Origin of the sequence: Sandaracinobacteroides saxicola (assembly GCF_014117445.1) — a bacterium.
GTDB classification, from domain to species: domain Bacteria; phylum Pseudomonadota; class Alphaproteobacteria; order Sphingomonadales; family Sphingomonadaceae; genus Sandaracinobacteroides_A; species Sandaracinobacteroides_A saxicola.
On the sequence record NZ_CP059851.1, the window covers coordinates 2,449,026 to 2,562,482 of the forward strand.

General features: G+C 68.0%; 105 protein-coding genes, 1 tRNA gene and 2 pseudogenes (2 of these 108 running past the window's edge). 52 read left to right on the forward strand and 56 right to left on the reverse strand.

The window, feature by feature from the left end; all coding sequences use genetic code 11:
• The 3 genes in view from H3309_RS12355 to H3309_RS12365 are tightly spaced (each overlapping or abutting the next) and all read left to right on the forward strand, a layout consistent with a single transcriptional unit that may run on beyond the window.
• Positions 1-145, forward strand: the 3' portion of a protein-coding gene (locus tag H3309_RS12355) for an FAD-binding domain-containing protein (protein WP_182294997.1). The gene continues 1,040 nt to the left of window position 1, outside the view; the window shows 145 of its 1,185 coding nt (coding positions 1,041-1,185); its start codon lies beyond the left edge, outside the window; the stop codon is at positions 143-145.
• The gene (locus H3309_RS12360) at positions 142-987 is read left to right on the forward strand and encodes an N-formylglutamate amidohydrolase (RefSeq protein ID WP_182294998.1); all 846 of its coding nucleotides are present in this window, start codon (positions 142-144) and stop codon (positions 985-987) included. The genes H3309_RS12355 and H3309_RS12360 overlap by 4 nt, the downstream gene beginning before the upstream one ends.
• Positions 984-2,297, forward strand: a complete 1,314-nt coding sequence (locus H3309_RS12365) for a flavin-containing monooxygenase (protein ID WP_182294999.1) — start codon at positions 984-986, stop codon at positions 2,295-2,297. Before H3309_RS12360 ends, H3309_RS12365 begins: the two co-directional genes overlap by 4 nt.
• Before the next feature lie 241 nt (positions 2,298-2,538).
• On the opposite strand, the gene H3309_RS12370 is transcribed toward H3309_RS12365, so the two are convergent.
• From H3309_RS12370 to H3309_RS12380, 3 genes are read right to left on the reverse strand one after another with little or no spacing between them, the layout of a single operon-like run.
• The gene (locus H3309_RS12370) at positions 2,539-6,435 is read right to left on the reverse strand and encodes a beta strand repeat-containing protein (protein WP_182295000.1); all 3,897 of its coding nucleotides are present in this window, start codon (positions 6,433-6,435) and stop codon (positions 2,539-2,541) included.
• A gap of 47 nt (positions 6,436-6,482) precedes the next feature.
• On the reverse strand, positions 6,483-6,944 hold the full coding sequence (locus tag H3309_RS12375) for a hypothetical protein (protein WP_182295001.1): 462 nt from the start codon (positions 6,942-6,944) through the stop codon (positions 6,483-6,485).
• A gap of 9 nt (positions 6,945-6,953) precedes the next feature.
• Positions 6,954-7,547: a hypothetical protein gene (locus H3309_RS12380; protein ID WP_182295002.1), complete on the reverse strand. Its 594-nt coding sequence runs from the start codon at positions 7,545-7,547 to the stop codon at positions 6,954-6,956.
• A 445-nt stretch (positions 7,548-7,992) separates the two neighbouring features.
• Between H3309_RS12380 and H3309_RS12385 the strand changes: the two genes are divergently transcribed.
• Positions 7,993-10,725: a LuxR C-terminal-related transcriptional regulator gene (locus tag H3309_RS12385; RefSeq protein WP_182295003.1), complete on the forward strand. Its 2,733-nt coding sequence runs from the start codon at positions 7,993-7,995 to the stop codon at positions 10,723-10,725.
• Positions 10,726-10,969: 244 nt separating this feature from the next.
• Here the strand turns inward: H3309_RS12385 and H3309_RS12390 are convergent, their stop codons facing one another.
• The 3 genes from H3309_RS12390 to H3309_RS12400 all read right to left on the reverse strand — a co-directional run bounded on the left by H3309_RS12390 (position 10,970) and on the right by H3309_RS12400 (position 16,183).
• A complete protein-coding gene (locus H3309_RS12390) occupies positions 10,970-11,869 on the reverse strand; it encodes an alpha/beta hydrolase (RefSeq protein ID WP_182295004.1) in 900 nt (299 codons plus the stop codon).
• Entirely contained in the window at positions 11,866-13,359 is a 1,494-nt protein-coding gene (locus H3309_RS12395) for a tryptophan halogenase family protein (protein WP_182295005.1), read from the reverse strand. The genes H3309_RS12390 and H3309_RS12395 overlap by 4 nt, the downstream gene beginning before the upstream one ends.
• Before the next feature lie 79 nt (positions 13,360-13,438).
• On the reverse strand, positions 13,439-16,183 hold the full coding sequence (locus H3309_RS12400) for a TonB-dependent receptor (protein ID WP_182295006.1): 2,745 nt from the start codon (positions 16,181-16,183) through the stop codon (positions 13,439-13,441).
• 339 nt (positions 16,184-16,522) lie between these two features.
• On the opposite strand from H3309_RS12400, the gene H3309_RS12405 reads away from it, so the two are divergent.
• Genes H3309_RS12405 through H3309_RS12455 form a run of 11 tightly spaced genes read left to right on the forward strand, consistent with a single transcriptional unit; the run spans position 16,523 to position 24,112 of the window.
• Positions 16,523-17,548, forward strand: coding sequence for a LacI family DNA-binding transcriptional regulator (locus tag H3309_RS12405; RefSeq protein ID WP_182295007.1), 1,026 nt, complete (start codon positions 16,523-16,525; stop codon positions 17,546-17,548).
• 39 nt (positions 17,549-17,587) lie between these two features.
• Positions 17,588-18,886: a replication-associated recombination protein A gene (locus H3309_RS12410; protein ID WP_182295008.1), complete on the forward strand. Its 1,299-nt coding sequence runs from the start codon at positions 17,588-17,590 to the stop codon at positions 18,884-18,886.
• The gene (locus tag H3309_RS12415; protein ID WP_182295009.1) at positions 18,883-19,215 is read left to right on the forward strand and encodes an MmcQ/YjbR family DNA-binding protein; all 333 of its coding nucleotides are present in this window, start codon (positions 18,883-18,885) and stop codon (positions 19,213-19,215) included. The genes H3309_RS12410 and H3309_RS12415 overlap by 4 nt, the downstream gene beginning before the upstream one ends.
• Positions 19,212-19,670: a GNAT family N-acetyltransferase gene (locus H3309_RS12420; protein WP_182295010.1), complete on the forward strand. Its 459-nt coding sequence runs from the start codon at positions 19,212-19,214 to the stop codon at positions 19,668-19,670. The genes H3309_RS12415 and H3309_RS12420 overlap by 4 nt, the downstream gene beginning before the upstream one ends.
• On the forward strand, positions 19,667-20,503 hold the full coding sequence (locus H3309_RS12425; protein ID WP_182295011.1) for a hypothetical protein: 837 nt from the start codon (positions 19,667-19,669) through the stop codon (positions 20,501-20,503). Before H3309_RS12420 ends, H3309_RS12425 begins: the two co-directional genes overlap by 4 nt.
• Before the next feature lie 42 nt (positions 20,504-20,545).
• The gene (crcB, locus tag H3309_RS12430) at positions 20,546-20,911 is read left to right on the forward strand and encodes a fluoride efflux transporter CrcB (protein WP_182295012.1); all 366 of its coding nucleotides are present in this window, start codon (positions 20,546-20,548) and stop codon (positions 20,909-20,911) included.
• A complete protein-coding gene (locus tag H3309_RS12435) occupies positions 20,911-21,987 on the forward strand; it encodes an RluA family pseudouridine synthase (protein WP_182295013.1) in 1,077 nt (358 codons plus the stop codon). Before crcB ends, H3309_RS12435 begins: the two co-directional genes overlap by 1 nt.
• A complete protein-coding gene (locus tag H3309_RS12440) occupies positions 21,987-22,583 on the forward strand; it encodes an FMN-binding negative transcriptional regulator (protein ID WP_182295014.1) in 597 nt (198 codons plus the stop codon). The genes H3309_RS12435 and H3309_RS12440 overlap by 1 nt, the downstream gene beginning before the upstream one ends.
• Entirely contained in the window at positions 22,580-23,236 is a 657-nt protein-coding gene (locus tag H3309_RS12445) for an HAD hydrolase-like protein (RefSeq protein WP_182295015.1), read from the forward strand. Before H3309_RS12440 ends, H3309_RS12445 begins: the two co-directional genes overlap by 4 nt.
• A complete protein-coding gene (locus H3309_RS12450; protein WP_182295016.1) occupies positions 23,229-23,423 on the forward strand; it encodes a hypothetical protein in 195 nt (64 codons plus the stop codon). The genes H3309_RS12445 and H3309_RS12450 overlap by 8 nt, the downstream gene beginning before the upstream one ends.
• Entirely contained in the window at positions 23,420-24,112 is a 693-nt protein-coding gene (locus tag H3309_RS12455) for an ATP12 family chaperone protein (RefSeq protein ID WP_182295017.1), read from the forward strand. The genes H3309_RS12450 and H3309_RS12455 overlap by 4 nt, the downstream gene beginning before the upstream one ends.
• A gap of 6 nt (positions 24,113-24,118) precedes the next feature.
• Here H3309_RS12455 and brnA read toward each other — a convergent pair whose 3' ends face one another.
• Entirely contained in the window at positions 24,119-24,373 is a 255-nt protein-coding gene (brnA, locus tag H3309_RS12460; protein ID WP_207791505.1) for a type II toxin-antitoxin system BrnA family antitoxin, read from the reverse strand.
• Positions 24,351-24,629, reverse strand: a complete 279-nt coding sequence (locus H3309_RS12465; protein WP_182295018.1) for a BrnT family toxin — start codon at positions 24,627-24,629, stop codon at positions 24,351-24,353. The genes brnA and H3309_RS12465 overlap by 23 nt, the downstream gene beginning before the upstream one ends.
• A gap of 119 nt (positions 24,630-24,748) precedes the next feature.
• Between H3309_RS12465 and H3309_RS12470 the strand changes: the two genes are divergently transcribed.
• The 3 genes from H3309_RS12470 to H3309_RS12480 are packed head-to-tail and all read left to right on the forward strand — an operon-like array spanning position 24,749 to position 27,454.
• Complete coding sequence (locus tag H3309_RS12470; protein WP_182295019.1) at positions 24,749-26,275, forward strand: acyl-CoA carboxylase subunit beta; 1,527 nt, start codon at positions 24,749-24,751, stop codon at positions 26,273-26,275.
• Between the two features lie 30 nt (positions 26,276-26,305).
• A complete protein-coding gene (locus H3309_RS12475; RefSeq protein ID WP_182295020.1) occupies positions 26,306-26,716 on the forward strand; it encodes a hypothetical protein in 411 nt (136 codons plus the stop codon).
• Positions 26,717-26,755: 39 nt separating this feature from the next.
• Positions 26,756-27,454 (forward strand): class I SAM-dependent methyltransferase, encoded by a 699-nt coding sequence (locus tag H3309_RS12480; RefSeq protein WP_243453720.1) that lies wholly within the window; start codon positions 26,756-26,758, stop codon positions 27,452-27,454.
• Here H3309_RS12480 and welK read toward each other — a convergent pair.
• Together welK and H3309_RS12490 are read right to left on the reverse strand one after the other, a co-directional pair.
• Positions 27,451-28,440, reverse strand: coding sequence for a beta-1,4-glucuronosyltransferase WelK (gene welK / locus H3309_RS12485; protein WP_182295021.1), 990 nt, complete (start codon positions 28,438-28,440; stop codon positions 27,451-27,453). The two genes, H3309_RS12480 and welK, sit on opposite strands and share 4 nt — an antisense overlap.
• A gap of 2 nt (positions 28,441-28,442) precedes the next feature.
• Positions 28,443-29,453 (reverse strand): NAD-dependent epimerase/dehydratase family protein, encoded by a 1,011-nt coding sequence (locus H3309_RS12490; RefSeq protein ID WP_182295022.1) that lies wholly within the window; start codon positions 29,451-29,453, stop codon positions 28,443-28,445.
• Between the two features lie 106 nt (positions 29,454-29,559).
• Here H3309_RS12490 and H3309_RS12495 point away from each other — a divergent pair, with 106 nt between their 5' ends.
• Genes H3309_RS12495 through H3309_RS12505 form a run of 3 tightly spaced genes read left to right on the forward strand, consistent with a single transcriptional unit; the run spans position 29,560 to position 33,569 of the window.
• Positions 29,560-31,164, forward strand: coding sequence for an O-antigen ligase family protein (locus tag H3309_RS12495; RefSeq protein ID WP_182295023.1), 1,605 nt, complete (start codon positions 29,560-29,562; stop codon positions 31,162-31,164).
• 13 nt (positions 31,165-31,177) lie between these two features.
• Complete coding sequence (locus tag H3309_RS12500; protein WP_182295024.1) at positions 31,178-32,587, forward strand: SLC13 family permease; 1,410 nt, start codon at positions 31,178-31,180, stop codon at positions 32,585-32,587.
• 40 nt (positions 32,588-32,627) lie between these two features.
• A complete protein-coding gene (locus tag H3309_RS12505; RefSeq protein ID WP_182295025.1) occupies positions 32,628-33,569 on the forward strand; it encodes a ribose-phosphate pyrophosphokinase in 942 nt (313 codons plus the stop codon).
• Here the strand turns inward: H3309_RS12505 and H3309_RS12510 are convergent.
• The 6 genes from H3309_RS12510 to H3309_RS12535 are packed head-to-tail and all read right to left on the reverse strand — an operon-like array spanning position 33,566 to position 43,392.
• Positions 33,566-35,062, reverse strand: a complete 1,497-nt coding sequence (locus H3309_RS12510) for a tryptophan halogenase family protein (RefSeq protein ID WP_182295026.1) — start codon at positions 35,060-35,062, stop codon at positions 33,566-33,568. The genes H3309_RS12505 and H3309_RS12510 overlap by 4 nt on opposite strands.
• Positions 35,059-36,339 carry a cation:proton antiporter gene (locus H3309_RS12515; RefSeq protein WP_182295027.1) on the reverse strand — a complete coding sequence of 427 codons (1,281 nt, stop codon included), beginning with the start codon at positions 36,337-36,339 and terminating at the stop codon, positions 35,059-35,061. The genes H3309_RS12510 and H3309_RS12515 overlap by 4 nt, the downstream gene beginning before the upstream one ends.
• A gap of 7 nt (positions 36,340-36,346) precedes the next feature.
• Positions 36,347-38,338 carry a glycoside hydrolase family 97 protein gene (locus H3309_RS12520; protein WP_182295028.1) on the reverse strand — a complete coding sequence of 664 codons (1,992 nt, stop codon included), beginning with the start codon at positions 38,336-38,338 and terminating at the stop codon, positions 36,347-36,349.
• Positions 38,338-39,972: an alpha-amylase family glycosyl hydrolase gene (locus tag H3309_RS12525; protein WP_182295029.1), complete on the reverse strand. Its 1,635-nt coding sequence runs from the start codon at positions 39,970-39,972 to the stop codon at positions 38,338-38,340. The genes H3309_RS12520 and H3309_RS12525 overlap by 1 nt, the downstream gene beginning before the upstream one ends.
• Positions 39,969-41,789 carry an alpha-amylase family glycosyl hydrolase gene (locus tag H3309_RS12530; RefSeq protein WP_182295030.1) on the reverse strand — a complete coding sequence of 607 codons (1,821 nt, stop codon included), beginning with the start codon at positions 41,787-41,789 and terminating at the stop codon, positions 39,969-39,971. Before H3309_RS12530 ends, H3309_RS12525 begins: the two co-directional genes overlap by 4 nt.
• A gap of 10 nt (positions 41,790-41,799) precedes the next feature.
• On the reverse strand, positions 41,800-43,392 hold the full coding sequence (locus H3309_RS12535) for a sodium:solute symporter (RefSeq protein WP_182295031.1): 1,593 nt from the start codon (positions 43,390-43,392) through the stop codon (positions 41,800-41,802).
• Positions 43,393-43,589: 197 nt separating this feature from the next.
• Between H3309_RS12535 and zwf the strand changes: the two genes are divergently transcribed.
• Genes zwf through eda form a run of 4 tightly spaced genes read left to right on the forward strand, consistent with a single transcriptional unit; the run spans position 43,590 to position 48,421 of the window.
• Positions 43,590-45,035 (forward strand): glucose-6-phosphate dehydrogenase, encoded by a 1,446-nt coding sequence (gene zwf / locus H3309_RS12540; RefSeq protein ID WP_182295032.1) that lies wholly within the window; start codon positions 43,590-43,592, stop codon positions 45,033-45,035.
• Positions 45,028-46,839, forward strand: coding sequence for a phosphogluconate dehydratase (edd, locus tag H3309_RS12545; protein WP_182295033.1), 1,812 nt, complete (start codon positions 45,028-45,030; stop codon positions 46,837-46,839). Before zwf ends, edd begins: the two co-directional genes overlap by 8 nt.
• Positions 46,836-47,804: a glucokinase gene (locus tag H3309_RS12550; RefSeq protein ID WP_182295034.1), complete on the forward strand. Its 969-nt coding sequence runs from the start codon at positions 46,836-46,838 to the stop codon at positions 47,802-47,804. The genes edd and H3309_RS12550 overlap by 4 nt, the downstream gene beginning before the upstream one ends.
• Complete coding sequence (gene eda / locus H3309_RS12555; RefSeq protein ID WP_182295035.1) at positions 47,801-48,421, forward strand: bifunctional 4-hydroxy-2-oxoglutarate aldolase/2-dehydro-3-deoxy-phosphogluconate aldolase; 621 nt, start codon at positions 47,801-47,803, stop codon at positions 48,419-48,421. The genes H3309_RS12550 and eda overlap by 4 nt, the downstream gene beginning before the upstream one ends.
• Here the strand turns inward: eda and H3309_RS12560 are convergent.
• Positions 48,402-49,223, reverse strand: a complete 822-nt coding sequence (locus H3309_RS12560) for an SMP-30/gluconolactonase/LRE family protein (protein WP_182295036.1) — start codon at positions 49,221-49,223, stop codon at positions 48,402-48,404. The two genes, eda and H3309_RS12560, sit on opposite strands and share 20 nt — an antisense overlap.
• Positions 49,224-49,300: 77 nt before the next feature.
• Between H3309_RS12560 and H3309_RS12565 the strand changes: the two genes are divergently transcribed.
• Genes H3309_RS12565 through H3309_RS12575 form a run of 3 tightly spaced genes read left to right on the forward strand, consistent with a single transcriptional unit; the run spans position 49,301 to position 55,421 of the window.
• Entirely contained in the window at positions 49,301-52,552 is a 3,252-nt protein-coding gene (locus H3309_RS12565) for a caspase family protein (RefSeq protein ID WP_182295037.1), read from the forward strand.
• Entirely contained in the window at positions 52,549-54,522 is a 1,974-nt protein-coding gene (locus H3309_RS12570) for a caspase family protein (RefSeq protein ID WP_182295038.1), read from the forward strand. Before H3309_RS12565 ends, H3309_RS12570 begins: the two co-directional genes overlap by 4 nt.
• A complete protein-coding gene (locus tag H3309_RS12575) occupies positions 54,507-55,421 on the forward strand; it encodes a S1 family serine peptidase (protein WP_182295039.1) in 915 nt (304 codons plus the stop codon). The genes H3309_RS12570 and H3309_RS12575 overlap by 16 nt, the downstream gene beginning before the upstream one ends.
• A gap of 37 nt (positions 55,422-55,458) precedes the next feature.
• Here the strand turns inward: H3309_RS12575 and H3309_RS12580 are convergent, their stop codons facing one another.
• The 4 genes from H3309_RS12580 to H3309_RS12595 all read right to left on the reverse strand — a co-directional run bounded on the left by H3309_RS12580 (position 55,459) and on the right by H3309_RS12595 (position 60,379).
• Positions 55,459-55,740: a hypothetical protein gene (locus tag H3309_RS12580; protein WP_182295040.1), complete on the reverse strand. Its 282-nt coding sequence runs from the start codon at positions 55,738-55,740 to the stop codon at positions 55,459-55,461.
• A gap of 95 nt (positions 55,741-55,835) precedes the next feature.
• On the reverse strand, positions 55,836-56,954 hold the full coding sequence (locus H3309_RS17805) for a tetratricopeptide repeat protein (protein ID WP_398400307.1): 1,119 nt from the start codon (positions 56,952-56,954) through the stop codon (positions 55,836-55,838).
• 720 nt (positions 56,955-57,674) lie between these two features.
• Complete coding sequence (locus H3309_RS12590) at positions 57,675-58,502, reverse strand: alpha/beta fold hydrolase (RefSeq protein WP_243453721.1); 828 nt, start codon at positions 58,500-58,502, stop codon at positions 57,675-57,677.
• A 185-nt stretch (positions 58,503-58,687) separates the two neighbouring features.
• The gene (locus tag H3309_RS12595; RefSeq protein WP_182295042.1) at positions 58,688-60,379 is read right to left on the reverse strand and encodes an alpha/beta fold hydrolase; all 1,692 of its coding nucleotides are present in this window, start codon (positions 60,377-60,379) and stop codon (positions 58,688-58,690) included.
• 108 nt (positions 60,380-60,487) lie between these two features.
• On the opposite strand from H3309_RS12595, the gene H3309_RS12600 reads away from it, so the two are divergent.
• Complete coding sequence (locus H3309_RS12600; RefSeq protein WP_182295043.1) at positions 60,488-61,135, forward strand: YjbE family putative metal transport protein; 648 nt, start codon at positions 60,488-60,490, stop codon at positions 61,133-61,135.
• A gap of 118 nt (positions 61,136-61,253) precedes the next feature.
• Positions 61,254-63,656 carry a TonB-dependent receptor gene (locus tag H3309_RS12605; protein WP_182295044.1) on the forward strand — a complete coding sequence of 801 codons (2,403 nt, stop codon included), beginning with the start codon at positions 61,254-61,256 and terminating at the stop codon, positions 63,654-63,656.
• Positions 63,657-63,693: 37 nt separating this feature from the next.
• Here the strand turns inward: H3309_RS12605 and H3309_RS12610 are convergent, their stop codons facing one another.
• A complete protein-coding gene (locus tag H3309_RS12610) occupies positions 63,694-64,665 on the reverse strand; it encodes a quinone oxidoreductase family protein (protein ID WP_182295045.1) in 972 nt (323 codons plus the stop codon).
• Positions 64,666-64,779: 114 nt separating this feature from the next.
• Between H3309_RS12610 and H3309_RS12615 the strand changes: the two genes are divergently transcribed.
• From H3309_RS12615 to H3309_RS12625, 3 genes are all read left to right on the forward strand, one after another.
• Positions 64,780-66,399, forward strand: a complete 1,620-nt coding sequence (locus tag H3309_RS12615) for a GMC family oxidoreductase (RefSeq protein WP_182295046.1) — start codon at positions 64,780-64,782, stop codon at positions 66,397-66,399.
• The gene (locus tag H3309_RS12620; protein WP_182295047.1) at positions 66,396-67,517 is read left to right on the forward strand and encodes an epoxide hydrolase family protein; all 1,122 of its coding nucleotides are present in this window, start codon (positions 66,396-66,398) and stop codon (positions 67,515-67,517) included. The genes H3309_RS12615 and H3309_RS12620 overlap by 4 nt, the downstream gene beginning before the upstream one ends.
• A gap of 63 nt (positions 67,518-67,580) precedes the next feature.
• On the forward strand, positions 67,581-68,195 hold the full coding sequence (locus tag H3309_RS12625) for a PEPxxWA-CTERM sorting domain-containing protein (RefSeq protein WP_182295048.1): 615 nt from the start codon (positions 67,581-67,583) through the stop codon (positions 68,193-68,195).
• Positions 68,196-68,198: 3 nt separating this feature from the next.
• Here the strand turns inward: H3309_RS12625 and H3309_RS17570 are convergent, their stop codons facing one another.
• Positions 68,199-68,324, reverse strand: a complete 126-nt coding sequence (locus H3309_RS17570) for a hypothetical protein (protein WP_256400999.1) — start codon at positions 68,322-68,324, stop codon at positions 68,199-68,201.
• 132 nt (positions 68,325-68,456) lie between these two features.
• Here H3309_RS17570 and H3309_RS12630 point away from each other — a divergent pair, with 132 nt between their 5' ends.
• Genes H3309_RS12630 through H3309_RS12640 form a run of 3 tightly spaced genes read left to right on the forward strand, consistent with a single transcriptional unit; the run spans position 68,457 to position 71,893 of the window.
• The gene (locus H3309_RS12630; protein ID WP_182295049.1) at positions 68,457-69,356 is read left to right on the forward strand and encodes a DMT family transporter; all 900 of its coding nucleotides are present in this window, start codon (positions 68,457-68,459) and stop codon (positions 69,354-69,356) included.
• Positions 69,357-69,362: 6 nt separating this feature from the next.
• Positions 69,363-71,504, forward strand: coding sequence for a S9 family peptidase (locus H3309_RS12635; protein ID WP_398398418.1), 2,142 nt, complete (start codon positions 69,363-69,365; stop codon positions 71,502-71,504).
• Positions 71,501-71,893 (forward strand): acyl-CoA thioesterase, encoded by a 393-nt coding sequence (locus tag H3309_RS12640; RefSeq protein ID WP_182295050.1) that lies wholly within the window; start codon positions 71,501-71,503, stop codon positions 71,891-71,893. The genes H3309_RS12635 and H3309_RS12640 overlap by 4 nt, the downstream gene beginning before the upstream one ends.
• On the opposite strand, the gene ruvB is transcribed toward H3309_RS12640, so the two are convergent.
• The 14 genes and pseudogenes from ruvB to H3309_RS12710 all read right to left on the reverse strand — a co-directional run bounded on the left by ruvB (position 71,890) and on the right by H3309_RS12710 (position 80,464).
• Positions 71,890-72,909: a Holliday junction branch migration DNA helicase RuvB gene (gene ruvB / locus H3309_RS12645; RefSeq protein ID WP_182295051.1), complete on the reverse strand. Its 1,020-nt coding sequence runs from the start codon at positions 72,907-72,909 to the stop codon at positions 71,890-71,892. The two genes, H3309_RS12640 and ruvB, sit on opposite strands and share 4 nt — an antisense overlap.
• A 1-nt stretch (position 72,910) precedes the next feature.
• Complete coding sequence (locus H3309_RS12650) at positions 72,911-73,093, reverse strand: type II toxin-antitoxin system HicA family toxin (RefSeq protein WP_243453722.1); 183 nt, start codon at positions 73,091-73,093, stop codon at positions 72,911-72,913.
• A gap of 28 nt (positions 73,094-73,121) precedes the next feature.
• Positions 73,122-73,328, reverse strand: coding sequence for a type II toxin-antitoxin system HicB family antitoxin (locus tag H3309_RS12655; protein WP_182295053.1), 207 nt, complete (start codon positions 73,326-73,328; stop codon positions 73,122-73,124).
• 98 nt (positions 73,329-73,426) lie between these two features.
• On the reverse strand, positions 73,427-74,125 hold the full coding sequence (locus H3309_RS12660; RefSeq protein WP_182295054.1) for a hypothetical protein: 699 nt from the start codon (positions 74,123-74,125) through the stop codon (positions 73,427-73,429).
• The gene (ruvA, locus tag H3309_RS12665; protein WP_182295055.1) at positions 74,122-74,748 is read right to left on the reverse strand and encodes a Holliday junction branch migration protein RuvA; all 627 of its coding nucleotides are present in this window, start codon (positions 74,746-74,748) and stop codon (positions 74,122-74,124) included. Before ruvA ends, H3309_RS12660 begins: the two co-directional genes overlap by 4 nt.
• Positions 74,745-75,167, reverse strand: a complete 423-nt coding sequence (locus H3309_RS12670; protein ID WP_182298737.1) for an endonuclease domain-containing protein — start codon at positions 75,165-75,167, stop codon at positions 74,745-74,747. Before H3309_RS12670 ends, ruvA begins: the two co-directional genes overlap by 4 nt.
• Positions 75,168-75,358: 191 nt before the next feature.
• Positions 75,359-75,820 (reverse strand): annotated as a pseudogene (gene ruvC / locus H3309_RS12675) (crossover junction endodeoxyribonuclease RuvC); the annotation flags it as partial.
• A 24-nt stretch (positions 75,821-75,844) separates the two neighbouring features.
• Positions 75,845-76,585 (reverse strand): YebC/PmpR family DNA-binding transcriptional regulator, encoded by a 741-nt coding sequence (locus H3309_RS12680; protein ID WP_182295057.1) that lies wholly within the window; start codon positions 76,583-76,585, stop codon positions 75,845-75,847.
• Between the two features lie 65 nt (positions 76,586-76,650).
• Positions 76,651-77,892 carry a right-handed parallel beta-helix repeat-containing protein gene (locus H3309_RS12685; RefSeq protein WP_182295058.1) on the reverse strand — a complete coding sequence of 414 codons (1,242 nt, stop codon included), beginning with the start codon at positions 77,890-77,892 and terminating at the stop codon, positions 76,651-76,653.
• Positions 77,893-77,952: 60 nt separating this feature from the next.
• Positions 77,953-78,273 (reverse strand): heavy metal-binding domain-containing protein, encoded by a 321-nt coding sequence (locus H3309_RS12690; RefSeq protein ID WP_182295059.1) that lies wholly within the window; start codon positions 78,271-78,273, stop codon positions 77,953-77,955.
• 23 nt (positions 78,274-78,296) lie between these two features.
• Positions 78,297-79,085, reverse strand: coding sequence for an FAD binding domain-containing protein (locus H3309_RS12695; protein WP_182295060.1), 789 nt, complete (start codon positions 79,083-79,085; stop codon positions 78,297-78,299).
• On the reverse strand, positions 79,072-79,548 hold the full coding sequence (locus H3309_RS12700) for a (2Fe-2S)-binding protein (RefSeq protein ID WP_182295061.1): 477 nt from the start codon (positions 79,546-79,548) through the stop codon (positions 79,072-79,074). The genes H3309_RS12695 and H3309_RS12700 overlap by 14 nt, the downstream gene beginning before the upstream one ends.
• Positions 79,549-79,586: 38 nt before the next feature.
• A complete protein-coding gene (locus tag H3309_RS12705; protein WP_182295062.1) occupies positions 79,587-80,213 on the reverse strand; it encodes a glutathione S-transferase family protein in 627 nt (208 codons plus the stop codon).
• An 11-nt stretch (positions 80,214-80,224) separates the two neighbouring features.
• Positions 80,225-80,464, reverse strand: coding sequence for a DUF2312 domain-containing protein (locus H3309_RS12710; protein WP_182295063.1), 240 nt, complete (start codon positions 80,462-80,464; stop codon positions 80,225-80,227).
• 128 nt (positions 80,465-80,592) lie between these two features.
• On the opposite strand from H3309_RS12710, the gene H3309_RS12715 reads away from it, so the two are divergent.
• Positions 80,593-80,682: transfer RNA gene (locus tag H3309_RS12715), tRNA-Ser, on the forward strand.
• A 128-nt stretch (positions 80,683-80,810) separates the two neighbouring features.
• On the opposite strand, the gene H3309_RS12720 is transcribed toward H3309_RS12715, so the two are convergent.
• Entirely contained in the window at positions 80,811-81,617 is an 807-nt protein-coding gene (locus H3309_RS12720; protein WP_182295064.1) for an inositol monophosphatase family protein, read from the reverse strand.
• Positions 81,618-81,621: 4 nt separating this feature from the next.
• Positions 81,622-82,185: an elongation factor P gene (efp, locus tag H3309_RS12725; RefSeq protein ID WP_182295065.1), complete on the reverse strand. Its 564-nt coding sequence runs from the start codon at positions 82,183-82,185 to the stop codon at positions 81,622-81,624.
• Positions 82,186-82,347: 162 nt separating this feature from the next.
• Here efp and H3309_RS12730 point away from each other — a divergent pair, with 162 nt between their 5' ends.
• The 4 genes from H3309_RS12730 to H3309_RS12745 all read left to right on the forward strand — a co-directional run bounded on the left by H3309_RS12730 (position 82,348) and on the right by H3309_RS12745 (position 84,677).
• Positions 82,348-82,764: a hypothetical protein gene (locus H3309_RS12730; RefSeq protein ID WP_182295066.1), complete on the forward strand. Its 417-nt coding sequence runs from the start codon at positions 82,348-82,350 to the stop codon at positions 82,762-82,764.
• Positions 82,761-82,952, forward strand: coding sequence for a helix-turn-helix transcriptional regulator (locus tag H3309_RS12735; protein ID WP_182295067.1), 192 nt, complete (start codon positions 82,761-82,763; stop codon positions 82,950-82,952). The genes H3309_RS12730 and H3309_RS12735 overlap by 4 nt, the downstream gene beginning before the upstream one ends.
• Before the next feature lie 73 nt (positions 82,953-83,025).
• Positions 83,026-83,379, forward strand: coding sequence for a YciI family protein (locus H3309_RS12740; RefSeq protein ID WP_182295068.1), 354 nt, complete (start codon positions 83,026-83,028; stop codon positions 83,377-83,379).
• A gap of 98 nt (positions 83,380-83,477) precedes the next feature.
• Positions 83,478-84,677 carry an RNA polymerase sigma factor gene (locus H3309_RS12745; RefSeq protein WP_182295069.1) on the forward strand — a complete coding sequence of 400 codons (1,200 nt, stop codon included), beginning with the start codon at positions 83,478-83,480 and terminating at the stop codon, positions 84,675-84,677.
• Here the strand turns inward: H3309_RS12745 and thiS are convergent.
• Positions 84,638-85,620, reverse strand: a pseudogene (thiS, locus tag H3309_RS12750) (sulfur carrier protein ThiS). The gene H3309_RS12745 and the pseudogene thiS overlap by 40 nt on opposite strands.
• Before the next feature lie 84 nt (positions 85,621-85,704).
• On the opposite strand from thiS, the gene H3309_RS12760 reads away from it, so the two are divergent.
• The 3 genes from H3309_RS12760 (at position 85,705) to H3309_RS12770 (ending at position 88,682) form a co-directional block, all read left to right on the forward strand.
• Positions 85,705-86,169 (forward strand): acetyl-CoA carboxylase biotin carboxyl carrier protein, encoded by a 465-nt coding sequence (locus tag H3309_RS12760; protein WP_182295072.1) that lies wholly within the window; start codon positions 85,705-85,707, stop codon positions 86,167-86,169.
• A complete protein-coding gene (accC, locus tag H3309_RS12765; RefSeq protein ID WP_182295073.1) occupies positions 86,169-87,512 on the forward strand; it encodes an acetyl-CoA carboxylase biotin carboxylase subunit in 1,344 nt (447 codons plus the stop codon). The genes H3309_RS12760 and accC overlap by 1 nt, the downstream gene beginning before the upstream one ends.
• Positions 87,513-87,587: 75 nt before the next feature.
• Entirely contained in the window at positions 87,588-88,682 is a 1,095-nt protein-coding gene (locus tag H3309_RS12770; protein ID WP_182295074.1) for a DUF3616 domain-containing protein, read from the forward strand.
• A gap of 2 nt (positions 88,683-88,684) precedes the next feature.
• Here H3309_RS12770 and H3309_RS12775 read toward each other — a convergent pair whose 3' ends face one another.
• Both H3309_RS12775 and mnmA read right to left on the reverse strand, forming a co-directional pair.
• Positions 88,685-89,239 (reverse strand): Uma2 family endonuclease, encoded by a 555-nt coding sequence (locus H3309_RS12775; protein WP_182295075.1) that lies wholly within the window; start codon positions 89,237-89,239, stop codon positions 88,685-88,687.
• 12 nt (positions 89,240-89,251) lie between these two features.
• Positions 89,252-90,382, reverse strand: a complete 1,131-nt coding sequence (gene mnmA, locus H3309_RS12780; protein ID WP_182295076.1) for a tRNA 2-thiouridine(34) synthase MnmA — start codon at positions 90,380-90,382, stop codon at positions 89,252-89,254.
• A gap of 177 nt (positions 90,383-90,559) precedes the next feature.
• Here mnmA and sciP point away from each other — a divergent pair, with 177 nt between their 5' ends.
• Together sciP and H3309_RS12790 are read left to right on the forward strand one after the other, a co-directional pair.
• Entirely contained in the window at positions 90,560-90,874 is a 315-nt protein-coding gene (gene sciP / locus H3309_RS12785) for a CtrA inhibitor SciP (protein ID WP_317983324.1), read from the forward strand.
• A 38-nt stretch (positions 90,875-90,912) separates the two neighbouring features.
• On the forward strand, positions 90,913-91,251 hold the full coding sequence (locus H3309_RS12790) for a winged helix-turn-helix domain-containing protein (protein WP_317983325.1): 339 nt from the start codon (positions 90,913-90,915) through the stop codon (positions 91,249-91,251).
• On the opposite strand, the gene H3309_RS12795 is transcribed toward H3309_RS12790, so the two are convergent.
• The 4 genes from H3309_RS12795 to rpiB form a co-directional block, all read right to left on the reverse strand.
• On the reverse strand, positions 91,236-91,973 hold the full coding sequence (locus H3309_RS12795; protein WP_182295078.1) for an RNA methyltransferase: 738 nt from the start codon (positions 91,971-91,973) through the stop codon (positions 91,236-91,238). The two genes, H3309_RS12790 and H3309_RS12795, sit on opposite strands and share 16 nt — an antisense overlap.
• Complete coding sequence (nrdR, locus tag H3309_RS12800) at positions 91,963-92,430, reverse strand: transcriptional regulator NrdR (RefSeq protein ID WP_182295079.1); 468 nt, start codon at positions 92,428-92,430, stop codon at positions 91,963-91,965. Before nrdR ends, H3309_RS12795 begins: the two co-directional genes overlap by 11 nt.
• Positions 92,431-92,532: 102 nt before the next feature.
• Positions 92,533-93,828, reverse strand: coding sequence for a serine hydroxymethyltransferase (gene glyA, locus H3309_RS12805; RefSeq protein ID WP_182295080.1), 1,296 nt, complete (start codon positions 93,826-93,828; stop codon positions 92,533-92,535).
• 4 nt (positions 93,829-93,832) lie between these two features.
• Positions 93,833-94,261, reverse strand: coding sequence for a ribose 5-phosphate isomerase B (gene rpiB, locus H3309_RS12810; RefSeq protein WP_182298741.1), 429 nt, complete (start codon positions 94,259-94,261; stop codon positions 93,833-93,835).
• Positions 94,262-94,362: 101 nt separating this feature from the next.
• On the opposite strand from rpiB, the gene H3309_RS12815 reads away from it, so the two are divergent.
• Positions 94,363-94,812 (forward strand): DUF3429 domain-containing protein, encoded by a 450-nt coding sequence (locus tag H3309_RS12815; RefSeq protein WP_243453723.1) that lies wholly within the window; start codon positions 94,363-94,365, stop codon positions 94,810-94,812.
• On the forward strand, positions 94,809-95,366 hold the full coding sequence (locus H3309_RS12820) for a Uma2 family endonuclease (protein WP_182295081.1): 558 nt from the start codon (positions 94,809-94,811) through the stop codon (positions 95,364-95,366). The genes H3309_RS12815 and H3309_RS12820 overlap by 4 nt, the downstream gene beginning before the upstream one ends.
• Here the strand turns inward: H3309_RS12820 and hemA are convergent.
• A complete protein-coding gene (gene hemA, locus H3309_RS12825; RefSeq protein WP_182298744.1) occupies positions 95,363-96,577 on the reverse strand; it encodes a 5-aminolevulinate synthase in 1,215 nt (404 codons plus the stop codon). The genes H3309_RS12820 and hemA overlap by 4 nt on opposite strands.
• A gap of 98 nt (positions 96,578-96,675) precedes the next feature.
• Between hemA and queC the strand changes: the two genes are divergently transcribed.
• Positions 96,676-97,386, forward strand: a complete 711-nt coding sequence (gene queC / locus H3309_RS12830) for a 7-cyano-7-deazaguanine synthase QueC (RefSeq protein ID WP_182295082.1) — start codon at positions 96,676-96,678, stop codon at positions 97,384-97,386.
• A gap of 190 nt (positions 97,387-97,576) precedes the next feature.
• Positions 97,577-98,872, forward strand: coding sequence for a PQQ-dependent sugar dehydrogenase (locus tag H3309_RS17370; RefSeq protein ID WP_182295083.1), 1,296 nt, complete (start codon positions 97,577-97,579; stop codon positions 98,870-98,872).
• Between the two features lie 50 nt (positions 98,873-98,922).
• Here H3309_RS17370 and dapD read toward each other — a convergent pair whose 3' ends face one another.
• Positions 98,923-99,756, reverse strand: a complete 834-nt coding sequence (gene dapD, locus H3309_RS12840) for a 2,3,4,5-tetrahydropyridine-2,6-dicarboxylate N-succinyltransferase (RefSeq protein ID WP_182295084.1) — start codon at positions 99,754-99,756, stop codon at positions 98,923-98,925.
• Positions 99,753-100,415 carry a pyrimidine 5'-nucleotidase gene (locus tag H3309_RS12845; RefSeq protein ID WP_182295085.1) on the reverse strand — a complete coding sequence of 221 codons (663 nt, stop codon included), beginning with the start codon at positions 100,413-100,415 and terminating at the stop codon, positions 99,753-99,755. The genes dapD and H3309_RS12845 overlap by 4 nt, the downstream gene beginning before the upstream one ends.
• 41 nt (positions 100,416-100,456) lie before the next feature.
• On the opposite strand from H3309_RS12845, the gene H3309_RS12850 reads away from it, so the two are divergent.
• Positions 100,457-102,649, forward strand: a complete 2,193-nt coding sequence (locus H3309_RS12850; protein WP_182295086.1) for a S8 family serine peptidase — start codon at positions 100,457-100,459, stop codon at positions 102,647-102,649.
• Between the two features lie 76 nt (positions 102,650-102,725).
• The gene (locus H3309_RS12855) at positions 102,726-104,216 is read left to right on the forward strand and encodes a replicative DNA helicase (RefSeq protein WP_182295087.1); all 1,491 of its coding nucleotides are present in this window, start codon (positions 102,726-102,728) and stop codon (positions 104,214-104,216) included.
• 3 nt (positions 104,217-104,219) lie between these two features.
• On the opposite strand, the gene gltB is transcribed toward H3309_RS12855, so the two are convergent.
• The 7 genes from gltB to H3309_RS12890 all read right to left on the reverse strand — a co-directional run.
• Positions 104,220-108,737, reverse strand: coding sequence for a glutamate synthase large subunit (gene gltB / locus H3309_RS12860; protein WP_182295088.1), 4,518 nt, complete (start codon positions 108,735-108,737; stop codon positions 104,220-104,222).
• Complete coding sequence (locus H3309_RS12865; protein ID WP_182295089.1) at positions 108,734-109,366, reverse strand: DUF2059 domain-containing protein; 633 nt, start codon at positions 109,364-109,366, stop codon at positions 108,734-108,736. The genes gltB and H3309_RS12865 overlap by 4 nt, the downstream gene beginning before the upstream one ends.
• A 101-nt stretch (positions 109,367-109,467) precedes the next feature.
• Complete coding sequence (locus H3309_RS12870) at positions 109,468-110,040, reverse strand: DUF2059 domain-containing protein (RefSeq protein WP_182295090.1); 573 nt, start codon at positions 110,038-110,040, stop codon at positions 109,468-109,470.
• Entirely contained in the window at positions 110,037-110,624 is a 588-nt protein-coding gene (locus H3309_RS12875) for a DUF2059 domain-containing protein (RefSeq protein ID WP_182295091.1), read from the reverse strand. Before H3309_RS12875 ends, H3309_RS12870 begins: the two co-directional genes overlap by 4 nt.
• Positions 110,624-112,072, reverse strand: a complete 1,449-nt coding sequence (locus H3309_RS12880; protein ID WP_182295092.1) for an NAD(P)-dependent oxidoreductase — start codon at positions 112,070-112,072, stop codon at positions 110,624-110,626. The genes H3309_RS12875 and H3309_RS12880 overlap by 1 nt, the downstream gene beginning before the upstream one ends.
• A gap of 159 nt (positions 112,073-112,231) precedes the next feature.
• A complete protein-coding gene (locus H3309_RS12885; RefSeq protein ID WP_182295093.1) occupies positions 112,232-113,032 on the reverse strand; it encodes an undecaprenyl-diphosphate phosphatase in 801 nt (266 codons plus the stop codon).
• A gap of 2 nt (positions 113,033-113,034) precedes the next feature.
• Positions 113,035-113,457: the end of a complex I NDUFA9 subunit family protein gene (locus tag H3309_RS12890; protein WP_182295094.1), read on the reverse strand. Its footprint extends 504 nt past the window's final position; the window shows 423 of its 927 coding nt (coding positions 505-927); the start codon falls outside the window, past its right edge — the gene reads right to left on this strand; the stop codon is at positions 113,035-113,037.

Sequence of the window (113,457 nt, forward strand, 5' to 3'; positions counted from 1 at the left end):
CCGTATCGCATCGCTCACCGACCCGCTCGCCCGCCGCGGCATCGCGCTGCGCCGCGTCCTCCGCCCCTGGGATGCCCGCGCCTGGCCGCACGCCACGCGGGGCTTCTTCGCCTTCAAACCCGTCATCCCCTCGCTGCTGGCATGATCCCCTTCCGCGCCTCCGGCCTTCGCGCCGCCTCCCTGCTCCTCACCAGCCCGCATAGCGGCACCTACCTGCCGCCGGCCTTCCGCACCACCAGCCACCTCTCCACCCTGGCGCTGCGCCGCATCGAGGACGCCCATGTCGGCACCCTCCTCGCCCTCGCCGTCGAGCGCGGCGCGCCGCTTATCGAAGCCACGCACGCCCGCGCCTGGCTCGACCTGAACCGCGCCGAGGATGAACTCGACCCCGGCCTGTTCGACACCCCACCCCCTCGCCCGCTCGCCGATACCGAGCGCGTGCGCGCCGGCTACGGCCTCATCCCGAAACTCGCCGGCACCCACACCCCCATTCACCATCGCCCGCTCCAATGGGCCGATGCAGAGGCCCGGATCGAGACCCTCCACCGCCCCTGGCACGCGGAAATCGCCGCCCGCCTCGCCGCGGCCCGATCGCAGCATGGCACGGCGCTTCTCCTCGATTGCCACTCCATGCCGACCCTGCCCGGCCCCCGCCCCGCCCAGGTGGTGCTGGGGGACGCGCACGGCACCACGGCCGACCCCGCATTGACCGCGGCGGTCGCGGACTGGCTGCGCGGCCGCGGCTGGCGGGTCGCGCTTAACGCCCCCTATGCCGGCGGCCACGCCATCCGCCGTCACGGCGCCCCCGCCCAGGGCATCCACGCCCTCCAGCTCGAAATCGACCGCGCGCTGTACATGGACCTTGCCACGCTCCGCCCCAACGCCGGCTTCGTGCGCCTCGCCTCCATGCTGGCGGATTTGGCGGGCTGGTGTCTCGCCCGAGCCCCGGCCATCATGGCCGGCCAGTGGCGACAGGCAGCGGAATGACCAGGGTTCTCATCATCGGCGCGGGGTGCAGCGGCTTCACCACGGCAAAACGGCTGAAGGACGCCGGTGTCGCCTTCGACTGGTTCGAAATGTCGGACCGCATCGGCGGCAACTGGGCCTATGGCAACCCCAACGGCCGCAGCGCCGCCTACCAGTCGCTGCACATCGACACCTCCAAATGGCGCCTGGCGTTCGAGGATTTCCCTGTCCCCGCCAACTGGCCGGACTTCCCGCACCACAGCCTGATCAACGATTATTTCAACGCCTATGTCAATCATTTCGGCCTGCGCCCGCTGATCCATTTCAATCACGAGGTGCAGTCCGTCCGCCAGCATGAAGACGCCACCTGGCACGCCACCGTCAACGGCGACGCGCGCGGCCCCTACAGCCATGTCGCGGTCGCCAACGGCCACCACTGGTGCCCCAACATCCCCGACATCCCCGGCCATTTCGACGGCATCGAGATGCACGCCCGCGATTACCGCACGCCCTTCGAACCGGTGAACATGGTGGGCAAGCGCATTGTCGTCGTCGGGCTCGGCAACACCGCGGTCGACATCGCCTCCGAGCTCGGCCAGCGCACCATCGCCGCCCGGCTGTGGGTCAGAGCGCGGCGCGGCGTCTGGGTCCTGCCGAAATACCGGAACGGCCAGCCGATGGACAAGACCATCCTCCCCGGCTGGTTCCCGCTCGGCCTGAAACGCCGGCTCGGTGCCGCCGCGGTCAAGAAGATGGTCGGCCGCATGGAGGATTTCGGCCTCCCAACGCCCGACCATGAGCCGCTGGAAGCCCACCCCACCGTCAGCAGCGAGTTCCTCGCCCGCCTGGGCAGCGGCGACATCGCCGTGAAACCGATGGTCAGCGAAAAAGTTGGATCCGAGCTGGTCTTCGCCGACGGCAGCCGCGAGACCGTCGATGTCCTCATCCACGCCACCGGCTACCGCCTCAGCTTTCCCTTCCTGGACGCGCGGGACGTCGCGCTGAAGGACAATCACCTGCCCCTGTTCAAGCGCATGGTGCAGGCCGAACCGCGCCTGCACGGCCTGTGGTTCATGGGCCTTGCGCAGCCGCTCCCCACCCTCGTCAACTTCGCCGAACAGCAGTCGAAACTCTTCGTCGCGCACCTGACCGGCGCCTACACCCTGCCCTCTCCCTCCGACATGGCCCGTATCATCGCCGCCGACGAAGCCGCCCACAAAGGCCATTATTACAGCAGCCCCCGCCACACCATCCAGGTCGACTTCGACCGCTATTGCCACGACCTCCGCGCCGAAATGACCCGCGGCGCAAAACGCAAGGTGGCGGCCTGACAACGAAGAACGTCGTCGCCTGCCAATTCACGCTGTCTGATATCGCGCAGCGGCAAGCGCCGTCAGCGTGCAATGTGGATCCCGGGGTGCTGGTCCCGTGCCTCCATCACGGGGCTGAACATGTCGTTGCCAGCCAGCGTCCATATGCCCTCGATCGTGTCGTTCGGTTCAGCATTGTGGAAATATCGAACATTCGTTTTGAGAGACTTATGGCTCCCTATCCCGGGTCATTTCGCGTGGGTCAGAATTGATACCCCAGTCCGACGCTGTATCCAACCTTGCGGGTGAAGCTTTCCCAGGTGGCGCCGGCCTTGAAGATGGTGCGGCCGTCGTCGAACGCCTTGGAGAAGCCGGCGGCGACTGCATTGACATCGCCACGGCCGCCCAGCGCCACCGCGATCATGCCCATGCCTGGCACGATCACTTGCGGCAGGCCGGCGAGGGCGTTGCTGCTGGCAGCGGCGGCATCGATCTTGCGGTCCATCCGCGCGAGGTCGAAGCTGACCCGCGACAGCGCCTGGTCGGTGTAGGCATTCGCCTGCGACAGCGTTTGCGCCGCGCTGGCGTTCAATTGCCCGACATTGACGGCATCGGTCGGCAGCGTGCCTATGCCGACGTTGCGCATCGGCACGGCATCCCCGCCGGGATTGAGCGTGACGCTGCCGCGGCCCGCATCATATTGCACGCTGTTGCCGGCCGTCTGCAGGGCAGCATCCGCGGTCGCCTGTGCCTGCTGCGCGGCAGTTGTGGCGGCGCTGGCAACCCCGGCGGCGCTCGAAACGCCGGAGTCGAGCGCCGCCACTGCCGCACCGACGTTGCCATAGGAAACGCCCTGCACTGCATAGCTGGGCGCCGTTACCGCGCCGGTTGTCGGATCGACCGTGGAACCGCCGCCAAGCGCGTCGGCCACACCCCGCAACGCCTGGTTGGTGGCTGCGAGCTGCCCGCCGTTGACCGCCGCGGTGGAACCCGGCGCCACGCTGCCGGCCGCAACATTGGTCAGCGCCACCGGAGCTGCACCGCTGCCGCCGAGCGTGATCGCCGACTTCGACCCGTCGTCATACTGGACAGCATTGGCGGTCGATGTGCGCAGCTGGCTGACATTGACTGCATCGGTATCCGCCACACCCGCCGTGACCCCGGCAAGCGTGCGCGTTCCACCGCTCCCGGTCAGGTCCACGACCGTGCCGCCGGTCGCGGCGCCAACGGTGATCGTGCCTGCACCCGGCGCTCCGCCCGTTTGCTGCACAAGCCCCACTGTGCCGGCGTTCACCGCCTGTTGCAGGTTGGTAATGGCACTCGTGTTGCCGGCAATCGCCAGGGTGTTAGCCGCCGTCGCTCCGTCGAGCGCGGTCAGCGCATCGCCGACATTGTTGAAGCTGCTGCCCTGAACAGCATAAGTCGGCGCGGAGATGGCACCGGTCAGCGGGTCATGGGTCGCGCCGCCGCCCAGCGCCGCTGCGGTATCGGCCCCGGTTTTGGCCGCGGCTTGCTGGGCTGCGAACAACTGACCGCCGTTGACGGCCTGGGTCGAACCAGCCGCGAGCTCGCCCGCGGCAACATTGTCCAGGGTCACGGGACCGGCGCCGGCGCCGACCAGCGCGAGATTCTGGGTCGGGGTGCCGCCGTTCGGTGTCGTTGGGCTGCCTGGATTGGCATAGCGTACCGGACCGACGCCGCCATTGGCGACATTGTTCGACAGCGCGTTGATCGCGTTGCTGTTGTTGGTCGTCGCACCATCGAGCGCGGTCAGCGCGCCGCCGATAGTGTTGTAGGTATTTCCCTGCACTGCGTAGCTGGGCGGGGTCACGGTGCCGGTCGCCGGATCGACCCCGGCGCCGCCACCGAGCGTGTTCGCCACCGAGGTCAGCGCGGCGCTCACCTGCCCGCCGTTGACCGCCGCTGTCGAACCGGGCGCGACAGCGCCGGGCGCCAGGTTGGTGACCGATACCGGTGCGCCGCCTGGGCCGCCCAGCGTGATCGTGGACTTCGACGGATCGTCATATTGGACCGCATTGCCGGTCGCGGCCTGCAACTGGCTGACATTGACGGCATCGGTGGGTGTGACGCCGGCGCTGACGCCGGCGAGCGTGCGGGTGCCCGATGTGCCGGTGAAGTCCACCATTGTGCCGGCGGTCGTGGCGCCCACGGTCAGGTTGCCGGTGCCCGGCGCGCCACCCACCTGCTGCACCAACCCGATCGTGCCGTTGCCGAGGCCGGTCTGCAAGTTGGTGATGGCTGTCGTGTTGCCGGTCGTCGCCGTGTCAATCGCCGACAGAGCCGAGCCGACATCACCATAGCTGCTGCCTTGCACCGTGTAGCTCGGCGGCGCGATCTGGCCCGTGACCGGGTCATATGTGGCACCACCGCCCAGATGCGTGGTGATGGCGTTGCCCAGCGTGTTGCGGGCATTGGTTTCGGTGGTCGCCGCCGTATCGAGCGCGGCAAGCGCCGCACCGACATTGCTGAAGTTCCCGCCCTGAACGGTGAAGCTGGGGGAAGCAATTTGACCCGTCAGAGGATCATAGGTCGCGCCGCCGCCCAGATGGGTCGAGATTGCATTGCCGAGCGCGTTGCGACCCATGTTTTCTACCGTGAGCTGGGCGACGGTCACGGCGTCGTCGGGCGCGCCGCCGTCGGCCAGGTTGCTGAGGCGCCGCTTCAGCCCGGCATTGCCGAAGCTGATGAAATTTGCCGGGGCGGCCTGGTTGGTGAGGAAGCCGGGGATCGACGGCGCGGTCGTGCCGGTATCGCTGCCAAGGCCGATGGCGGCGCCGCCACTGACCTGCACCAGTGCGTTTGTGCCAAGCGCCAGGCCATCCACTGCACCGGCAACCACGCGCGCCCCATTGCCGATGGCGATGCTTCGGGCAGCACCGTCGGCGATCTGGGCGCCGCCGCCGATGGCCGATGCACCCGCCGCGTTTGCGCCCACGCGCGCATCACCCCCGATGGCGGCCGATCCGGTGGACGCAGTGCCCACCCGCGTGTTGCTGCCAAAAGCGGTGCCGCCGCCCGCATTCGCGTCAACCAGCGTGTTGTTCCCAAAGGCGATGCCGCCCGCTGAGCCTGTGCGGACCGTGGCGTTGAGTCCCATCGCGACGGCGCCGGTCGAAGCGGCAAAAGCGCTTTGGCCGATGGCGGTCGAATTGTCGCCACTCGCGCGCACGCCGGCGGAGAAGGCCTGGCCACCGATGGCGACTGCATTCAAACCGCTCGCCACAGCTTGGTCACCGATGGCGGTTTGGCTGCCGGCGCCGGTCGCCTTGGCCTCGATGCCGATGGCGACCGGACTGGCGCCGCGGCCCGCACTGGTATTGGCATTGGCGTTCTGACCGATGGCAACACCGAACGCCTGGCCGCCGCCGGTATTGATGGCCGTTGAATTCACACCGATGGCAACGCCTGCCCCATCCCGCGCCTGGGCATTGTTGCCCATGGCGATCGCACCCGTCGTGAGCGCCCGGGCATTGGAGCCGATCGCCACCGATTGGCCGCCGACCGCCTGCGCGTCCGCGCCCGACGAATTGACGCGGAAATATCGAAGGTTGTTGTTGATCAGGGTAAAGGCACCCCCGACCGACGAGGTTGTGCCGCCCAGAATCGTATAGGTCGGCGCCGTCAGGATGCCTGTGCTGTCGGTATAGCTCGCGCCGCCGCCCAGCACGGTCGCCAGGTTCTGGCCCAGCAAGCTGACGTTTCGTTGCACCGAGAATAGCTGCGAGCCGTTGACGGCATCGGTCGAGGTTGCGCTCACCTGACCCGCCGCGAGCTGCTGCAGCTGCCGCTGGCCTGCAGCGCCACCGATTGACACGACGCTGAACGCTGTTCCGGCATTGTTGGCGATACCAAGCGCAGCGTTCCCGGCGGTCGACGAGGCAGCGCCGGTGGTGGATCCGCTGCCCAGCGCAACCGATCCCGCCACCGATGCGATCGCATTGGCACCGACGGCAACGGCATTCGCTCCCGTCGAACTGGCGTTGCTGCCGGCGGCGACCTGGCCGTTCGTGTTGGATTGATAGGCACCGTCGGCAGGTGCGGTGATGACCTGGGCGTGCAGGGAGGCGGTGGCCACCCCGGCGAGCAGCACGGCACGGCCGGTGGCTGGCAGCAGGGTTGCGAGGCTATGCTTGATCACTTTTCGTCCTTTCATGGTTACGCCATCACCGCACACATCCGCGGTGGTCACAGATCGGGCGGATAGAGATCCGCATATTCGGCGAAGACGGCATCCCGGGCACGTTGGCGTGCGTCGAGGCGCCGGCGTCGCAGGGTGATCACATCATCGGCAACGAACCGTCGGCCGTTGCCCTGGACGTACGATGCCAGCGTCCCGTCGCGCACCAGCGCGTCCAGCGCCGCCGGGGTGAGACCCAGCAGACTGGCGGTCTGGTGCGCGGTGAACATGCGCCCCAGCCGCGTGAGCCTGACGGCTTCGCCGCTGCCAAGCGCAGCGAGGATGGTGAGCAGCAGGTCCGTGACCGCTGGTGACAGCGGAACCGTGGTCGGCGCGACATCGTCGGCAACCGACAATTGCACGCGCCCGCGCGTCGCCTGCATCAGCAGGGCCTGGTGGAACCGTGCAACCAGCGCGCGTTCGCGCGCCGTGGTCGGCGGTGGGAACAGCCTCGCGCCAGAAGCCGGCATCGGCGATGCTCAGTTGCTGGTGCACAGCAGGTCAACCAGATAGGCGCGTCGGCCCACGATCTGCTGGCCGTAGGACAGGGCTCGGTTCCAACCGGCATGCGCGCAGAATCGGGCGGCGGTGTCGGCAAGGCATATGGGGCCAGGCTGGCCACCCGGGCAGGATTCCACGCGCTCGCGGCCAAGCTGCGGCGTGGCAAAGAATTGTGTGTGGATGCCCCGCAGATTGGCGCCGCCGGGCGGTTGCGCCCAGTCCGCATGGGCGTGCATGCCCCAGCCCGGCTGCGGTATCTGCGACGGCATCGGCTGGGGCCGGGACGGCCAGCTGCCGGAATTGCCGAATGTTTCGCCCCGCGCCTCGACGGATTGGATCGCCAGCATCAGCCCCAGCTCGCGCTGGCTGTCGCGGTGGCTGTCATCCACCAGCACGCAGCGGCCGGTGAACCCCGTTCCCGAACAGACACGCCACACACCCTCGGCGCGAATCGACCGCGCCAGGAACGGCACGCGCACCGCACCTTCCGTTTGGCGGAAGGTGATCGCGGCGCCGCCGAAATCGGGCCGCTCGTAAAAGGTGATGGTTCCCTGTCCCTGGCTGGGGATCACGACCCGGCCTTCAGGGGTCTGTGCGGAAACACCGGCGGCACCCAGGGCCGCGAGGAAAAGCAACGCAACTCGCAACGGTCCACTCCCGGACAAGCGCCGTTCGTGGCGCGACGACAGGTGTCGCCCGGTCGGTGAAGTGATGGCAACCGGGTCGGCGGGTAGTCCGCAACAAAGGCTTGCATCAGCCTACCCGTCAGGGTGGTTTTCGGCGTGCAGTCTGCAACAATGATCGATGTCGTCACTTGCCACAATCGTTGTACCTTTAGACGCAGGTACAGATTTCAAAATACTGATCTGGAGGAACTGCGCCGATTGATGGGGAAACTGTGTCAATGAAATGACAATTGTTTCGCTTGCATTTTCAAACGGCATGAGGGACGTCGCATCAACTAAAGGTCGCCGCGCCTCCGTTGGGACGTCACGGCACATCCGCGGGGGTGGGTGGATGAATGAACGACTGATTCGGGTTGTCCGTCAGGACAGTCACCCCGAAACGGCACCGACGGCCGGACATGCCGATTTTGTCGGCCGCATCGCGCCCCCCCGACAGCATGTGGCCACCGCCGTGCGGCCTGCCCTGCTCGACCGTTTGGATGCCGGACTGGTCCGGCCGGTCAGCCTGATCCTGTCGCCTGCGGGTTTCGGCAAGACGACGCTTCTGTCGCAATGGTTCAGCCGGCTGCGGCAGGATGGGCGTGTGGCTGCAGGCTGGATGTCGCTCGACGCCGACGACAGCGGCGCCGTCGCCTTCATTCTCCACCTCGTCACCGCGATCGCCGACGCCGGCATCGCGCTCGATGCGCCCTCGGTTCCGGCCATGCTTCAGGCAGGGCGCAGCGGTATCGACGCCGAACTCTTTCGCATGCTCGATGCCCTCGCGGAGTCAAAGCGCCGGCTGGTGCTGATCATCGATGACTGTCATCTCGGACGTGCGGAGCTTGTCGACCAGTTGCTCACCCGCGTGGTGCAGCACCCTCGCGCAAATGTTCATCTGGCGTTGGGCAGCCGTGAACGTCCCGGCGCGATCAGCGCGCAGTGGATGGCACGTGGCCTCGTGGCGCTGATGGGCCCGACGGACCTGGCGCTCGACGATGCCGGCCTCGCCGAGATCTTTGGCGACACGCTTGATGCAGGCGCGCGCGAGATTTTGCTTCGCCGGACCGAAGGCTGGCCGGTCGCGGTGCAGCTTGCCCGCTTGTGGCTTTCGCAGGACAGTGCCCATGCGTGCGCCATCGATGCATTTGGCGGGCGAAGCGGTGAAATGGCGCGCTATCTGCTGGAGCAGGTCCTGGCGGGCCTGCCACCTGAGCTGATCGACTTCCTGACCGCCACGTCGATCCTTGACCGCTTCGACGCGCGCCTGGCCGATGCTGTGCGCGACGCTGCTGACAGCCAGCAGCTGATCGAGCGTCTGCGTCCGTTCGAAGCCTTCCTGCTCCCGCTTGATGCCGCCCGCAGCCTCTTCCGCTACCATCACCTGATCGCGGACTATCTGCAGCTGCGTCTGGAGGCCACTGACGTCGCCAAGGGCCGGATACTGCGGCAACGGGCTGCCCGCCAGCTGGCAACCGACGGCCATCTGGTCGACGCGGTGCGCCAGGCACGCAAGGCCGGCGACACTGCGCTTGCGATCGAGCTCATCGCGAATGCGGGCGGCTGGGAACTGGTGATCCCGCACGGCCCGCCGATCCTTGACGCGCTGCTTGCGGAGTTCGACGACCCCGTTATCGCTCAATCGCCCGTGCTGTTGCTGATGCGCGCTTACCAGTTGAACGGGCTTGGCGATGTCGTCATGGCGCGCGTGGTCGCCGAATGCGCCGGCCGCTTTGACCCATCGAGCACGCGACAGGCACGCGACCAGCTGGTGGTGAGCCACATATTGGATGCCTATGCCGACGATATCTACCGCCCTCAATGGCGCGCGGCATTTCCGGCCGCGCTGGATTCGCTTGATCGTGATGACCATTTCGGGCGGGGTGCCCTTCTGAACAACATCGCGGCCAGCGATACCAACATGGGCGCATTGGAAAGCGCCGAAGCGCACGCCCGCCATTCGATCATCGAGATGACGGCGTCGGGACAGCTGATCGGACGTCTGCATGCCGAAGGGACGCTGGCACAGAGCCTGTTCTTCCAGGGCCGCCTGACCGAAGCGGAGGCCCTGTTGCGTGACGTCATGCGCGCTGGCGCCGACCGCAACGGCCCCGGATCGGTGATCAAGGATCTGGTCGCCGTGCTGATTGCCAATATCGCCTATTGGCGCGACGAACAGACCGAAGCGAGGGCATTGCTGGCAGAATCGCTCGACCGGGTCGAAGCCTATGACGGCTGGGTCGACATCTATGATGCGGCCTTCCGCACCTCGGTTGCGCTCGACTTTCTCAACAGCGGCCTGGACGCGGCCATGGCAACCATCGACCGCGCCAGGGCGCTTGCCCGACGGCGCCAGTCAGCGGTGCTCGCCGAACTTGCTCTCGCATGGCGGTTGGAGGTGCTGATCATCGCGGACCAGCATGAGGCCGCAGCGGCTGTTGTAAAGGACGAGGGCATCGTTGAGCGGCAGCGCGTGACCGGGTTGGGCTGGCGCCCCGGCTATCAGCATGGCGTGGCCCTGACGCAATGGTATCTGAAAACCGAGCGACCAAGCGCCGCGCTGCCGCTATTGCGGGATCTTCGCACCCACGCGGCGTTCGAGGGACGGCGGATGCATCTGGCACGCATCGACACAATGCAAGCGGCCGCGCACCACAGACGCGGGGATACGCCGGCAATGCTGACCGCACTGGCGCGGGCGGCACGATTTCTGGAAGCTGAATATGCGCCGCGGGCGCTGCTCGACACGGCCGCGCCCATCGAAGCGATGCTGTCGATCGCCCTGTCGGACACCTCCCGCGGCAGGTTTTCGGCGAACCAGCGTATGGTGCTGGCCAGACTGCTGGAGCATGTCCGCAGCCGACAGGGCGAGCCCAAGGATGGCCTCAGTTCACGCGAGCTGTCTGTACTGCAGCAGCTGTGCGCGGGACATGGCAACAAACGCATCGCCTGGGCACTGGGCATGTCAGAAAATACCGTGAAATTCCACCTGAAGCGCATTTATGCCAAGCTTGGCACGGATACCCGCCACGGCGCCGTCGCGGCCGCAATTGCGCGGGGATTGAGGACGCCTTCCTATTCCTAGAGGACCGCTGCAATCCGATCGCGCAGCGCCACATCCAGCGTTCGGCAATCGATCGGGCCCGATCGTGATTCATCGGTTACAGCCCTTGCGACCAAAGGGATTGAGGCTATCTGCCGCGCTGCTGGAACATGTTCCGATCCGGTGGAATCACCCGCATCGCAAACCCGTGTGACAAAACGGAAACCGGTTTTCGGGGAAAAGATACGCGACAGCAAAAAGACAGACCCGGCGCGCTGGTCGTCCCTTATGCGCGAAGCAGCCAGCGCAGCGGGTCTTGGACGCGGGCGGCCCAGGCGGCTTCGGTGTGGGCGGCGCCGGGATAGGCGCGGCTTTCGAAATCGCGGCCTTTGACCCAGCCGAGCGTGGGCAGCAGCGTGTCGATGACGGCCTGATAGGGGGCGTAGCCGGCGTCCAGCGTCTCTGTGCCATGGTCGAACCAGAGGCGACGGCCGCGTGGGCTGTCCAAATCGTCGGTCAGCAGCTTGGTCCAGGCGGCCTGGACGTCCGCGGCGTAGGGCGGGGGCTGTTCGATGAACAGGGGCCAATGGGTGGAGAGGCAGCCGGCGAAGCCGAAGACCTGCGGATGATCCATGAGCCCGGCGAGCGAGATGAGACCGCCCATGCTGGAGCCCATGAGGCCGGTGCTGGCACGCTCCGGCCGGGTGCGGAAGGCGGCGTCGACCCGCGGTTTCAGGCTTTCCGCGATCCAGCGCAGATAGGCCTGGGACTGGACGGGGCCGTTCAGGCGGCGTTGCAGCCCGGCCATCACGAAACGCGGTAGCGCGCCGACGATACCGGCGGGGAGATAGGTGCGGGTGCGGTCCTTCCCGCTATGGATGCCGACGATGATCAGCGGCGGGATACTGCCCGCGGCGGCCAGCCGCGCGGCGGTGGTATCGACCGCCCAGGGAATGTTGCCCATCGCGGTGGCGGGATCGAAGAGGTTCTGGCCATCGTGCATGTAGAGGACGGGGTATCTGGCATCGCTGCCGGCGTAGCCGGGCGGCAGCGCGATGCTAACGCGCATCGGCGGCATCAGGGGCGATTTGGGATCGGCCCATTCGACGCGGGTTTCGGCGGCGCTGAGACGAGCGGCCAGTGCCAGTGCCAAGGGAGCGGCGAGCAGGCCGCGGCGCGCGATCATGCGGCGCGGCGAAGGGTGGCCAGCAGCGCGTTGTGCGCCGGGTAGGCGGCGACACGCTGGGCGATCAGGCGTTTGAGCGTGGCCAGATAGTCCGCAAGTTCGGCATCGTTGAGCGCGTCGGCCATCGGGTGATGGTCGGTGGGCATGATGCCCTGGCCCAGCAGCACCTGGAGCCAGCCGACTTCGGTGAACAGCTCGTCCGCCTCCCGGCTGATGCCGCCGGTGGCGCGGAAGCGCTCGATCTTCGCGGCCAGGCTATCGGGAATGCGCATCGCGCGGCAGGCGGCCCAGAAGGGGCCGGGGCGTTCGTTGGCATGATAGTGGAGGATGAGGAAATCGCGGATGCGTTCGAACTCGAACGCGCTCTGGCGGTTGAACTCGGTGCGGGCGGCAGGCGCGATGGCCTGGTTGGGGAGGAAGGCGAGGAGGCGGGAGATGCCGGACTGGATCAGGTGGATGCTGGTCGATTCCAGCGGTTCCATGAAGCCGCTGGAAAGGCCGAGGCTGATGACATTGTGGCTCCACTGGTGATTTCGCATTCCAGTGGTGAAACGCAGTGGTTTGGGATCGGCGAGCGCCTTGCCATCGAGGTTGGCGAGCAGGGTGGCGGCGGCTTCGTCGTCGGAGAGATGGTCGCTGCAATAGACATGGCCGTTGCCGGTGCGGTGTTGCAGCGGGATGCGCCATTGCCAGCCGGCGTCGCGCGCGGTGGCGCGGGTGTAGGGCGTGATGGCGGCGACGCCTTCGCACGGCACGGCGAGCGCGCGGTCGCAGGGGAGCCAGTGGCGCCAGTCCTGATAGCCGATGCCGAGCGTTTCGCCGATCAGGAGGGCGCGGAAGCCGGTGCAGTCGATGAACAGGTCGCCGGGGATGCGCATGCCGTTTTGCAGGTGCAACGCCGTTGCATATCCGCTTTCTGAATGCTGTTCGAGGCGGGCGATGCGGCCCTCGTGGCGGGTGACGCCGCGGGCTTCGGCATGCCGGCGGAGCATGGCGGCGTAGAGGCCGGCGTCGAAGTGGAAGGCCGACGAGATCCCCGGCAGCGCCGCATTGGCGGGCGGCGTGTCGAGCGACATGCGGCCGGCATAGGCGGCGGCGGCGTTCAGGCTGTAGTCCCACAGGTCGCCGGCGGTCGCCTTGGCGCGCAGCCAGTAATGATGGAACGGAATGAGGCCGAGGTCGCGGCCGACCGGGCCGAAGGCGTGGATGTAGCGCTCGCCCGGCACGCGCCAGCCGTCGAAGACGATGCCGAGCTTGTAGCTGCCTTGCGTGGCCGCCATGAAGTCCGCTTCGTCGAGTTTCAGCGCCTGGTTGAACAGGCGGATCATCGGGATGGTGGCCTCCCCGACGCCGACGGTGCCGATCTCCTCTGATTCCACCAGTGAAATGCGATAAGCTGGGGGCAACAGGGTGGCGAAGGCGGCGGCGGCCATCCAGCCGGCGGTGCCGCCGCCGGCAATGACGATCTGGCGGATCGGCGCGTCGTTCATATCCTGCTCCTGCCAAAAAATATGCCCCCGCGGACAGTGGCTGTCCACAGGGGCATGACGGTGCGACCCGGAGGTGATGTCAGAATTTGTAGCCGATCCCCACCAGGAAGCGGCGGCCGAACTTGTAATAGTCGATGACCTGGCGCTCATCGCCGCCGAAATTGAAGGTCTTGAAGCGTTCGTTGGTGAGGTTGTAGCCTTGGAGGACAACCGAGGCGCCCTGCAGCCTGCCCTCCTGGAACTCGTAGCCGATCTGGGCATCCACGGTGGACTCGCCTGCGGCAAAGCGCAGCTCGCGCCCGGCGCCGAAGCCGCGCACCTCGGCCAGGAAGGAAGAGCGGGTATTGAGCGTGCCGCGGATCGAGAAGCCGGCCTTTTCGTAATAGAGCGTCGAGTGCGTCACCCATTTCGAATAGCCCGGGATGGGCTGGGTGGTGCCGGGGCCGTTGGGCGTGATGCTGGTTTCGGTGATCGAGCCGTTCGCCGAGAAGCCGAAGCCGTCGAGCGCGTCCGAGAACAGGCCGAAGGGCACGGTCAGCGTAGCTTCGACGCCGTAGAGGTTACCACCGTCGCCGTTCGACCAGATCGAGACGAAGCCCTGGCGCAGCACCGGGTTGGGGCCGGACGGCACCGGGAAGCCGGTGAAATCATAGGGCAGGTTTTCGCGGTAGATGTAGGTGCGCAGCTTCTTGTAGAAGCCCTGCAGCGCGAAGATGCCTTCCTTGCCGAAATAGTTTTCATAGGAGAGGTCGATCGAATCCGCGATCCAGGGGCGCAGCGTCGGGTTGCCGCCTTCGCCGCTCCATGGGGACTGGTTGATGTTGGTGCTGCCGGCGAGCGACGGATTGTAGCCAAAGGAGATCGGCGCCGCCATCTGGTCGGTGCGGGCGCGGGCCATCGAGCGCGACAGGCCGAGGCGGACGACATTGTTGCCCGGCATGCGGAACGACAGGTTCAGGCTGGGCAGCACATAGGTGTATTTGGCGCCGCGGTCGATGGTGGTGCGGACGCCGCCGGCGCCCCCGGTCGAGACAACCTGCCCCTGCGAGCTCTGGTTGGTGTAAACGACCTGCGCGCCGACGTTGCCGGTCAGGCGGGTCTCGCCCAGGTCGGTGTCGATATTGCCCTGCACATAGCCGGTCAGCACATCTTCCGCCACGCGCCAGCCCTTGATGGCGACATCGCCGTTGGGGTTGGCGATCTGGTTGTAGAGGCCGCTTTCAGTGACCAGCTTGTAGGGATCATAGCTGACGACATTGATGTTGCCGAGGAACTTCAGCTGGGTGATGCCGAGGAAATAGGAATCCGGCAGCGCCACGCTGGTCTGTTTCAGGGGATCGGCGGCGTTCGCCTTCAGACCCAGGAAGAACTCCTGCGGCGCGAAGGTCTTGCGGCGCAGCGTATAGTTGACGCCGGCCTCGATGCTCTTGAAGGCGCCGTCCAGCTCATAGCCGGCGGTGGCCTTGAAGGCGGCGAGGTCGTCGCGGGTGTTCGGCTTGTTGAAATAGCCGTCCTGGCCGCCCGGCACGACATTGTCGCCCCAGCCGCGCGGGCTGGTCAGCTTGATGAGGTTGCGGTCGCCATAGTTGATCGACGAATTGAACACCGCACCGCGCTCGTTCTGGACGAAGCCGATGCTGCCGCTCTGCCCGGTGAAGTTGCGCCCCGTTCCGGAATAGGTTTCCAGCACGATGTCGTTGCGCTTGATGTGGCTGTAGCTGACATCGGTGGTGAAATTCCACTTGTCCAGCGTCCATTTGTTCGACCAGCCGACGGCGAACAGGTCGGCTTCGCGGCTGTTGAAATCGTTGCGTTCCACCGCGGTCACATTGTTGAAGGTACCGGCGGTAACGAAGCCGTTGGTGACCGTGGGGTTGGGCGCAAGTGGGTGACCGCCCCAGAACAGCGGGATTTCCACGCCGCGCAGGTTCTGCTTCACGTCGAAATGCGAATAATAGACGTCGAGCACCGTGTTGTAGCTGTCGCTGGGCTCGAACTCCAACGTGCCGACCACGCCGAACCGTTTCAGATTGTCCGACGCGACATAGGATTTGGAGCCGCCGATCACGCGCGCGCCGCCGGGGCCGCCATCGGGATAGCCCCAGCTGTTGAAATATTCGGTCTGCGTCGGCGACTGCTGGTAGGCAAGGCCGATCGACAGGCCGACGGTATTGTCGGCAAACTGGTCCACGTAGGTCGCCGACCCGCGCCAGCCCTTGTTGGTCGAGTTGACGTTCAGCTTGCCATTGTCGTTGACCTCGCCGCGCAGGTTGAGCGCGACCACGCTCTTGCCATAGCTCAAGGGCCGGATGGTCTTCATGTTGACGGTGCCGGCGAGACCGGCGGCGACCAGTTCGGCCTTGGGGGTCTTGAAGACATCAACCCCGTTCAGCACTTCCGACGGATATTGGTCGAACTCGACCCCGCGGTTGTTGCCGATCGAGACCTGTTCGCGGCCGTTGAGCAACGTCGTCGAAAAGTCGGGGCCGAGGCCGCGGATGCTGATGACGGTGGAGCGGCCGTCCTGCCGCTGCGTGGTGAGGCCGGGGAGGCGGCCGAGCGCCTCGGCGATCGAGTTGTCGGGGAGCTTGCCGATGTCTTCCTGGCTGATCGATTCCACCACCTGGTCGGCGATCTGCTTGGTCTTCAGGCTGGCGAGCAGCGAGGCGCGGAAGCCGGTGACGACGATGTCCTCGGGATCGGCGGGGGCAGCGGCGGCCGCGGGCGGCGTCTGCGCCAGGGCCGGCGCGGCGAGCAGCAGGACGGCGGCAAGCGCCGGCAGGCTGGCGGCGGTGACCAGCAGGTGGGTGCGGGTATTCGGCATGTTCTACTCCCCAGTCCATCGGCGTGCGGTGTCCGCTTGGCGCCGTCATTGTGGCGCGGCACCCCCGATTGCGGAGATGATGCGCAAGTGGGCGGATGAGACGCGCGAGCGCGGCGCTTGGGAAGGGCATGGCATACGTATTCAGCCAGGGTTCAGGTTGGAACATCAACAAATACAGATGCTTAGGGGTCTTTGCGCATGAGGCGACGGCAAGGGCGCGGGGACGCTGTGGCATTTGCGCTGCACTTTTTGCAGGACTGCTAGGCGAACGCGTGAAATCGCGGTAATCGGAAGCAGGGACGGGGCCGGACGACCGGCGGCAGGTGGAGTGGGGAAAGCGTGGCCAAGGAGCGGCTGACGTCGTTCGATATCGCCTATCTGGCGGGGGTGTCGCAGCCGACCGTCAGCCGCGCGCTGCGCGGCTCCGCCAGCGTCAGCGAGCAGACGAGGAAGCGCATCCTGGCGATCGCCAAGCAGCATAACTACACAGTGGACCGGCATGCGTCGTCGCTGCGCACGCAGCGCTCCAACACGCTGGCGCTGCTGTTCTTCGAGGATCCGACCGACGACGACACGATGATCAACCCCTTTTTCCTGGCGATGCTGGGGTCGATCACGCGGGCAGCGGCGGACCGGGGGCATGACCTCCTGATCTCCTTCCAGAGCCAGGACAGCGACTGGCACGCCGCCTATCGCGACAGCCGGCGGGCGGATGGCATCATCCTGTTGGGCTATGGCGACTATACCGAATATGCACCGAAGCTGGCGCGGCTGGAGGCGCAGGACACGCCGTTCGTGCTGTGGGGCCTGCCGCCGGGGCATGAGGCGGTGGGGACGGCGATCGGCAGCGACAATGTGCAGGGTGGCCATGTCGCGACGCGGCACCTGCTGGAGCGGGGGCGGCGGCGGATCGCCTTCCTGGGCAGCGTGAGTGCCGGCTGCCCGGAGTTCCAGGCGCGCTTCGATGGCCATGCCGCGGCGCTGGCGGAGCATGACCTGGGGATCGAGCCGGCGCTGATGGCCGATGCGCGCTCCATCGAGGAGGATGGCCGGGTGGCGATGCGCGCCATCCTGTCGCGTGGGGTGGCGTTCGACGCCGTGTTCGCGGTGAGTGACCTGATCGCGCTGGGGGCGATCCATACCCTGCAGGAGGCGGGGTTGCGCGTGCCCGAGGATGTGGCGGTGGTGGGGTTCGACGATATCCCCTCCGCCGCGCTGGGCAGCCCGCCGCTGACCACGGTGGCACAGGACGTGCGCACGGCAGGGACGGCGCTGGTGGAGGCGCTGCTGGCGCGGATCGCGGGGCAGAAGGTGGAAAGCCGGCTGTTGCCGACGCGGCTGGTCGTTCGGAAATCCAGCGGCTGAGGTCTGGATGTTTCCGTTTCGTTCGTCCATAATGCGCCGATGGTCGACCTGTTTGCCGCCGAGCCTTCGGATGTGCCGCGCGCAGTGCCGCTGGCCGAGGCGTTGCGGCCGCGCACCCTTGCCGAGGTCATCGGCCAGGATCATCTGACCGGGCCGGAGGGGGCGATCGGCCGGATGGTGGCGGCGGGGAAACTGGCCAGCCTGATCCTGTGGGGGCCGCCGGGAACGGGCAAGACCACGATCGCGCGGCTGCTGGCGGATGCGGTGGGCTTGCGCTTCGTGCAGATTTCCGCGGTGTTCTCGGGCGTTGCCGAGCTGAAGCGGGTGTTCGCCGAGGCGCGGGCGCTGCCGGGGCAGATCCTGCTGTTCGTGGACGAGATCCACCGCTTCAACCGCAGCCAGCAGGACGGCTTCCTGCCCTATGTCGAGGATGGCACCATCATCCTGGTGGGGGCGACGACGGAGAACCCCAGCTTTGAGCTGAACGCGGCGCTGCTGAGCCGGGCGCAGGTGCTGGTGCTGAACCGGCTGGACGGGGCGGCACTGTCCACCCTGATCGAGCGGGCGGAGGCGGTGACGGGCCGTGTGCTGCCGGTGACGGAGGAGGCGCGGGCGGCGCTGATCAACAGTGCGGATGGGGACGGCCGCTTCCTGCTGAACCAGGTGGAGACGCTGCTGGCCGCGGGGGTGACGGGAACGCTCGACCCGCCGGCGCTGGCGGCGCTGCTGCACCGGCGGATGCCGGTCTATGACAAGGACCGGGAGGGGCATTATAACCTGATCAGCGCGCTGCATAAATCCTTGCGCGGGTCTGACCCGGACGCGGCGCTCTATTGGCTGGCGCGGATGCTGGTGGCGGGCGAGGAGCCGCTTTACGTGCTGCGGCGGTTGGTGCGGTTTGCCAGCGAGGACATCGGGCTGGCGGACCCGAGCGCTCTCACCATATGCCTGGCGGCGAAGGACGCCTATGATTTCCTGGGCTCGCCGGAGGGCGAGTTGGCGATTGCCCATGCCTGTTTGCACTGCGCGACGGCGCCGAAATCGAACGCGGCCTATGTGGCGCAGAAGGCGGCGTGGAAGGCAGCGAAGGAGACGGGGAGTTTGATGCCGCCGGCGAACATCCTGAACGCGCCGACGAAGCTGATGAAGGACATCGGTTACGGCAAGGGCTATGCCTATGACCATGACACCGCCGAGGGGTATAGCGGCGCGGATTACTGGCCCGACGGGATGGGCGCGCGGCAATTTTATGCGCCGACGGATCGCGGGCATGAGAAGCGGATCGGCGAGCGGATGGCGTGGTGGGCGGAATTGCGGGCGAGGGCGAGAGGCGAATGACCTGGGATGATATCGTCGCCATCGCGCTGGCGCTGCCGGGGGCGGTGCTGGATCGGCATTATGGGTTACCGGCGGTGAAGGTGGGGGGGCGGGCGTTTCTGGGGCGGGGGCGGGAGGCGGACTCCTTTGTGCTGCATCTGGACATCGACACCATCGACATGCTGATGGCGACCGAGCCGGAGAGTTATTGGCAGACGCCGCACTATGTCGGCTGGGCGGCGGTGCTGGCGCGGTTCGACAGCGGCGATCCCGAGCGGCTGGCGGCCATGATCGCGGCGGCGCACGCGCGGGCGGTGGCGATGGGGCCGCCGAAGGGAGGGCGCAAATGACGCCCGCCATCCGGCAGCTGGGGCGCGGGGATGCGGGCGCGTTGCGGGCATTGAATGTCATGTTCGGGGCGGCGTTCGAGGTGGCGGAGGACTATGCCCGGTCGGCCCCGGGCGAGGCGTGGCTGGAGCGGTTGCTGGCCAGGGACAGCTTCGTGGCGCTGGTGGCGGAGGCGGAGGGCACGGTGGTGGGCGGGCTGGTCGCCTATGAGCTGTTGAAGGCGGAGGCGGAAACGAGCGAGTTTTACATCTATGACCTGGCGGTGGCGGCGGACTGGCGGCGGCGGGGGGTGGCGCGGGCGTTGCTGCGGGCGATGGGGGAGATCGCGGCGGCGCGAGGGGCGAGCGCGGTGTTCGTGCAGGCCGACCCCGTCGATGTGCCGGCAGTGACGCTGTATGAAGGCTTCGGGCCGCGGGAAGAGGTGTTTCATTTCGACGTGTGGCGCCGCGAGGCGTGACCGCGTTCGAGCGCTTTGTCGCCATCGACTGGACAGGGGCAAAGGGGGTTCGGCATCGGGCGATCGCGGTGGCGGCGTGCGGGATCGAAGGCCCGCCGGTGCTGCTGCGGCCAGGGCATCGCTGGGCACGCACGGAGGTGGCGGCGCTGATCGAGGCGCTGGCCGGCACGCGCACGCTGGTAGGGATCGACGCGAGCTTCAGCCTGCCGTTCGCGGATGCCGGTGGGTTTTTCCCCGGCGACGCGGACAGCCCGGCGGATGCGCGGGCGCTGTGGGCGGACGTGGAGGCGGTGTGCGCAGGCGAGGACGATCTGAGGGCGCTCAGCTATGTGGCGCGGCGGCGGCGGCATTTCTGGCTGGGCAGCGCCGATGGCCCGCGCGGGCCGGCGGCGCGGTTGCGGGCGTGCGAGGTGGCGCACCGGGCGCGGGGGCGGGGGCAGCCGAGCAGCTGTTTCGTGCTGCTGGGCGCGGCGCAATGCGGCAAGGCGAGCCTTTCCGCCATGCGGCTGTTGCGCGGCACGCGGCTGCCGGTATGGCCGTTCGACCCCGTGCCGGCGCGCGGCGCCTGCCTGGTGGAAATCTATTGCCAGCATTTCGCCAGCGATGGGGGCGTGCGGGGCAAAATCCGCGATGCGCAGACGCTGAACCGCGCGCTGGCGACGCTGGGCAGCCCGGCGGCGGAGGTGCCGGATCGGTTCGATGACCATGTCGGCGATGCGCTGGTGAGCGCGGCGGGGATGCGCGCGGCGGCGGCCGATGGCGCGGTGTGGCGACCGGCGGGGCTGAGTGCCGCGGTGGCCATGAGCGAGGGATGGACGTTCGGCATCGTCTGAGCGCGACTGGCGGTGCGGCGACGGGGCTGCTAGGTCGCGGTGATGAACAGCTATCTGCTTGTCGCCCTGGGGGGTGCCATCGGCGCGGTCGGGCGCTTTGCCCTGGGGCAGGCGTTCGCGGGTCGCTGGCCGGGTTGGCCCTGGGGCACGCTCACCGTGAACGTCGCCGGGGGGTTTGCGATGGGCTTGCTGGCGGCGTGGCTGCTGCGCGGCGGCAGCGAGGATGCGCGGCTGCTGCTGGGTGTGGGCGTGCTGGGCGGGTTCACCACGTTCAGCGCCTTCAGCCTGGAGATGTTCGCCATGATCGAACGCGGCGCACTCGGCGCGGCGCTGGGCTATGCGCTGCTGAGCGTGGCGGGCGCGCTGGCAGCGCTGGCGCTGGGCCATGCGCTGGTGAAGGCCATCTGATGCGCGAGTTTGTGGTGAAGGCCGATGACGACGGCATCCGGCTGGACCGCTGGTTCAAGCGCCACCTGCCGGAGGTGAGTTTCAACCAGGTGAGCCGATGGGCCCGCACGGGGCAGTTGCGCATCGATGGCGGCCGCGCCGATCCGGGGGACCGGATATTGGCGGGGCAGACCTTGCGGCTGCCGCCGGCGGAGGCGCCCAGCGTGATGGGCAGCCGGCCCGTCGTCAAGGAACGCAAGCCGCTGAGCGCCGACCAGATCGACTATATGGAATCGATGGTGATCCATCGTTGCGCCGATGCCATCGTGCTGAACAAGCCGCCGGGACTGGCGACGCAGGGGGGTTCGGGGACGACGGTGCATGTCGACGGGCTGCTGGATGCCTTTGCAGACGAAGGTGGCGCGCGGCCGAAGCTGGTGCATCGGCTGGACAAGGATACATCCGGCGTGCTGCTGCTGGCGCGCAGCGCGAGAGCCGCGGCGTTCTTTGCCAAACAGTTCGCCGAGCGCGAGACGCGGAAAATCTATTGGGCGCTGGTGATGGGCGTGCCCGACCTGAAGGATGCGTTCATCGACCTGAAGATCGGCAAGCAGCCGGGCAGCGGCGGCGAGAAGATGCATGTGGACGAGAGCGGCGGACAGAGCGCCAAGAGCCGGTTCCGCCGGATCGACCGCGCCGCCGATCGCTGCGCGCTGCTGGAGATGCAGCCCTTCACCGGGCGGACGCACCAGCTGCGGGTGCATGCGGCGGCGATCGGCCATCCCATTGTGGGCGATGGCAAATATGGCGGCAAGGAAGCCTTCCTGACCGGCGGCATCAGCCGCAAGCTGCACCTGCACGCGCGACGGCTGATCATCGGCCTGCCCGATGGCGACACGCTGGACATCCGCGCCGGGCTGCCGGAACATTTCGCCGAAAGCATGAAGATGCTGGGGTTCGAGCCGGAGGACCTGCCGCTGGAGACGCTGAAGTTCAGCGCGACCAAAGAGGGCAAGAAGCTGCTGGAAGGGCGGGACGCCAAGGCGCGGCGGAAGGAGCGCAAGGGCGAGAGGCGTGGCCGAGGAAGTGCGCGCTGATGCATCCGGCGCGGGCGTTTGCTTGGGAGGATGAAGCGGCGCTTCGCCGTTTTGCCCATGAAACGGCGTTTGCCCGCCTGTTCCTGACCACGCCCGAAGGCCCCCGCGTGGCGCATGCGCCGGTGTTGGTGCAGGGCGATGGTGCGCTGCGGTTTCACCTGGCAAACGCCAATGCACTGGTGAAACATCTGGATGGGGCAAAGCTGCTGGCGCTGTGGGAGGGGCCGAACGGTTATCTGAGTGCCAACTGGTATGCCGATATTCGCGGGGCGGTGCCGAGCTGGAATTATGTGGCGGTGGAGTGCGAGGGAACCGTGCGCCGGCTGGACCTTGCGGCGCTGGTGGCCTTGCTGGACCAGGCGGCCGCCGTGCTGGAGCCGCGCGTGGGGGAGGACTGGACGCGGGCGAAGATGGAGCCGGCGCGGTTCGAGGCGATGACGCGGGCGATCACGGCGTTCGAGCTGGTGCCGGTGCGCTGGCGCGGCACATGCAAGGCCAGCCAGAACAAGCCGGCGGCGGAGGCGGCGCGGCTGATCGCGGCGATGGCGCGGACGGCGCCGGCGATGACGGACGTGATGCAGGGGGCGCGGGCATGACGCGGCTGGCGGTGTTCGATTGCGATGGCACGCTGATCGACAGCCAGGCCAATATCGTGGCGGCGATGGCGGATGCGTTCGTGCGCAACGGGCTGGCGGCGCCCGACCCGCACGCCACGCGGCGGGTGGTGGGGTTGAGCCTGGTGGAGGCGATGCGGGTGATGCTGCCGCAGGGCGAGGCGGCGCTGCACGTCGCGCTGGCGGAAGATTACAAGGCCGCGTTCCAGCGGCTGCGGGCCGACAGCAAGCTGGATGCGGAGCCGCTGTATCCGGGCGTGCGCGAGGGGCTTGAGACGCTGAGGGCCGACGGCTGGCTGCTGGCGGTGGCGACGGGGAAGAGCGACCGCGGGCTGGCACTGGCGCTGGCGCATCATGGGCTGGGCGACTTTTTCGTCAGCCTTCAGACGGCGGACCGGCATCCGTCGAAACCGCATCCGGCGATGCTGTGGCAGGCGATCGCCGACGGCGGCGTGGGGCGTAGCGATGCGGTCATCATCGGCGACACGGTGTTCGATGTCGGCATGGGGGTGAACGGGGGCGTGCGGGCGATCGGGGTGGATTGGGGTTATCATGAGGCGGCGGAGCTGATGGCGGCGGGGGCCGAGGCGGTGGCGCGGGACATGGACCATCTGCTGGTGCTGCTGCATGGCTGATCCCGCGAAAGGCCGGCTGCTGGCGCTGGTGGCGGTGCGGGTGCTGGGGCTGCTGGTGACCGGCGCGGGGGTTTGGATGCTGGGGCGGGAGCTGTGGTTGCCCGGTGGCCTGCTGGTGGCGGCGGGGCTGGTGCAGCTGTGGCTGGTGCCGCGCGCCATGCTGCGGGCGTGGCGGGGGGAGCGGTGAAGCGATTCTACAAAGATGTGACGGTGACGGCGGAGGCCGGCGGGTTCGGGGTCGCTCTCGACAGCCGGCCCGTGCGGACGCCGCTGCGCCGCGCATTGCTGCTGCCGACGCGGGCGCTGGCGGAGGCGATCGCCGCGGAGTGGGAAGCGCAGCAGGGCGATGTGCGGCCCTCATCCATGCCGCTGACGGGACTTGCGAACGCGGCAATCGACCGGGTGGCGCCGGATGTGGCGGGGTTTGCGGAACCGCTGGCGGCCTATGTGGAGGGGGATGCGCTGGCCTATCGCGCGACGGACCCCCCGAGCCTCGTGGCGGCAGAGCGGGCGGCGTGGGATCCGCTGCTGGCCTGGGCGCGCGATGGGTTGGGGCTGGAGATGACGCTCTCCACTGGCGTGACGCCGCTGCGGCAGGGGCGTGCGACGGTGGCGCGGGTGCGCGGGATGCTGGCGGCGCTCGATGCGTTCCGGCTGGTGGCGCTCGATCCGGTGATCCGCATCGGCGGGTCGGCCATCGTGGGGCTGGCGCTGCTGCACGGACGGATCGGGGCGGAAGAGGCGTTCGCCGCGACGCATGTAGAGGAGCTTTGGCAGGCGAGCCAGTGGGGCGATGATGCGCTGGCCGTGGCGGCACGGGCGGACCGGCGCCAGGCCATGCTGGCGGCGGCGCGCTTTCTGGCACTGTGCGGTTAAGCCGCTTTACGAACGGGCGGGTTCGAGCGCATCCAGCTTGTCGGTGATCCACATCTTGATGAGGGCCTGCCGGGTGACGCCGCGACGGCGGGCCTCGCGGTCGAGCTGGGCCACGGCGTGGCTGGGGAAATCGACGTTGACGCGCTTGGGCACCAGGCCGGGGCGGGTGGCCTTGGACCAGTCGATGTAGGCGTCGATATCCTCGCCGTCATCGAACATGCGGTCGAATTCCTCGGCGCTAATGGGTTTGGGTTTTGCCACGCTCATAACTCATCACCTCCGTTGGTCTTGCGCGCCTGACCGAAATCAGGCGGACTGTGTCGTCGCGCATCGTGAAGACCGCCGTCCACATGCGGCCATCGATGACGGCCACCATCAGCTTGCGGTCCTCCGGCACAAAATGTGTTGGCAGGGCGGTTTGGTATCGGTGCTGCCACAACGCCTGCGCATCGATGAAGTCGATTCCATGTTTGGACAGGTTCGAAAGGCTTTTCGCCGGGTCGAACTCGAAATCCATGGTCGATAAATAGCAGGTTTTGGTATAATTTCCATACCGAAATTGCATTCGACTACTTTGAAACGGTGGTTTTCAGCGGCCCCTTGCGGTGCTAGCGCCGGATGACGAAGGGAGAGGCCATGCTGAAGGTGTTGCAGGAACTGGAGCGGCGGCGGGAGGCGGCGCGGATGGGGGGCGGCGTGGAGCGGATCGAGGCGCAGCACCGCAAGGGCCGGCTGACGGCGCGGGAGCGGCTGGACATATTGCTCGACCCCGGCAGTTTCGAGGAGCTCGACATGTATGTCGAGCATAATTGCGTCGATTTCGGCATGCCTGAGACGGTCATTCCCGGCGACGGCGTGGTGACCGGCAGCGGCACGATCAACGGCCGGCTGGTGTTCGTGTTCAGCCAGGATTTCACGGTGTTCGGCGGCTCGCTTTCGGAACGGCATGCGCAGAAGATCTGCAAGGTGATGGACATGGCGATGAAGGTGGGCGCGCCCGTCATCGGCCTGAACGACAGCGGCGGCGCGCGCATCCAGGAGGGGGTGGCGAGCCTGGGCGGCTATGCCGAGGTGTTCCAGCGCAACGTGCTCGCGTCCGGCGTGGTGCCGCAGGTCAGCCTGATCATGGGGCCGTGCGCGGGCGGCGCCGTCTACAGCCCGGCGATGACCGACTTCATCTTCATGGTGAAGGATTCGAGCTATATGTTCGTCACCGGGCCGGACGTGGTGAAGACGGTGACGAACGAGGTGGTGACCCAGGAGGAGCTGGGCGGGGCGGTGACGCACAGCACCAAATCGGGCGTTGCCGACATGGCGATGGAGGATGATGTCGATGCGCTGCTGCGGACGCGGGAGTTCTTCGATTTCCTGCCGCTGAACAATCGCACCGCGCCACCGTTCCGGCCCTCGAGCGACGAGGGCGAGCGGCGGATCGACAGCCTGGACACGCTGGTGCCGGCGCTGGCGACGCGGCCCTACGACATGAAGGAATTGATCCTGAAGGTGGCGGACGAAGGGCATTTCTTCGAGCTGCAACCGGGCCATGCCGGCAACATCATCATCGGCTTCGCCCGGATCGAGGGGCATGTGGTGGGCGTGGTCGCCAACCAGCCGATGGTGCTGGCGGGGTGCCTGGATATCGCGGCGAGCAAGAAGGCGGGGCGGTTCGTGCGCTTTTGCGACGCGTTCGGCATTCCGATCATCACCTTCGTGGATGTGCCGGGATTCCTGCCGGGCGTGGCGCAGGAGCATAATGGCATCATCAAGAATGGCGCGAAGCTGCTGTTCGCCTATGCCGAGGCGACGGTGCCGAAGATTACCGTCATCACGCGCAAGGCCTATGGCGGTGCCTATGACGTGATGGCGTCGAAGCATCTGCGCGGCGACCTCAACTATGCCTGGCCGACGGCGGAGATCGCGGTGATGGGGGCGAAGGGGGCGGTGGAGATCATCTTCCGCGGGAAAACGCCCGAGGAGATCGCCGAGCGGACGCGGGAATATGAGGCGCGCTTTGCCAACCCGTTCGTGGCGGCAAGCAAGGGCTTCATCGACGAGGTGATCATGCCGCATTCGACGCGGCGGCGCATTGCGGTAGGGTTGCGGAAGTTGCGGACGAAGAGTTTGGAAAATCCGTGGAAGAAGCACGACAATATTCCGCTGTGATGCTATGTTCGGTTGTGTTTTTGCGAAGGCATGGCGATGTTCGGCAGCAATGTTCCGGCGAAACTGAAAACGGTGAAGGGCAGTATATATGAGGTCAGCGCCGATGGCCTGGTGCGGACACGATACACCGGCGAAAAGAGCGTTGGCGCCAAGAATGTCTTTTATACCAGTTTCAAGGATTCGGAGACGCTGCTCAAGCTGAAGGACAAAACGGTTGATGGCGGCAAGGTATCTCTTGTCGCCCATGATCCCACGAAAGCTCAGATCAGCTTCGCCACGGGTGAGGGAACGATTGCCAAACCGCTGGTGTTCGACGTGCTGACACAGCCGGTCATTCAAGCCTGCCCGGTGGACGTCATTCTGGAGAAGGACGGCAAATTTGCCGACGATCATCGCTTTCATGTCGGGGATTACATCGTTCATGTCCTCCACGGCGCTTGACGGAGCATATTGATGCTGTTGCTGGCAGCTTGCGGTCGGATGAAGATAATGCCGGCCGGGCTGGCGCTGGTGGCGCTGCTGCTGGCGGGATCTGGGCAGACGGCACCGCCGGCGCCGCAGCGGCCCGGGTTTCCGGCGCCGGACCGGCCGGTGTCGGCGATCGTCAGCGACCAATGGTCCGACGAGGCGAGCCGGGATGACGCCGGGGAGGCGAGCGCGGTGATGCGGCTGCTGGGGGTGAAGCCGGGGATGGCGGTGGCGGATATCGGCGCGGGCCGCGGCTATTATGTAATGCGGCTGTCGAAGGCCGTGGGGCCTTCGGGCAGGGTCTATGCGCAGGATATCGTGCCGGCCTATCTGGCGCGGCTGGGGCAGCGGGTGGCGAAGGCGAAGCTCGACAATGTGACGCTGGTGACGGGGACGGCGGACGATCCGAAGCTGCCGCCGGGGAGCATCGACCTGGCGCTGATGGTGCACATGTATCACGAGATCAGCGCACCCTATGCGCTGCTGTGGCGGCTGCATGACGCGCTGCGCCCCGGTGCGCGGGTGGGGATCGTGGACAGCGACCGGCCGACGGACAGCCATGGCACGCCGCCCAAGCTGCTCGATTGCGAGATGGCGGCGGTCGGCTATCGCTTCGTGGCGCGGCATGCGCTGGATGCGGCCACGCACCTGTCGGTCTATGCGCCGGGCGAACGGCCTGTACCTGAGACGATACGAGTGTGCAAAGCTTAAACCGGATACCAGCCTTGTAGCAGCGCAATCAGCTTCGCCGGGTTGGTGGTGGCCTGGCGGACGGTCATGGCGCGGGCGGCGGCGAGGGCCGCGGGAAGCTCGGCGGTATCGGTGCAGGCCTGAATGAGCCCGCGTTCGGCGAAGGCCTCGACGATTTCGCGCTGGTGGTCGTCATAATGTTCTTTCTGGTCGGGGTCGCGCGGCATGGCGATGACGCGGCAGCCGGCGCGCAGCGCGGTGACCAGGCTGCCGGTGCCGCCGTGGGTGAAGACCAGGTCCGCCTCCTGCAGCAGGGCCTGGATGTCATCGAACCGCATGCCGTCGGTGCATTCCAACCCCTTGGGGCGCTCGCCGCCTTCGCCCACCTGCGCCACCACGCGTTCGGGCAGCAGGCCGGCGGCCTTCAACGCGGCGACGCCGTGCACCATGCGGTTGAAGGGCATGACGGTGCCGACGGTGACGAAGGCGAGCGGCTGTTTCGGCGGGCGCGGGGCGTCGACGATCTGGAAGGGGTCGCAGACCTCCGCATCGGGCCAGGCGGTGGCGAGCGCGGGGGACTGCACCACCTTGCGGGTGGCGAGCGGCCCGGCGAGCTTGCCGAACAGGGAAGGCGCGTGGAAGCGGGCGAAGCTTTCGATGACGACGATCTCGGCGCCCGAAAGCCGGCCGAACAGGGCACAGAAGAAGGCGGAGCCGGCGCCGGAGGAGATGACGACGTCCGGGCGTTCCGACGCGATGATGCGGAGCGAATCCCACAGGTTGGCGAGGCCGCCGCGGATCAGGCTGCCCCAGCCGGCGACCTTCGACTGGCCGAAGGCGAAATGGGCGAAGGTGCGGGTGCGGGTCTTTTCGGCGATGCTGGCGCCGAGCGGCGTGGGCTCGGTGGCGAACACCGTGTCGTGCGCGCGCCAGAAGGGTTCGAGGTCGAGCAGCTGGCGGACATGGCCGCCGCCGCTGGCGGCGAGCAGGATTTTCTTTTTCGGCATGGTCAGGCGCTCCGGTCGCGCCACTGGCGGAACCAGCTGGTGAAGCGCGGGATGCCCTCGGCAAGCGACGTGGTGGGCGCGAACCCCAGGTCGCGCGCGGCTTCGGCGATGTCGGCGAAGGTGGCGTGGACGTCGCCGGGCTGCATCGGGTGGAGTTGCCGAATCGCCTTCACACCCAGCGCGTCCTCCAGCGTGGCGACGAGGGTGAGCAAAGGTTCGGGCCGGCTGTTGCCGAGGTTGTAGAGGGCGTGCGGGCTGCGGGAGCCGCCGGGTTTTTCGCTGCCGTCGTCCGCCGGCGGCCGGTCCAGCGCGGCCAGCACGCCGGTGGTGATGTCGTCGATGAAGGTGAAGTCGCGGCTCATGTCGCCATGGTTGAACAGGCGGATCGGGCGGCCGGCAAGGATGGCGTCGGCGAACTGCCACAGCGCCATGTCCGGCCGGCCCCAGGGGCCATAGACGGTGAAGAAGCGCAGGCCGGTGAGGGGGGTTCGGAACAGATGGGCATAGGATTCGGCGAGCAGCTCACCCGATTTCTTGGTGGCGGCATAGAGCGAAACAGGCGAATCGACGCGGTCGGACAGCGCGAAGGGCAGTTTCGTGTTGCCGCCATAGACCGAGGAGGAGGAGGCATAGACCATGTGGGCGACGCGCGCATGGCGGGCGAGTTCGAGCAGGTTGAGGTGGCCGACGAGGTTGGATTGGGCATAGGCGGCGGGATTTTCCAGGCTGTAGCGGACGCCGGCCTGCGCGCCCAGGTGGACGATGCGGGTGATGGGGCGGGTCACGCGCTCGCCATCGGTGGCGGCGGCCAGCGCGGCGGCGTCGGCGAAATCGACGTGCACGAAGCGCCAGCCGGGGGTGCCGGCAAGCTGCGCCAGCCGGGCCTGTTTCAGCGCGGGATCATAATAGGGGTTGAGGTTGTCGAGGCCGAGCACCGCCTCCCCACGGGCGAGCAGCGCGCGGGCGACATGTAAACCGATGAAGCCGGCGGCGCCGGTGAGGAGGATGGTCATGCGGGGGCTTTGTTAAAGGGGGTTAACGGCGGGCGCCAGTGGGCTTTCCCCCGGCGATGCGTTGCGATAGACGGATGATGACAGCGGCAAGTGGATTTTCAGCGGCATGAGCATCGCCCTCGACCGGATCCTGACACCTTATACCAAGCGGGTGGACAGCCTGTCGCATCGGGTGCGGCGCTGGCTCCTGGTTGCGATCATGGGTTTCTATGCCTGTTTCATGGGGCTGGTGATCGCCATCCTGCCGGTGCAGGCGATGTTCATTCCGGCGACGCCGCTGCTGATCCTGTTCATCATCGCCGCCTGGATGCTGCCGGACAGCGATGTGCAGGTTGACGAAACGCTGAAGACCGCGCTGATCGTGTTCATCTATTGTGCCGGGCTGTGGCCGGTCTATCTCGCGGTGGAGCTGCCCGGCCTGCCGTGGATCACGCTCAACCGCGCGGCCCTGTTCGCGCTGGTGGCGATCGCGGTTTATGGCTTCGCGCAGTCGAGCCGGCTGCGCGGCGACGTGGCGACGGTGTTCAAGGCGACGCCCTTTTTGATGAAGGTGTTCATCGGCTGGCTGATCATCCAGATCATCACGATTCCCCTGGCGCCGCAGTTGTTCGGCTCCTTGAACCGCTGGGTGCTGAACCAGCTGTTCTGGACCTTTCCGCTGCTGATCGGCGCCTGGGCCTTCAGCAAGGAGGGCCTGGGACTGCGGTTCAAGACGGCGATCCTGGTGGTCGCGCTGATCGTCTCTTTCCTGGTCTTTCCCGAAACGCGGATGGGAAAGCCGATCTGGGCCGATCATATCCCCTTCTTCCTGAAGGTGGATGACGAGGCGCTGATGGGCCGCATCCTGGGATCGCAGGCGCGCGCCGCCGACGGGCTCTACCGGGCCCGATCGGTGTTCAATGTCAGCCTCAGCCTGGCGGAATTCATGTCGCTGGTTTTCCCCTTTGTCATCCACGCCCTGGTGACGGCGACCAGCTGGCCGCGGCGGCTGCTGTTGATCGCCCTTTATTTCTCCTGCGCCGGCGCGATGTTCCTGACCAACAACCGCAGCGGTCTGATCGGCTTCTTCCTGAGCCACATCGTGTACAGCCTGTTCTGGGGCATCAAGCGTCTGCGCACCCATGGCGGTCGGCGCGACATGGTGGGACCATCGCTGATCTTGATGTACCCGATGGCGCTGGTGGCGTTCGTCATCGCACTGTTTTCCAGCCGCACGCTCTATGTGAAGGTGATCGGCGGCGGACAGCATCAGGCGAGCAATGATTCGCGCGGCATCCAGTATGACCTGATGTGGGAGAAATTCTTCCGCAATCCCTTTGGCCATGGGCCGAACCAGGCGTGGGAGCTGGTCGGCTTTACCAACGGCGAGGGCACGGTGACGCTGGACGCCTATCCCATCAACCTGCTGCTGGACTATGGGATCATCGGTTTCTGCCTGTTCGTGGCGCTGTTCGGCGGTGCCATCTTCTATGGCTGGCGCACCTACCAGCGGTCTGACTCGGAGGAGCTCGACCTGACGGCACCGGCGTCGGTGGCGCTGGTGAATTTCCTGGTGATCAAGCTGGTGCTGAGCCTGGAGCAGAACCATTATCTGGCGTTCCTGCTGGTGGGGCTGATCATGGCCATGCACTATCGCCAGACCTTGGTGGATGCCGCGAAGGCGGCGGTGCCGGCCTCAGTGCGATTGCAACCCCTGCGCATGCGCCGATAAGGCGCTTGGGGGGATGACCCAGCGCGTCGGTTTCTGGGGCGGTCTCGCGCTGTTCGCGCTGCTGTGGCTGCTGCCGGCGCCGGCGGGGCTGTCGGCGGCGGCTTGGGCGGTGGCGGCGGTCGCGGTGCTGATGGCGGCCTGGTGGTTCACGGAAGCCGTGCCGATCGCCGCGACGGCGCTGCTGCCCTTCCTGCTGTTCCCGCTGCTGGGGATCGCCAGCGCGGGGGATGCGGCGCAAAGCTATTACTCGCCGATCATCTTCCTGGTGCTGGGCGGCGCGCTGGTGGCGCTCGCGGTCGAAAAGGCCGGGCTGCACCGGCGGCTGGCGCTGGCCATCGCCCGGCGCGGCGGCACCAGTCCGCGCGGGCTGGTGACGGCGTTCATGCTGGCGACGGCGATCGTTTCCATGGGGGTATCGAACACCGCCACCGCCCTTATCATGATGCCGATCGCGCTGGCGCTGGTGGCGGCGAGCCATGACGCGATTGCCGAGGCCGACCGGGAGCGCTTCGCCGCGGCGCTGGTGCTGGGGGTGGCCTATGCCGCCAGCATCGGCGGGCTGGGGACGCTGGTGGGGTCGCCGACCAACGCGATCGCTGCCGGGCTGATCAACAAGACGCTGGGGACGGAGATCGATTTCCTGACCTGGGCGATGTTCGGGCTGCCGCTGGTGCTGCTGGGGGTGCCGCTGACCGCCTTCGTGCTGAACCGATATCTTCGGGTGCCGGTGGGCGCCATCGACCGCGCCGCCGTGCTGGCGGCGGTGGGGGAGACAGGGGCATACAGCGTGTTCGAGCGGCGGCTGATCCCGGTGCTGCTGCTGCTGCTGTTCGGCTGGACGGTGCTGCCCTTCATCAAGGAGGCGATTGCGCTGCCGCGGGCGGACGATGGCGTGGTGGCGGTGGGCATCGGCCTGCTGCTGTTCCTGCTGCGCAAGGGGCCGGGTGAGGCGCCGATGCTGGAGGGGCCGGACCTGGCGAAGGTGCCGTGGGATGTGATCCTGCTGTTCGGTGGCGGGCTGGCGCTGGCGGACGGCATCACGGGAAGCGGCCTGGCGGCCTGGCTGGGGCAGCAGCTGACGGTGGCGGGCACCTTGCCGCCGGTATTGCTGGCGGCGCTGATCGTGCTGCTGGTGATCGTGGTGACGGAGTTCGCGAGCAATGTGGCGACGGCGAGCGGCTTCATTCCGGTGGTCGCCGGGCTGGTGCTGGCGACCGGCGCCGATCCGCAGCTGCTGGCGATTCCGGCCGCGATGGCGGCGAGCTGGGGCTTCATGATGCCGGCGGGGACGGGACCGAACGCCATCGCCTATGCCACCGGTCGCGTCAGCGTGGCGACGATGGTGAAGGCCGGCGCGCTGGTGGACATGATCGGCGTGCCGCTGATCGTGGGGGTGTGCTTCGCGGTTGCCGCATGGGTGTGAGGCGGGTAAGCCGCCACGAAACAATGTCGGGGACAGGCGCATGAAACTTCTGGCGGGCAACAGCAATCCGGCGCTGGCGCGCGACATCGCGAGCTATCTGGAAATCCCGCTGACCAGCGCCAGCGTGCGGCGCTTCGCCGACGAGGAGATTTTCGTGGAAATCCACGAGAATGTCCGCGGCGAGGATGTGTTCGTGATCCAGTCGACCGGCGCGCCGGCGAACGACAATCTGATGGAATTGCTGATCTGCATCGATGCGCTGCGGCGGGCGAGCGCCAAGCGCATCACCGCGGTGCTGCCCTATTTCGGCTATGCCCGGCAGGACCGGAAGCCGGGGCCGAGGACGCCGATCTCGGCGAAGCTGGTGGCGAACCTGATCACGGTGGCCGGCGCCAACCGGGTGCTGTCGGTGGACCTGCACGCCGGGCAGATCCAGGGTTTTTTCGACATCCCGACCGACAATCTCTATGCCGCACCGGTGATGAGCGCCGATATCGAATCGCGCTTCCCGCAGCATCGCGGCCGGCTGATGGTGGTGTCGCCCGACGTGGGCGGCGTGGTGCGGGCGCGGGCGCTGGCGCGGCGCCTGGACAATGCGCCGCTGTCGATCGTGGACAAAAGGCGGGAACGGCCCGGCGAATCGGAGGTGATGAACATCATCGGCGACGTGAAGGGGCGCTTCTGCGTGCTGGTGGATGACATCGTCGACAGCGCGGGGACGCTGTGCAACGCGGCGAAGGCACTGATGGAGGCCGGCGCGGAGGGGGTGGTGGCCTATGTCAGCCATGGCGTGCTCTCTGGCGGGGCGGTGGCACGGGTGGAGGGCAGCCTGCTGACCGAGCTGGTGGTGACTGACAGCATCGCGGCATGCGAGGCGGTGGCGGGCGCGGCGAAAATCCGCCGGCTGCCGATCGCGCCGCTGGTGGGCGAAGCGATGCGGCGCATCAGTGACGAAGCGAGTGTGAGTAGTTTGTTCGATTAACCCGCGGCGCAGTTGGCGGCGATGAAGGCTTCGTGGGTGGGCATGGCGCGGGCGGCTTCTTCCGTCACGCGGCGCAGGCCGGCGAGGCGGGCCTTGGCATCGACATGGCCGCGGGCGTGTACAAGGGGGTCCCAGCCCGCGGGTTCGACATGCTGGCCGATATAGACGGCGAGCCAGCTGACGTTGAGGAACAACTCCTCGCCGGGGGAGACCAAGCGGGCGTCTCGGCGGAAATGCGCCATGCGTGTGGCCAGGCTGTCGGGCGGTGCCGTGGCGGCGCAATCGCGCCACAGGGCGGAATCGGTGCGGCCGGTGGCGTGATAGTGGAGGATGAGGAAATCGCGGATGCGTTCCCATTCCTGCGCCGTGACGCGGTTGAACTCGTCCGCCAGCAGCGGATCGAAAGCGCGGTCCGGGAACAGGCCAAGGAGGCGCATCAGGCCGGACTGGATGAGGTGGATGCTGGTGCTCTCCAGCGGCTCCATGAAGCCGGCGGCCAGCCCGATGGCGACGACATTCTTCACCCACGCCCGGGTGCGCCGGCCGGTGGTGAAGCGCAGCGGGCGGGGATCGGCCAAGGCTTTGCCGTCGAGGCGGGAGGCGAGCAGGCGGGCGGCGTCGTCGTCCGACAGGTGGGCGCTCGAATAGACATAGCCGTTGCCAGTGCGGTGTTGCAGCGGGATGCGCCACTGCCAGCCGGCCTCGCGCGCGGTGGAGCGGGTGAAGGGGGTGAGCGGCGCGGCATTCTCGCAGGGCATCGCCATGGCGCGGTCGCAGGGCAGCCAGCGGGTCCAGTCCTGATAGCCGGCCTTCAGCGCGCCCTCCACCAACAGCCCGCGGAAGCCGGAGCAGTCGATGAACAGGTCGGCGGACAGGACGCGGCCGTCTTCGAGCGTGACGCTTTCGACGAAGCCGGTTTCGCCATTCTGGGTAACGGTGCCGACCTTGCCTTCGTGGCGGGCAACGCCGCGGGCTTCGGCGTAGCGGCGCAGGTAAGCGGCGTAGAGGCCGGCGTCGAAATGATAGGCATAGTCGAAGGTGGATTGCACCATCCGGCGATCGGACGACGGCGGGCTGAAGCGGTTGTGGACGGCCATGCGCCAGGCGAGCGAATAGTCCCACAGCGGCGTCGGGTCGCCCCGCCCACGTTCGCGCAGCCACCAGTGGTGCAGCGGCACGCGGTCGAAATCGGCGCCGAAGCTGCCGAAGGGGTGGAAATAGCGGTTGCCGAGACTGCCCCAGTCGACGAACTCGATGCCGAGCTTGAAGGTGCCCTGGGTGGCGCGGACGAAGTCGGCTTCCGCGATCCCCAGCATCGCGTTGAACAGCTTGATCGGCGGGATGGTGGCCTCGCCGACGCCGACGGTGCCGATCTCCTCGCTCTCCACCAGCATGATTTGCGTGGAGGTTCCGAGCGCGCTGGCCAGCGCGGCGGCGGCCATCCAGCCGGCGGAACCCCCGCCGGCGATCAGGATGGAGCGGATGGGGTTCATGCGTCCACGCCCTGCGGAATGACGTGGCCGGTTTTCGGCAGCAGCCAGCGCAGCAGCGGCCCGGTCATCAGGGTGGTGGTGATCGCCATGATGACCAGCATGGTGAAGACGTCCTGCGGAATGAAGCCCATGTCGCGGCCGACGTTGAGCACGATCAGCTCCATCAGCGCGCGGGTGTTCATCAGGCTGCCGAGCACGCCCGATTGCGCCGGCGTGAACCCGGAGAGGCGGGCGGCGGCATAGACGGGCAAGATCTTCCCCAGGATCGAGGCAGCCAGGAAGGCGAGGCACCAGCCGATGTCGGTGGCGCTGTCCAGCCCGAGGACGTTGGTTCTAAGGCCGGTGAAGGTGAAGAAGATGGGGAGGAAGAAAACCAGGACGAAGACACCGATCTTGTCACGCCAGAGCGCGGCGAAGGCCTGGTGCCGGTGCACGGTGATGCCGACGGCGAAGCCGCCGAAGATGGCGAAGATGCCCAGGCTGGAGGTGACAATGGCGGCGCCGAAGCAGAGCGCGAGGATGAGGGCGATGAGGTCGGGGCCGAGGGGCTTCTCGCCGCGCTCCACCGGGCCGATCAGCCGGTCGAGCAGGGGTTTGACCACGAGCATCAGGACGGCCCCCAAGGCTGCAAGGCCGAGCAGTTTCAGGCCGAAGCCGCCGGGGTCGAAGGCGGCGGCACCGATGGCGGCGATGGCGGCGAGCAGCAGCCAGCCGATGACATCGTTCACTGCCGCGGCGCTGATGGCGATCACGCCGAGCGGGTGCGCGGTCAGCCCGAACTGCCGGAGGATGCGGCCGAGGATGGGGACCGCGGTGATGGCGAGCGCGACGCCGCAGAACAGGGAATAGACCACCGGGTTGATGGCGGGCGCGAGGGTGGCGGCGCTGGCGAGGCCGAGCGCGAGGCCGAGTGCAAAGGGCACGAGGATGGAGGCCGCGGCGACGCCGAGCATGGTGCGGCGGGTCGCGGGGTCCTTCAGCAGGTTGAAATGGAACTCGCTGCCGATCTGGAACATCAGCAGGATGAGGCCGACCTGGCTGAGCACCGCGATCTCGTCGCCGGGTTTGCTGCCGAATACCCACAGGGACGCCTCGGGAAAGAGCGCGCCGAACAGCGAGGGGCCGAGCAGCAGGCCGGCGACGATCTCGCCGGTGGCGCCGGGCTGCCCCAGCCGCAGCGCGAGGCCGTGGAACAGCCGGGCAGCCGCGATCATGATGATCAGCTGCACCAGCACATGCAGCAGCAATTGTTCGAGATGATGGACCGATGCCGTCATCGCGCCGTCATAGCGGGGTGAAGCGCGCCGCCATGCCGCCTCCGGCCAGCAGGCTGACGGGCAGGCTGTCGGCGGCGGTGACGGTACGGGTTTCCATGCGCGCGTCGGCCGTGCCGTCGCCGCTGTCCTGCCACAGGGTGGCGCGATAGCGGACGCCCGGCGTCAGGAAGCCGAGCGGCACGGTGAGGCTGCGCGCTTCCTCGTTGGTGAGCGCGCCGAGCCACCAGTCTTTCGATTTCCGGTCCTGCCGCGCCTGCACCACGAAGCGGCCGATGGCGCCATCGAGCATGATGCTGCGTTCCCAGTCGGTCGGCGTCGCCTTGATGAGGGCGAAGCCGTTGGGGAAGCGGGCGTAATTCTCGATGAAGTCCGCCGCCATGACGATCGGCGAGTGGATGACGATGTAGAGCGACAATTGCCGGCCGACGGTGCCCAGGATGCGGCTGCCGTCCTGCCCGGTCAGGCTGAGCACGCCGGGGGTGAAGTCCATCGGGCCGGCGAGCAGCCGCGTGAAGGCCAGCGTCGGCTCGTGGCTGAGCGGGTTCTTCTGGCCCCAGGCGTTGTATTCCATGCCGCGCGCGCCTTCGCGGCTGATCCAGTTGGGGTAGGTGCGCCTGAGGCCGCTGTCCTTCACCGGCTCGTGCGTATTGATGGCGATGCGGCGCTTGGCGGCTTCGGTCACGACCTTCAGCTCGTGCACCACCTTGGCCTGGCCTTCGTGCCATTCGAAGCTGAGGCTGCCATCCGGTTGCAGCGCCTTGGCGCCGCCGAGGTCGCTGACATAGCCCGTTTTCACGCTGTCGATGCCGAGGCGCTGGTAGAGGTCGAACCCCGCGCCCATCTGCGCCTCGTAATGCGCCATCTGGCCGCTGGTCTCGTGGTGGCCGATGATGTGCACGCCCTTTTTGCGGGCATAGGCGGCGACGCGCTCCAGGTCGAAATCGGGATAGGGCTGGGTGAAGCTGAAGGCCTCGCCGTTGCCGAACCAGTCGCCGTCCCAGCCGATGTTCCAGCCCTCGATCAGCAGACCGGGGATGCCGTTCCTCGCGGCGAAATCGATATATTGCAGCGCGCGGGCGGTGGTGGCGCCGTGCCGGGGCCCGCTGGCCCAGGTCCAGTCGCCGCGGATCATGCCCCACCAGATGCCGATATATTTGCGGGGGGTCACCCAGGAGACGTCGCCGAGCCTGTTGGGTTCGTTGAGGTTCAGCGTCAGCCGGCTGTTGGCGAGGCCGGCGGCGCTGTCGGCGACGATAAGCGTGCGCCAGGGGGTGACGAAAGGCGCGGTGCGCAGGACCTTCGGGCCGACGCCGGCGGGGGTCAGCATGGCTTTCAGCAGGCCGCGCTCCACCTTCTGCACCTGCATGCCGCTGTAATCCACCAGCGCCGCCTCGTGCAGCGACAGGTGCAGGCCGTCACGGTACCGGAAGCTGATCGGGGTCTGCGCCAGGCCGATCTCGGCGACCGGCGTTTCGTTGTAGAGATATTCCTCCCGGTTCCACTCGCCGGCGGGGATCCACCAGGCGGTCGCGGGCTGGGCAAGCGCGAATTCGGTCAGTTCCTCGGTGATGCGCACCGTCTTCCAGGCCTCGGGGAATTCATAGCGGAAGGCGAAGCCGTCATCGAACAGGCGCAGGCGCAGGAAGAGCGTGCGCTTGCGCCCGTCGGTTTCGGTGAGCGCCACCAGCAGCTCGCGGTGATGGTCGCGGATGTCGCGGTCCTCGCCCCAGGGCTGCTGCCAGCGGTTGTCGGCGTCGGCGCGGCTGACTTCGGTGATGCTCAGCTTGCGGTGGATTTTGGGCGCGTCGGCGAACAGGAAGCCGAGCTGCGAGGGCGCGAGGATCGCCTTGCCGTCACGGGCGAGGCTGTAGCTGGCGCGACCGTCATTGTCGGTGCCGAGCGTCGCCACCAGCCGGCCATCGGGCGAGGCGACGGTGATCGGGGCCGCGCCGGCGAGGCTGGCGAACAGCAGGGCGAACAGGGTGATGAGCGTGCGCATCAGGCTTTCCTTGCGATCCAGGCCCCGAGCGGCGGCAGGCTGGCGCTGTCCACCTCCGCGCCGTTGAGCGTGAGCAGCGGCTGCCAGCCGGGTTCGTGGGCGAGCGCCACGGTCACATCGCCCAGGTTGAAGGCGGCGCGCAGCGTTTCGCCGTCATGCCGGCGTTCGAGGATGAGCAGCGTGCCGCGCGCGGCGACCACGCCCAGGCTGCCGCGGCGCAGCGCGGGATGGCCGCCACGCAGCGCGATGGCGGCGCGGGCGAAATTCAGCACCGACTGCGGGTCGGCGTCCTGCGCGTCCACCGCCAGCGCGGCATGGCGCGGGTCGAGCGGCAGCCAGGGCGTGCCGCTGCTGAAGCCGGCGTTGGTTGCGTGCACCTGCCAGGGCATCGGCGTGCGCGCGCCGTCGCGGCCCAGCGTCAGCGGCCAGTTGGCGATGGCTTCGGGGTCGCGCAGATGGTCATAGGCGACCTCCCCTTGCGGCAGGCCGAGTTCCTCGCCCTGGTAGAGGAAAGCGTTGCCGCGCAGGCTGAGCAGCAACAGCAGGCAGAGTTTGGCGAAGGCCGCGCTGTCGTTGCCGGCATACCAGCGGGTCAGGTGGCGCGGCGCGTCATGGTTGCTGAACGCCCAGCTCGGCCAGCCTTCGGCCGCGTCGCCCGGCCAGTCGGCGAGCGCGTTCACCACCCGTTCGGGCGACAGGTCCTGCGCATAGAGGAAGGCGAAATTATAGGCGGTGTTGAGCCGGGCATCGCCGTGCGTGAAGGCCTTCATCTCCGCCACCGGGTTGGCGCCGCCGATTTCGGCGACGGTGAAGGTGGCGCCATAGCTGTCCATCACGGCGCGGATGCGTTCCAGGAAGGGCAGGATCTGCGGCTGCGACTGGTTGTACTTGTGCTGCTGGAAATCGAAGCTGCGGCTGCGGCGGCGGTTGCCGGGGGGCGCCGGCGGATTGTCGCGCAGCGCCGGATCGAACATGGCGAAGTTCAGCGCGTCCAGCCGGAAGCCGTCGACGCCGCGGTCCAGCCAGAAGCGCGCGGCGTCGAGCAGCGCGTCCTGCACGGCGAGGTTGTGCACGTTCAGCTGCGGCTGCGAGTTGAGGAAATTGTGCATGTAATATTGGCCGCGCCGCGCGTCCCAGGTCCAGGCCGGGCCGCCGAAGACGGACTGCCAGTTGTTCGGCGGGGTGCCGTCCGCCTTGGGATCGGCCCAGACATACCAGTCGGCGCGGGGGTTGTTGCGGCTGGTCCGGCTTTGCGCGAACCAGGCATGGTCCCAGCTGGTGTGGGCATAGACTTGGTCGATGATCACCCGGAGGCCGAGGCCGTGCGCCTTTGTCAGCAGCGCGTCGAAATCGGCGAGCGTGCCGAACTCCGGCGCGACATCGCAGTAATCGGCGACGTCATAGCCATAATCGTGCATCGGCGAGGGGTAGAAGGGCGAGATCCAGACCGCATCGACCCCCAGCGAGGCGATATGGTCGAGCCGGGCGGTGATGCCGGGCAGGTCGCCGATGCCGTCGCCGTTCGAATCGGCGAAGCTGCGCGGATAGACCTGATAGATGGTGGCGCCATGCCACCAGGGCGATTGGGACGCGGGATACAGGGCAGGCGCGGCCTGCCGGGAGAGGGCATTCATTTGACGGACTCACACAGGGCAAAGGCGAAGGGCGGCAGGGTCAGCGTGACGCTGCCGGGGGCGTTGGAGCTGGCGGGGCAGGCGCCCGCAAGGCTGCGCCAGCGCAGCGAGGCGGGGGTGGATTCCATGTTGACGGTGACGGGTTTGGCGCTGGCGTTGAAGACCGCGAGCAGTTCCGGTTCGCCGTCCATCAGCCGGCTGAAGCCGGTGACGCCGGGGGTGGTGGAAAGGCGCGCGACCTGGCGGCCGTGGCGCAGCGCGGCATGGCCGGCGCGGAGTTTCGAGAGCGCGGCGATGGCGCGGTAGAGCGGCGCGTCCGGGTTGAAATTATCCTGCGCGCCGGTGCGGCCCGTGCCGGGCAGGCGTTCGGCGGCGTAGCTCGGGACCTTGCTGGCGAACAGGGTCTGGCGGGCGGCCTGGTCGTTGCCCAGGCCGGCGAAACCCTGTTCGTCGGCATAATAGACGGTGGGAACGCCGCGCGCCAGGAACAGCATGGCGTGGGCGAGAGTGGCGCGGGCGAGCGCCTCGCCGTCCGTCATGCGCGGGTTGGCGGCGCGGGCGAACATCAGGAAGCGCCCGGCGTCGTGGTTGCTGATAAAGGTGGGCAGCTGGTTGGCCACCTGCCAGCCCGGCGTCGCGGCGTTGCCATAGAGCGCGTCATCGTCGGGCAGGCGCTCCATCAGGCGCATGTCGGCCCGCCCGGCGGCGGCGATGACGGCGAGCTGCAGGTTGAAATCGAGCACCGCGGGGTAGCCATCGACCTGCACATAGCGGGCAAGCAGCGCCGGGTCGTAATCGCCGGTCGCGACCTCCCCGAAGATGTGGAAATTGGGGATGCCGCGCGCCTTCGCGCGGGCGAGCATGGCGGGAACGAAGGCCTGCCAGAATTCGCTGTTCACATGCTTCGCCGTGTCCACCCGGAAGCCGTCGATGCCGAACTCGTCGATCCAGCGGCCGTAGATGTCGATCATCCCCTGAACGACGCGCGGATGGTCGGTGAACAGGTCGTCGAGGCCGACGAAATCGCCCATCTGGCTGTTCTCGCCGCTGAAGGTCGTGTCACCGCGGTTGTGGTAGAAAATCGGATCGTTGAGCCAGGCCGGGACCTTCACCGATTTCTCGGCGTCGGGCACCACCGGTGTCCAGGCATAGTCCGGCCGGGTCAGGCGGGCGAAGTTTTCGGCGGTCCGGACCGTTTCACCCATGAAGCCATCGTTTATCTCTGCACCGTTGACGCCCTTCAGCCGCGTCCAGGGATAATCGGCGCGGGAGCGGTAGGGGCAGGCGCTGGTCGGGCATTCGCGATACTGGATGACGTCCGCGGTGTGGTTGGCGATGATGTCCATATAGACCTTCATGCCGCGCGCGTGGGCGGCGTCGACGAAGGCCTTGAACTCGGCATTGGTGCCGAAATGCGGGTCGACCCGGGTGAAGTCGGTGACCCAATAGCCATGGTAGCCGGCGCTGTGGGTGCCGGGGCCGCCCTGGACGGGCTTGTTCTTGAAGATCGGCGCGAACCAGATGGCGGTGGCGCCCAGGCCCTGGATATAGTCGAGGCGGTCGGTGAGGCCCTTCAGGTCGCCGCCGTTGAAGAAGCCCTTGTGGGTGGGATCGAAGCCGTGCCGCAGCCGGTCGCCGGGAATGCCGCCGCTGTCGTTCGACGGGTCGCCGTTGGCGAAGCGGTCGGGAAGGACGAAATAGATGATCTCGTCCGACGGTGGCCGGGCGCGGACCTTGTCCTGCGCGGCGAGCGGTGCCGCGAGCAGCAGGGCGAGGAGCGGCGCCAGAAGCGTCATGCGGGGGATGTTGCGCGCCATGGCAGGCCCCTTACCAGAACCAGATCACGATGACGGCGGTCATCGCCAGCAGGATCGCCGATTGCACGCGGTAATTGGCCCAGGCCGGCGTGTTCGCCAGGCTGGCACTTTCCGCCTGCCAGTGGGCGCGCGTCCACATCAGGCCGCTGGTCTGCTGTGCCGACGGGCCTGCGCCGGTCAGGCTGCCATAGACCAGCGCGACGGCGCAGATGGCGAGCAGGATCGGCGCGACATAGAGGAAGTTCAGCGTGAACAGGTTGAGCACATTCACCTGCACGAACAGCGTGATGCCGACCGCCAGGCCCGCGACGATGGCGAAACCGGCGCCCCGCGCGTTGGCGCGTTTCCAGAAGAGGCCGGCCAGGAACACCGCCACGATCGGCGGCGAGGTGTAGCTGAGCATCGATTGCAGGTAGGTCCAGACGCTGCCGAACTTCTCGATCATCGGCGCCACCACCACTGCGACCGCCACCATGGCAAGGGTGGCGAGGCGGCCGACGCGCACCAGCGCCTTGCCGTCGAGCGCCGGGAAGGCGGGCTTGATGAAGTCCATGGTGGCGAGCGTCGCGGCGCTGTTGAAGGTGCTGGCGGTGGCCGACATGATGGCGGCGAGGAAGCCGGCAACGACCAGCCCGAGCAGGCCGGTGGGCAGCAGGTCGAACATCAGCGTCGGATAGACCAGGTCCGGATTGGGCAGGTTCGGGTAGAGCAGGACCGCGGCGCTGCCCGGCAGCACCATCAGGAACAGCACGGGGAGTTTCAGCAGCCCGGCGAACAGGCTGCCCCAGCGGCCGTGGTCCACATTCTTCGCGCTCATCACGCGCTGCACCATGAACTGGTTGGTGCACCAGAAATAGAAGCCGAGGATCGGCACGCCGGTCAGCAGCCCGAGCCAGGGCATGTGCGGGTCGGAGAGCGGCATGATCAGGCTCATGCGTTCCTCGGGAATGTTCGCCATCACGTTCGCCCAGCCGCCGGCTTTCGCAAAGGCGAACCAGCTGAGCACGGCCGACGCCGACAGCAGGATGACCGCCTGCACCACCTCGGTATAGAGCACCGCCTTCAGCCCGCCGACGATGGTGTAGATGCCGGAGAGCGCGGCGACGACCAGCACCATGACGGGAAGCGGAATGGTCGGCAGGATCAGCGTGAGCATCAGCGCGCCGCCATAGAGCGTCGCGGCCTTGTCCACCACGACCGACAGGAAGATCGTCAGCGCGCTGAAATATTTGCGCACGCCGGGGCTGTAGCGGCGTTCCAGGAACTCCGGCATGGTATAGACTTGGCTGCGCAGGATGAAGGGCAGGAAAAACAGGCAGAAGAACACCAGGACGACGGTGGCCATCCATTCATAATTATAGACCGCGATGCCGTTGGCGTAGGCGTTGCCGGCCAGCCCGATCAGCGTCGCCGAGCTGATGTTGGAAGCGAGCAGCGCGAAGCCGATCACCGGCCAGGTCGAATCGCGCGAGGCGAGGAAGAAATCGGTGCCGGTTGCCTGTTTGCGGCCGGCCCACAGGCCAAGGCCGATGACGACCAGCGCGTAGAGGGTGATGACGACGAGGTCGGGCGGTGCCAGCCCCCGTGCAAAGACATCCTGCATGCTCACTCCCCTGGGCTTTGCCCATGTCGGGAGTCTGTCGCTCCCTCGCCTGTCCGGCGGGCATCGTGGCACGTGGGCGGCGGCGCCTCAATCGGCGCGGGCGTTCGGGGGGCGCCATGTATTCGTATGCCGGGCCAAAGCGCTTGCCTTTTCGGGCGTGGCAGGGCTTTTTCGCAGGCGACCGCAAAGGATGCCGCATGACCGTTCGCGCCAACACCGTCCTGCTGTTCGGCGCGACCGGCGACCTGGCGCAGCGCATGCTGCTGCCCAGCCTTGCCGCGCTGCACGCCGATGGCCTGGTTGCGCGCGACATCCGCATCGTGGGGACGGCGCGCAGCGGGCTGGACGATGCCGGCTATCGCGATTTCGCGGCGGCGGCGCTGGCGAAATTCCTGCCCGCGGACCGCCAAGACAAGGCCGCGCTGGAGGCCTTCCTGGGCCGGTTGAGCTACCAGCCGCTCGATGCGACCGACCCGGCGGGCTTCGCGGCGCTGGCAGCGAAGGTGGGGGCGTTCGAGGGCGCGGTCGCGACCTTCCTGTCGACCGCGCCCAGCCTGTTCGAGCCGACCATCGCCGGGCTGGGCGCGCACGGCCTCGCCTGCGGCCAGTGCCGCATCGGGCTGGAAAAGCCGCTGGGCAGCGACCTGGCCAGCAGCCGGGCGATCAACGATGCCGTTGCCAGCGTGTTTCCGGAAAGCCGCACCTTCCGCATCGACCATTATCTGGGCAAGGAGACGGTGCAGAATTTGCTGGCGCTGCGCTTCGGCAACATCCTGTTCGAGCCGCTGTGGAACGCCCAGCATATCGAGCATGTGCAGATCACGGTGGCCGAGACCGTCGGGCTGGAAGGCCGCGTGGGATTCTATGATGGCGCCGGGGCGCTGCGCGACATGGTGCAGAACCATATGCTGCAACTGCTGGCGCTGGTGGCGATGGAGCCGCCGGCGCGGTTCGACGCGACGGCGATCCGCGACGAGAAGGTGAAGGTGCTGCGCAGCCTGCGGCCGCTGACGGCGGCGGACAGCGTGACCGGGCAATATGTGGCGGGTGCGGTCGATGGCGCCGCGGTGCCGGGCTATGCCGAGGAGCTGGGCAAGCCGTCGGACACGGAGACCTTCGTGGCGCTGAAGGCGCATGTCGACAACTGGCGCTGGAAGGGCGTGCCCTTTTTCCTGCGGACCGGGAAGCGCCTGCCGCAGCGGCGCACGGAGATCGTCATCCAGTTCCGCGCCGTGCCGCACAGCATCTTTGCCGAGCGCGGCGCGGTGGCCAAACCCAACCGGCTGATCATCGGCATCCAGCCCGACGAGAATGTCGGGCTGACGGTGATGGCGAAGGTGCCGGGCCTGGACCGGGAGGGCCTGCGGCTGCGGGAGGTACAGCTGGATATCACCACCCCGAACGCCTTTGCCGGGGCGCGGCGGCGGATCGCCTATGAACGCCTGCTGCTCGACCTGATCGAGGGCGATCCCACCTTGTTCGTGCGGCGCGACGAGGTGGAGGCACAGTGGAGCTGGGTGGACGCGATCCGGCGCGGCTGGGCCAGCGAAGGCCTGACGCCGCGAAGCTATACGGCGGGAAGCTGGGGGCCATCGGCGGCCATCGGCCTTGCTGAACGGGCGAATGTGAGCTGGCATGACTGAGATGAACGCAACCGTGGCGCGGGTGACCGCGCGGATCGTCGAACGCTCGGCGCAGCGGCGCGGGCGTTATCTGGATTTCATCGCGCGGGAGCGGGACGCGGGGATCAACCGCAGCCGGCTGTCGTGCGGCAACCTGGCCCATGCCTTTGCCGCCAGCGGCGAGGATAAGGCGGTGATCAGCGCCGCCCATGCGCCCAACCTGGGGATCGTGAGCGCTTTCAACGACATGCTGTCGGCGCACCAGCCCTATGGGCGGTATCCGGAGGCGATGAAGCTGTTCGCGCGGGAAGTGGGGGCGACGGCGCAGGTGGCGGGCGGCGTGCCGGCGATGTGCGACGGCGTCACGCAGGGCCAGGTGGGGATGGAGCTTTCGCTGTTCAGCCGCGACGCCATCGCGATGGCGGCGGCGGTTAGCCTTTCCCACGCCATGTTCGAGGGCGTGGCGATGCTGGGCATCTGCGACAAGATCGTGCCGGGGCTGGTGATGGCGGCGCTGCGCTTTGGCCATCTGCCGACGATCTTTGTCCCCGCCGGGCCGATGCCGAGCGGGCTGCCCAACAAGGAGAAGGCCCGCGTGCGGCAGTTGTTCGCGGAAGGGAAAGCGAGCCGCGCCGAGCTGCTGAAAGCGGAAGCGGCGAGCTATCACTCGCCGGGGACCTGCACCTTCTATGGCACGGCGAACAGCAACCAGATGATGATGGAGGTGATGGGCCTGCATGTGCCCGGCGCCGCGTTCGTCAATCCCGGCAACAGCCTTCGCACCGAACTGACGCGGGCGGCGGTGCACCGGCTGGCGGCGATCAGCCTGGGCGGGTCCGATCCGCGACCCATCGGCGAGATCATCGACGAGCGCGCGATCGTGAACGCCGCCGTGGGCCTGCTGGCGACCGGCGGCAGCACCAACCATGCCATCCACCTGCCGGCGATGGCGCGGGCGGCGGGGATCATCATCGACTGGGCCGATCTGGACGAGCTGTCAGGCGCGGTGCCGATGCTGGCGCGCATCTATCCCAACGGGCAGGGCGATGTGAACCATTTCCACGCGGCGGGCGGCATGGGGTTCGTGATCCGCGAGCTGCTGGGCGCGGGGCTGCTGCATGATGTGAAGACGGTGTGGGAGGGCGGCCTGCATCCATATGCAGAGGAGCCGGGGATGGCGGGTGACGCGCTGCGCTGGGCCGCCGCGCCGGCGGCGAGCGGCGATGAGGCGATGCTGCGGCCGGTGGCGGCGCCGTTCATGGCGGATGGCGGCATGCGGCTGGTGACGGGCAATCTGGGTCGGGCGATCTTCAAGACCAGCGCAGTGGATGCCAGCCGCTGGACGGTGGAGGCGCCGGCGCGGGTGTTCCACGACCAGAATGAGGTGCTGAGCGCGTTCAAGGCCGGCGAACTGGACCGCGATGTGGTGGTGGTGGTGCGCTTCCAGGGGCCGCGCGCCAACGGCATGCCGGAGCTGCATAAGCTGACGCCGGCGCTGGGGGTGTTGCAGGACAAGGGGTATAAGGTCGCGCTGGTCACCGATGGCCGGATGTCCGGCGCCAGCGGCAAGGTGCCGGCAGCGATCCACTGCACGCCGGAGGCCTGGGGCGGGGGGCCGCTGGCACGGCTGCGGGACGGCGATCCGGTGCGGCTGTGCGGCCATGACGGCATGCTGACCACCAGCGCCGATCTGGCGGCGCGGGAGGCGGTGGCGAACCCCGCGGTGCATGACGGCACGGGCCGCGAACTGTTCGCGATGATGCGCATGGGCGCCGATGGGGCGGAGCTTGGCGCCTCGGCGATGCTGGCGGCGGCGGGGCTGTGACGGGAATCGTCGCCGTCGATATCGGCGGCACGCATGCGCGCTTCGCGCTGGCGACGGTGGAGGGCGGCCGGGTGGTGGCGATGGCGCCGCCGGTGACGCTGAAGACCGCCGAGCATGCCAGTTTCCAGACCGCTTGGGAGGCGTTCGGCGCGATGCAGGCGGGGCCTTTGCCGCGCCTCGCCAGCATCGCGGTCGCCTGCCCGACGCAGGGCGAGGTGCTGAAGCTGACCAACAACCCCTGGGTGATCCGGCCGGCGCTGATCCCGGAGAAGCTGCACCTCGACCGGTTCACGCTGGTGAATGATTTCGAGGCGATCGCCCATGCGGTCGCGCAGGCGCCGGCGGACGCCTTCGGCCCCCTGGCCGGGCCGGATGCGCCGCTGCCGGCGCGGGGCACGATCACCATATTGGGGCCGGGCACCGGGCTGGGCGTCGCCTCCCTGCTGAGGCAGGAGGGGCGTTATCATGTGCTGCCGTCCGAAGGCGGGCATGTGGATTTCGCGCCGCTGGACACGATCGAGGATGCCATCCTGGCGCATCTGCGGCGCGCCTTCCGGCGGGTGTCGGTGGAGCGGCTGCTCTCTGGCCCCGGGCTGGAGAATATCTATACAGCGCTGGCCGCGCTGGAGGGACGGGCGGTGCCGTCGCGCGACAACAGGGCATTGTGGACGGCGGCGATGGACGGCAGCGACAGCCTGGCGGCAGCCGCGCTGGACCGCTTCATGCTGACGCTGGGCAGCGTGGCGGGCGACCTGGCGCTGGCGCACGGCGCGGCCGGCGTGGTGGTGGCGGGCGGACTGGGGCAGCGGCTGGCGGGGCGCCTGCCGGGGTCGGGCTTTGCCGAGCGGTTCGCGGCGAAGGGCCGGTTCGAGAGCCGGATGGCGCAAATCCCGGTGCGGACGATCATGCTGGCGGAACCGGGGCTTTATGGCGCGGCGGCGGCGTTCGCGGTGGAGGCGGTATGACGATCGACGAGATCATGATGGTGGCGCCGGTGATTCCGGTGCTGGTGATCGATGACGCGGCGCATGCGCGGCCGGTGGCCGAAGCCTTGGTGGCGGGCGGGCTGCCGGTGCTGGAGGTGACGCTGCGGACGCCGGCGGCGCTCGACGCGATGCGGGAAATGGCGCGCGTGCCGGGCGCCATCGTGGGCGCCGGCACGGTGCTGAACGCGCGCGACGTGGCGGCCTGTGCCGATGCGGGCGCGCGTTTCATCGTGTCGCCGGGGCTGACGGCGCCGCTGGTGGCGGCGGTGACGGAGAGCGGCATCCCCTTCCTGCCGGGGATCGCCACGGCGGGCGACATCATGCGCGGGCTGGACGCGGGCCTGACCCGATTCAAATTCTTTCCGGCGGAGACCAGCGGCGGGTTGCCGGCGCTGAGGGCGCTGGCGGCGCCCTTCGGCATGGCGCGCTTCTGCCCGACGGGCGGCATCACGGCGGCGAGCGCACCGGCCTGGCTGGCGGAACCTCACGTGAAATGCGTGGGCGGCAGCTGGATCGTGCCGCGCGGCGCGCCGGATGGGGCGGCGATCGAGGCGGCGGCGCGGGCGGCGAGTGCCCTCAGGCCAGCCGCGCCCTGAATACGCCGCCGGCGTGGGGGTCATCGTCGTTTCGGCGGAGTGAGGTGAGGTAGACGAAGCCGTCGGTACCGAAGGCGGGCATGGTGGGGGCGGGGGTGGGGGCGGGGTGGCGTTCCAACAGCGTGCCGTCCGATGTGTATATGTTCAGGCAGGCGGCGGAGACGCCGGCGCTCCAATAATGTCCCTGTGCATCGACCTGCGCGCCGTCGGGGCGGCCCTGGGCATCGGTGGGGGTGGCGATGCGCCGGCGGTTTGTCGTTTCACTGGTGAAACGGTCAAAATCCCAGGCATCGATCCAGACGCCGCGCGAGTCCGCGGCGTACAGCGTGCGGCCATCCGGTGCGAAGGCGATGCCGTTGCCGGTGACGATCCCGGTCGCGCGGGCCTGGGGCGCGGTGCCATCCAGCGGCACGCGCCACAGGCTGCCGATGGGGGCTTTCGCCGGGCTTTCGTCCATGCTGGCGACCCAGAAGGCGCCGTCCGGACCGAGGCGGCCGTCGTTGAGGCGGGAGGTCGCAAGATCGTCTTCCAGCCGGGCGATGTGCCAGCGCAACGCCGTTTCAGGGTTGAAACGACAGATGTCCTTGGTGCCGGCGACGATCCAGTCGCCATCGGGCAGCGGCGCGAAGCAGGCGACGAGGTCGTCGAACCGCCATTCGCGGGCGATGCCGCCGTCCGCCGCGAGCCGCAGGATGCGGCCGCCGCGCACGTCGGCGAGGTGCAGCGCGCCATCGTGCCAGACCGGACATTCGGCGAGCGGCAGGCGCAGGTCGGCGAACAGGGCGAAGGGTTCGGCAAGCATGGGCGCCGCTTGCCATGCGGCGGCGATGATTGACAGATGCAACCCTTGTCCTAGTCTGTGACAGGGGAGGAAGGCGGATGCGGGCGCTGTCGTTGGCGGTTCTGGCGCTGGTCGGCATGGCCGCGGGTTGCGTGACGGCTGCCGTGCCCGCCGCCACCTCTGGCGTCCGCGCCAACCTGGCGGCGGATGTGCCCAAGGTGGTGCTGCAATTCGGTCATCCTTTCCGGGTGGACGCGGCACTGTGGGTGCCCGCCGAGCCGGGGAAGGCAAGCGACGACTGGAACGACTGGTTCGTGCTGACGGCGGACGCCAGCGACGGTTCGCTGATCCTGTGGGACCCGACCTGGACGCTGGTCTATGACCATCTGCGCCTGCCGCCGCTGGACCGGCAAGCGAATTTCACGCTGGACGCGGTCACCGCGATGACCCTGGCGCCGGGCGGGCGGCAGGTGACGATCAGCGCGATCGGCAGCGGCACAGAGGGCGACAACCCCACTTTCGCGCGGCGCTTCACCTTTCGGCTGAACCTGGACACGCGGGTGGTGACGCGGGAGGCCGCCTCGGTGCCGCTGCCGGGGCTGGATGTGGACACGCTGAAGCCCGCGGCGCTGCCGGTCGGCCCCGGGGGCACGCGGCTGGAGCGCGACGGGACGGGCGTGAAGATGTTGCCCGTGAAGGGCGATCCGGTGCTGTTGAAGGGCGTGGCGCGGGGCAAATATGCCGATGCCGCGCTGTCGCCCGATGGCACGCGGCTGGCGCGGGTGCTGTGGCTTTATGCCGGCAACACCACGCAGGTGGAGGTGTGGGACCTGGCGAGCGGCGAGGCGCTGCCGACCTTCATCAAGAAGGGCCGCTATGATGCGATCCGCTGGGTGAACGCCGACACCTATGTGCTGTTGGCCGATACTGATCCGAAGACCGGCGTGCCGCCGCTGCCGACGCTGCTCGTGGATGCGGCCAGCGCCGGCAACCCCAAGGGCATCGCCGCCGGGACGGTGCCGGGGCGCTGCATGACGACGGTGATCCGCTTCAACGACGGCCAAACGATGGACTATCAGCTGGCGGCGACCAACCCGGCGGCCTGTGGCGGGCCGGCGGGCGAGCCCGATGACATGTGGATGCTCGATTTCGACGGCAAGGGGGGCGCGACCTGGCGCCGGACGGAATTGCAGGGGATGCAGGACCGGCGCATCACCTCGATCACCGGCACGCCGGATGGCCGGGGCGTGGTGATTTCCACCCGGCCTCTGCGCCCGGTGAAGGGCGGTTTCGCGCCGCAGGTGGTGATGATCGACCTGAAGAGTGGCAAGGTGACCGACAGTTTCGACTTCGGTGACGCGGACGCATCGGTGACACAACTGTTCGCCACCGCCGACAGCGCGATCCAGAAGAGCAGCCTGTCCTCCGACGGCAAATATCTGTTCTGGCATGCCCCGGGCGGGGTGCTGATGGTCGAGCTGGCGACGCGGGAGGTGCGGGGGATGGATACCGGCACCGACAATCCGCAGGTGATGGTGAGCGACGGCAAGACCTTGCTGGTGGGCGGGGTGGGGTATCGCAACCTCTATCGTTTCGACGTGGCGACGGTGCAGCCGGTGCTGCCGCCGATCCTGCTGACCGGCACGATCAGCGCCGATTACCTGCCCGACCGGCAGCTGTTCTGGGCGGTTTCGGACGATGGCGCGCTGAGAATGTGGGACCGGCGCGACGGATCGAAGCGGTTGAGCCTGTTCACCTTTCCCAACAATGGCTTCTTCGCGTCCATGCCCGACGGCCGTTATGACACCAACCTGACACCCGATACCGACTGGGTGCGCTGGATGCAGGCCGACCAGCCCTGGGTGTCGCTGCCGGCGAGCGCCTTCATGCGCAGCCATTATGATCCGGGGCTGGTGCGCAAGCTGTTCGACTGCAACGCCGGCGGCTGTGGCGCGGCGCTGCCGCCGATCCCGCCGGCGCCGGGGGTGACGCGGCTGTTTCCGTGGGTGACCATCACCGACGTGGCGAGCGGCGGGCCGGGGGTGGCGCGGGTGAGCCTGGAGTTCGCCGAGAATGTCGATGGCGCGACGCGGTCGGGCGCGCATGACCTGCGGCTGTTCGTGGACGACCGGATGGTGCGCCGCGACCCCGATCCGGGCAGCGCCCCCGACGTGACCGACATCGAGGCCTGGCGGCGGGCGACGGCGCTGGCGGACGCCATGCCCGCCACGCTGCCGGCCGACGGGGAGGCGCCGACGGTGACGCGGACGATCGACGTGCCGATCCCGACCGATGGCCGCGAGGTGGCGCTGTCGGCCTATCTGTTCAACAGGGACCGCATCAAGGGCGAGACCGACCGCAAGGGCTGGAAACCGCCGGCGGCGACACCGCGCCCGCGACGGCTGGTGGTGCTGGCGATCGGCGTGGACGCGACGCAGAACCGCGACTGGCGGCTGAGCTATGCCGCCGCCGATGCCAAGGCGATCACCGGGCTGTTCGCGGGCGCGCCGGCGCAGGCCAAGCTGATGACGGTGATCACCAGCACCGACGCCCGCGACGCGGCGACGAAGGCCGTCATCCGCGCGGCGCTGCTGTCGCTGGCCGGGGCGGCGGGGGATGCCGAGCGCGCGGCGCTGGCGGCCGCCGGGGTGGACAGTGCCGGGCTGCCCGCCCTGACGCCCGACGACAGCCTGGTGATCAGCTGGTCGGGGCATGGCGACACCATCGGCGGACAATTTTATCTGGTGCCCTCTGACGGGGCGGTGGACGCGGCCGGCAGGCCACGGGCGGCGAGCTTCATCAGCAGCGCCGAGCTGACGGCCTGGCTGCGCGGGGTGCAGGCGGCGAATGTCGCCATCGTCATCGATGCCTGCCACAGCGCGGCGAGCGTGGCGGCGCAAGGGTTCAAGCCGGGGCCGATGGGGGATCCGGGGCTGGGGCAGCTCGCCTATGACAAGGGGTTCCGCATCCTGGCGGCGACGCAGGCGGACAATGTGGCGATGGAGGATGGCGCGCTGGGGCACGGCCTGCTGACCTGGGCGCTGACGCGCGATGCGCTGGTCATGGTGACGGCGGAGGACCGGCTGGACGCCAAGGAGCCGAAGACGGTCTATGGCGACCTGGACCGCGACGGCGCGCTCGACCTGGATGAATGGCTGCGTTTTGCCGTGCAGCGGCTGCCGACGCTGGCGCAGGAGGTGAAATCGGGGAAGCTGGCACTGAAAGCCAACAGCGCGGCGCGGCAGATCGTCAACCTGGGGGCGGCGGTGGCGCCGGTGGCGGCGCGGCCGATCCAGAAGCCATCGCTGTTCGATTTCACCCAGACCATGAGCGAGGTGCGGGTGCGGTGAGGCGGGCGGCGCTCCTTTCGCTGCTGTTGGCCGCCGTTCTGGCGGGGGGCGCGCGGGCGGCGACGGTGCGCAGCCTGTTCATCGGCATCGACGAGTATCGCTATTCCGCCGGCAAGCCGGGCAACCAGGATCCGGGGTTCCGCGATCTGGCGGGCGCGGTCAACGACGTGCGGCTGGTGCGCGACGCGCTGGCGGGGCCGCGGTTCCGGCTGCCGCTGCCGCCGTTCGATCCGGCGGCGGGGTGCCTGGCGGAGAATGCGACCTCGATCACGCTGGTGAACGGCTGCGCGACGCGCGACGGCATTTTGCAGGCGTTGGCGCGGCAGATCAACGCGGCGGCGCCGGGGGATACGCTGCTCCTCTATTTCTCCGGGCATGGCAGCCAGACGCTGGACCGCACGCGGACGCAGCGCGGCGGCAAGAGCAGCACCATGCTGACGACCGACGCGCGCGGCGGCGGGGTGTGGGACATCATCGATACCGACCTGGGCCAGCTGATCGATGCGGCGACGGCGCGCGGCGTGAATGTGACCAGCCTGTTCGACAGCTGCAATTCCGGCACCGCGACGCGCGACCTGGCAGGGGGCGCGCTGCGCTCCGTCCCGGCGCTGGGGACGGGGGTCACGGCGACGCCCGACCTGGCGCGCCGGCTGGGGATCGTGCCGGTGGCCGCGGCACCGGGGCGGCGGGTGCACCTGTCGGCGGCGGCGGATGGCGAGGCGGCGCGGGAGAATACGCTGGACGGTACGCGGCACGGCGCCTTCACGCGGGCGCTGGTGGCGGCGCTGGCCGAGCTGGACCGGCCGAGCCATGGCGAGCTGGCGGCGGACGTGCGGCGGCGGATGCTGCTGGCGGGGGACACGCAGACGCCGGGCGCGGAGGGCGCGCTGGGGGCGCTGTTCCTGGGCGGCGCGGCGCCGCGCGAGCGCGTGTTCGCGGTGACTCCGGCGGCGGGCGCGTCGCTGGAGATGCAGGGCGGCTCCCTGATGGGGGTGACCGAGGGCTCGCGCTTCGCGCTCTATCCGTCGCGGGCGGAGGCGGAAGCGGGCGGGGCGGCGCTGGGCGGGGGCGTGGTGCGCGCGGTGGGGGCGGCGACGGCGACGCTGCTTCTGGACAGGGCGCTGGCGGCGGCGCCGCCGCGGCTGGCGGCGCGGGAGGTGCGGCATGTGCCGGCGAGCCCGCCGATCCGGCTGCGGATCGATGGCGGCGAGGCCGGGGAGCGGGCGGCGATCGCGGCGGCGGTGGCGACGCTGGACAGTTTCACGCTGGCGGATCCGCCGGCCTGGGTGCTGGCGGCGGAGGGTGGCGGCTGGCAGCTGCGGGCGAGCGATGGCCGGGCGGTGGGCGGGCCGGTGCCGGCGGCGGCGGCGGCGGCGACGCTGGTGAAACTGTCGCGGCACCTGCTGCTGAGCGCGCTGGGCACGCCGGATGGTGGCGATCCGGCGATCCTGACCTTCAACTATGCCTGTCGCGCGGACGATGGCAGTTTCACGCCGCTGCGCGATGCCGAGGGCAACATCCGCCGGCTGCCGCTGGTGGACAATATGGTGCAGGGGGCGCCGGGCGACCTGGTGCAGATCCGCTTCCAGAACAATGGCGACGCGCCGCGCTACCCCTCTCTGCTGGCGCTGGGGGAGGACCTGTCGGTGACGCCGCTGCGGCAGGAGGAACCCATCGCGCCGGGCAGCGCGCTGGTGCATCCGATCGCGCTGGCGGGCGAAGGGCGCGATGCCATCCTGTTCCTGTTGACCGAGGCGCCCATCGACCTCAGCGCCCTGCAGCAGGACCCGGTGCCGGGCGCGCCGAGCCAGGCGCGCGACCTCGGCTCGCCGCTGGAGCGGCTGCTGGCGGCGGCCAACCGTGGCGCGCGCGCGCTGGAGGTGCCGCGCACCGGCGGCTGGACCGCGCGCGTGCAGCCGATCGCCACCCGACCCCCGACGAAGGACCGACCGACATGCCCAAGTTCCTGAGCCTGCCGCTGCTGGCATTGCTGTTGACGGCGGCCGGCGATCCGCCGCTCACCCCGCCCGCGCCCTGCCCGGCGCCGGCGGCGGCCGAGGAGGAGGATGCCAGCCGCATCGTGGGCGGCGATCCGGCGAAATGGGGGGATGCGCCGTGGCAGGTCTCGGTGGGCTATGCCGGCCCGCTGATCAACGCGCGGGTGGCGCCGGGGGCGCGCGCGGCGCCGATGGGGCAGCGGGCGCATTTCTGCGGCGGCAGCCTGATCGCGCCGAACTGGGTGCTGACCGCCGGGCATTGCGTGGTGGTGGACGGGCGGGTGGTGGTGGCGCCGGGGCTGCTGCTGGTACGCTATGGCGGGTTGCGGACCGGCGAGCCGATGCCGGAGGCGCGGGTGAAGCGGGTGGTGCTGCATCCGGACTATCTCACCTCGCCGTCGCAGAACGACGTGGCGCTGCTTGAGCTGGCGACGCCGGTGAAGCCGGTGACGGTGGCGGGGGTGAAGCGGGTGGCGTTCGTGGGGCTGGCGGGGGATCCCGGCGCGCCGGTGCTGCCGCCGGTGATGGCGGGGCTGCGGGTGAGCGGCTGGGGCAAGCTGGCGAGCAGTGACCGGGCGATGGCGCCCGATCTGCAGATCATCAGCATCGACGGCCTGTCGCAGGGGGCGTGCCGGGCGAAATGGCCGGACCTGCTGGACGTGGAGCTGTGCGCCGGCGGCGGCGACAAGGACAGCTGCCAGGGCGACAGCGGCGGGCCGATGGTGTGGCAGGACGCCGACGACCGCTGGTGGCAGGTGGGCGTGGTGAGCCGTGGCGGCAAGTGCGGCACCAAGGGTCTGCCGGGCATCTATGCGCGGGTGAGCAGCTTCCAGCCGTGGATCAGGGCGCAGACGGGGCCGGCGGTGCGGTAGGACCCGGGGGGCGGGCGGCCCCCCGGGTCGCCGGCGCTTATTTGGTGTTGGCGTCCTTGCGGTCGTCGCTGGCGTCCATCGTGGTGTTGGCGTCCTTGCGGTCGCCCGAGGCCTCGGCGGGCGCGGCGCCGGCGGCATCGGCCGCGGGGGTCTCGGCGGCGGGCATGGCGTCGGTGGCGGGCGCGTCGGCAGCGACCACATCGGTCGGCGCGGCGGCGGAGGCGTCAGCGGCGGGCGCGGCGGCTTCCTCTTTCTTCTGGCCGCAGGCGGCGAGCGCGAGGGTGGCGGAGGCGAGCAGCAGCATCGAGAAACGGGTCATTGGTGGATCCCCCAAATTGATCGCCGGCGCCCTGTGCGACGGCGGATCATGGTTACCACGCGGCACAGCGGCTGCCAATTGGCAAGATTTGACGGTCAGGCGGGCGAGAGCTGGCGCAGCAGGGCGCGGAAGCGCGGTTCGGCGCGCAGCGGATCGAGCAGGGGATCGTTGCGCAGGTTGAGGATGCCGGGGTCGCGCGCGGCGTAGGCGGCCTCCAGCCGGGTGAGCGCGCCGGCGCGGTCGCCGCGCTGCGCCAGCACCTGCGCCACCTGATAGCCGGTGGTGTCGTCCTGGCGGAGTGCCGCGAAGGCGGCGTCCGACGCCGCGGCATTGCCCAGGCGGGCTTCGACGATGGCGAGGCCGGTGAGGCGCGCCCAGCCGGTGGTTTCGGCGGCATAGGCGGCGCGCGCCTGGGGCAGGCGGCCGAGCATGAGGAGCGCGTCGCCGCGATAGGCATGGCCGGAGGCGAGTTTCGGCGACAGGCGCAGCGCCTCGTCGAGCCGGGGCAGCGCGTCGGCATAGCGCCGGGCCTGGTAGAGCGCGGTGCCGAGCGCGCGCCAGGCACGCGGGTTGACGGGGTCGAGCGCGACGGCGCGGTTGAGCGCCGCCAGGCCCTTGCTGAGGTCGCCGACGCGGACGTTGAAGATGCCGTAGCGGATGAGGACATCGGCGTCCGGCCCGGCGCGATAGGCGCGTTCATAGGCGGCGGCGGCACCGCGCACGTCGAGGCGCCCGCGTTCGAGGACATAGGCGAGCGCCGCCTGGGTGTCCGCCTGGTCGGGCTTCAGGCTGACCGCCTTCAGCGCCGCGGCCAGCGCCGCCTCGTTGGTGCGCGCGGCCTGGACGGCGGTTTCGAACTGGCCGGCGATGGCGCTGAGCGTCGCGGCGCGGCCGGCGTGGGCGGCGGCATAGGCCGGATCGGCGGCGATGGCGGCATCATATTGCGCCAGCGCGGCGCGGAAGGTGGCCTCGTCGCCGGACTGGGCGAACAGCTGCGCGCCGCGCAGCAGCGCGTCATGCGCCGCGATGGAGGCGGTGCCGCGGGCGGCCAGGCGGGCGGCGTCGGCGGGGAGCAGCGTGACCTTCAGCGCTTCGGTGACGATCTTCGCGATGTCGGTCTGGACGGCAAACACATCCTTCAGCTCGCGGTCGTAGGTCTGCGACCAGCGTTCATAGCCCGTCTTCGCCTCCACGAGCTGCGCGCTGATGCGCACGACGTTGCCGGCGCGGCGGACGCTGCCTTCGAGGATGAAGGCGACGCCGAGTTTGCCGCCGATGTCGGCGGCATTGGCGTTGCCGGTGCGGAAGGCGTTGGAGGAGGTGCGCGCCGCGACCTGGAGGCCCGACACGGCGGCGAGCGCGCTGCGCAGCTCCTCCGCCATGCCATCCGAGAAGAAAGCCTGCCCGGGGTCGCCGGACAGGTTTTCAAAGGGCAGGACGGCGACGCTGTTGGGTGGCGCGGTGCGGGCGGCAACGGGGGCGGCCGCGGCGCTCGCCGCCGGCGGGGCGGCCTCTTTCGCCGCATGCTTTTCATCCTTGGGGACGAAGATGTAGAGCAGCAGCGCGCCCAATGCGAGGATGCCGACGATCAGCGGCAGGGGATCGAAGCCGCCGACGGCGCCATGGCCGCCATGGCCGCCGTGGTGCGCGTTCTCTGACGTCGAGGCCGGCTCGCTGTCGGGCAGGTGCGGGAACCAGCCGTCGGAGGTGAAGCGGAACTTCCAGCTGAGCGCCAGCACCAGCGGGAAGCCGGCGACCAGCGCCATGAACAGGAATTTCGCGGCGCTGTGCGGCAGTTCGAGGATGAGGGTGAGGACGTGCCCGACTTCGAGCACCAGCCAGCCGACCACCAGATAGGTGGCGGCGGCGCGCCACACGCCGCGCCGTCTTGCCTCTGCCAGCAGGCTTGCCAAGGCCGACCCCCGCAGCCCGCGTCAGGCGGCTTGTCGCAGCGGTTCGTCGCCGCTGAGAAACTCTTCGATGATCGGGACCACGGTTTCCGCCATCGACAGCAGGAACAGGTGGCCGCCGCCCTCGATGATCTCCAGCCGGGCATGCGGGATCAGCAGTTTCAGGAAGCGCCCGTTGATGACCGGCACGATGTTGTCGGCGTCGCCCATCAGGATCAGCGTGTCGGTGCGCATGAAGGGCAGGCAGGGCGCGCTGGTCCAGCCGAGCATGGCGACCATCTGCATCATGTAGCCCATGCGGGTGGGCGGCTTGGTGCGCAGCGCATGCGCGGCCGCGCCGGCGTTGGAGGCGCCGCCGTAGAGGGTTTCGAAATTGCGCAGCATGTAATCCGGGTCGCTGTAGCGTTTCGGGTCGAACATCTTGCTCAAGGACGCGACCTTGCCGGGGATCATCAGCATGCCGGCGGTGGTGGCGACCAGGATCAGCCTGCCGATGCGCGAGCCATATTGCAGCGCGAACTGCTGCGCCATGGCGCCGCCCCAGCTGACGCCCATGACGTCAGTCTGTTTGTGGCCATGTTCGTCCAGGATGGCGGCGGCGACGCGCGCCATCATCCAGGGGCGATAGGGGAAGGCGGGTGCCGGCGAGCCGCCGATGCCGGGCATGTCGAAGGTGAGGATCTCGCGGTCGGGCAGATGGTCGGCGAGCGGGGCCATCAGCTCGATATTGGCGCCGATGCCGTTGAAGAAGAACAGCGGCAGGCCGCCGCCCGCCGGCGCGGGCCAGTGGGCGACGCGGACGGTATGGCCTTCGATGGTCATCATGCGGAAGGTAGGGGATCGGCTGGTCATTCGGTCACCTTACATAGAAAACTGTGCTTTTGGCACGAATCAAATGCTGTCCGAGAAATTGTTCAGGCCGTGGCGAAAATGACGATGTGCGAGCACCGGAGCGCAGCGTGCTTGAGGCACGTGAGCACCGGAGTGCAGCACATCGGCATTTGCAGCCCGGGCTGGGCGATTTATCGGACAGCATTTCAGCCAAACACATATTCGCCGGGGGCGGGGCCAACGGGCTTGAAGGCCTTGTTGCCGATGGTCTTGGGCGCGGGTTTTTCGGCGCCGGCGCGGGCCTTCAGCCATTCGATCCAGAGCGGCCACCAGCTGCCGGCGACTTCCTTTGCGGTCTTCAGCCAGGCGTCGGGCGTGGGTGGGGGGAAACCGTCGGCGCGGTAATATTTGGCTTTCGGATTGCCCGGCGGGTTGAGGATGGCCTGGATGTGGCCGGATTGGGAGAGGATGAACTCGACATTCTTCGAGCCGAACAGCTGCGTGGTGCGGTAGCAGGCCTTCCACGGAGTGATATGGTCGGTGACGCCGCCCAGGATGAACAGGTCGCAGGTGACGTTGCGGCCATCGAGCTTGTGGCCGGCGACGGTGACTTCGCCCTGATGCTCGAACGGCTGGGTTTCGTAGAGGCTGAGATAGTCGCCGTGCAGCGCGCCCGTAAGGTTGGTGGCGTCGTTGTTCCAGAACAGGATGTCGAACGCCGGCGGATCCTCGCCGTGGAGATAATTGTTGACGACATAGTTCCAGACGAGGTCGTTCGGGCGCAGCCAGGCGAAGGTGCGGGCGAGCGACGAGCCCTCCAATATGCCTTTTTCCGCCGAGCGCTTGCGGGCGAGCGCCAGGCCATGTTCGCTGACGAGGGCGCCGGCGTCGCTGTCGTCGTTCTTCGGGTTGAGCACGCAGACCATGAAGGTGGCGCTGTTGACGCGGGTGTCGCCGCGGGCGGCGAGTTTCGACAGGAGCGTGGCGGTGGTGATGCCGCCGGAGCAGGCGCCCGACACATTGACCTTGTCGCTGCCGGTGACGGCGCAGACGGTGTCGATCGCCTGGATGATGGCATCGACATAGGTTTCGAGGCCCCAGTCGCGGTGTTCGATCGTGGGGTTGCGCCAGCTGATCAGGAAGGTCTGCATGCCGTTCATGACCTGGAAGCGCATCATGCTTTTTTCCGGCGTCAGGTCGTTGATGTAGGCCTTGTTGATCTGCGGCGGGATGATGAGGAGGGGGATTTCGTGCACCTTTTCGGTGGCGGGGTGGTATTGGATCAGCTCCATGATCGGCTCGCGCAGGATGACGCTGCCCGGCGTGGTGGCGAGGTTTTCGCCGACCTTGAAGGGCCGCTTGTCCACCTGGGAGACGATGCCGTCATTCTGGGTCAGGTCGACATAGGCGTTCTGCAGGCCGCGCAGCAGCGATTGCCCGCCGGTTTCCATCGCTTTCTTGATGGCGGAGGGGTTGCCGATCAGGGTGTTGGTGGGGGCCAGCGAATCGACGATCATGCCGGCGATGAAGCGGACGCGGGTGCGTTCCAGCTCGTCCATCTCGACCGCGTCGAGCCATTGTTTCACGCCGCGTTCGGCGGCGAGATAATATTGCATCGACCATTTGTAGAGCGGGTTCTGCTGCCAGGCCGGGTCGCCGAAGCGCTTGTCCTTCGCGTCCGGGCGAAGCTCGGACTGGTTGGTGAGGATGTTGCCGACTTCGGAGGCGAAATCGGAGGCGACCTTCAGGGTGACGCCGGGCTGGGTCATGGTGGTGCGCAGCATCATGCCGACGGTGCCGAGGAAATCCTCCCGCGCGAGGCCGACGAGCGGGTTGAGGGCGACGGACGCCTCGCCCTGGAGCTCGACGCCTTTTGCCGAATCCGCCTTTTTCGCCATTCGATCCTCTCCCCCGTTTCTTTGTTGGCGGAGGGCATAGCATGGCGGCTTGCCGACGCCAATCGGCGCGGGGTTGCAACCGACGGCGTCTCGGCTAGTTGAACGTCCATGGATTTCTCCTTTCTTTCGGACCCCGCGGCCTGGACCGCGCTGGGCAAGGTGGTGTTGATCGACATCGCGCTCGCCGGTGACAATGCGATCGTGGTGGGGGCGCTGGCGGCGGGGCTGCCGCCGGAGCAGCGCCGAAAGGTGATCCTGATCGGGGTGATCGCTGCGCTGGTGCTGCGGGTGGCGTTCGCGCTGGTGGTGACGCAGCTGCTGGGCATCGTGGGCCTGCAGCTGGCGGGCGGGCTGCTGCTGCTGTGGGTGGCGTGGAAGATGTACCGCGAGGTGGCGACGGGGGCGACGCACGCGCATGCCGAGGATGGGGTCAGCGTGCTGGCGGGTGGCGTGGCGGAAGGGGGGCCGAAGCCGGCGAAGAGTTTCTGGAGCGCGGCCTGGGCGGTGGCGATCGCTGATGTTTCCATGAGCCTGGACAATGTGCTGGCGGTGGCGGGCGCGGCGCGGGATCATCCGGAGGTGATGGTGTTCGGCCTGATCCTGTCGATCGCGCTGATGGGTTTGGCGGCGAATGTGATCGCGCGCTATATCGAGAAATATCGCTGGATCGCCTGGGTGGGGGTGGCGGTGATCGTTTATGTGGCGATCGACATGATCATCAGCGGTGGCGGCGAGGTGGTGCCGCTGCTTGGTTAACCTGTGGCGGGAAGGCCACAGATGTAGCTGATTCGGCAACAGGAATCGCCGGGTCCCCTTGTGGGATTCACGGCGCTGTGATGGATTCCCGCCATAACCAGAACAAGCGGGAGGCTTCATGACGATCTTCTTCACCCACCGGGCGGCGCTGCGCGTTGCCGTTTCGACGCTGGCGCTGTCTGCCGGTGCGCCGCTGCTGGCGCAGGCCGCCGCGGCGGCCGACGAGACGCAGGAGATCATCGTTACCGCCACCAAGCGCGCCTCGACGTTGCAGGAGGTGCCCTTCTCGATCAACGCGCTGACCGCGGCCGACCTGCAGCGCAGCGGCGCGAGCACGATCGAGGATGTGGCGCGCAACGTCGCCGGCCTGACCATCCAGAATTTGGGGCCGGGGCAGAGCCAGGTGTCGGTGCGCGGGGTTTCGGCCGGGCAGATCGTGCGCGACCAGCCGGGCGTGAAGGAGCAGGTGGGCATCTATCTGGACGAGAGCGCGGTGTCGCTGTCCTTGTTCACGCCCGACCTCGACTTTTATGATCTGAACCGGGTGGAGACGCTGCGCGGGCCGCAGGGGACGCTGTTCGGCTCCGGCTCGGTGGGCGGCACGCTGCGCTACATCACCAATGCGCCGACGACGCGCGGGGTCGAGGGCTCGGTTGAGGGCAATATCAACATGGTGGCGGAGGATGCCATCGGCGGATCGGTGAAGGGCGCGGTCAACGCACCGCTGGGCGATGCCGCCGCGGTGCGGGCGGTCGGATACTGGACGCGCTATGGCGGGTTCATCGATGCCTATCGGCCGGGCGGCACCATCGACAAGAATGTCAATTCCGGCGAGCGCTATGGCGGGCGGCTGGCGGTCCTGCTGCAACCGTCGGAGGCGATCAGCCTGACGCCGCGCATCGTCTATCAGAAGGTGAAGGCGAACGGGTTCAACCGGCAGGAGGTGTTCAACCTCTATGGCAACCCCTTCACCACGACGCGCCCGGCGATCACCTTCAAGGAGCGCGAGCAGTATCTGCTGCTGCGGGAAGCGTTCGAGGACAAGTTCCTGCTGGCCGACCTGAATGCCAGCGTCGACCTGGGGGGCGTGAGCCTGACGTCGGTCAGCAGCTATGTCGATCGGGACATATTGGTGAGCCGGGATGCGTCGGCGCTGACGGGGTCGGTGACGATCGACCTTGCCTATCAGGCGCCGGCGGCGCTGATCCCATCCAACCTGAACGACAGCACCAAGCTGAAGCAGTTCACGCAGGAGGTGCGGCTGTCCTCCACCGGCGAGGGCCCGTTCCAGTGGGTGATCGGGGGGTTCTACAGCGACATCAAGCGCGACTACGCGCAACGGCTGCCGACGCCCGGCTATGATGTGTTCACCGACATCCGCTTCGGCGCGGGGACATCGGCGGCGGTGGCGAACGGCTTCCCGCTGAATTCGCCCTACAACGCTGACATCAACTACAAGTTCAAGCAGAAGGCGGTGTTTGGCGAGGCCACCTACAAGTTCGACAATGGCCTGAAACTGACGGCGGGCGGCCGCTATTATGATTTCAACGAGAAGCGGACGTTCAAGTCGGGCGGGATCTTCTCCAACAGCGACAGTTTCACCGATTTCAACGCGCCGAACAACCGCACCAAATCGGACGGCTTCACGCCACGCTTCATCGCCAGCTATGAGGCGTCGCGCGATTTCTCGATCAACCTGCAGGCGGCCAAGGGGTTCCGCCTGGGCGGCGTAAACGATCCGCTGAACGCCAATTTGTGCACCGCGCAGGACCGGGCGATCTTCGGCGGCTATCAGCGTTATGACGACGAGACGCTGTGGAACTATGAGGCCAATGTGAAGGCGCGGGGCAATGGCTTCACCTTCAACGGCGGCGTTTTCTACAATGACATCAAGAACCTCCAGGTGACGCTGGATGCCGGCTCCTGCTCCAGCCGGGTGGTGTTCAATGTGCCCAAGGCGCATAGCGTGGGGGTGGAGTTCGAGCTCACCGCGTCGCCGATGGAGGGCCTGGACCTGGGGATTTCCGGCACGATCCTGGAGGCCAAGCTGGATTCGACGGTGGTGGATGGCACCGGCGCGGTCATTGGCGGTATCCGCAAGGGCAACCGGCTGCCGACGGTGCCGAACTTCCAGATCTCGCTGAATGCCACCTATACCGCGCAGCTGACGGCGAGCACGAAGGGGGTGTTCAATGCTTCGTTCCAGCATGTCGGCAACCGCTATACCCAGCCGAGCGACCAGGAGAACAACCCGCGCAGCTTCCGTTCCGGGCTGGCGTTCGGCGGGGCGACGGGGACCAATCCGACGGTCGTGGACCTGCTGCTGCCGTCCTACAATCTCGTCAACCTGAGCGCGACGGCGGAATATGCCGGCGATGTCTCGGCGACGCTCTATGTCACCAACCTGTTCGATACCAACCCGCTGCTGTCCTTCGACCGGGAGCGGGGCGGGCGCGCGCGGCTGGGCTTCAATGTGGGGCAACCGCGGGTGATCGGGTTGACGGTGCGCAAGAAGTTCTGATGGTTCGGCCCGCCCGGTTGCGCCGGGCGGGCAGCTCTTACGGCAGCAGGATGCTGCTGCCTGTGGTCTTGCGGGCTTCGAGGTCGATGTGCGCCTGGGCGGCGTCGGCCAGCGCATAGCGCTGGTCGATGCGGACGCTGAGCGCGCCGGTCTTCATCAGGTCGAACACGCGGGCGGCACCGGATTCCAGTTCGGCGCGGGTGGCGTAATAGTCGAACAGGGTGGGCCGCGTGGTGTAGAGCGAGCCCTTGCGCGCGAGGATGCCGAAATCGACGGCGCCGATCGGGCCGGAGGCGTTGCCGTAGCTGATGTGCAGCCCGCGGCGGCGCAGGCTGTCGATGCTGCCCTCCCAGGTCGCCTTGCCGACGCCGTCGAACACCACGGCGACGCCCTCGCCGCCGGTCAGCGCGCGGACGGCGGGGGCGACGGCATCGGTCGAATAGTTGATGACATGGTCGGCACCGGCTTCCTTCGCCAGCGCGATCTTGGCGTCGCTGCCGACGGTGCCGATGACGGTGGCGCCGACATGCTTCAGCCATTGGCAGAGCAGCAGCCCGACGCCGCCGGCGGCCGCCTGCACCAGCGCGACATCGCCAGGTTGCACACGGGCGCAGCGTTCGACCAGGAATTCGGTGGTGCAGGCCTTCAGGAAGGCGGCGGCGGCCTGCTCATCGCTGACGCCGTCGGGGATGCGCACCAGGAAGCGTGCCTCGATATTGCGGTGGGTGGCGTAGCCGGCGGGGCCGCCCCAGCAATAGACGACGCGGTCGCCGACGGCGACGTCGGTGACTCCTTCGCCGATGGCCTCGACAATGCCGGCAGCCTCCAGCCCCAGCCCGCTGGGCAGCGGCAGGGGGTAGAGGCCGGTGCGGTGGTAGGTGTCGATGAAGTTGACGCCGATGGCGGTGTGGCGAAGCCGCGCCTCGCCGGGGGCGGGGTCGGGCAGCGACAGGTCGACGAACTGAAGGACTTCCGGCCCGCCGGGCGCGTTGAACCGAATCGCTTTCATGACAATCTCCAACCAGTTGGCACGCCTGTATCGGCGCGTCGCTGCTGCTGCAAATAGGGGTTTTCGTGGGGTCGCCCTGCGGTTAGCGTCCGCCCCGGGGATGGGAGACGGGCAGTGAACGACCCTTATGATTTCGTGGTGGTGGGCGCCGGTTCCGCCGGCTGCGTGATGGCGGCGCGGCTGAGCGAGGATCCGGCGACCCGCGTGGCGCTGCTGGAAGCGGGCGGCAACGACAACAGCATGCTGATCAACATGCCGGCGGGGATCGCGCAGATCCTGCCGCAGGACAAACCCAGCCCGCTGAACTGGGGGTATAAGACGGTGCCGCAGCGGCACCTGAACAACCGGCAATTGTGGTGGCCGCGCGGCAAGGCGCTGGGCGGCAGCAGCAGCATCAACGGCATGGTCTATATCCGCGGCGCGGCATCGGATTACGACCGCTGGGCGCAGGTCGGGTGCACCGGCTGGGGCTGGGCCGACGTGCGGCCCTGGTTCCTGTCCAGCGAGAACAGCGACCGGGCGGGGGACGCGCATCACGGCCAGGACGGCCCGCTGCACACCACCACCCGGATGCTGCCGCATGTGCTGAACGAGGCCTTCCTGAAGGCGGGTGTGGAGGCGGGTCATGCCCGCACGGACGATTTCAACGGCGCGCAACAGGAGGGTGTGGGGGTTTATGACACCACCACGCACAAGGGGCAGCGCTGGAGCGCGGCGCGCGCCTATCTGACGGAGGCGGTGCGGCGGCGGCCGAACCTGACCATCATCACCGGGGCGCAGGCGGAGCGGGTGCTGTTCCAGGGCCGGACGGCGACCGGCGTGCAATACCGTCGTGGCGGCGCGGGCGAGAGCGTGCGGGCGCGGCAGGTGATCCTGTGCGGCGGGGCGATCAACTCGCCGCAACTGCTGCTGCTGTCCGGCGTGGGCCCGGGTGCACATCTGGCGGACATGGGGATCGGCGTGGTGGCGGATCGCGGCGCGGTGGGGATGAACCTTCAGGATCATCTGGACGTGATGGTGCAGTGGCGCTGCACCCAGCCGATCACGCTGAATGGCAACAGCCGGTTCCTGACCAAGATGAGCGCGGCGCTGAAATGGATCCTGCTGAAGGACGGCAACGCCAGCTATGTGCCGACCGCGACCGGCGCGTTCCTGTCGACGCGGGAGGGGCTGGCGGCGCCGGACATCCAGCTGCATTTCATGCCGGTGAAGGGCATGGCGCACGGCACCGGCGGGGTGCAGCCGGAGCATGGATACAGCGTGCATGTCTGCCAGCTGCGGCCGGAAAGCCGGGGCAGCATCAGCCTCGCCAGCCCCGACCCGCTGGCGCATCCGCGCATCGATCCCGATTATCTGAGCGCGCCCGAGGATGTGGCGACGATGCTGAAGGGCATCGAGATGGCGCGCCATATCGGGCGGCAGCCGGCACTGGCGGCCTATAATGGCGGGGAGGCCTGGCCCGGCGACGGGGTGGAGGGCGAGGCGCTGGTGGCGGCGCTCAAGGAGTGGGCGGAGACCATCTATCACCCCGTTGGCACCTGCCGCATGGGGGCGGATGCCGACGCGGTGTGCACGCCCGACCTGGCGGTGAACGGCGTTGCCGGGCTGCAGGTGGTCGATGCCTCGATCATGCCCTTCCTGGTCAGCGGCAACACCAATGCGCCGACGATCATGATCGCCGAGAAGACGGCGGCGGCCCTGAAAGGGCGCACGAAGCAGGCGCTGGCGGCATGACCGCCTTCACCATCCCCGCCAACGAGCTGGAAGTGGCGTGGATCATGGAGCGGGTGCGCGCCTATCGCTTCTTCGAGGAGCCCGAGGGGGCGGGCTGGGCGCACGGCGCCAACCGCGATTACATGATGCGGCTGCGGCAGCACTGGATGCGCGATTATGACTGGGCCGGGGCGGTCGCGCACCTGAACCGGCTGCCGCATGTGCGGGTGCCGGTGGGGGAGCTGACGCTGCATGCGGTCCACAAGCGCTCGCCGCGCGCCGACGCGATTCCCCTGCTGATCGCGCATGGCTGGCCGGGCAGCGTGCTGGAGTTCGACGCGCTCTATGAGCGGCTGACGCACCCCGAGGATCCGGCGGCGCCGGCGTTCCATGTGGTGGCGCCGTCGCTGCCCGGCTATGCCTGGAGCGACAAGCCGGCGGCGCCGATGGGGCCGCGGGCGATCGCCGGCCTGTATGACGCGCTGATGCCGGCGCTGGGCTATGAGCGCTACCTCTATCAGGGGGGCGACTGGGGCTGCGTGATCGGCGGCTGGCTGGGGCTGGACAGCGCGCGGCTGATTGGGCTGCATCTGAATGGCTATGGGCTGCGCAATGCCGACATGAGCCCGCAGAGCGAGGAGGAGCGCGCCTGGCTGGTGAAGGCGCGGGCCATTCGCGCGGCGGAGACCGGCTATCTGATGCTGCAGGCGACCAAGCCCCAGAGCCTGGGCTTTGCCATGATGGATTCGCCGATGGGCGTGGCGGCCTGGTTCGCCGAGAAATATTGCGCGTGGAGCGATGTCGAGACGAAGGTGGTGGAGCCGCCCTTTCCCATGGACGTGTTGCTGACGACGATCATGATCTATCTGACGACGCGAAGCTTTCTGTCGGCGAGCTGGCTGTATCGCGGCATGGTTCTGGAGGGGGGCTATGGCATTCCGCGGGGGCGGCGGATCGAGGTGCCGACGGCAGTGGCGGCCTTCCCGCACGACCTGCTGGCCTTTCCGCCGCGGACGATGGTGGAGCGGGGGTATCATGTGGCGCGCTGGACGACGATGCCGCGCGGCGGGCATTTCGCCGGGCTGGAGGAGCCGGAGCTGCTGCTGGGGGATCTACGGGGGTTTGCCGCGGCGCTCTGATGGCTTGCTCCGTGCAAGCTGTCCTGCCATCCATGGCTTGTTTCATCAGTGAAGGGGTCGTTCATGCTTAAAACATTGTTTCTTGCCACGGTCGCGGTTGCCATGCCCGCGGCGGCCACGGTCTCGGTCACCTTCGATGACCTGATCAACAGCGGGCCTTTTCTGGTGGTCAGCAATCCCTACACCAGCCCGCAAGGTGTCGTGTTCACCAATGATTCGCCCAATGCCGAAGCGTTGATCGCCTGGGGCAGCAGCGATTCGGCCAATGCCGACCCCGGCGGCGCGACGCTGGTGAACAATTACAGCTTCACCTCGACGACGATCAGCGGCCCGAGCCGCTTCACCCTGACGGCGATCGATTTCGCCGATCCCTTCGCGGGGGCGGTGGGGGGCGACATCCTGCTGCGCTTCCTGTTCACCGATTCGACCACGGCGGACCTGACGCTCAGCCTGTCGGGCGATGCCGGGCTGACGCGCTTCACGCTGGGCATCGGCAACCTGTCCGCGGTCACCTACACCCCGCTGACGACGCGCGGACCCTGGGTGCAGGTGGACAATGTCGTGCTGGATGACGTGGTGTTCGGCGGCGTGGTGCCGGAGCCGGCGAGCTGGGCGCTGATGATCGCCGGCTTCGGGCTGGTCGGCGCCGCCGCGCGCCGGCGGGTGGTCGTGGCCTGACGCTCAGAAACCGCGCCGCAGCCGGCGCTGACGGCGGAGCATCAGGCCGAGCAGGCCGAAGCCGGCGATCATCATGCTCCAGCTGCTGATGCCGGGCACGCGGGACTGCGGATAGGGCGGGCCGGACATGGCGAGCGCGGCACCGGCGGCTGCCTGGGTGGAGAGGGCGAGGCTGCCGGCGGGCGCGCCGCTAGGGGTCAGCGGGCGGCGAGCCCGTCGGTTGCAGGCCTTTAATGCCCCGGCCGGAGCGGTTATGCGAAGATGATGAACGGTCCTTCCCTTGAGCGCCGGGCGTTCGCGGCGCTGCTGTGCGGGTCGGCGCTTCTTGCCTTCGGGCCGCTGCTGGTGCGGCTGGCGGATGTCTCGCCGTCGGCCTCGGCTTTCTGGCGGATGGCGCTGGCAACGCCGGTCCTGCTGTGGCTGTTCCTGCTGGCGCGCGCTTGGGGCTGGGGGCTGGCGCGGGCGGAGGGCGGCGGGCTGGCGCCGCGCGCGCTGCTGGGGCTGGGTGTCGCCGCCGGGGCCTTCTTCGCCGCCGACCTGGCCGCCTGGCACGCCGGCATCGTGCGCACCACCACGGCCAATGCCACGCTGTTCGCCAACAGCACGGCCTTCATCCTGGCGGGCTGGGCCATCGTCGTGCAGCGGCGCCGGCCGTCCGCCACCACGCTCCGGGCATTGCTGCTGGCGCTGGCGGGCACATTGCTGCTGCTGGGCCTGTCCGCGCGGGTGGCGCCGCAGAACCTGCTGGGGGATGCGCTCAGCCTGCTCGCCGCGCTGTTCTACACCGGCTATCTGCTGGTGGTGGCGCGGCTGCGCGGCGGCGTGTCGCCGCTGGGCAGCGTGGCGCTGGTGACGCTGGCGGGCGCGCTGTGGCTGGCGCCGGTGGCGGCCATCGACCCCGGGGCCTTCTGGCCGGGCGACTGGACGCCGCTCATCGGCCTGGCGCTGTCCAGCCAGGTGGCGGGCCAGGGGCTGATGGTGTTTGCGACCGGGCGGCTGTCTGCCACCACGGTCGGCATCGGCCTGCTGGTGCAGCCGATCATTTCGACGGCGGCGGGCTGGCTGGCGTTCGGCGAGACGTTGAGCGCGGCGGAACTGGCGGGGGCCGCGATGATTGCCGCGGCGCTGGTCTTGATACGGCGGCCGGAAACGTCCACCTGAGGCGTCATGCAACGCCGCACCTTCCTCGCCGCCTCGAGCGCCGCCGCCGCCCTTTCCCATCCCCTGCTTGCAAAGGCCGCCATGCCGATCAAAGGCCCGCCCGTCGCCCGCGCGACCGACTTCAGCTTCACGCTCCACGGCACGGTGGTGAAGGATCCCTACAAATGGTTGAAGGACGAGGGCTATCCCAAGGTCGATGATGCCGAGGTGCTGGCCTATCTGAACGCCGAGAATGCCTGGTTCGAGCAGGAGATGAAGCCGCAGTCGATGCTGGTGGAGGCGCTGTTCGAACAGATGAAGGCGCGCATCAAGGAAGATGACGCGAGCGTTCCCTATCCGGACGGTGACTGGGCCTATTTCAACCGGTTCGATCCGGCGATGAAGGGCGGCAGCCAGTATCGCAACTGGTATCGCATGCCCCGCAACGGGGGTCCGGAAACGCTGATCCTTTCGGAACCCGCGCTGGCCGATGGCAAGAAATATTTCCGGCTGGGGGCGTTCGCGGTGTCGCCCGATGCAAGACTGCTCGCCTATTCGATGGATGACGATGGCAGCGAGCGCTTCAAGCTGATCGTGCGCGACCTGGGGACGGGCAAGGACATCGTCACCATCGCCAGCAACAGCCTGGGCCAGCCGGCGTGGAGCAGCGACGGCAAGAGCCTGCTGTGGGTGGAGGCGAGCGAGCAATGGCGGCCGTTCCGGGTGCGCCGGCATGTACTGGGCGGGGCGACGGGGAACGACCCGACCCTTTATGAGGAGAAGGACAGCAGCTTCTTCGTGGGGCTGGACCTGTCGCAGGACCGGCGCTGGTTCCTGGTGAGCGCCGCCGACCATGTGACGAGCGAGATCCGGCTGATCCCCGCGGGCGATCCCGGTGCCACGCCGCTGGTGGTCAGCCCGCGCAAGACCGGCCGCGAATATGCGGTGGACGTGCGCGGCGACACGCTGTTCATCCGGACGAACGACACACACCGCAATTTTCGCGTGGCGACGGCGAGCATCGCCAACCCGGGCGAATGGGCCGATCTGATCCCCGGCAGCGACCGGCATTATATCCGGGGCATCACCGCCTTTGCCTCCTACCTCGCCATCACCGAGCGGCTGGACGGGCTGGACCAGATCCGGCTGCGGATGCCGGACAACAGCGACCGCTATGTCAAGCTGCCCGAGGCGAGCTATACCGTCAGCCTCAGCACCAATGCGGAGGCCGACGCGCCGCTGCTGCGCCTGTCCTACAGCAGCATGGTGACGCCGACGACGGTCTATGACTATGACGTGGCGAAGGACGCCCTGGTCACCCGCAAGGTGCAGGAAATCCCCAGCGGCTATAACGCGGCGGATTATGCCACCGAGCGGCTGATGGCCCGCGCCCGTGATGGCGTGATGGTGCCGGTCAGCGTGGTGTACAAGAAGGGCTATCGGAAGGACGGCAGCCAGCCGCTGCACGTCTATGGCTATGGCGCCTATGGTCTTGCGGTGCCGCCGTCCTTCTCGACCTCGGTGCTCAGCCTGCTGGATCGCGGTTTCGCCTATGCCATCGCGCATATCCGCGGGGGCGATGACCTGGGATACCAATGGTATCTGGACGGCAAGCTGATGAAGCGCACCAACACGTTCAACGATTTCGTCGACGTGACGCGGTTTTTGAACAGCCAGGGTTTTTCGCGGGAGGGGCGCAACAGCGCCAGCGGCGGCAGCGCCGGCGGCAGCCTGATGGGAGCGATCGTCAACAGCGATCCCGGCCTGTGGCGGGCGATCGCGGCGCATGTGCCGTTCGTCGACGTGCTGAACACGATGCTGGACACCAGCCTGCCGCTGACGCCGATCGAATGGCCGGAATGGGGCAACCCGAAGACCGACGAGGCAGCCTTCCGCACTATCCTGAGCTACTCGCCCTATGACAATCTTAAGCGCCAGGCCTATCCGGCGATGCTGGTGACGGCGGGGTTGAACGATCCGCGCGTTACCTATTGGGAGCCGGCGAAATGGGTGGCGCGGCTGCGCGCGACCAAGACCGACCGCAACCCGCTGCTGCTGAAGACCAACATGGGCGCCGGCCATGGCGGCAAGAGTGGCCGGTTCGAGCGGCTGCGCGAGACGGCGGAGGAATATGCCTTCATCCTGGCGCAGTTCGACACGGCCCGATGACCTTCACGCTTTCGTTGACGCCCACCGCCGACGACATCGACGAGCTGGGGCATGTCAACAACATCGTCTATGTCCGCTGGTTGCAGGAGGTGGGGACGGCGCACTGGTTCGCCATCGCCACCCGCGAGGAGATCGACAGCCTGCTGTGGATCGTGGTGCGGCATGAGATCGACTATCGCCGCTATGTGATGCCGGGCGAGACGCTGACGGCGGAGACCTGGGTGGGGGTGCAGACGGGCGCGAAGTTCGACCGGCATGTGACACTGACCGGTGCCGATGGCCTGCTGCGGGCGGAGGCGAAGACCACTTGGGCGCTGCTGGAAAAGGAGAGCCTGCGGCCGATGCGGGTGCCCAAGGGGCTGGTGACGCGGTTTCGCGGCGAAGGTTAGTCGTCCAGCGGCAGTTCCGGCGTCAGCGTCGCAGGCGGTTTCAGCCCGAGATGCGCCCAGCCGGCCTTGCCCAGCATGCGGCCGCGCGCGGTGCGGGCGATGAGCGCGGTCTGGATGAGATAGGGTTCGACGACATCCTCCAGCGTGTCACGCGCCTCTGACAGCCCGGCGGCGAGTGTTTCCACCCCCACCGGGCCGCCGCCATATTGGTCTGCGATCATCCACAGATAGCGGCGGTCCTGCGCATCGAGGCCGAGGCGGTCGACCTCCAGCCGGGTGAGGGCGCTGTCGGCGAAGGCGGCATCGACGGGAGCCGTGCGCCCGGCGGCGAAATCGCGGACGCGGCGCAGCAGGCGGCCGGCGATGCGCGGCGTGCCGCGGCTGCGGGCGGCGATCTCGCGGGCGCCCTCGTCGGTCAGCGCCAGGCCGAGCAGGCCGGCGGCGCGGGTGACGACGCGGAACAATTCCTCCACCGTGTAGAAAATGAGGCGCAGCGGGATGCCGAAGCGGTCACGCAAGGGCTGGGTGACGAGGCCGGCGCGGGTGGTGGCGCCCACCAGGGTGAAAGGCGGCAGGTCGATGCGGACGCTGCGCGCCGACGGGCCTTCACCGATCATCAGGTCGAGCGCGCGGTCTTCCATCGCCGGATAGAGGATCTCCTCGACGGCCGGTGCCAGGCGGTGGATCTCGTCGATGAACAGCACGTCGTGCGGGTCGAGGTTGGTGAGCAGTGCGGCGAGGTCGCCGGCCTTGGCGATGACGGGCCCGGAAGTGGCGCGGAAGCCGACGCCCAGTTCGCGCGCGACGATCTGGGCGAGCGTGGTCTTGCCGAGGCCGGGGGGGCCGTGGAACAGCACATGGTCGAGCGCCTCGCCGCGGCTGCGGGCGGCATCGATGAAGACGCGGAGGTTGTCCCGCGCGGCGGCCTGGCCGACGAATTCGTCTAGCGCGCGCGGTCGCAGCGCGGCGTCGGGGTCGTCGGGCTGGCAACGAGGGTTGATGGCCGCGCTCGTCATGTCAGTGGCGCTTTGCCAGAAGGTCGTCGGCGGACATGCCAATGGATCGCAGGATGCCCATCAAGGTTCCAGCCTTCAGTTCGCGATGCAACGGCACCGAACAGCCAGTGGCGCCGCGGCGAAGGTTCACATGGCTGCCGCGCTGTCGGATGACGTCGAAGCCGTGCCGTTCCAGCAGGGTCACCAGTTCCCGCCCTGACAGCACAGGCAGCTTAGGCATTTGCCGAGATCGTCACCATCGTCATCAAGGACGGGCCATGGTTTGGCAGCGGAAAATCCTCAAGGTAAAGTTCGACCGCCTCCTTGATGTTGGCAATGGCCTCGTCCACCGTTTCTCCCTGCGTCGTGACCCCGGTTTCGGGGTTATAAACGACGTAGCCGCCCTCTTCGGCGGGTGTCAGCACAGCCGTGATCTGCATGGGCGGTCTCCTCAGGCGTCCCTTAAACCATAGGTTCCACAATTGCCACGAACGGCTTTCCGAAGGCGACCATCGGAGCGGAGCATGTGGATGGACGGCTATTCGTCATCGACTGGCAGCCCATAGATTCTGCCACCGGCCATGAATGGGCCATTGGCCTCGGCCCACCAACACTCGACGGTCCTCTCATCGCCGATGTGCAGGAATGCAACAAGGACAGCGCCATTTTCAAAAAGCTGGATCATGTGACAATTCAACAGGCTGACAATACTTTGATGCCAGCCTTTAAGTTCCGTCAGTTCAAATGGATCAAGCTTGTTTTTCAGTATTTTTCTTAATTCTCTGACATGCAGTCGGGATCCGATCCGTCCATATATTTCAGAGAAATCCTTGAAAGACAGCGCCTCATCGATCGGCGCAAGATGCCGGCACCCAGTATCGGCGTCGGGCTCAAATCTCACGGCTATGGGAAAACAACCTGGTCTGTCGCGCAAAAGAGCTTTCAGTATGTTCTTTGCATGCCATTCTGATTCCAATGTCTGCACATTTTCCTGCATCAGATGACGATGGCAAGTCAATGTTGCCAGCGCGACGCACTCACATATTTTCCGCAACTGCAAATAGCAGAACTCAAAGTTTTTCCAGATGTCCGGATGTTGTGGGTTCGATTCAAGTTCATTGATCGAATCAGAAAATGCAGTCAGTCGCATCTTCACATGAAGCATAAACGCGTTATATTCTTCCAGTACATTGTCGTGGTTCCGTTCATGGTCATCAGCTTTGCCGGTAAATGTCACCGCGCCGCCTTTTTCAGCGCCACCCGGATAAGGTCGCCGACCGCCGCCGCTTCCCCCACCTCTGCCTGCGCGGCTGCCACCGCGCGCGCGGCCTCGGGCGGGCGGAAGCCGAGGTTGGCGAGGGCGGACAGGGCGTCCGCTGCCGCGCCTTGCGTGACGGTGGTGAGCGGCACGGCGCTGTCGGCGGACGGCAGCTCCTTGCCGCGCAATTCGGTGATGATGCGGGTGGCAAGGCGCGGCCCGACGCCGTTGGCGCGGGAGACGGTAGCGCGGTCCTCCAGCGTGATGGCGCGGGTGAGTTCGTCCGGCGCCAGCGCGCCGAGCAGCGACAGCGCCACCTTGCCGCCCACCCCCTGCACCGCGAAGAGCCGGCGGAACCAGTCGCGCTCGGCCTCGGTCGCGAAGCCGAACAGCGTGATGGCGTCCTCCCGCACCTGGGTTTCCACGAACAGGAAGACCGGTGCCGGGGCGGCCGCGACGGCGACATTCAGCGCGCGCTGCGAATCGCGCAGGAAGGACGCGGTGCGGGCGGAAACCTGGACCAGATAGCCGACGCCGTTCACATCGATCACCGCGCTGTCCGCGCCGATGGATTGCAACAGGCCACGCAGGCTGGCGATCATTGGCCCCCTCCGTCATCGCTTCGCGATGCCACCTCCCCCAGCTTCGCTAGGGGAGGATCAGACGGCGATCCTCCCCTACGAAGTGGGGGAGGTGGCAGCCCGCAGGGCTGACGGAGGGGGCAACGCGTGACGGCGAGACGAAGGATATCGTTCGCAGTGCCAACCGGGTCGCTTAGTACCTGTTTCGCCGGCAATCGGACAACGTCGGCACCATTTGCCGCGAAATAGTCGTCACGTACGCGATCACGTTGCCACGCGTCAGCGCTGTCATGAGCAGCGCCATCGATCTCAATCGCCAAATTGGCCGCGGGACAGTAGAAATCAGCGACAAAGGGACCGAATGGATGCTGGCGACGGAATTTCACACCGTCTGACCCGTGTCTGAGTATCCGCCAAAGCAAAACTTCGGGCAAGGACATTTCCCGGCGCAGACGCTTGGCACGAGCGATTGTGCCGGCAGTTTTTTGCGGAGTCACAGGCCCCCTCCGTCAGCCTTCGGCTGCCACCTCCCCCGCTGCGCAGGGGAGGATGGGCCCCCTCCGTCATCGCCTTGCGATGCCACCTCTCCGAGCTTTGCTAAGGGATGATCGCCGATAGCGCATCGTTTCACAGCGGAGCATCGAAGATGCGCATGCGTGATCGCGACCGCCAGTGCGTCGGCGGCGTCCTCGCCTTTGGGCGGGGTGCCCAGCAGGCGGGTGATCATGGCGTGGATCTGTGCCTTGTCCGCGCCGCCGGTGCCGACGATGGCTTTCTTCACCAGCCGCGTCGCATATTCGGCGACCGGCAGGTGCGCGACCGACAGCAGCACCACGCCGCGGGCCTGGCCCAGCTTCAGCGTCGATTGCGGGTTGCTGTTGACGAACACCTCCTCCACCGCCGCCTCCACCGGCGCATGGTCGGCAAGCATGGCGCGCAAGCCATCGTGCAGCAGGGCAAGCCGGACGGGCAGGGGCAGCGCGGCATCGGTGACCACGGTGCCATGCGCCACATGCCGCAGCCGGTTGCCGGCCGCCTCGATCACGCCCCAGCCGGTGCGGGCAAGGCCGGGGTCGAGGCCGACCAGGATCACAGCGCCGCCATCACAGCGCCGCCGTCACAGCGCAGCCATGACATCGTCCGGCACATCATGATTGCCATAGACGGCCTGTACATCGTCGCTGTCCTCCAGCGCGTCGATCATCTTCATCAGGCTGGCGGCGGCGCTGGCGTCCACCACCGTCCACTCCTTGGGCCGCCAGGCGAGCTTCGCGCCTTCCGGCGCGCCCAGCGCCTTTTCCAGGGCCCGCGCCACCTCGTGCAGCGCGTCGGACGCGGTCCAGATGACATGGCCGTCCTCGTCGCTCTCGACATCCTCGGCGCCGGCGTCCAGCGCCGCCTCGAACACCGCGTCGGCGCTGCCGGCGCTGGCGGGATAGACGATCTGGCCCATCCGCTCGAAGCCGTGGCTGACGCTGCCGCTGCTGCCGACATTGCCGCCATTCTTGCTGAAGGCGGTGCGCACGTCGGTCGCGGTGCGGTTGCGGTTGTCGGTCAGCGCCTCGACGATCACGGAAACGCCGCCGGGGCCGAAGCCTTCGTAGCGCACTTCCTCGTAATTCTCGCCGTCATTGCCCTCGGCCTTTTTCAGCGCGCGTTCGATATTGTCCTTGGGCATGGAGGCGGCTTTCGCCGTCAGGATCACCGCCCGGAGCCGCGGGTTGAACGCCGGATCGGCGTTGCCGATCTTGGCGGCGACGGTGATTTCCCGCGCCAGCTTGCTGAACATGCGGCTGCGCTTCGCGTCCTGCGCGCCCTTGCGGTGCATGATGTTCTTGAACTTGCTGTGGCCTGCCATGGTCTCGCTGCTGTCCCGCCTTTGTTTGTGACAGCGGCTTTACCCAGCCGGACGCGTGCGCGCAATCAGTCGGGCGCCATGGTGGCCAGTTGCGCCAGCAGGGCCGCCATGCGCGCGCTTCCCTGCTCGGCGGCGCCGACGCCGATGAAGCCCACTTCGACAAAGCCGGCGCCCAGCGTCGCCGCGAGGCTGCCGGGCCGCACCGTGAAATCCCCCGCCGTCAGGGGTGCCACCGCCGGATCGCCCGTCACCTGGCTGTTCACGCCCGGTCCGCCGGGGTTGGAGCGGTTGGCGAGCGTGACGCTGTTCGCCGCGGCGCCGGGCGTGTTGATGAACAGGTGCCAGGGCGCGATGTTGCGTTCCATCACGATGTCGATCGAATCGCGCGCCGTCAGCGCCGGCTCCAGCACCCAGCCCGGCGCCGCCAGCAGCGTGTTGCCGGCGATCAGCCCGCCCTCCAGCCCGATGACCGTGACGCCGTTGCGCACCTGCCCGACATAGGCGTTGTTCAGGATGGCGAAGTTGCGAAAGGCGTTGGCGGCGAGCCCGCTTTCGTTGCGCACGAAGATTCCCTGCGACACCGTATCGTGCAGCAGCATCGCATTGTTGCTGATCGTCACGCCGCTGCTGCCGCTGCCGGCGCCGACGAAGAACTGGATGGCATCGGCATGGTCGCCCGCGTCCAGGTTCGGCCGGATCGCGGTGAAGCGGTTGCGGTCCACCAGCACCGATTGCACGGTGGAGAAATTGAATCCCTCCCGCGCGATGCTGACCTCGGATGACGCGACGATGACGCCGCGCGAGCGTTCGACGAACAGCGCCGCGCGCGCCTCGGCAAAGCGGCAGTTCAGCACCAGCGCGCGGGTGACGTTCAGCAGACGCAGCAGCAGGCCGTCATTGTTGGGGTTGTCATCGGGAGAGCCGGAAAAGCCCATGTCCACCAGGCTGATGTCGCGGCTGTTGCGCACCAGCATGCCGGCCGTCGTCACCCCCTCGTTCGCGCCGAGCCGCAAGGCGATGTCGATGCCCGACACCGTGACCGCCGCGCTGTCGCTGATCCACAGCCGGTCGAATGTCGCGCGCGCGGCCGGATTGGCCGAGCGCAGGGTGACCCTGGCCGTGACGCCGGTCAGCCGCACCTCGCCATAGTTACCGGGGGAAAGCTGGACCTCGGCGGGTTGCGTCAGGGTGCGCAGCAGCGCGGTCAGTTCGGCCGCGCTGGAGACGGTGAAGATGGCGGTGGCCTGCACCGCGCCAGTCCATGTGGCGCACAGCACCGCCAGGGCACGCAAAACGCAACCGATCATGTCCGACTTTCCGACCGTTCGTCCAGGGAACGGCCAGGGGCGGGCGGCCTTAAATGCGGCTCAGTACAGCTTCACCGCGGTCCCCGTCGCGCTGACCATCAGCATCGAATCGCTGGCGCCGACGGCGTTGCTGGACAGCTGGATGCCGATCACCGCATCGGCGCCCATCGCCTTCGCTTCTTCCGCCAGTTCGCGCAGCGCCTCGGCGCGGGCATCGCGGAACACGGTTTCATAGCTACCGGAGCGGCCACCGACGATGTCGCGGATGCCGGCGAACATGTCGCGGAAGATATTGGCGCCCATGATCGCCTCTCCGGCGACGATACCCAGATAGGATTTCACGGGCTTGCCTTCGAGGGTGGGCGTGGTGGTCAGGATCATGCGGGCATCTCCCCAGGGTGAGGTCACGCCGTCAGCTCCGCCATCGCCTGCCGCAGCATCACGCCGCACAGGTGCGCGCGGTATTCGGCGCTGGCGTGCATGTCGCTGTTGAGGTCATCGCTTTCAAGGGTCAGGCCGGCGACCGCCGCGGGCGAAAAGTCCGCCGCGAGCGCGGCTTCGGCGGCGGCCCAGCGGGTGACGGCATAGCAGGCGCCGGTGACCGCCACCCGCACCGCGCCGCCGAGGGTGGCGACATAGACGCCGGCAAGGGCATAGCGCGACGCGGGGTGACGGAACTTGGCGTAGGCGCTTTTGGTCGGGATGCGGAAGCCCACGCGGGTGATCAGCTCGCCGTCCGCCAACGCGGTCGTGAACATGCCCTGGAAGAAATCGTCCGCGGCATGGCGGCCACGGTCGGTTTCCACGACCGCATCCAGCGCCAGCAGCGCCGCCGGATAGTCCGCCGACGGGTCATTGTTGGCGACCGAGCCGCCGATGGTGCCGCGGTTGCGCACGGCGGGATCACCGATCAGCGATGCCAGCGTGGCGAGACCCGGGATGGCGTTGCGCACGGTGTCGGACGCGGCCACCTCGGCATGGGTGGTGGTGGCACCGATCCACAGTCGTTCCCGGTCGGCCTCGATCCCCGACAGCCCGGCGCGGCTCAGGTCCACCAGCCGCTCCGGCGCGCGCAGCCGGGCCTTCATCGCCGGCAGCAGCGTGTGGCCGCCGGCGAGGTAGGCGGCATCGCCGCTGGCCTTGGCGACCGCGTCGGCGGCGCTGCCGGCGCGCGCGAATTCAAACGCCTGCATGGCTCATCTCCTTCGCGCCCGCCAGGATGGCGGCGACGATATTCTGGTAGCCGGTACAGCGGCAGAGATTGCCCTCCAGCTCGTGGCGAACGGTGGCTTCGTCCACCTCCGCGCCATGGCGTTGCGCGATGCCGATGCCCGCCATCACCATGCCCGGCGTGCAGAAACCGCATTGCAGGCCATGGGCGGTGCGGAACGCCTCCTGCATCGGATGCAGCGCGTCCGCGGTTCCCAGCCCCTCGATGGTGGTGACCGCGCTGCCGTCCAGCTGCGCCACCAGCAGCGTGCAGGCTTTCGCGGTCGCGCCGTCGACCAGCACGGTGCAGGCGCCGCACTGGCTGGTGTCGCAGCCGACATGCGTGCCGGTCAGGTGCAGGCCATCGCGCAGCCAGTCCACCAGCAGGGTTTCGGGGGGCACGGCGGCGATGTCGTGCGGTGTGCCGTTGATGCGGAGGTTGCTCATGCCGTTCCCCTACTCCTGCTGTGGCGTCCGGGCACCGCTTATTTCGAAGGGGCCATGAAGGCTTTCAGCGCCGCGCCCATTTCGGCGAGTGTCGCCGCGCCGATCTCGCTTGCCTTCGCCGCTGCCCACCAGGCGGCCAGATGGGGCCGGTCGGCGATCAGGCGGGCGGTGCCCGCGCTGCCGTCCAGCGCCTCGAAAAAGAAGAACAGCGGGATCAGCGAGGCGTCGATGAGGGTGAAACCCGGCACCGCGCGGCGCGGCAGCAGCGCGTCGAGATAGTCCATGCCCTCCGCCAGCTTCGCCATCGCCGGCGGCAGCGCGTCCGGATTCTGCCGGGCGCCGAACAGCGGGCCAAGATTGGCATAAAGATAAAGGTCGGCGAGGCGGGAGATGAGCCGCACATGGGCACGGTCCTGCGGCGTCGCGCCCAGCACGCTGGGGCCGGACAGCACCTCGTCCAGATATTCCGCGATCACCGCCGATTCGGGCAGCGCCATGTCGCCATCCAGCAGCGTCGGCATCTTCCCCATCGGGTTCAGCGCCCTATATTCGGGCGACTTGATGCCGCCCGGCGCCGGTTCCAGCGGCAGCGCGACGCCCTTCACCTTCGCCACCAGCAGCACCCGCTGCACAAAGGGCGACAGCGCCCCGCCATAGAGTTTCATGCCCGCTCCCCTTACAGATTCAAGGCGTTGCGATAGGTTTCCAGCAGCGCCTCGGCTTCCGCCCGGGCGTTCGATTCCATTTTCCGCAGGCGGACGACGGCGCGCATCGTCTTGGTGTCATAGCCGTTCGCCTTGGCCTCGGCATAGACGTCCTTGATGTCGTCCGCGGTGGCCTTTTTTTCCTCCTCCAGCCGCTCGATGCGCTCGATGAACAGGCGCAGCTGGTCGGCGGAAACATTCGCGGTGGACATTGATACTCCCTTGATGGTGACGGCGCCTGCTACCCCCCGCGCCCGCCGCCCGCAAGCCCGTCCGCAAGACCGGCCACCAACCTTGCCGTGCCGCCGAACCGCTGCTACGCCGCGCCCCCGAACGGCATGGAAGAGTGTCCGAGTGGTTTAAGGAACTGGTCTTGAAAACCAGCGACGGTGCAAGCCGTCCGTGGGTTCGAATCCCACCTCTTCCGCCACCTCTTTGCGCTCACGGGCGAAGCCCTCCGCGAGGGCGCGGCACTGGCCGCGACGCCCGGTCGGGCTTGCGAACCCTGCCGGGTTCGAACCGGCTTCCTCCCGGCGCCGGTTGCTTGAGCCAATCCTCTTACCCGCGGGGGGTGGCGCGCGGGGCGACCAGGCGGTGCAGTTTGCTGTGCACCTCGCTGTTGCCGGCGATGATCTCGCGGCGGTCCACCATGCGCTCGCCACCGCGGAAGTCGCTGACGAAGCCGCCGGCTTCCTTCACGATGATCAGCCCGGCGGCGATGTCCCAATAGCTCAGGCCGGCCTCCCAGAAGCCGTCGTATCGCCCGGCCGCCACCCAGGCCAGGTCCAGCGAGGCGGCGCCGAAGCGCCGCACGCCGGCGACCTCCGGCATCACCGCCGCCAGTTCCTGCCCGAACCGCGCCTGGTCGCCATGGCCCTTGTAGGGGATGCCGGTGGCGATCAGGCAGTCCGCCAGGTCGCGCCGCGCCGCCACCCGCAGCCGCCGGTCCTGCAACCAGGCGCCCTGGCCACGCTCGGCCCAGAAACTCTCGTCGGTCAGCGGCTGGTAGATCAGGCCGGCGACGATCTCGCCTTGGCTCTCCACCCCGATGCTGATGGCGAAATGCGGGATGCCGTGCAGGAAGTTGCTGGTGCCATCCAAGGGATCGATGATGAAGCGCGGCGCGCCTTCGTCGCCGGCGATCTCGCCGCCCTCCTCCAGCACGAAGCCCCAGCCCGGCCGCGCGTGGCGCAGCGCCTCCACCAGCGTCTCCTCGCACGCCCGGTCGGCGATGCTGACGAAATCCGCCGGGCCCTTGCGGCTCACCTGGAGCTGCGCCACCTCGTTGAAATCGCGGCGCAGGCGAACGGCGGCCTTGCGGCAGGCACGCTCCATGACGGTGATGATGGCGGACTGGCCGGGCATGGGCTCAATCCGCCCGCTTCACATATTCCTGGTCATAGACATTCACCACGATCCGCGTGCCGGCGCCGATGTGCGGCGGCACCATGATGCGCACGCCATTGTCCAGGATCGCGGGCTTGTAGCTGGACGACGCCGTCTGACCCTTCACCACGGCGTCGGCCTCCACGATGGTGGCCTCCACCTGCTCGGGCAGCTGCACGCTGATCGGCCGCTCGTCATAGAGTTCCATGGTCACGTCCATGCCGTCCGCCAGGAAGGCCGCGGCATCCCCCAGCAGGTCGCGCGGCAGCGTGACCTGGTCGTAGGTTTCCTTGTCCATGAACACCAGATTGTCGTCTTCCGGGTAGAGATACTGGAAATCCTTGGTGTCCAGCCGCACCCGCTCCACCGTCTCCGCGCTGCGGAAGCGCACATTGTTCTTGCGGCCGTCGATCAGGTTCTTCAGCTCCACCTGCATGTAGGCGCCGCCCTTGCCGGGCTGGGTGTGCTGCGTCTTCACCGCGCGCCAGATGCCGTTCTCGAACTCGATGATGTTGCCGGGGCGAATCTCGACGCCGCTGATCTTCATGGGCCACCTGTTGTTGGAAAGAGCAGCGGCGGCTTTAGCGGCGGGCGCGGCCTTTGTGAAGGCCGCCTGCGCAAACAGGCCCTTCACCAAATGACAAGGTCGCTTGACATGGTGGTCACTCATAAGTAAAGGATACTTGTCTTTATGGAAAGGAAGCCAATCATGTCCAGTCCACGATCGTCGGCACAGCGCCGCTATCTCAAGCGTTTTGGCATCAGCACGATCTGCTATGTCCTCACGCTGGCGCTGGCGTCCCGGCTGATCGGGCAGGGCCAGGCGGAGGGGCCGCTGCTCTGGCTGCTTGCCATGCTGCCGGGCCTGTCCCTCGTGGGCGTTTTCTGGGCGATCGCCCGCCTGCTGCTGGAGGAGACCGACGAATATCAGCGCCTGCTGCTGGTCCGGCAATCGCTGGTGGCATCCGGCTTTGCACTGTCGATCGCCACCGTCTGGGGTTTCCTCGAAAATTTCCGCCTGGTGCCGCACATCGACAGCTACTGGGTGGCGATCCTTTGGTTCACGGGGCTGGGCCTCGGCTCGATCTGGAACCGGATGACGCTCGGCCGCGGCGACCGCGCATGAAAAACCGCCTGAAAGTCTTGCGGGCGGAGCGCGACTGGAACCAGGCCGATCTCGCCGACCGTCTCGGCATCTCCCGCCAGAGCATCAACGCCATCGAAACCGGCCGCTATGACCCGTCGCTGCCGCTGGCCTTCCGCATCGCCGCGCTGTTCGATTGCCCCATCGAAGCCATTTTTTTCGCCGACTGACGCGGCCTGTCGAATCCGCCGTGCTTGCCGCGTCTCTGGGGTGGAGGCATCCTGCCTTCGAAGGAGAGCCACGATGCAATATGCCCTGCTGATCTATGAGAATGAAGCCGTCTATGGCGGCGACGACACCCCGGCGATGCACGCCGCCATGGCGGCGCACGGCGGCTTCGTCGCGAAACTTGGCGAGCACATGCGCGGTGGCGCCGGGCTGAAAGGGGTGGCCACCGCCACCACGCTGCGCGCCGGTGCCCCGGGCGCCGCCCGCACCATCCACGACGGGCCGTATGCGGAGGCGCGCGAACAGCTGGGCGGCTTCTACCTGATCGACGTGCCCGATCTCGATGCCGCGATTCGCTACGCCCGCGAGCTGCCGCTCGCCGGGGCCGGCGCGGTGGAAATCCGGCCGCTGCTGGAAGGGCAGGATTGAGCCATGCCACGCGCGGTCGGGCACCCCGCCCGAAGGGCGCAAGCGCGACCGCGCGCCGGCGGGAGTCTGCCGTCTTCTCCGGCGCAGCCGGCCAAACAATGAACCACTGGCTCGAACCAGCGGTTCGGGCCAGTGGCGGTCGCATTGTTGCCCTGCTCGCCGCGCGCTTCCGCGATCTCGACCTGGCGGAGGAGGCGTTCGCCGAGGCCTGCGCCCGCGCCGCCCGCCGTGGCGAGGCGCCGGACAACCCCGCCGGCTGGCTGTGGCGCGTGGCGGAGCGCGCCGCGCTGGACCAGCTGCGCGCCCGCAACCGCCCGCCGCCGCCCCCGGATGACCGCATGACCCTTCCGCAAGACAGCCTGATCCCGGACGAGCGGTTGCGGCTGATGTTCCTTGCCTGCCATCCCGCGCTGGCAGTGGAGGCTCGCGCCGCCCTGCTGCTGCGCCTGCTGCTGATGCTGCCGGTCGCGCGCATCGCCGCCGCTTTCCTGGTCAGCGAGCCGACAATGCTGCAACGCCTGACCCGCGCCAAGGCGCGCATTTCGGCGAGCGGCATCGGTTTCGACCTGCCCACGCCCGCCGCCTGGCCCGAGCGGCTGGAGGCGGTGCTGATCGCGCTCGACGTCGCGCACGCCCATGCCCATGGTGATGCGATCGAAAGCGACCTGTCGCGCGAGGTGCTGGAGCTCAGCGCCACGCTGGCGGCGCTGCTGCCCGATGAGCCGGCGGTCGCCGCCCAGGCCGCCAGCCTGCACCTGGCGGAGGCGCGCCGCCCGGCCCGGCTGGATGCCGACGGTGCCATGGTGCCGCTGTCCGAACAGGACCCCGCGCGCTGGCACCGGCCGCTGATCGCCCGCGCGCTGCCCTGGCTGCGCAGCGCGGTGGCCGGCGCGCCCGACCATCCCCGCGTGTTGCAGGCGCGCATCCAGGCGCTGTGGTGCGCCCGCGCCAGTCGCGGCGACCCGGCGCCCTGGGCCGAGGTGCTGGCGCTCTACGACCGGCTGCTTCTGGCCGCCGAGTCCCCCTTCGTCCGCCTCAACCGCGCGGTCGCGCTGGCCGAGCTCTGCTCGCCCGCCGCCGCGCTCGTGGAGGTCGAAGCGCTGGCGCTTCCCGACCTGCTGGCCTGGCACGCCGTCCGCGCCGACCTGCTGCGCCGGGTCGGCCGCCACCCGGAGGCCGACGCCGCCTATGGCGCGGCGCTCGCCCTGTCACCGGCGCCCGCTGAAGCGCGCTTCCTTGCCACCCGTCGCGCCGGGCTTCAGATCAGGCCTCCAAGCGGGCTGGACGGATCGGCATAGCGCCGCACGCCCATCCGACCGGCGCGATAGGCCTTGCGCCCCGCCACCACGGCGTCGCGCATGGCGGCGGCCATCAGCACCGGATCCTTTGCCTCGGCGATCGCGGTGTTCATCAGCACGCCATCGCAGCCCAGCTCCATGGCGATCGCCGCATCGCTCGCCGTGCCCACGCCGGCGTCCACCAGCACCGGCACCTTCGCCGCCTCCACGATCAGGCGGATCGTCACCCGGTTCTGGATGCCCAGTCCGCTGCCGATCGGCGCGCCCAGCGGCATGATCGCCGCCGCACCGGCCTCCTCCAGCCGCTTTGCCACTACCGGATCGTCGCTGGTATAGACCATCACCTCGAAACCGTCCTTCACCAGCGTTTCGGTGGCGCGGATGGTCTCCACCACATCGGGGAACAGCGTCTTCTGGTCGGCCAGCACCTCCAGCTTCACCAGGTTCCAGCCGCCCGCCTCGCGCGCCAGCCGCAGCGTGCGCACGGCATCCTCGGCGGTGAAACAGCCCGCCGTGTTCGGCAGATAGGTGTAGCGTTTCGGGTCGATGAAGTCGGTCAGCATCGGCTGCCCGCGGTCCATCACATTCACCCGCCGCACCGCCACCGTCACGATCTCCGCGGCCGACGCTTCGACCGCGGCGGCATTCTGCGCGAAATCCCGGTATTTCCCCGTGCCCACGATCAGCCGGCTGTTGAACGTCCGTCCGGCGACACTCCAGCTGTCCATCAACCACCACCCACAAAATGCACGATTTCCAGCACGTCGCCGTCCGCCAGCAGCGTCTCCTCCCAGCGGCTGCGGCTGGCGATTTCGCGGTTGCGTTCCACCGCCACCCGGCCCTCGCCCAGCGCCAGCGAGGCGACGAGCGCCGCCACCGTCGTGCCCGCGGGCACGGCATGCGGCGCGCCGTTGAGGGTGAGGGAGAGCATCAGCCCCACCATAGCGCGTGACGCTCCTCACGCAACTGGACGGCGAAGGCGCTTTAGGGCAAAGCGCCGCATCATCGTTAACGACAGGGTTCAGGGATGACCGAAACGAAAGCGCCGATGGCCGTCGAGACCAGTCTGGTGAACGAACTGGCGGAGCTGCTGAACACACACAGCCTGTCTGAAATCGAGGTGAAGGACGGCGAGCGGGTGATCCGCATCGCGCGTCAGCTTGGCGGCACGATCATGGCGGCGCCCGCCGCCATGCCGATGGCGGCCAGTGCCCCCGCCGTCAGCGCCGCGCCCCCCGAACCCGACGCCAGGACCCATCCCGGCGCGGTCAAGTCGCCGATGGTCGGCACCGCCTATCTCACCCCCGAACCCGGCGCGCCGGCCTTCGTCAGCAAGGGGCAGGAGGTCGCCGCCGGCGACACGCTCCTCATCATCGAGGCGATGAAGGTGATGAACCCCATCGCCGCGCCGCGCGGCGGGCGGGTGGTCGCCATTCTCGTCGCCAACGAGCAGCCCGTGGAATATGACCAGCCCCTCGTCGTGATCGAATAATGCCGATCAGCAAGATCCTCATCGCCAACCGCGGCGAAATCGCGCTCCGCGTCCACCGCGCCTGCCGCGAACTCGGCATCCGCACCGTCGCCGTGCACTCGACCGCAGATGCCGACGCGATGCACGTCCGCCTCGCCGACGAGGCGATCTGCATCGGGCCGCCGCCGGCGTCCGAAAGCTACCTCAGCATCCCCAACATCATCTCGGCGGCGGAAATCGCCCAGGCGGACGCGATCCACCCCGGCTATGGCTTCCTCAGCGAAAACGCGCACTTCGCGGAGATCGTCGAGGAGCACCGCATCACCTGGATCGGTCCCTCGCCCGAGCATATCCGCACCATGGGGGACAAGGTCGAGGCGAAGCGCACGGCGGCCGCGCTCGGCCTGCCGCTGGTGCCCGGCAGCGATGGCCCGGTGGCGACAGCCGAGGAAGGCCTGAAGGTGGCGGCCGAGGTCGGCTATCCGGTGCTGGTGAAGGCGGCGTCCGGCGGCGGCGGGCGCGGCATGAAGGTGGTGCCCGACGCCGCCAGCCTGGCCAGCCTGATGGGCCAGGCGAAGGCGGAAGCCAAGGCCGCCTTCGGCGACGACACCGTCTATATCGAGAAATATCTGGGCAACCCGCGCCATATCGAGTTCCAGATTTTCGGCGACGGCCAGGGCAATGCGGTTCACCTGGGCGAACGCGACTGTTCACTGCAACGCCGCCACCAGAAGGTGCTGGAGGAGGCGCCTTCCCCCGCGCTCAGTGCCGCCGAGCGCGCGCGCATGGGCAAGGTCTGCGCCGATGCCATGGCGAAAATGGCCTATCGCGGCGCCGGTACCATCGAGTTCCTGTGGGAAAACGGCGAATTCTATTTCATCGAGATGAACACCCGGCTGCAGGTCGAGCATCCGGTCACCGAGATGCTCACCGGCCTGGACCTGGTGCGCGAACAGATCCGCGTGGCGAACGGCCTGCCGCTCAGCGTCACGCAGGATCAGGTGCGCTTCCAGGGCCATGCCATCGAATGCCGCATCAACGCCGAGGATCCGCGCAGCTTCGCCCCCTCGCCCGGCCTGGTCACCGACTATCACGCGCCGGGCGGGCTGCATGTCCGCGTCGACAGCGCGCTTTACGCCGGCTACCGCATCCCGCCCTATTATGACAGCCTGATCGCCAAGCTGATCGTCTATGGCGACAACCGGGAGGAAGCGTTGATGCGCCTTGCCCGCGCGCTGGAGGAATATGTCATCGGCGGCCCCCGCACCACCATCCCGCTGCACCAGGCGCTGATCGAGGACCCGCAGTTCCGCGCCGGCGACTACAGCATCAAATGGCTGGAAAACTGGCTGGCGGATCGCTGATCCCCGCATTGTCGCGGCGGCCACGCCAAGGGCTGGCCCTTGCACAAGCCTGCGTGCTACCCCACGATGTCTTCCATGCCACGAAAGCAACCACCGCCGCATTCGCCCTGGGCCGCCTGGCCCACCCCCGCGAAGCCTGTCGAGCGCGTCACCCTGGCCTTCGACGCCGGTGACGACGACGCCGTGCCGGACAATGCGTCCGCCGGCACCCGGCTGGATGATACGCTGTTCATCGCCGGCGACGAGCATGGCGTGATCGACCGCCTGACCTTCGACGGACGGAACTGGGGGCGTCACACCGTTTTCCACCTTGCCGACCTGCTGCCGCTCAAGGATGCCGAGGAGGAGGCCGACCTCGAGGGCCTCGCCGCCGCCATGATCGACGGCGAGCCCTGGCTGTGGCTGACCGGCAGCCACGCCCGCACCCGGCCGAAACCGGAAAAATTCGCTGGCGAAACCATCGACCTCGACAAGCTCGCCGACCTGAAGGACACCCGCGCCCGCTGCCTCATCGCCCGCATCCCCCTGGTGCGCGACGCGCTGGGCTGGGCACCTGTCGCAAAGGATGATGAGCGCCGCGCCGGCATGCTGAAACAGACCAAGCATGGCAATGCGCTGATGAAGGCGCTCGCCAGAAATCCGCTGATCGCCCCCTTCACCGAGATTCCGGCAAAGGAAGGCGGGGTCGACATCGAGGGGATCGCGGTCGCCGGCAACCGCGTCGCGCTCGGCATGCGGGGGCCGGTGGTTGCCACCCATGCCGTGCTGATCGAGGCTACGGTCGAGGCTGACGAGGAGGGCGCCCTGCATCTGGAGGGCGCGCCCTGCAAACGCCTGCTCGCCATGGAGGGCCTGGGCATCCGCGACCTGAAGCGCCACGGCGACGACCTGCTCATCCTCGCCGGCCCCACCACCGGCCTCAGCGGGCCGGTCGCCATCTATCGCTGGACCGACTGGGCCAACGACCCGCCGCAGGATGCGCGCAAGGTCCGCCTGCATCGGCCGGAACGCCTGATCGACCTGCCCTTCGGCCGCGGCGAGGACCATCCCGAAGGTCTCGCGCTGTGGGGCGACGACGCCATTCTGGTGATCTGCGACAGCCCGTCGGACACCCGCCTGCACGAGGCCCGCAAGAGCCTCGTTGCGGACGTCTTTGCCCTGCCGGCCTAATCTCAGCCGATGACCAGTGTCGACTCCACCCCCGGCACCGTCAGCGGCGCCGCAAAAGGCACCACCGCCCGATTGGCATAGCCGCTGTCTTCCGGCGTGGTCAGCACATGCGTCACCCGTGCGCTGACATCGACCACCCAATAGGTCGGGATGCCCGCCTTGGCATAGCTCATCGCCTTGCTGCCGAGATCGTCGCTTAACGATGAATCGGCGATCTCGACGGCCAGCACCAGTTCGTTGAACCGGAAGACGCGACCATCGTCACCACGTGGCCGCACACCAATATCCGGTGCACGGACATTGTTACCTGGCAGCACCGTGATGATGTCCAGACAGAGATCGAAGCCATTGGGCTTGTACAGCGCCCAGAGCATCGCCGTAAGATCCGCATGCATCATGCCATGCGGCGATTGTGCCGGTGCCATCTCCACCAGTTCCCCATCCACCAGATCCACACGGCGCTCGGAAAACAGGCCGGCGTCCGCCATGCGCAGATAATCCGCCACGTTGAAACGTGCCGGACGAACCGCCGCAAAATCCCGTGCCAGGGCATTCATGCCGTCAGGCTATCACGCCGCCAGCCCCTCGCCAAGCAGCGCCCCCTCGGTTGCCACCATGAACCCGCCGCCCAGCACCCGGCTGCCATCATAGATCACCGCCGCCTGGCCCGGCGCCACGCCATATTGCGGCACGTCGAACCGCAGCGAGCGCTCATCCTCCATCCTTGCCTCGACCAGGGGTGCCATGCTGCGCAGTTTCACGGTCACCCGCCGCCCCGCCGGCGCGTCGTCACCCAGCCAGTTCAGCGCATCCAGCCGCACCGCCGCCACCGCCAGCGCCGCCCGCGGCCCCACCACCACGCGGTTGGTCGCCGGCTCCAGCCGAAGGACATAGAGTGGCGCCGCCTGCCCGCCCACATTCACCCCGCGCCGCTGCCCGACGGTGAAGCCGATCAGCCCGTCATGCCGCCCCAGCACGCGGCCATCCGCGTCCACAATCTCCCCGGGTGCGTCGGCGTCCGGCCGCAGCTTGCGCACCACGCTGCGATAGTCACCGTTCGGCACGAAGCAGATATCCTGCGAATCGGGCTTGCCCGCCACGCGCAGGCCGAAATCCGCCGCCAGCGTACGCGTCGCCGCCTTGTCCAGCCCGCCCAGCGGAAAGCGCAGGCGCGCCAGTTGCGCGCGCGTCGTGGCAAACAGGAAATAGCTCTGGTCCTTCGCCGGATCGACCCCGCGATGCAGCTCATCCCCCAGGCGCTGGACATAGTGGCCGGTCAGCAGCGCCTCGGCCCCCAGCGCCTCCGCCACCCCCAGCAGGTCGCGGAACTTCACCGTCTGGTTGCACGTTATGCAGGGAACAGGCGTGCGGCCTGCCATATACTGGGCGGCGAAATCCGCCATCACCTCGGCGCGAAAGGCACTCGCATAATCAAGCACATAATGCGCGATCCCCAGCCGATCGGCCACTGCCCGCGCGTCGGCGATGTCGGTGCCGGCACAGCAGGCACCGTCCCGCTTGGGCGCATCGTCCGCGTCGGACAGGCGCAGTGTCACCCCGATCGTCTCGCACCCGTGCGCCGCCGCAACCGCAGCCACCACGGATGAATCGACGCCGCCGGACATCGCCACCACAACGCGGCTTCCCGGCGGCGGCAAGGCGCGCCGGACAGCCGCTGGCAAGGTCGATAATGTTACCATGGTTTGCAAACTTTTCGTGGTTACTCAGTTATGAAGGCGAACGGCAAACCTCAAGTGAGGGCGAGGTGAGTCGTTAAGGTTGGCAAGGCGGAACCAAAAAGACCCTGGCAACGCCCGATGCAACCATTTTTCCCGGTCAGCCGTAACGGCCAAGGGGAGTGTGAAAGGTCGGATCAGATGGCAACTGCATATCAGATGGGATGGATGAACGCTCCCCAATCGGTGAAGGGGCCGGACGGGCGGCGGCTGACGCTCGCCGACCTGCCGCCGCCGCACACCACGCGCTGGGTTGCCCGCCGCAAGGCCGAGGTGCTCGCCGCCATCAAGGGCGGGCTGTTGAGCGAGGCGGAGGCCTGCGCCCGCTACAACCTCTCGCCCGAGGAACTGGCGTTGTGGCAGGACTGCATCGACCGCGCCGGCACGCCGGGGCTGCGCGTTACCCGCATCCAGCATTACCGCGGTTACGACCAGCGGCTGCTGGCCGCGCGTTGAGCGGAGGACATCCCATGCTCGACCACAGCAATGGCGCGATGCGCGCCGACGACAGCGCCGGCAGCCCGTTCGTGCGTCCGGTGCCGGAAACGGTGATCGGCAATGTCGGGATCGACCTCGACCGGCGCATTGCCCGCGTCGCCGGCAAGATCGTGCCCCTGACCGCCAAGGAGTTCGATTGCCTGGCGTTCCTGCTGAACCGTCGCGGCGTCACCCAGACCAAGGAGATGTTCCTGGCGCACCTCTATGAAGGCCGCGAAGAGCCGGAATTGAAGATCATCGACGTCTTCATCTGCAAGATCCGCAAGAAGTTCGCCGACCTGGGCGCCCAGCCCTTCATTGAAACGGTCTGGGGCCGGGGTTACGTGGTGCGCTGACGGGCGGCCCGCGCTTCCGACAGTGCGCGCACGATCCCCCGCATCGTGCGCACCTGCTGGCTGCTCCACCCCGCCTTTGCCAGCATGGCGGCGATCGCCCGTTCCGACGTGGGCCGCCGGTCGGCGATGTGGAAATAACCGGCCCGCTCCAGCGCCTCCACCAGTTGCGCGACCAGTTCCGCCAGTTCTGCGTGCGGCGCCGGCGGATCCGGCACATCCCGCAACGCCGGGGCGTCACCGGCCGCCGTCCCCCACTCATAGGCCAGTGTCAGCACCGCCTGCGCCAGGTTCAGCGACGCGAAGTCGGCCGACGCAGGGATGGTGATGAGCGTCTGCACCGCCGCCATGTCATCCTTGCTCATCCCCGCCGCTTCCGGCCCGAACAGGATGCCCGCCTTCACCCTGGCCGCGCGGATCGATGCCACCGCATGCCGCGGCGTCGCCACCGGCTTGGGCAGGCCCTTCAGGATCATCGTCGTCGCGAAGCTCAGCCGGCAGTCGTGCAGCGCCGCGTCGACACTGTCATACACCCGCACCGAGTCCAACACCCCATCCGCGCCGGCCGCCGCCGGGCCTGCGTCGGGGTTGGGCCAGCCATCGCGCGGGTTCACCAGGCGCAGGTCATCCAGCCCGAAATTGGCCATCGCCCGCGCCACCATGCCGATGTTCATCCCCAGCTGCGGCCGCACCAGGATGATCGCGGGCGCGGGATCAGGCGTCACGCGGCAGCGTCTTCGGCAGGCTCCCCACAAAGGTCTCGAAATCCCGCGCTTCTCGGAAATCCTTGTAGACACTGGCAAATCTTATGTAGGCAACGGGATCCAGCCGCTCCAGCGCCGCCATCACCAGGCTGCCGATCTGCCCCGCCGTCACCTCATTCTCGCCCAGCGCCTCCAGCTGGCGGACGACGGCGCTGATCAGCCGGTCGATGCGCTCGCCGTCGACATCGCGCTTGCGGCAGGCGATGTGGATCGAGGTCGCCAGCTTCTCGCGCTCGAACGGCTCGCGCTTGCCGGACTTCTTCACCACCGTCAGCTCGCGCAGCTGCACCCGCTCGAAGGTGGTGAAGCGCGCGCCACATTCGGGGCATTGCCGCCGCCGCCGGATGGATGAGCCGTCCTCCGTCGGCCGGCTGTCCTTCACCTGGCTGTCGTCATGCAGGCAGAAGGGGCAGCGCATCAGCGGCCACGTCCGCGCGGCAGCGCTTCGCCGCAATTCTCGCAATTGCGGGCGCCGGGGCGATTGCCCCAGCCGCAGATGCCGCACAACGCCCGCACCAGCTTAGCCATAGATCGGAAAGCGCCGGCACAGCGCACGCACCCGGTCGCGCACCGCCCGCTCGACATCGGCATTGCCCTCGGCGCCATGCGCCGCCAGCCCGTCCAGCACATCGGCGATCATCTCGCCGATGGCGGCGAACTCCGCCTGGCCGAAGCCGCGCGTCGTTCCCGCCGGCGAGCCGACGCGGATGCCGCTTGTTTTCATCGGCGGCAGCGGATCGAAGGGAATGCCGTTCTTGTTGCAGGTGATGCCGGCCCGTTCCAGCGCTTCGTCGGCATCCTTGCCGGTGATGCCCTTGGGTGTCAGATCAATGAGCGCCAGGTGCGTGTCCGTGCCGCCGGCCACCACCGCGCAGCCGCGATTGACCAGCGTCGATGCCAGCATCTGCGCGTTGGCGATCACCGCGCGCGCATAATCCTTGAATTCGGGCCGCAGCGCCTCACCGAACGCCACGGCTTTGGCGGCGATCACATGCATCAGCGGTCCGCCCTGCAATCCCGGAAACACCGCGCTGTTCAGCTTCTTGCCGATCTCCCCGTCATTGCTCAGGATCATGCCGCCGCGCGGCCCCCGCAGCGTCTTGTGCGTCGTCGTCGTCACCACATGCGCATGCGGCAGTGGTGATGGATGCACGCCCGCCGCCACCAGCCCGGCGAAATGCGCCATGTCCACCAGCAGATACGCCCCGACCTTGTCGGCAATGGCGCGCATGCGGGCGAAATCGATATGCCGTGGATAGGCGCTGCCACCGGCGATCAACAGCTTCGGCTGCACCGCGACCGCCTGGGCTTCCAGGGCGTCATAATCGATCAAATGCGTGTCGGCCTTCACGCCATATTGCACCGCGTTGAACCATTTGCCGCTCTGCGCCGCTTTCGCGCCGTGCGTCAGGTGGCCACCGGCGTCCAGGCTCATCCCCAGGATCGTCTCGCCCGGCTTCACCAGCGCCAGCATCACCGCGCCATTGGCCTGCGCGCCCGAATGCGGCTGCACATTGGCCCAATCGCAATCGAACAGCGCCTTCGCCCGGTCGATGGCCAGCTGCTCCACCTCATCGGACCAGTGACAACCCTGATAGTAGCGCTTGCCCGGATAGCCTTCTGCATATTTGTTGGTGAAGACCGACCCCTGCGCTTCCAGCACCGCCTTCGACACGATGTTTTCAGACGCGATCAGCTCGATCTGCTCCTGCTGCCGCAGCAGCTCACCGCGCACTGCCTTGAACACCGCCGGATCGGCCTCCCCCAGCGTCTCGCTGAAAAATCCGTCCTCGATCATCTTCGGTCTGCTGCTCATCTGCCTATCCCAACTTGCCCACGCGGGCGGCATGGCGCCCCCCGCCAAAATCCGTTTCCAGGAAGGCGCGCAGGGCATCCCGCGCCACTTCCACACCCGTCACCCGCGCGCCAAAGGCGATGATGTTGGCATCATTGTGCTCGCGCGCCAGCCGCGCCCCCAGATGGTCGTGTACCAGCGCCGCCCGCGCGCCGCCCACCCGGTTCGCAGCAATCGAAATGCCGATGCCCGTCCCGCACACCAGCACCCCGAAGCGCGCCGCGCCGCGGACCACCGTCTCGGCGACCGCCCGGCCGAAATCCGGGTAGTCCACCGATGTCACCGCATCCGCGGCCCCCAGGTCCCGCACGTCATGTCCGGCCGAGCGCAAATCGTCCGCCAGCACCGCCTTCAGCGGATAGCCGGCATGGTCACTGGCGATGGCGATGGTGATCGGGATGGCGCTACCCCTTGGGATTGACGCCCCGCCTATGCACCGGATGCGGGGTTTTCTTCAAGCTGTCATGCCGCCTTTTTCCTGCTACCACCCCGCCCATGATGTCACGTTTCGCGCACGCCCTCGGCGTCCTCGGCCTCGCCCCCGCCTTCGCCGCGCTCGCCGGCTTCATCCTCGCCCCCGATCCCGAGGCGCGCGCCTGGGCCTGGCAGGCCGGCGCGCTTTACGCCGCGCTGATCTTCAGCTTTCTGGGCGGCAGCTGGTGGGGCTTTGCCGTCCGTGCCGAGCGCGCCATCGCGCCGATGCTCCTCACCCTCGCCGTGCTCCCCACGCTGGCCGCGCTCGCGCTCGTCATGGTGATGTCGCCCTGGATGCTGATGCTGCTCGGCGGCCTCATCATCGCGATCCTCCCCATCGACCGCCTGTTCGAACGCACCCGCCTCGCGCCAGAAGGCTGGTTCGCCCTGCGCCTCCCCCTCAGCCTCGGCCTCGGCACCAGCACCATCGCCTTGGGTCTCGTCGCCAGTGGTGTTATAAGGGCAGTATGAATGTCCACGTCCCCTTGTCCGTTCGCCCGCCCGCCGCGCGCTTCACTGCCACGGACTATCTGCGCATGCTCGATGCCGGCGCCTTCGAAGACATGAAGGTCGAACTGATCGACGGAGAATTGTGGAAAATGTCACCCGCCCATTCCTTGCATGGCCGCAGGCACATGCAGGTTGCCGGAGAACTCTACCGGTGCCTCACGGGAACGACGATGGAGGCCATGCTCGACATCGCAACCATTCTCGCCGACCAAACCGTGTGCGGCCCCGATATTGGCGTCTTCACATCTGAGGCGGCTCGCACAGGCCCGCAAACGGCCGAACATCTGCTCCTCGCCGTTGAGATTTCCGATTCCACGCTCGATCAAGACCTTGATCTCAAAGCCCCGCTCTACGCTGCGGCCCAGGTACCCATCCTCTGGGTGGTCGATGTCCGCGCCGAAATCACCCATGTCATGACCGACCCGGACGGCCACGGCTATCGCACCCGCCGCACCATCCCTTTCGCGCAGGCGCTCCCCGTCCCCGGCACGGAGAAGAGCATCACCCTCGCCTAAGCGGCCGCGCGCAGCTCGTCCCGCCCCCAGATCTCGACCAGCGCCGCCACCAGTTCGCGCATCATCGTCTCGTCGTGCGCCGGGCCCGGCGTGAAGCGCAGCCGTTCGGTGCCCCGCGGCACGGTTGGATAGTTGATCGGCTGCACATAGACGCCATATTCCGCCAGCAGGATGTCGCTCACCCGCTTGGCGCGCATCGGGCACCCCACCATCAGCGGCACGATATGGCTTTCGCTCGCCATCACCGGCAGGCCGGCGTCCGCCATCAGCGTCTTCAGCAGCGCCGCCGCCGCCTGCTGCGCGTCGCGTTCCTCGCTCGATGCCTTCAGATGCCGCACGCTCGCCAGCACGCCCGCCACCAGCACCGGGGACAGGCTGGTGGTGAAGATGAACCCCGGCGCATAGCTGCGGATGCAGTCCACGATGGCGCGGTCGGCCGCGATATAGCCGCCCATCACGCCGAACGCCTTGCCCAGCGTCCCCTCGATGATGGTCACCCGCCCGGCCACCGCGTCGCGCTCGGAAATCCCGCCGCCGCGTGGCCCATACATGCCCACCGCATGGACCTCGTCCAGGTAGGTCAGCGCATGATATCTGTTGGCCAGGTCGCAGATCGCGGCGATCGGCGCGATGTCGCCGTCCATCGAATAGACGCTCTCGAACGCGATCAGTTTCGGCGCCGCCGGATCCTCCGCCGCCAGCAGTTCCTCCAGATGGGCGAGGTCATTGTGCCGCCACACCCGCTTTTCGCAGCCGGCGTTGCGGATGCCGGCGATCATGCTGGCATGGTTCAGCTCGTCGGAAAAGATCACGCACCCCGGCAGCAGCTTGCCCAATGTGGAAAGCGTCGCCTCGTTGGAGACATAGCCGCTGGTGAACAGCAGCGCCGCTTCCTTGCCGTGCAGGTCGGCCAGCTCATGCTCCAGGTCGATATGATAATGGGTGTTGCCGCCGATGTTGCGCGTGCCGCCGCTGCCGGCGCCCACGTCGTGGAGCGCTTCCTCCATCGCCGCGATCACCTTGGGATGCTGCCCCATCGCCAGATAGTCGTTGCTGCACCACACCGTGATCGGCTTCGGCCCATTGTGGCCGGCAAAGCAGCGCGCGTTCGGATAGCTGCCGCGGTTGCGCAGGATATCGATGAAGACGCGGTAGCGCCCCTCCTCGTGCAGCCGCTCGATGGCGCCTGCGAACACCCGTCCGTAATCGATCACGCGCGCCTCTTGCGAAAAATGCTGGCGGGCGCATAGCCATTTTTGGCGCGCTCGAAAAGATGGCTTCCCCACCACCGTGCCGCTATGTCGCGCCGATGACCGGAACCGCCACGAAAACTGCTGTCGTCCTTCTCTCCGGCGGCCTCGATTCCGCCACCTGCCTCGCCCTCGCCGCGCAAGAGGGCTGGCGCATCCTGGCGCTGACCATCGATTACAACCAGCGCCACCGCATCGAGCTCGACGCCGCCCGCCGCCTCGCCGCGCACTATGCCGTCGCCCGTCACATCGTCCTGCCGCTTGACCTGCGCGGCTTCGGCGGCAGCGCGCTGACCGACGACATCGCCGTCCCCAAGACTGGCGTCGAACCCGGCATCCCCGTCACCTATGTCCCCGCGCGCAACACCATCTTCCTCTCGGTCGCGCTCGGCTGGGCGGAGGCCGCGGGCGCCCACGACCTGTTCATCGGCGTCAACGCGCTCGACTACAGCGGCTATCCCGATTGCCGCCCCGAATTCATCGCCGCCTTCGAAGCCATGGCCAACACCGCCACCAGGGCCGGGGTCGAAGGCACCCCCTTCAAGGTCCACACGCCCCTGCTTGCCATGACCAAGGCCGACATCGTCCGCGCCGCGCATGGCGCCGGCCTCGACCCGGCGCTGACCTGGAGCTGCTACGACCCGACCCCGGACGGCAAACATTGCGGCCAGTGCGACAGCTGCCGCCTCCGCCAGAAAGGGTTCGTGGAAGCCCAACTTCCCGACCCGACACGGTACGCATGGTCAGCAACACCGTCATCGCGCAGCTAACCCAGGCTCCTCCCCCGCCTGCGGAGGAGGTGTCACCAGCCAGGGGCTGGTGACGGAGGGGCCTGAACCGGCCCGCCCCCAACCGCTCCACCGCCCATTCCCACCTCCCCGCCGCACAACCGCCGCCGGCGTCTTTCCCCGTTCACAAAATCCCCACACCCTGCCTCCGGGTCAAAAAAAGGAGCGCGAAATGCGTATCTTGTCGGTCGCAATGCCACTTTCCGCCGCCATCCTCGCCGCCACGCCCGCCACAGCCGCCATCAGCGTTAGCAGCTTCAGCAGCGGTTTTTCGCAGCCCGTCTTCCTTACCGGCCGCGCCAACGACCTGTTCGTGGTGCAGCAGGGCGGCGTGATCGAGCGCGTCAACCGCAGCACCCGCGCCCGCACGCCCTTCTTCACGGTGCCCAACATCGAAAGCGGCGGCGAAAAGGGCCTGCTCGGTTTCGCCTTCGATCCGAAATATGGCGTCAATGGCCGCATCTACGTCAATGTCACCACCCGCGTGAACGGCCAGCTCTTCACCGAAATCCGTCGCTACACGATCCCGTCGCTCCGCGTCGCGCCGGCGGACCCGCAGGTCATCCTGCGCATCGCCCAGCCGTTCGACAACCATAATGGCGGCTGGATCGACTTCGCGCGTGACGGCAGATCGCTGCTGATCGCCACCGGCGACGGCGGCTCCGGCAACGACCCGCAGAACAATGCCCAGAACAGGAATTCGCTGCTCGGCAAGGTCCTGCGCATCGACGTCAGCCGCGACGGTTTTCCCGCCGATCCCGACCGCAACTATGCCATTCCCGCCGACAACCCGTTCGGCAACGAAGTCTATGCCTATGGCCTGCGCAACCCCTGGCGCGGCAGCATCGACCGCACCACCGGCGACATCTTCGTCGGCGACGTCGGCCAGGGCGCCTATGAGGAGATCAACCGCCTGGTCGCCGGCAGCAGCGGCCAGAATTTCGGCTGGCGCCCGCTCGAAGGGCCGATCCCCACCCCCGGCATCGGCGATCCCATCCCCGCCGGCACCACCGCGCCGATCTTCAGCTACGACCACAGCATCGGCCGCTCGGTCACCGGCGGCTATGTCTTCCGCGGCACCCGAAATGCCGACCTTTTCGGCCGCTACATCTTTGGCGACTTCATCACCGGCAAGCTCTGGTCGATAAGCCCCACCGGCAGCGACCTGCAGGACCTCACCAGCGCGCTCGCTCCCTTCGGCAGCGTCAACATCGCCTCGTTCGGGGAAGACGCCAACCGCAACCTCTACATCCTCGGCTATGACGGCCGCATCCTGCGCTTCAACAACAGCCTTTCCTCGGCCCGGACCGCGCAAAGCAGCATCGCCGCCTTCAACAGTGCGGTCCCCGAACCCACCAGCTGGGCCTTGATGCTCACCGGCTTCGGCCTCATCGGACTCGCCCTTCGCCGGCGACCCGCCGACACGCCTGCCCAAAAATCAGGCGAAAACCGCCAACCCCCCGATTGAGGCTGACACTTTCTTCGCGGGACCTTCCGGGACCATCCAGCCGCCTGCCGTCAATCGCGCAGCAGCTCATTGATCCCGGTCTTCGCCCGCGTCTGCGCGTCCACCCGCTTCACGATCACCGCGCAGGCCAGGCTCGGCCCCGGCGAGCCGTCGGGCAGTGCCTTCCCCGGCAGGCTGCCCGGCACCACCACGGCATAGGCCGGCACCCGGCCCATGAACACCTCACCGGTCGCCCGGTCGATGATCTTGGTGCTCGCCCCCAGGAACACGCCCATCGAGATCACCGCGCCCTGCTCCACGATCACCCCTTCGGCCACCTCGCTGCGCGCGCCGATGAAGGCATCATCCTCGATGATCACCGGCCCGGCCTGCAACGGCTCCAGCACGCCGCCGATGCCGGTGCCGCCGCTGATGTGCACATTGGCGCCGATCTGCGCGCAGCTGCCCACCGTCGCCCAGGTGTCGATCATGCTGTTTTCGCCCACCCGCGCACCGATGTTGACGAAGCTGGGCATCAGCACCGCGCCCGGCGCGACATAGGCGCCGCGCCGCACGATGCTGCCCGGCACCGCGCGGAAACCCGCGGCGGCGAACACCGCCGGCCCCCAGCCATGGAATTTGCTGCCCACCTTGTCCCACCAGTGGCCGTCGTCCGGCCCGCCATGGATCGGCCGGTTCGGGTTCAGCCGAAAGCTCAGCAGCACCGCCTTCTTCAGCCACTGGTTCACCTGCCACGAACCGTCGCGCTTTTCCGCGACGCGCAGGGTTCCGCCGTCCAGCCCGGCGATCGCCGCCTCCACCGCGTCGCGCACCTCGCCCTGCGTCCCGCTGCCGATGTCCCCGCGCGCCTCCCAGGCGGCGTCGATGATGCGCTCGATGCTCATGCGGTGATCGCCTCCAGCCATTCGGCAAAATCATGGGTTTCCTGGTCGATGAAGTCCGGGTGCGCGCCATGTCCGCCGCGTTCCGAGCCATTGTTGACCCACAGCGTCGCCATCCCCAGCGCCTTCGCCGGCTTCAGATTGTGCGCCATGTCCTCGGCAAAGAAGGCTTTCGCCGGATCGAAATCCAGCGCCGCCACCAGCTTTTCATAGGCAAGCGGATCGGGTTTCGGCCGATATTCCATGGCATGAATGTCGAACACGCCGTCGAACGCCGCCCCGATGCCCAGCGCCCCCAGCACCCTCGCCGCATAGTCGGCATCGCCGTTGGTGAAGACATATTTCCGCCCCGGCAACCGCGCCAGCCCCGCCACCACGCGCGGATCCGGCGACAGCACGGAAAAGTCCAGGTCGTGCACCTTCGCCAGGAAATCCGCCGGCGCCACGCCATGATCGTTCATCAGCCCGCGCAGCGTCGTGCCATGCTCGTGGAAATAGCGTTTCTGCACCACCCGCGCCGCCGCGCGGTCCAGCCCCAGCAGCTCGGCGACATAGGCCTCCATCCGCACGTCGATTTGCGCGAACAGGTTGGCACGCGGATGGTAAAGCGTATTATCCATGTCGAACAACCAGGTTTCGACATGCGCAAAGGGGGGTTTCATCGATGCGCGGCATAACGGACACCCGGCGGCTTGGCCAGCCCATGCTGCTGCTGGGCGCGCTGCTGCTGTCGGCCTGCGGTGGCGGCGGTGCCGGCCTGATCACCGGCGCCGCGCCGCCCGCGCCCACGCCGGTGCCCGTGCCGCCGCCGACACCGGGCAATTATGACAGCGCCGAATATCGCCGCAGCAATGCCGCCATCAGCGCGCAGGTGCTCGGCGTGTGGAACAGCGGCTGGACCGGCGCCGGCGTCACCATCGCCGACATCGACAGCGGCGTGAACAACAACAGCCCGGAGTTCGCCGGCCGCCTCCACCCCGCCAGCCGCGACGTCACCGGCGCCGGCCGCGCCATCACCGACGAGAGCGGCCATGGCACCTCGGTCGCCGCGGTGATGGTGGCGGCGCGCAACGACAGCAACATCCAGGGCGTGGCCCCGGGCGCCACGCTGCTTGCCCTGCGCGCCGACCGCGCCGGCGGCTGCACGGCGGACGGCTGTTCCTATACCGACACCGCGATCTCGGCCGGGATCGACGCCGCCGTCGCCGCCGGCGCCCGGGTCATCAACCTGTCGCTCGGCGGCTCCGGTGGCAACAGCCAGTTGCGCGGCGCCTTCCAGCGCGCCGCCGCCGCCGGCGTGGTGTTGGTGGTGGCCGCCGGCAACGACGGCCTGGGGGTGATCGACGACCTGCCGGCGGCGGCGCTCGCCAGCGCGGGCGGCGCCAACGTCATCGTCGTCGGCGCCACGGACGGCGGCGGCGCCATCACCGATTTCTCCAATCGCGCCGGCCCCGCCGCCGCCAATTTCATCACCGCGCTCGGCAGCCGCGTGCGCAGCTTCGACGAACAGGGCGTCGGCTATCTCTATTCCGGCACCAGCTACAGCGCGCCCGCGGTCAGCGCCGCGGCGGCCCTGCTGGCGGAGGCCTATCCCTCGCTGACCGGTGCGCAGATCGTCTCGCTCCTGCTGCGCACCGCGGACGACGCCGGCGTGCCCGGCACCGATGGCGTCTATGGCCGTGGCCGGTTGAACATCGCCGCCGCCTTTGCGCCCGCGGGCGGCACCAGCCTCGCCGGCAGCGCCATCCCCGTGGCGATGACGGCCAGCGGCAGCCTGGGCAGCGCGCTGGGCGACGGCCTGTCGCTCGGCGGCGGGCTGGCGGCGGTGCCGGTGGTCGATGGCTATGGCCGCGCCTATGCGCTGAACCTCGGCGCCTCGCTGCGCCCCGCGGGCGTCGGCCGGCTGGCGGGCGCGCTGCTGGCGCCGGAAAGCGACCTCGCCGGCACCGAGCTGCTGCGGTCGACCGCTTTCCGCGACCTCTCCGCCGGTGTCGCCATCATCACGCGCCACGCCGGCGGCGACCCCGCGCTCGGGCTGGCGCAGGCCGGCTTCGATGCCCATGCCGCGCGCCGCCCCGATGCCAGCCTGCTGCACCTGTCGATGGGCGGCACGCGGCTGGTGGCGGCGCAGGGCTTTGCCGCGGGCGCCTTCCTGCCAGGTGGCAGCGCGCGGGCGATGCTGGCCAGCGACGATGGCCTGGCGGACGGCCGCGGCGCCGGCGCGCCGCTGTCGGCCTTCGTGCTCAGCCAGCAGCAGGGCGCCTGGACCTGGGCCGTGGCGGCGCACCGCTCGCGCGCGCAACTCACCCCGATGCTCGGCCTGCGTGCGCTGGCGGACACGCGCCTGCTGACGCTCGGCGCCGCGCGCGCGGTCGGATCGGCAAGTCTCGCGCTGCACCTGTCGCAGGGCAGCGAAGATGGTGCGCTGCTCGGCACCCGGCTGAACCCCGCCTTCGGCCTGGCCGGGGCGCGCAGCCTTGCTGCCGGTGCCGCGTTCACCCTGCCGGTCGGGCCGGTGCAGCTGCGGCTGGCGGGGCGGCAGGCGCGGGTGACGCCACAGCTGACGCCCGGGCTGCTGGCGGCCGGCGGGGCGATCCGGGCACGGTCCTGGTCAGCGGAGGTCAGCGGCGACACCCGCTGGGGCAGCCTGACGCTGCGCCTTGCGCAACCGCTGCGGGTCGAATCGGGCAGCCTCCGGTTGGATGTGCCCGGGGAGGGTGCGCGGATGTTGCTCCTCGCCCCGCACGGACGCGAGCGCGCGCTGGAACTGGGGTGGAGCGGAACGGCGGGCGCCTGGCGGGCCGACCTCAACCTTTTCAACCGCTTCCAGCCGGGGCATCAGACCGCCCAACCGGCTGACAGGGGGGGCGCGCTGCGCATCAGCCGGGGTTTCTGACCCGTCCGTCGAACCATGCACGTTATCCACAGTGCCACGCCCTTGCCGTCGCGCCGCGCATTGGCGAGAGGGGGGCATGGCAGGGACGATCTATCAATTTCCGGGCGGCGCGGCGCCCGATCCGGAGGCGGCGAATGTGCCGCACAACATCGATGCCGAACGGGCACTGCTGGGCGCACTGCTGCTGGAGAACCGGCTGTTCGAGGACGTGAACCTGAAATTGCGCGCCGAGCATTTCTACGAGCCGATGCACGGTCGCATCTATGACCAGATCGGCAGGCTCGCCGATCGCAACATGATTGCCAATCCGGTCACGCTGCGCCCGTTGTTCGAAAGCGATCCGGCCATGGCCGAACTGGGCGGCCCGGCCTATCTGCTGCGCCTGACCGAGGATCATGGCGTGCTGCTGGCGGCGCGGGACTGCGCGACGCAGATCTATGACCTGGCGCTGCTGCGCGAATTGATTCATGTCGGCACCAATCTGGTGGCCGGTGCCACCGACACCAGCAGCGACGTCGCGCCGCTGGCGCAGATCGAGGCGGCGGAGGAGGCGCTCTATCGCGTCGCCGAGCAGGGCGAGGTGTCAGGCGCGGTGCAGGGCTTTGCCGCGGCCGCGCAGAAAGCGGTCGAGATGGCTGCCAAGGCAATGAAATCCGGCGGACATTTGTCCGGCCTGACCACCGGCCTCGACGGCATCAACAACAAGATCGGCGGCCTGCACAACAGCGACCTCGTCATCATTGCCGGCCGCCCCGCGATGGGCAAGACCGCGCTTGCCACCAACATGGCCTTCAGCTGCGCGCTGCGTTTCATGGGCGACACGGCAACCGGCATGAGCGGCAGCGCCGGCGCGCCGGTCGCCTTCTTCAGCCTGGAAATGTCGGCGGAACAGCTCGCCAACCGCATCCTCGCCGAACAGGCCGGCATCAGCAGCGAGGACCTGCGGATGGGCCGCATCAACCAAGGTGATTTCAACAATCTGGCGCGCGCCGCCGCCAACCTTCAGGATCTGCCGCTGCACATCGATGATACGCCGGCGCTCAGCATCGCCCAGCTCCGCGCCCGTGCCCGGCGGCTGAAGCGGCAGAAGAAGATCGGCTTGATCGTCGTCGACTATCTGCAACTTTTGCAGGGCAGTGGCAGCCGTGCCAGCGACAACCGCGTCAACGAGATCAGCGAGATCACCCGCGGCCTGAAGACCCTGGCGAAGGAGCTGGACGTGCCGGTGATCGCGCTCTCCCAGCTTTCCCGCGCGGTCGAGAATCGCGAGGACAAGCGGCCGCAACTCGCCGACCTGCGCGAATCCGGCACCATCGAGCAGGACGCCGACATCGTCATGTTCGTCTATCGCGACGAATATTACCACGCCAACAAGAAGCCCGAAGACGGCAGCGAAAAATTCGACGCCTGGCTGCAGAAGGCCCACCGGATCGAGGGGCGCGCCGAGGTGATCGTCGCCAAGCAGCGCCACGGTGCCACCGGCATCGTGCCGCTGATGTTCGCCAAAACGGTTACGCGATTCAGCGATCCGGCCGATGGCGACTGGGGTTATGGGGACGACAACTGAGCGCTACTCCGCCGCCTCCAGCACCGCTTCGGTCAACGGCACCGCGATCCGGCTGACCATTTCCTTCGGGCACACCTGCCACAGCCGCAGCCGCGTGCGGTCCCAGTCGCGCAGCAGCTGCTCCGCCCAGCGGCTGTCGGTCTCCGCCCAGTGCCGCTCGATCAGGCCGCGCGCCACCGTCTCCCAGTGTGGATGCGCCAGCCGCTGCCACACCACGCTGTCCGGGTTGACCCGCCGCTCGAAATCGTCGCGCACGTCCAGCACGAACGCCATGCCGCCGGTCATCCCCGCGCCGAAATTGTCGCCCACCGCGCCCAGGATCACCGCGGTGCCGCCGGTCATATATTCGCAGCCGTTGGCGCCGCAGCCCTCCACCACCACGGTCGCGCCGCTGTTGCGCACCGCGAAGCGCTCGCCGGCCTGCCCGGCGGCGAACAGTTCGCCCGCCGTCGCGCCATAGAGCACGGTGTTGCCGATGATGGCATTGTCCTGGCTCTCCAGCGGGCTGGACACCATCGGCCGCACCACGATGGTCGCCCCCGACAGCCCCTTGCCGACATAGTCGTTGGCATCGCCGAACACTTCCAGCTTCACCCCCTGCACCGCGAACGCGCCCAGCGATTGCCCCGCCGAGCCGCGCAGCCGGATATGGACATGCCCCGGTTGCAGCGCCTTCATGCCGAAGCGCCGCGTGATCTCCGCCGAGAAGCGCGTGCCCACCGCGCGATGCGTGTTCCTGACCGCATAGGTCAGCTGCATCTTCTCCCCGCGCTCGAACACCGGCGCCGAATCCGCCAGCATCTGCGCGTCCAGGCTGTCCGGCACGGGATTGCGCGGGGCGTCCTTCACGCTGCGGCGCATATGGTCCGGCGCGTCCACCTTCGCCAGGATGGGGTTCAGGTCCAGGTCGTCCAGATGCTCGGCGCCGCGGCTGACCTGCCGCAACAACTCGGTGCGGCCGATCACCTCGTCCAGGCTGCGCGCGCCCAGCTTCGCCAGGATGTCGCGCGTCTCCTCGGCGATGAAGGTCATCAGGTTGATGACCTTCTCCGGCGAGCCGCCGAACTTCGCCCGCAGCGCATCGTCCTGCGTGCACACGCCCACCGGGCAGGTGTTGCTGTGGCATTGCCGCACCATGATGCACCCCATCGCCACCAGGCTCAGCGTGCCGATGCCATATTCCTCCGCCCCCAGGATGGCGGCGATCACCACGTCGCGTCCCGTCTTCAGCCCACCGTCGGCGCGCAGCTTGATGCGGTGCCGCAGCCCGTTCAGGGTCAGCACCTGGTTGACCTCGGTCAGCCCCATCTCCCACGGCGTGCCGGCATATTTGATGCTGGTCTGCGGGCTCGCCCCGGTCCCGCCGGTATGGCCGCTGACCAAAATGGTGTCCGCATGCGCCTTCGCCACGCCCGCCGCCACGGTGCCGATCCCGGCGCTGCTCACCAGCTTCACGCAGACCCGTGCATCGGGGTTGATCTGCTTCAGATCATAGATCAGCTGCGCCAGATCCTCGATCGAATAAATGTCATGGTGCGGCGGCGGGCTGATCAGCGTGACGCCCGGCGTGCTGTGCCGCAGCCGCGCGATCATCTCCGTCACCTTGAAGCCGGGCAACTGCCCACCCTCGCCCGGCTTCGCCCCCTGCGCCACCTTGATCTCGATCTCGCTGCACGCGTTCAGATATTCCGCCGTCACGCCGAACCGCCCGCTGGCAATCTGCTTGATGACCGAATTGGCATTGTCACCATTGGCATAGGGCTTGAACCGCACGCTATCCTCGCCGCCCTCGCCGCTCACGGCTTTGGCGCCGATCCGGTTCATCGCGATCGCCAGCGTCTCATGCGCTTCCGGCGACAGCGCGCCCAGGCTCATCCCCGGCGTCACGAAGCGCTTGCGGATTTCGGTAATCGATTCAACCTGTTCGATGTCCAATGCCTGCGGGGCATAGTTGAACTCCAGCAGGTCGCGCAGATAGATCGGCGGCAGGGCGCGAACCGCGGCGCTGAACTTCAGATAGGTGGAATAGCTGTCGTTCGCCACCGCCTCCTGCAGGGTGTGGATCACGCCGGCCTGCCAGGCATGCGGCTCACCACCAAAACGGTAACGATAGAGTCCGCCGACCGGCAGCGCCGTCGCGGCTTCGTCCCACGCCTTCTCATGCCGTTGCAGGGCATTTTCGAACAGGCTGGCATAGCCCTCGCCGCTGATCTTCGCCGGCATGCCAGGGAAAAAATCATTTACCAGGCTGCGCGACAGCCCCACCGCCTCGAAATTATAACCGCCACGGTAGCTGGAAATCACGCTGATGCCCATTTTGGACATGATCTTCAGCAGACCGTCATTCACCGCCTTGCGATAGCGGCCGATGCAGTCCGCCAGCGTCAGTCCCTTGAACAGCCCGCGCGCATGCCGGTCGGCGATGCTCTCCTGCGCCAGCCAGGCGTTCACCGTCGTCGCGCCCACCCCCACCAGCACGGCGAAATAATGCGTGTCCAGGCATTCCGCCGACCGCACATTGACGCTGGCAAAGGTGCGCAGCCCCTTGCGAACCAGATGGGTATGCACCGCCGCCGCTGCAAGAATCATCGTGATTCCCGCCCGCGCGGCATCCTGATGCTCGTCGGTCAGGAACAGGTGGCCGCGCCCTTCGCGCACCGCCTGCTCGGCCTCGGCGCGCACCCGGGCGATCGCCGCACGCAGCCCGTCGGCGCCGCGCGCGATCTCGAAGGTGCAGTCGATCTCCGCCGCCCGAGCGCCGAAATGCCCCTTTACCAGCGCCCAGTCCTTGTTGGTCAGCACCGGCGAATCGAGCACCATCACGTCCGACTGCCGGTCGTCACCGTCCAGGATATTGCCATGGTTGCCGAACCGCGTCTTCAGGCTCATCACCCGCGTCTCGCGCAGCGAATCGATGGGCGGGTTCGTCACCTGGCTGAAATTCTGCCGGAAAAAATGGCTCATGCAGCGCGCATTGCTGCTGATGACGGCCAGCGGCGTATCGTCGCCCATGCTGCCGACCGCTTCCTTCGCGTCCTCCACCATCGGCGCCAGGATCAGCTCCATGTCCTCCAGCGTCTGCCCGGCGGCGATCTGCATCCGCCGCAACAAGGCCCGGTCGTCCAGCGCCACCGGCTCCGCCGCGTCATGCCCCGGCAGGTCGGACAGCGTGGTGAAATCATCCACCCACTGCGCGAAGGGTGCGGAGGCGGCAATCCGGTCCTTGATCGCCCGGTCCTTGAACAGCTCGCCGCTGTCCAGGTCCACCGCGATCATCTCCCCCGGCCCCAGCCGGCCCTTCATCAGCACATCGGCTTCGGGCACCTGCACCATGCCGGTTTCCGACCCCACGATCAGCAGGCCGTCCGTGGTCACCGTCGTCCGCATCGGCCGCAGCGCGTTGCGGTCCATCCCCGCCACCGCCCAGCGGCCGTCGGTCATCGCCAGCGCCGCCGGCCCGTCCCACGGCTCCATGACCGAGCTGTAATAGGCATACATCGCCCGATGCGCCTCGGGCATGGTCACGTCCTTGGCCCAGGCCTCGGGCACCAGCATCAGCTTGGCGGTCGGCGCGTCACGGCCCGATCGCACGATCGCCTCGAACACGGCGTCCAGCGCCGCGGTATCGCTGGCGCCCGCCGGGATCAGCGGCTTGATGTCCTCGCTATGCTCGCCGAAACTGGTCGCCGCCATCTTGATCTCATGGCTTTTCATCCAGTTGCGGTTGCCGCGGATGGTGTTGATCTCGCCATTGTGCGCCAGGCAGCGGAACGGCTGCGCCAGCCACCATTGCGGGAAGGTGTTGGTGGAATAGCGCTGGTGATAAATGGCGAAGCGGCTGACGAAACGCTCGTCGCACAGGTCCGGATAGAAGACCGAGAGCGATTCCGCCAGGAACAGCCCCTTGTAGATGATCGAGCGGCTGCTCAGCGAGCAGATGTAGAAACCCTGCACCTGTGCCTCGACCACGCGCTTCTCGATCCGGCGGCGGATCAGATAAAGGTCCTTCTCGAACTTGTCCTGCGCCGCCGCGTCGTCGGGCATCGGCCCGGCCAGCATGATCTGCTCGATCTCCGGCCGCGATTCCATCGCCTTGCGGCCGATCACCGAAATGTCCACCGGCACCTGGCGCCAGCCATAGATGGTATAGCCGAAGTCGATGATCTCGGATTCCACGATGCCCCGGCACGCCTCCTGCGCGCCCAGGTCGGTGCGCGGCAGGAAGATCATCCCCACCCCCAGCAGGTTGGGCTTGGGCTGCTGCCCGGCGCGGTCGATCGCCTCGTGGAAGAAGCGTACCGGCAGTTCCACATGGATGCCGGCACCGTCGCCGGTCATGCCGTCGGCGTCCACCGCGCCGCGGTGCCACACCGCCTTCAGCGCGTTGATCCCCGCCTCCACCACCCGGCGGGAAGCGACGCCGTCGGTCGCCGCGATCAGCCCCACGCCACAGGCATCGCCTTCAAAATCCGGCCGATACATGCCCTCGGCGGCCAGGCGCTCACGTTGGTCGGCAATCATTTGTCGGGCCTTTCAGGCTTCGAGAGGCTGGCCGGATCGACACCGATCAGGGCGGCAAGACGGGCGCGCTCGGCGGGCGAAAGCTCATCGACCCGTTTTGCCTTCGGCAATTTCGCGGTCGCCTCCTCCACCTGCTTCATGATCCCGGGCATGGCCTGGATCAGCTGCGGCGTGAAATCCGACATCGCCTTGACCACCGAAGGATCGGCCATCAGCAAGGTGCTTTCCACCGCCAGCCGGGCGCCCAGGGGCGTCGAATAAAAGCGGTCGATCTCCCGCAGCTCCGTTTCGGTAAAGCGGCTGGCAAAAGCCTCCGCCATGCCATCCCGAAGCCTGGGTTCCATTTTGGTCATCAACGGAGTCATTCCCGCGATCATCGTCTTCAACATGATCGACATGCGCTGGTCATGGGCCGGGTCCAGAATGGCCATCATGTCGCGCAGGCTGCCCGGACCGACCTGCCGCAGCTGCTCGGGCTTCAGGTTCGCCATCCGCGCAATCTGGCGCAGGGGAATGTCCATCGCCTGGCCGCTGACCTGGCCCATCATGCCCTGCATCGCGGGGCTCATCATCTTTTCATAGGTGCCGTCGGGCAACTGCGCCGCCGCGATGCGCTTGCCCAGCGCCATGCGGGCGGGATCAACCGGCGCCGCCGGCGCCCGTGCGCCTTGCGACCACAAGGGCGCCGGCAGCACCGCCAGCGCAAGACCGATCACTGCCGTGCGAATCATCATTTCTTTGCTCCCGGCAGCGGAAACAGCGCCTGCAACTCCGCCTGGACCTTCGGACCCACGGTCTGTTGGGCGGTCCGCAGCCGCGGCGCGAAACGCTGCTGGATCGCCTGATTCACCTGCTGCAGCAGCGGCCCCTGCGTCTTCAACAGCTTGGCGCCCGCCGGCGTGCGGTAAAAGGCACTGATCGCCGCCATCTCCGCCGGCGTGAAGGCCCGGGCATAGGCGTCGATGGTCGCCGTCCGCGCCGCCGGCAGCATGTCCTGCAACACCGGCCCCATGGCATCGGCCTGCATCGCCCCGGCGCGGGCCAGGGCATTGTTGAACTTCGGCTGGTTCTTCGCCGCCTCCATGCGGAACTGCGGATTGTTGGCAAAGGCGGCGCGCAGCGCGTCACCCCGGCGCATCGCCGCCAGCTGCGCATCCAGGTTGGCCTTTGCCGTCTCGAACGGGGTCAACACGTCGACCAGCGCGGTCGCGGCGGCCACCGCTTCGGGCGAAGGGGCGGCGGGTGCCTGCGCCAGCGCGGGCGTCGCCAGCAGCAGCGCCACGATCGTTGCGGGAAACTTCATTGTCCGGCCTTTCCACTGTCAGGCGCGGGCAGCAACGCCCGCATCTCGGCTTCGATCACGGGGCTCAGCGCCTGCAACGCGGCGCTGATGCGCGGTGTCAGGCGGGCGCGGACATTGGCGCGCACCGACTGGCGCACGGCGGCCATGCGCTCCACCAGCGCCCGCCCGCCGGGCGATTTGTAGAAGGCCAGTATGTCGCGCATCTCCGCCTCGGAAAAGCTGGCGGCATAGACATCGATGGTGGCGGCGCGAACCTCGCCATTGAAATCGGCCAGCAGCCCCTCGATCACCGCCGCCTGCATGCCGCCGATGCGCTTGATCGCCGCGTCCACCTTCGCCGGGTCGCGCAACACCTCGGTGCGATAGGCCTGGTTCGGCTCCAGCAGCTTGCGGATCGCGGTGCCGCTGCGCATTTCCGCCAGCATCGGCGCGAAATCCTGCCGCGATGCCGCCGCCAGCGTCGGGCCATCGTTCAGCACATCCGCCAGCTGCGCCGCCAGCGAGGCAGGAGAGGGCTTTGCCGCCGGCACCTCGGCCAGCGCCGGGGGCGCCACCAGGGCCAGAAGGGCAACCGACGCCCGCATCACGCCGCCTGCAACAGCGCGGCCTGCTGGCTGGCCAGCCATTTGTGCATGGATTGCGCCACGTCGCGGCCCTCGCGCACCGCCCACACCACCAGGCTGGCGCCGCGCACGATGTCGCCGGCGGCGAACACGCCGGGCAGGTTGGTGGCCAGCGTGGCGCCGTCCGCGCGCACCGTGCCCCAGCGGGTCAGCGCCAGCCGCGCGCCGCCGAAATCGCCCGCCAGATCCTCGGCATCGAACCCCAGCGCCTTGATGATCAGGTTGCCGTTCAGCTGAAAATCGCTTTCCGGCTCCGGCTCCGGCATCCGCCGCCCGCTGGCGTCCGCCGCGCCCAGCCGCATCCGCCGGCCGCGCACCGCCACCGCGGCCCCGTCATGCGTCACGAAGGCCTCCGGTGCCGACAGCCAGATGAACCGCACCCCCTCTTCCTCGGCATTCATCACCTCGCGCTGGCTGCCCGGCATGTTGGCGCGGTCACGGCGATACAGGCAAGTCACGCTGCTCGCCCCCTGCCGCACCGCGGTGCGCACGCAATCCATTGCGGTATCGCCGCCACCGATCACCACCACATCGCGGTCGGCGGCGTCCAGCGTGCCGTTGCGGAACGCCGGCACATCATCGCCGAACCCCACGCGATTGGCGGCGATCAGATAATCGAGCGCCGGCACCACCCCGTCCGCATCCGCGCCGGCCACCTCGACATCGCGCGCGCGATACACGCCGGTGGCGATCAGCACCGCATCGTGCCGCTCCCGCAGCTCCTCCAGCGTCGCGTCGCGCCCGACCTCATACCCCAAATGAAAATGGATGCCGCCCTCTTGCAAACGCTGCACCCGCCGCATCACGACATGTTTTTCCAGCTTGAACCCGGGAATGCCATAGGTCAGCAGCCCACCGGCGCGGTCATGCCGGTCATAGACATGCACGGTGTAACCCTTCACCCGCAGATATTCCGCCGCGGTCAGTCCGGCCGGCCCGGCGCCGATGATGCCCACGCTCTGTCCGCCGCGGTCGGCGAGCGGTCGCAGGGGCTGCACCCAGCCTTCCTCCCAGGCAAGGTCGGTAATGAATTTCTCCACACTGCCGATCGTCACGGCGCCATGGCCGGACTGTTCGATCACGCAATTGCCCTCGCACAGCCGGTCCTGCGGGCAGATGCGGCCGCAGATCTCCGGCATGGTACTGGTGGCATTGGACAGCTCATAGGCCTCCTGCAACCGGCCTTCCGCGGTCAGCTTCAGCCAGTCCGGGATATGGTTGTGCAGCGGGCAGTGCACCTGACAGAAAGGCACGCCGCATTGCGAACAACGGCTCGACTGCTCCTCGGCCTTGGCCAGGATAAAGGGTCGCGCGATCTCCAGGAAATCCTCCGCGCGCGCGCTGATCGTGCGCTTGGCGGGATAGGCTTGGTCGACCTGCGTGAACTTCAGCATCTGCGAATCGGCCATCGTCATTCCCTGCGCAAATCCGGGTGCGCGGGCGTCCATAGCAGCGGCAAAAGAGGCTGTCGAGTCAGATAGTCAGCTATATTGACCTATTTTCCTCGAAAATATCTCCAACTTCAAAGGCGCATGTCATAATGCCGGATATAAAGTCCCATAACGGTATCATCTCGCCATCAACCAGATCATGGCGATGCTGCCAACGACGATGCGATACCAGGCGAAGGGCGCGAAACCATAACGGCTCACGATCGCCACCAGAGACCGCACCACCAGCAGCGCCACCACGAACGCCACGGCAAAGCCGATCGCGATCAACTGCCATTCGCCGGCGGCAAGCGCGTCACGCTCCTTGTAGAGCGCATAGGCGGTCGCCGCGATCATCGTCGGCACCGCGACGAAAAAGCTGAACTCGGCCGCGGTCTTGCGGTCCAGCCGCGCCAGCAGGCCGCACATGATGGTTGCGCCGGACCGAGACACGCCCGGCACCATCGCGATGCACTGCCCCACGCCGATCAACAGCGCCGTGCGCGTGGGAATCGCTTCCACACTGGCAAAACGCGGCGTCGCGATCAGCCGCTCGATCAACAGGATGGCGATCCCGCCCACCACCAGCGCGACCGCCACCGTCATCGGGCTGTCGATCAGCGCGCGGATCGCGTCATAGGCGAATACTCCCACCACCAGCGCCGGCACCACGCCCAGCAGGATATTGCGCGTGAACGCCAGCGGTCCCGCCTCCATCCGCGTGAGGCCCACCGCCACCCCCCAGAAACGCTGCCAATAGGCGACGATCACCGCCAGGATCGCCCCCAGCTGGATCGAGATCTTGAACGCCACGTCCGCCGGCCCTTCAAACCCCAGCAGCTCCCCGGCAAGAATCAGGTGACCGGTGGAGGAAACGGGCAGGAACTCGGTCAGCCCCTCCACAATGCCCATGATGATCGCGTTCAGAATATCGCTCAAGGTTAGGCCTTCGCGAAGCGGCCGCCGGGGCGATAGCGCGCCAGCCAGCCACCGATCACCGCGCCCATCGGCGTCGGCGTCACGCCCAGCGCCGCCAGCCCCGGCACGCCAGCCTCGGCCACGTTGTCGCGTTGCAGCATGGCATATTGATCGGCCGTCAGCGGCGCGCCCGGCAGGAAACCAAGGCCCGCCAGCAGCCGTGCGCCGATGTCAGGCACATCAATGAAATGGCGTTTCAATCCTGAAGCATCGGCGATCATCTCGTTCAGCTGCCGCATCGTCCGCACCTCCGGACCCGCCAGGTCGAACCGGCCCGACAGGACGCGTTCCAGGATCGCGGCGATCGCCGCCGCGACATCACCGACATAGACCGGCTGGAACCGCGTTGCAGGCGCGATCACCGGCACCACGGGGGCCAGCGCCAT

Coding starts and splice junctions, on each gene's coding strand:
- H3309_RS12360 (WP_182294998.1), top strand. CDS start 142: ATGATCCCCTTCCGCGCCTCCGGCCTTCGCGCCGCCTCCCTGCTCCTC.
- H3309_RS12365 (WP_182294999.1), top strand. CDS start 984: ATGACCAGGGTTCTCATCATCGGCGCGGGGTGCAGCGGCTTCACCACG.
- H3309_RS12375 (WP_182295001.1), bottom strand. CDS start 6,944: ATGCCGGCTTCTGGCGCGAGGCTGTTCCCACCGCCGACCACGGCGCGC.
- H3309_RS12385 (WP_182295003.1), top strand. CDS start 7,993: ATGAATGAACGACTGATTCGGGTTGTCCGTCAGGACAGTCACCCCGAA.
- H3309_RS12390 (WP_182295004.1), bottom strand. CDS start 11,869: ATGATCGCGCGCCGCGGCCTGCTCGCCGCTCCCTTGGCACTGGCACTG.
- H3309_RS12395 (WP_182295005.1), bottom strand. CDS start 13,359: ATGAACGACGCGCCGATCCGCCAGATCGTCATTGCCGGCGGCGGCACC.
- H3309_RS12400 (WP_182295006.1), bottom strand. CDS start 16,183: ATGCCGAATACCCGCACCCACCTGCTGGTCACCGCCGCCAGCCTGCCG.
- H3309_RS12410 (WP_182295008.1), top strand. CDS start 17,588: ATGGTCGACCTGTTTGCCGCCGAGCCTTCGGATGTGCCGCGCGCAGTG.
- H3309_RS12415 (WP_182295009.1), top strand. CDS start 18,883: ATGACCTGGGATGATATCGTCGCCATCGCGCTGGCGCTGCCGGGGGCG.
- H3309_RS12420 (WP_182295010.1), top strand. CDS start 19,212: ATGACGCCCGCCATCCGGCAGCTGGGGCGCGGGGATGCGGGCGCGTTG.
- crcB (WP_182295012.1), top strand. CDS start 20,546: ATGAACAGCTATCTGCTTGTCGCCCTGGGGGGTGCCATCGGCGCGGTC.
- H3309_RS12435 (WP_182295013.1), top strand. CDS start 20,911: ATGCGCGAGTTTGTGGTGAAGGCCGATGACGACGGCATCCGGCTGGAC.
- H3309_RS12440 (WP_182295014.1), top strand. CDS start 21,987: ATGCATCCGGCGCGGGCGTTTGCTTGGGAGGATGAAGCGGCGCTTCGC.
- H3309_RS12445 (WP_182295015.1), top strand. CDS start 22,580: ATGACGCGGCTGGCGGTGTTCGATTGCGATGGCACGCTGATCGACAGC.
- H3309_RS12450 (WP_182295016.1), top strand. CDS start 23,229: ATGGCTGATCCCGCGAAAGGCCGGCTGCTGGCGCTGGTGGCGGTGCGG.
- H3309_RS12465 (WP_182295018.1), bottom strand. CDS start 24,629: ATGGATTTCGAGTTCGACCCGGCGAAAAGCCTTTCGAACCTGTCCAAA.
- H3309_RS12470 (WP_182295019.1), top strand. CDS start 24,749: ATGCTGAAGGTGTTGCAGGAACTGGAGCGGCGGCGGGAGGCGGCGCGG.
- H3309_RS12475 (WP_182295020.1), top strand. CDS start 26,306: ATGGCGATGTTCGGCAGCAATGTTCCGGCGAAACTGAAAACGGTGAAG.
- H3309_RS12480 (WP_243453720.1), top strand. CDS start 26,756: ATGAAGATAATGCCGGCCGGGCTGGCGCTGGTGGCGCTGCTGCTGGCG.
- welK (WP_182295021.1), bottom strand. CDS start 28,440: ATGCCGAAAAAGAAAATCCTGCTCGCCGCCAGCGGCGGCGGCCATGTC.
- H3309_RS12490 (WP_182295022.1), bottom strand. CDS start 29,453: ATGACCATCCTCCTCACCGGCGCCGCCGGCTTCATCGGTTTACATGTC.
- H3309_RS12495 (WP_182295023.1), top strand. CDS start 29,560: ATGAGCATCGCCCTCGACCGGATCCTGACACCTTATACCAAGCGGGTG.
- H3309_RS12500 (WP_182295024.1), top strand. CDS start 31,178: ATGACCCAGCGCGTCGGTTTCTGGGGCGGTCTCGCGCTGTTCGCGCTG.
- H3309_RS12505 (WP_182295025.1), top strand. CDS start 32,628: ATGAAACTTCTGGCGGGCAACAGCAATCCGGCGCTGGCGCGCGACATC.
- H3309_RS12510 (WP_182295026.1), bottom strand. CDS start 35,062: ATGAACCCCATCCGCTCCATCCTGATCGCCGGCGGGGGTTCCGCCGGC.
- H3309_RS12515 (WP_182295027.1), bottom strand. CDS start 36,339: ATGACGGCATCGGTCCATCATCTCGAACAATTGCTGCTGCATGTGCTG.
- H3309_RS12520 (WP_182295028.1), bottom strand. CDS start 38,338: ATGCGCACGCTCATCACCCTGTTCGCCCTGCTGTTCGCCAGCCTCGCC.
- H3309_RS12525 (WP_182295029.1), bottom strand. CDS start 39,972: ATGAATGCCCTCTCCCGGCAGGCCGCGCCTGCCCTGTATCCCGCGTCC.
- H3309_RS12530 (WP_182295030.1), bottom strand. CDS start 41,789: ATGGCGCGCAACATCCCCCGCATGACGCTTCTGGCGCCGCTCCTCGCC.
- H3309_RS12535 (WP_182295031.1), bottom strand. CDS start 43,392: ATGCAGGATGTCTTTGCACGGGGGCTGGCACCGCCCGACCTCGTCGTC.
- zwf (WP_182295032.1), top strand. CDS start 43,590: ATGACCGTTCGCGCCAACACCGTCCTGCTGTTCGGCGCGACCGGCGAC.
- edd (WP_182295033.1), top strand. CDS start 45,028: ATGACTGAGATGAACGCAACCGTGGCGCGGGTGACCGCGCGGATCGTC.
- eda (WP_182295035.1), top strand. CDS start 47,801: ATGACGATCGACGAGATCATGATGGTGGCGCCGGTGATTCCGGTGCTG.
- H3309_RS12560 (WP_182295036.1), bottom strand. CDS start 49,223: ATGCTTGCCGAACCCTTCGCCCTGTTCGCCGACCTGCGCCTGCCGCTC.
- H3309_RS12565 (WP_182295037.1), top strand. CDS start 49,301: ATGCGGGCGCTGTCGTTGGCGGTTCTGGCGCTGGTCGGCATGGCCGCG.
- H3309_RS12575 (WP_182295039.1), top strand. CDS start 54,507: ATGCCCAAGTTCCTGAGCCTGCCGCTGCTGGCATTGCTGTTGACGGCG.
- H3309_RS12580 (WP_182295040.1), bottom strand. CDS start 55,740: ATGACCCGTTTCTCGATGCTGCTGCTCGCCTCCGCCACCCTCGCGCTC.
- H3309_RS12590 (WP_243453721.1), bottom strand. CDS start 58,502: ATGACCAGCCGATCCCCTACCTTCCGCATGATGACCATCGAAGGCCAT.
- H3309_RS12595 (WP_182295042.1), bottom strand. CDS start 60,379: ATGGCGAAAAAGGCGGATTCGGCAAAAGGCGTCGAGCTCCAGGGCGAG.
- H3309_RS12600 (WP_182295043.1), top strand. CDS start 60,488: ATGGATTTCTCCTTTCTTTCGGACCCCGCGGCCTGGACCGCGCTGGGC.
- H3309_RS12605 (WP_182295044.1), top strand. CDS start 61,254: ATGACGATCTTCTTCACCCACCGGGCGGCGCTGCGCGTTGCCGTTTCG.
- H3309_RS12610 (WP_182295045.1), bottom strand. CDS start 64,665: ATGAAAGCGATTCGGTTCAACGCGCCCGGCGGGCCGGAAGTCCTTCAG.
- H3309_RS12620 (WP_182295047.1), top strand. CDS start 66,396: ATGACCGCCTTCACCATCCCCGCCAACGAGCTGGAAGTGGCGTGGATC.
- H3309_RS12625 (WP_182295048.1), top strand. CDS start 67,581: ATGCTTAAAACATTGTTTCTTGCCACGGTCGCGGTTGCCATGCCCGCG.
- H3309_RS17570 (WP_256400999.1), bottom strand. CDS start 68,324: ATGTCCGGCCCGCCCTATCCGCAGTCCCGCGTGCCCGGCATCAGCAGC.
- H3309_RS12630 (WP_182295049.1), top strand. CDS start 68,457: ATGATGAACGGTCCTTCCCTTGAGCGCCGGGCGTTCGCGGCGCTGCTG.
- H3309_RS12635 (WP_398398418.1), top strand. CDS start 69,363: ATGCAACGCCGCACCTTCCTCGCCGCCTCGAGCGCCGCCGCCGCCCTT.
- H3309_RS12640 (WP_182295050.1), top strand. CDS start 71,501: ATGACCTTCACGCTTTCGTTGACGCCCACCGCCGACGACATCGACGAG.
- ruvB (WP_182295051.1), bottom strand. CDS start 72,909: ATGACGAGCGCGGCCATCAACCCTCGTTGCCAGCCCGACGACCCCGAC.
- H3309_RS12655 (WP_182295053.1), bottom strand. CDS start 73,328: ATGCAGATCACGGCTGTGCTGACACCCGCCGAAGAGGGCGGCTACGTC.
- ruvA (WP_182295055.1), bottom strand. CDS start 74,748: ATGATCGCCAGCCTGCGTGGCCTGTTGCAATCCATCGGCGCGGACAGC.
- H3309_RS12670 (WP_182298737.1), bottom strand. CDS start 75,167: ATGTCCTTGCCCGAAGTTTTGCTTTGGCGGATACTCAGACACGGGTCA.
- H3309_RS12680 (WP_182295057.1), bottom strand. CDS start 76,585: ATGGCAGGCCACAGCAAGTTCAAGAACATCATGCACCGCAAGGGCGCG.
- H3309_RS12685 (WP_182295058.1), bottom strand. CDS start 77,892: ATGATCGGTTGCGTTTTGCGTGCCCTGGCGGTGCTGTGCGCCACATGG.
- H3309_RS12690 (WP_182295059.1), bottom strand. CDS start 78,273: ATGATCCTGACCACCACGCCCACCCTCGAAGGCAAGCCCGTGAAATCC.
- H3309_RS12695 (WP_182295060.1), bottom strand. CDS start 79,085: ATGCAGGCGTTTGAATTCGCGCGCGCCGGCAGCGCCGCCGACGCGGTC.
- H3309_RS12700 (WP_182295061.1), bottom strand. CDS start 79,548: ATGAGCAACCTCCGCATCAACGGCACACCGCACGACATCGCCGCCGTG.
- H3309_RS12705 (WP_182295062.1), bottom strand. CDS start 80,213: ATGAAACTCTATGGCGGGGCGCTGTCGCCCTTTGTGCAGCGGGTGCTG.
- H3309_RS12710 (WP_182295063.1), bottom strand. CDS start 80,464: ATGTCCACCGCGAATGTTTCCGCCGACCAGCTGCGCCTGTTCATCGAG.
- H3309_RS12720 (WP_182295064.1), bottom strand. CDS start 81,617: ATGCCCGGCCAGTCCGCCATCATCACCGTCATGGAGCGTGCCTGCCGC.
- efp (WP_182295065.1), bottom strand. CDS start 82,185: ATGAAGATCAGCGGCGTCGAGATTCGCCCCGGCAACATCATCGAGTTC.
- H3309_RS12730 (WP_182295066.1), top strand. CDS start 82,348: ATGTCCAGTCCACGATCGTCGGCACAGCGCCGCTATCTCAAGCGTTTT.
- H3309_RS12735 (WP_182295067.1), top strand. CDS start 82,761: ATGAAAAACCGCCTGAAAGTCTTGCGGGCGGAGCGCGACTGGAACCAG.
- H3309_RS12740 (WP_182295068.1), top strand. CDS start 83,026: ATGCAATATGCCCTGCTGATCTATGAGAATGAAGCCGTCTATGGCGGC.
- H3309_RS12745 (WP_182295069.1), top strand. CDS start 83,478: ATGAACCACTGGCTCGAACCAGCGGTTCGGGCCAGTGGCGGTCGCATT.
- H3309_RS12760 (WP_182295072.1), top strand. CDS start 85,705: ATGACCGAAACGAAAGCGCCGATGGCCGTCGAGACCAGTCTGGTGAAC.
- accC (WP_182295073.1), top strand. CDS start 86,169: ATGCCGATCAGCAAGATCCTCATCGCCAACCGCGGCGAAATCGCGCTC.
- H3309_RS12770 (WP_182295074.1), top strand. CDS start 87,588: ATGCCACGAAAGCAACCACCGCCGCATTCGCCCTGGGCCGCCTGGCCC.
- H3309_RS12775 (WP_182295075.1), bottom strand. CDS start 89,239: ATGAATGCCCTGGCACGGGATTTTGCGGCGGTTCGTCCGGCACGTTTC.
- mnmA (WP_182295076.1), bottom strand. CDS start 90,382: ATGGTAACATTATCGACCTTGCCAGCGGCTGTCCGGCGCGCCTTGCCG.
- sciP (WP_317983324.1), top strand. CDS start 90,560: ATGGCAACTGCATATCAGATGGGATGGATGAACGCTCCCCAATCGGTG.
- H3309_RS12790 (WP_317983325.1), top strand. CDS start 90,913: ATGCGCGCCGACGACAGCGCCGGCAGCCCGTTCGTGCGTCCGGTGCCG.
- nrdR (WP_182295079.1), bottom strand. CDS start 92,430: ATGCGCTGCCCCTTCTGCCTGCATGACGACAGCCAGGTGAAGGACAGC.
- glyA (WP_182295080.1), bottom strand. CDS start 93,828: ATGAGCAGCAGACCGAAGATGATCGAGGACGGATTTTTCAGCGAGACG.
- H3309_RS12815 (WP_243453723.1), top strand. CDS start 94,363: ATGATGTCACGTTTCGCGCACGCCCTCGGCGTCCTCGGCCTCGCCCCC.
- H3309_RS12820 (WP_182295081.1), top strand. CDS start 94,809: ATGAATGTCCACGTCCCCTTGTCCGTTCGCCCGCCCGCCGCGCGCTTC.
- queC (WP_182295082.1), top strand. CDS start 96,676: ATGACCGGAACCGCCACGAAAACTGCTGTCGTCCTTCTCTCCGGCGGC.
- H3309_RS17370 (WP_182295083.1), top strand. CDS start 97,577: ATGCGTATCTTGTCGGTCGCAATGCCACTTTCCGCCGCCATCCTCGCC.
- dapD (WP_182295084.1), bottom strand. CDS start 99,756: ATGAGCATCGAGCGCATCATCGACGCCGCCTGGGAGGCGCGCGGGGAC.
- H3309_RS12845 (WP_182295085.1), bottom strand. CDS start 100,415: ATGAAACCCCCCTTTGCGCATGTCGAAACCTGGTTGTTCGACATGGAT.
- H3309_RS12850 (WP_182295086.1), top strand. CDS start 100,457: ATGCTGCTGCTGGGCGCGCTGCTGCTGTCGGCCTGCGGTGGCGGCGGT.
- H3309_RS12855 (WP_182295087.1), top strand. CDS start 102,726: ATGGCAGGGACGATCTATCAATTTCCGGGCGGCGCGGCGCCCGATCCG.
- gltB (WP_182295088.1), bottom strand. CDS start 108,737: ATGATTGCCGACCAACGTGAGCGCCTGGCCGCCGAGGGCATGTATCGG.
- H3309_RS12865 (WP_182295089.1), bottom strand. CDS start 109,366: ATGGCGCTGGGCAAGCGCATCGCGGCGGCGCAGTTGCCCGACGGCACC.
- H3309_RS12870 (WP_182295090.1), bottom strand. CDS start 110,040: ATGAAGTTTCCCGCAACGATCGTGGCGCTGCTGCTGGCGACGCCCGCG.
- H3309_RS12875 (WP_182295091.1), bottom strand. CDS start 110,624: ATGCGGGCGTCGGTTGCCCTTCTGGCCCTGGTGGCGCCCCCGGCGCTG.
- H3309_RS12880 (WP_182295092.1), bottom strand. CDS start 112,072: ATGGCCGATTCGCAGATGCTGAAGTTCACGCAGGTCGACCAAGCCTAT.